General features: G+C 68.6%; 108 protein-coding genes, 1 tRNA gene, 1 pseudogene and 1 riboswitch (1 of these 111 only partly in view). Of the genes and pseudogenes, 65 read left to right on the forward strand and 45 right to left on the reverse strand.

Annotated features, from left to right (window positions below):
- A partial coding sequence (locus E5A74_RS11920) for a beta strand repeat-containing protein (RefSeq protein WP_135985204.1) occupies window positions 1-4,030 on the reverse strand: 4,030 nt, incomplete at its 3' end.
- A gap of 231 nt (window positions 4,031-4,261) precedes the next feature.
- Here E5A74_RS11920 and E5A74_RS11925 point away from each other — a divergent pair.
- The 7 genes from E5A74_RS11925 (at window position 4,262) to E5A74_RS11955 (ending at window position 12,178) form a co-directional block, all read left to right on the forward strand.
- Window positions 4,262-5,068, forward strand: a complete 807-nt coding sequence (locus E5A74_RS11925) for a glutaminyl-peptide cyclotransferase (RefSeq protein WP_135985206.1) — start codon at window positions 4,262-4,264, stop codon at window positions 5,066-5,068.
- Window positions 5,069-5,076: 8 nt separating this feature from the next.
- On the forward strand, window positions 5,077-5,559 hold the full coding sequence (locus E5A74_RS11930) for a dihydrofolate reductase (protein ID WP_135985208.1): 483 nt from the start codon (window positions 5,077-5,079) through the stop codon (window positions 5,557-5,559).
- On the forward strand, window positions 5,556-6,728 hold the full coding sequence (locus tag E5A74_RS11935) for a dipeptidase (protein ID WP_135985210.1): 1,173 nt from the start codon (window positions 5,556-5,558) through the stop codon (window positions 6,726-6,728). Before E5A74_RS11930 ends, E5A74_RS11935 begins: the two co-directional genes overlap by 4 nt.
- A 389-nt stretch (window positions 6,729-7,117) precedes the next feature.
- Entirely contained in the window at window positions 7,118-8,044 is a 927-nt protein-coding gene (locus E5A74_RS11940; protein ID WP_135985212.1) for a bifunctional riboflavin kinase/FAD synthetase, read from the forward strand.
- A gap of 189 nt (window positions 8,045-8,233) precedes the next feature.
- Window positions 8,234-11,233: an isoleucine--tRNA ligase gene (locus E5A74_RS11945; protein ID WP_135985214.1), complete on the forward strand. Its 3,000-nt coding sequence runs from the start codon at window positions 8,234-8,236 to the stop codon at window positions 11,231-11,233.
- Window positions 11,233-11,751: a signal peptidase II gene (lspA, locus tag E5A74_RS11950; RefSeq protein ID WP_135985216.1), complete on the forward strand. Its 519-nt coding sequence runs from the start codon at window positions 11,233-11,235 to the stop codon at window positions 11,749-11,751. The genes E5A74_RS11945 and lspA overlap by 1 nt, the downstream gene beginning before the upstream one ends.
- Window positions 11,744-12,178 carry a DUF3035 domain-containing protein gene (locus tag E5A74_RS11955; protein WP_135985218.1) on the forward strand — a complete coding sequence of 145 codons (435 nt, stop codon included), beginning with the start codon at window positions 11,744-11,746 and terminating at the stop codon, window positions 12,176-12,178. Before lspA ends, E5A74_RS11955 begins: the two co-directional genes overlap by 8 nt.
- A 100-nt stretch (window positions 12,179-12,278) precedes the next feature.
- Here the strand turns inward: E5A74_RS11955 and E5A74_RS11960 are convergent, their stop codons facing one another.
- The 4 genes from E5A74_RS11960 to E5A74_RS11975 all read right to left on the reverse strand — a co-directional run bounded on the left by E5A74_RS11960 (window position 12,279) and on the right by E5A74_RS11975 (window position 14,648).
- Complete coding sequence (locus E5A74_RS11960) at window positions 12,279-13,082, reverse strand: TorF family putative porin (protein ID WP_135985220.1); 804 nt, start codon at window positions 13,080-13,082, stop codon at window positions 12,279-12,281.
- A 191-nt stretch (window positions 13,083-13,273) separates the two neighbouring features.
- Window positions 13,274-13,741 (reverse strand): RidA family protein, encoded by a 468-nt coding sequence (locus tag E5A74_RS11965; protein ID WP_135985222.1) that lies wholly within the window; start codon window positions 13,739-13,741, stop codon window positions 13,274-13,276.
- Window positions 13,738-14,385, reverse strand: a complete 648-nt coding sequence (locus E5A74_RS11970; RefSeq protein WP_135985224.1) for an HAD family hydrolase — start codon at window positions 14,383-14,385, stop codon at window positions 13,738-13,740. The genes E5A74_RS11965 and E5A74_RS11970 overlap by 4 nt, the downstream gene beginning before the upstream one ends.
- A complete protein-coding gene (locus tag E5A74_RS11975) occupies window positions 14,382-14,648 on the reverse strand; it encodes a DUF3572 family protein (protein WP_135985226.1) in 267 nt (88 codons plus the stop codon). The genes E5A74_RS11970 and E5A74_RS11975 overlap by 4 nt, the downstream gene beginning before the upstream one ends.
- Window positions 14,649-14,682: 34 nt before the next feature.
- Here E5A74_RS11975 and E5A74_RS11980 point away from each other — a divergent pair.
- Window positions 14,683-15,042 (forward strand): annotated as a pseudogene (locus E5A74_RS11980) (response regulator); the annotation flags it as partial.
- Window positions 15,043-15,242: 200 nt separating this feature from the next.
- Here the strand turns inward: E5A74_RS11980 and ung are convergent.
- Together ung and E5A74_RS11990 are read right to left on the reverse strand one after the other, a co-directional pair.
- Entirely contained in the window at window positions 15,243-15,941 is a 699-nt protein-coding gene (gene ung, locus E5A74_RS11985; protein WP_135985840.1) for a uracil-DNA glycosylase, read from the reverse strand.
- Between the two features lie 94 nt (window positions 15,942-16,035).
- On the reverse strand, window positions 16,036-16,467 hold the full coding sequence (locus E5A74_RS11990; protein ID WP_135985229.1) for a DUF1810 domain-containing protein: 432 nt from the start codon (window positions 16,465-16,467) through the stop codon (window positions 16,036-16,038).
- Window positions 16,468-16,510: 43 nt separating this feature from the next.
- Between E5A74_RS11990 and E5A74_RS11995 the strand changes: the two genes are divergently transcribed.
- The 4 genes from E5A74_RS11995 (at window position 16,511) to E5A74_RS12010 (ending at window position 19,186) form a co-directional block, all read left to right on the forward strand.
- Window positions 16,511-17,533: an ATP-dependent DNA ligase gene (locus E5A74_RS11995; protein WP_206365847.1), complete on the forward strand. Its 1,023-nt coding sequence runs from the start codon at window positions 16,511-16,513 to the stop codon at window positions 17,531-17,533.
- Window positions 17,534-17,655: 122 nt separating this feature from the next.
- Window positions 17,656-17,916, forward strand: a complete 261-nt coding sequence (locus tag E5A74_RS12000; RefSeq protein WP_135985231.1) for a hypothetical protein — start codon at window positions 17,656-17,658, stop codon at window positions 17,914-17,916.
- A gap of 254 nt (window positions 17,917-18,170) precedes the next feature.
- A complete protein-coding gene (locus tag E5A74_RS12005) occupies window positions 18,171-18,542 on the forward strand; it encodes a tRNA-binding protein (RefSeq protein ID WP_135985233.1) in 372 nt (123 codons plus the stop codon).
- Window positions 18,543-18,631: 89 nt separating this feature from the next.
- Complete coding sequence (locus tag E5A74_RS12010; protein ID WP_135985236.1) at window positions 18,632-19,186, forward strand: carbohydrate binding domain-containing protein; 555 nt, start codon at window positions 18,632-18,634, stop codon at window positions 19,184-19,186.
- 6 nt (window positions 19,187-19,192) lie between these two features.
- Here E5A74_RS12010 and ubiG read toward each other — a convergent pair whose 3' ends face one another.
- Window positions 19,193-19,924 (reverse strand): bifunctional 2-polyprenyl-6-hydroxyphenol methylase/3-demethylubiquinol 3-O-methyltransferase UbiG, encoded by a 732-nt coding sequence (ubiG, locus tag E5A74_RS12015; RefSeq protein WP_135985238.1) that lies wholly within the window; start codon window positions 19,922-19,924, stop codon window positions 19,193-19,195.
- A 58-nt stretch (window positions 19,925-19,982) separates the two neighbouring features.
- On the opposite strand from ubiG, the gene E5A74_RS12020 reads away from it, so the two are divergent.
- The 4 genes from E5A74_RS12020 to E5A74_RS12035 are packed head-to-tail and all read left to right on the forward strand — an operon-like array spanning window position 19,983 to window position 24,310.
- Entirely contained in the window at window positions 19,983-21,263 is a 1,281-nt protein-coding gene (locus E5A74_RS12020) for an aspartate kinase (RefSeq protein ID WP_135985240.1), read from the forward strand.
- 60 nt (window positions 21,264-21,323) lie between these two features.
- Complete coding sequence (locus E5A74_RS12025; RefSeq protein ID WP_135985242.1) at window positions 21,324-22,127, forward strand: hypothetical protein; 804 nt, start codon at window positions 21,324-21,326, stop codon at window positions 22,125-22,127.
- Between the two features lie 51 nt (window positions 22,128-22,178).
- Complete coding sequence (locus tag E5A74_RS12030) at window positions 22,179-23,210, forward strand: NAD(P)H-dependent flavin oxidoreductase (protein WP_420822498.1); 1,032 nt, start codon at window positions 22,179-22,181, stop codon at window positions 23,208-23,210.
- A 53-nt stretch (window positions 23,211-23,263) separates the two neighbouring features.
- Entirely contained in the window at window positions 23,264-24,310 is a 1,047-nt protein-coding gene (locus E5A74_RS12035; protein WP_135985244.1) for a GSU2403 family nucleotidyltransferase fold protein, read from the forward strand.
- Here the strand turns inward: E5A74_RS12035 and E5A74_RS12040 are convergent.
- Both E5A74_RS12040 and E5A74_RS12045 read right to left on the reverse strand, forming a co-directional pair.
- Window positions 24,307-25,281, reverse strand: coding sequence for a hypothetical protein (locus tag E5A74_RS12040; protein WP_135985246.1), 975 nt, complete (start codon window positions 25,279-25,281; stop codon window positions 24,307-24,309). The genes E5A74_RS12035 and E5A74_RS12040 overlap by 4 nt on opposite strands.
- Window positions 25,281-25,622, reverse strand: a complete 342-nt coding sequence (locus tag E5A74_RS12045) for a PadR family transcriptional regulator (RefSeq protein ID WP_135985248.1) — start codon at window positions 25,620-25,622, stop codon at window positions 25,281-25,283. Before E5A74_RS12045 ends, E5A74_RS12040 begins: the two co-directional genes overlap by 1 nt.
- A 173-nt stretch (window positions 25,623-25,795) precedes the next feature.
- On the opposite strand from E5A74_RS12045, the gene E5A74_RS12050 reads away from it, so the two are divergent.
- The 8 genes from E5A74_RS12050 to E5A74_RS21375 all read left to right on the forward strand — a co-directional run bounded on the left by E5A74_RS12050 (window position 25,796) and on the right by E5A74_RS21375 (window position 34,890).
- Window positions 25,796-26,500, forward strand: a complete 705-nt coding sequence (locus tag E5A74_RS12050; RefSeq protein WP_166745762.1) for a hypothetical protein — start codon at window positions 25,796-25,798, stop codon at window positions 26,498-26,500.
- Between the two features lie 58 nt (window positions 26,501-26,558).
- Entirely contained in the window at window positions 26,559-28,838 is a 2,280-nt protein-coding gene (gene ptsP / locus E5A74_RS12055; RefSeq protein ID WP_135985253.1) for a phosphoenolpyruvate--protein phosphotransferase, read from the forward strand.
- A gap of 108 nt (window positions 28,839-28,946) precedes the next feature.
- Entirely contained in the window at window positions 28,947-29,804 is an 858-nt protein-coding gene (locus E5A74_RS12060) for a helix-turn-helix domain-containing protein (protein WP_135985255.1), read from the forward strand.
- An 83-nt stretch (window positions 29,805-29,887) separates the two neighbouring features.
- A complete protein-coding gene (locus tag E5A74_RS12065; RefSeq protein WP_135985257.1) occupies window positions 29,888-30,826 on the forward strand; it encodes a tetratricopeptide repeat protein in 939 nt (312 codons plus the stop codon).
- A gap of 4 nt (window positions 30,827-30,830) precedes the next feature.
- The gene (gene tilS / locus E5A74_RS12070; RefSeq protein WP_240699784.1) at window positions 30,831-31,796 is read left to right on the forward strand and encodes a tRNA lysidine(34) synthetase TilS; all 966 of its coding nucleotides are present in this window, start codon (window positions 30,831-30,833) and stop codon (window positions 31,794-31,796) included.
- 69 nt (window positions 31,797-31,865) lie between these two features.
- Window positions 31,866-33,839 carry an ATP-dependent zinc metalloprotease FtsH gene (ftsH, locus tag E5A74_RS12075; protein WP_135985261.1) on the forward strand — a complete coding sequence of 658 codons (1,974 nt, stop codon included), beginning with the start codon at window positions 31,866-31,868 and terminating at the stop codon, window positions 33,837-33,839.
- A gap of 65 nt (window positions 33,840-33,904) precedes the next feature.
- Window positions 33,905-34,276 (forward strand): hypothetical protein, encoded by a 372-nt coding sequence (locus E5A74_RS12080; RefSeq protein ID WP_240699785.1) that lies wholly within the window; start codon window positions 33,905-33,907, stop codon window positions 34,274-34,276.
- A 77-nt stretch (window positions 34,277-34,353) separates the two neighbouring features.
- On the forward strand, window positions 34,354-34,890 hold the full coding sequence (locus E5A74_RS21375) for a hypothetical protein (protein WP_135985263.1): 537 nt from the start codon (window positions 34,354-34,356) through the stop codon (window positions 34,888-34,890).
- Here the strand turns inward: E5A74_RS21375 and E5A74_RS12090 are convergent.
- Window positions 34,832-35,890, reverse strand: a complete 1,059-nt coding sequence (locus E5A74_RS12090; protein WP_135985265.1) for a DUF3667 domain-containing protein — start codon at window positions 35,888-35,890, stop codon at window positions 34,832-34,834. The genes E5A74_RS21375 and E5A74_RS12090 overlap by 59 nt on opposite strands.
- 47 nt (window positions 35,891-35,937) lie before the next feature.
- Here E5A74_RS12090 and E5A74_RS12095 point away from each other — a divergent pair, with 47 nt between their 5' ends.
- The 10 genes from E5A74_RS12095 (at window position 35,938) to E5A74_RS12140 (ending at window position 43,085) form a co-directional block, all read left to right on the forward strand.
- Window positions 35,938-37,197 carry a glutamate-5-semialdehyde dehydrogenase gene (locus E5A74_RS12095; protein WP_135985268.1) on the forward strand — a complete coding sequence of 420 codons (1,260 nt, stop codon included), beginning with the start codon at window positions 35,938-35,940 and terminating at the stop codon, window positions 37,195-37,197.
- A complete protein-coding gene (locus E5A74_RS12100) occupies window positions 37,194-37,541 on the forward strand; it encodes a hypothetical protein (protein ID WP_240699786.1) in 348 nt (115 codons plus the stop codon). The genes E5A74_RS12095 and E5A74_RS12100 overlap by 4 nt, the downstream gene beginning before the upstream one ends.
- Window positions 37,538-38,197, forward strand: a complete 660-nt coding sequence (locus E5A74_RS12105) for a nicotinate-nucleotide adenylyltransferase (RefSeq protein ID WP_135985272.1) — start codon at window positions 37,538-37,540, stop codon at window positions 38,195-38,197. The genes E5A74_RS12100 and E5A74_RS12105 overlap by 4 nt, the downstream gene beginning before the upstream one ends.
- A gap of 78 nt (window positions 38,198-38,275) precedes the next feature.
- Complete coding sequence (gene rsfS / locus E5A74_RS12110) at window positions 38,276-38,587, forward strand: ribosome silencing factor (protein WP_208411862.1); 312 nt, start codon at window positions 38,276-38,278, stop codon at window positions 38,585-38,587.
- A gap of 17 nt (window positions 38,588-38,604) precedes the next feature.
- Window positions 38,605-39,027, forward strand: coding sequence for a 23S rRNA (pseudouridine(1915)-N(3))-methyltransferase RlmH (locus E5A74_RS12115; protein WP_135985274.1), 423 nt, complete (start codon window positions 38,605-38,607; stop codon window positions 39,025-39,027).
- A gap of 3 nt (window positions 39,028-39,030) precedes the next feature.
- Window positions 39,031-40,200: a murein hydrolase activator EnvC family protein gene (locus tag E5A74_RS12120; protein ID WP_135985276.1), complete on the forward strand. Its 1,170-nt coding sequence runs from the start codon at window positions 39,031-39,033 to the stop codon at window positions 40,198-40,200.
- Between the two features lie 66 nt (window positions 40,201-40,266).
- Window positions 40,267-41,598: a S41 family peptidase gene (locus tag E5A74_RS12125; RefSeq protein WP_135985278.1), complete on the forward strand. Its 1,332-nt coding sequence runs from the start codon at window positions 40,267-40,269 to the stop codon at window positions 41,596-41,598.
- A 3-nt stretch (window positions 41,599-41,601) separates the two neighbouring features.
- The gene (locus tag E5A74_RS12130; protein ID WP_135985280.1) at window positions 41,602-42,084 is read left to right on the forward strand and encodes a disulfide bond formation protein B; all 483 of its coding nucleotides are present in this window, start codon (window positions 41,602-41,604) and stop codon (window positions 42,082-42,084) included.
- Window positions 42,081-42,614: a demethoxyubiquinone hydroxylase family protein gene (locus tag E5A74_RS12135; protein ID WP_135985282.1), complete on the forward strand. Its 534-nt coding sequence runs from the start codon at window positions 42,081-42,083 to the stop codon at window positions 42,612-42,614. Before E5A74_RS12130 ends, E5A74_RS12135 begins: the two co-directional genes overlap by 4 nt.
- Window positions 42,615-42,665: 51 nt before the next feature.
- Window positions 42,666-43,085: a hypothetical protein gene (locus E5A74_RS12140; RefSeq protein WP_135985284.1), complete on the forward strand. Its 420-nt coding sequence runs from the start codon at window positions 42,666-42,668 to the stop codon at window positions 43,083-43,085.
- Window positions 43,086-43,091: 6 nt separating this feature from the next.
- Here the strand turns inward: E5A74_RS12140 and E5A74_RS12145 are convergent, their stop codons facing one another.
- Window positions 43,092-44,309, reverse strand: a complete 1,218-nt coding sequence (locus E5A74_RS12145) for a glycosyltransferase 87 family protein (protein ID WP_135985286.1) — start codon at window positions 44,307-44,309, stop codon at window positions 43,092-43,094.
- Between the two features lie 77 nt (window positions 44,310-44,386).
- Between E5A74_RS12145 and E5A74_RS12150 the strand changes: the two genes are divergently transcribed.
- Window positions 44,387-45,637, forward strand: a complete 1,251-nt coding sequence (locus E5A74_RS12150) for a putative DNA modification/repair radical SAM protein (RefSeq protein ID WP_135985288.1) — start codon at window positions 44,387-44,389, stop codon at window positions 45,635-45,637.
- Here the strand turns inward: E5A74_RS12150 and E5A74_RS12155 are convergent.
- Window positions 45,634-46,104, reverse strand: coding sequence for an Lrp/AsnC family transcriptional regulator (locus E5A74_RS12155; protein ID WP_135985290.1), 471 nt, complete (start codon window positions 46,102-46,104; stop codon window positions 45,634-45,636). The genes E5A74_RS12150 and E5A74_RS12155 overlap by 4 nt on opposite strands.
- A 111-nt stretch (window positions 46,105-46,215) precedes the next feature.
- Here E5A74_RS12155 and E5A74_RS12160 point away from each other — a divergent pair, with 111 nt between their 5' ends.
- The 4 genes from E5A74_RS12160 to E5A74_RS12175 all read left to right on the forward strand — a co-directional run bounded on the left by E5A74_RS12160 (window position 46,216) and on the right by E5A74_RS12175 (window position 50,270).
- Window positions 46,216-46,578 carry a VOC family protein gene (locus E5A74_RS12160; protein WP_135985292.1) on the forward strand — a complete coding sequence of 121 codons (363 nt, stop codon included), beginning with the start codon at window positions 46,216-46,218 and terminating at the stop codon, window positions 46,576-46,578.
- A gap of 66 nt (window positions 46,579-46,644) precedes the next feature.
- Entirely contained in the window at window positions 46,645-47,835 is a 1,191-nt protein-coding gene (locus tag E5A74_RS12165) for a parallel beta-helix domain-containing protein (RefSeq protein ID WP_135985294.1), read from the forward strand.
- Window positions 47,832-48,851: an SO2930 family diheme c-type cytochrome gene (locus E5A74_RS12170; protein WP_135985296.1), complete on the forward strand. Its 1,020-nt coding sequence runs from the start codon at window positions 47,832-47,834 to the stop codon at window positions 48,849-48,851. The genes E5A74_RS12165 and E5A74_RS12170 overlap by 4 nt, the downstream gene beginning before the upstream one ends.
- A 45-nt stretch (window positions 48,852-48,896) precedes the next feature.
- Window positions 48,897-50,270 carry a UdgX family uracil-DNA binding protein gene (locus tag E5A74_RS12175; RefSeq protein ID WP_135985298.1) on the forward strand — a complete coding sequence of 458 codons (1,374 nt, stop codon included), beginning with the start codon at window positions 48,897-48,899 and terminating at the stop codon, window positions 50,268-50,270.
- Window positions 50,271-50,386: 116 nt separating this feature from the next.
- Here the strand turns inward: E5A74_RS12175 and E5A74_RS12180 are convergent, their stop codons facing one another.
- From E5A74_RS12180 to E5A74_RS12205, 6 genes are all read right to left on the reverse strand, one after another.
- Window positions 50,387-51,193: an aldo/keto reductase gene (locus E5A74_RS12180; protein WP_135985300.1), complete on the reverse strand. Its 807-nt coding sequence runs from the start codon at window positions 51,191-51,193 to the stop codon at window positions 50,387-50,389.
- A 9-nt stretch (window positions 51,194-51,202) separates the two neighbouring features.
- Window positions 51,203-51,913 (reverse strand): DJ-1/PfpI family protein, encoded by a 711-nt coding sequence (locus tag E5A74_RS12185; RefSeq protein ID WP_135985302.1) that lies wholly within the window; start codon window positions 51,911-51,913, stop codon window positions 51,203-51,205.
- Window positions 51,914-51,931: 18 nt separating this feature from the next.
- Window positions 51,932-52,012: riboswitch (ZMP/ZTP riboswitch) on the reverse strand.
- A 29-nt stretch (window positions 52,013-52,041) separates the two neighbouring features.
- Window positions 52,042-53,655: an alpha-amylase family glycosyl hydrolase gene (locus tag E5A74_RS12190; RefSeq protein WP_135985304.1), complete on the reverse strand. Its 1,614-nt coding sequence runs from the start codon at window positions 53,653-53,655 to the stop codon at window positions 52,042-52,044.
- Window positions 53,652-55,442 (reverse strand): alpha-amylase family glycosyl hydrolase, encoded by a 1,791-nt coding sequence (locus E5A74_RS12195; RefSeq protein ID WP_135985306.1) that lies wholly within the window; start codon window positions 55,440-55,442, stop codon window positions 53,652-53,654. The genes E5A74_RS12190 and E5A74_RS12195 overlap by 4 nt, the downstream gene beginning before the upstream one ends.
- Window positions 55,439-56,947 (reverse strand): tryptophan halogenase family protein, encoded by a 1,509-nt coding sequence (locus E5A74_RS12200; RefSeq protein WP_276469525.1) that lies wholly within the window; start codon window positions 56,945-56,947, stop codon window positions 55,439-55,441. The genes E5A74_RS12195 and E5A74_RS12200 overlap by 4 nt, the downstream gene beginning before the upstream one ends.
- Before the next feature lie 65 nt (window positions 56,948-57,012).
- Window positions 57,013-59,799, reverse strand: coding sequence for a TonB-dependent receptor (locus E5A74_RS12205; RefSeq protein WP_135985309.1), 2,787 nt, complete (start codon window positions 59,797-59,799; stop codon window positions 57,013-57,015).
- A 317-nt stretch (window positions 59,800-60,116) separates the two neighbouring features.
- Here E5A74_RS12205 and E5A74_RS12210 point away from each other — a divergent pair, with 317 nt between their 5' ends.
- Together E5A74_RS12210 and E5A74_RS12215 are read left to right on the forward strand one after the other, a co-directional pair.
- Entirely contained in the window at window positions 60,117-61,145 is a 1,029-nt protein-coding gene (locus E5A74_RS12210; RefSeq protein WP_135985311.1) for a LacI family DNA-binding transcriptional regulator, read from the forward strand.
- 157 nt (window positions 61,146-61,302) lie between these two features.
- Window positions 61,303-62,793 carry an MFS transporter gene (locus E5A74_RS12215; RefSeq protein WP_135985313.1) on the forward strand — a complete coding sequence of 497 codons (1,491 nt, stop codon included), beginning with the start codon at window positions 61,303-61,305 and terminating at the stop codon, window positions 62,791-62,793.
- On the opposite strand, the gene E5A74_RS12220 is transcribed toward E5A74_RS12215, so the two are convergent.
- From E5A74_RS12220 to glmM, 6 genes are read right to left on the reverse strand one after another with little or no spacing between them, the layout of a single operon-like run.
- Window positions 62,790-63,626: a TIGR00266 family protein gene (locus E5A74_RS12220; protein ID WP_135985315.1), complete on the reverse strand. Its 837-nt coding sequence runs from the start codon at window positions 63,624-63,626 to the stop codon at window positions 62,790-62,792. The two genes, E5A74_RS12215 and E5A74_RS12220, sit on opposite strands and share 4 nt — an antisense overlap.
- A 14-nt stretch (window positions 63,627-63,640) precedes the next feature.
- Entirely contained in the window at window positions 63,641-64,285 is a 645-nt protein-coding gene (locus tag E5A74_RS12225) for a ribonuclease HII (RefSeq protein WP_135985317.1), read from the reverse strand.
- Entirely contained in the window at window positions 64,278-65,435 is a 1,158-nt protein-coding gene (thiD, locus tag E5A74_RS12230; RefSeq protein WP_135985319.1) for a bifunctional hydroxymethylpyrimidine kinase/phosphomethylpyrimidine kinase, read from the reverse strand. The genes E5A74_RS12225 and thiD overlap by 8 nt, the downstream gene beginning before the upstream one ends.
- Before the next feature lie 4 nt (window positions 65,436-65,439).
- Window positions 65,440-65,664 carry a DUF1272 domain-containing protein gene (locus tag E5A74_RS12235; RefSeq protein ID WP_135985321.1) on the reverse strand — a complete coding sequence of 75 codons (225 nt, stop codon included), beginning with the start codon at window positions 65,662-65,664 and terminating at the stop codon, window positions 65,440-65,442.
- Window positions 65,664-65,849, reverse strand: a complete 186-nt coding sequence (locus E5A74_RS12240; RefSeq protein ID WP_135985323.1) for a hypothetical protein — start codon at window positions 65,847-65,849, stop codon at window positions 65,664-65,666. Before E5A74_RS12240 ends, E5A74_RS12235 begins: the two co-directional genes overlap by 1 nt.
- The gene (glmM, locus tag E5A74_RS12245) at window positions 65,846-67,186 is read right to left on the reverse strand and encodes a phosphoglucosamine mutase (RefSeq protein WP_135985326.1); all 1,341 of its coding nucleotides are present in this window, start codon (window positions 67,184-67,186) and stop codon (window positions 65,846-65,848) included. Before glmM ends, E5A74_RS12240 begins: the two co-directional genes overlap by 4 nt.
- A gap of 72 nt (window positions 67,187-67,258) precedes the next feature.
- On the opposite strand from glmM, the gene E5A74_RS12250 reads away from it, so the two are divergent.
- On the forward strand, window positions 67,259-68,527 hold the full coding sequence (locus E5A74_RS12250) for a dicarboxylate/amino acid:cation symporter (protein ID WP_135985329.1): 1,269 nt from the start codon (window positions 67,259-67,261) through the stop codon (window positions 68,525-68,527).
- 10 nt (window positions 68,528-68,537) lie between these two features.
- Here E5A74_RS12250 and gorA read toward each other — a convergent pair whose 3' ends face one another.
- The gene (gorA, locus tag E5A74_RS12255) at window positions 68,538-69,884 is read right to left on the reverse strand and encodes a glutathione-disulfide reductase (protein ID WP_135985331.1); all 1,347 of its coding nucleotides are present in this window, start codon (window positions 69,882-69,884) and stop codon (window positions 68,538-68,540) included.
- 63 nt (window positions 69,885-69,947) lie between these two features.
- Window positions 69,948-70,703, reverse strand: coding sequence for a DUF6683 family protein (locus E5A74_RS12260; RefSeq protein WP_135985333.1), 756 nt, complete (start codon window positions 70,701-70,703; stop codon window positions 69,948-69,950).
- Between the two features lie 232 nt (window positions 70,704-70,935).
- Between E5A74_RS12260 and E5A74_RS12265 the strand changes: the two genes are divergently transcribed.
- On the forward strand, window positions 70,936-71,847 hold the full coding sequence (locus E5A74_RS12265; protein ID WP_206365848.1) for an NmrA family NAD(P)-binding protein: 912 nt from the start codon (window positions 70,936-70,938) through the stop codon (window positions 71,845-71,847).
- 44 nt (window positions 71,848-71,891) lie between these two features.
- On the opposite strand, the gene E5A74_RS12270 is transcribed toward E5A74_RS12265, so the two are convergent.
- Both E5A74_RS12270 and pgi read right to left on the reverse strand, forming a co-directional pair.
- A complete protein-coding gene (locus tag E5A74_RS12270; RefSeq protein WP_135985335.1) occupies window positions 71,892-72,197 on the reverse strand; it encodes an alkylphosphonate utilization protein in 306 nt (101 codons plus the stop codon).
- Window positions 72,197-73,687: a glucose-6-phosphate isomerase gene (pgi, locus tag E5A74_RS12275; protein WP_240699787.1), complete on the reverse strand. Its 1,491-nt coding sequence runs from the start codon at window positions 73,685-73,687 to the stop codon at window positions 72,197-72,199. The genes E5A74_RS12270 and pgi overlap by 1 nt, the downstream gene beginning before the upstream one ends.
- Before the next feature lie 104 nt (window positions 73,688-73,791).
- Between pgi and lepB the strand changes: the two genes are divergently transcribed.
- From lepB to era, 3 genes are read left to right on the forward strand one after another with little or no spacing between them, the layout of a single operon-like run.
- Window positions 73,792-74,679: a signal peptidase I gene (gene lepB, locus E5A74_RS12280; protein WP_135985339.1), complete on the forward strand. Its 888-nt coding sequence runs from the start codon at window positions 73,792-73,794 to the stop codon at window positions 74,677-74,679.
- 11 nt (window positions 74,680-74,690) lie between these two features.
- Window positions 74,691-75,347 (forward strand): ribonuclease III, encoded by a 657-nt coding sequence (gene rnc, locus E5A74_RS12285; protein ID WP_208411858.1) that lies wholly within the window; start codon window positions 74,691-74,693, stop codon window positions 75,345-75,347.
- Window positions 75,348-75,388: 41 nt separating this feature from the next.
- On the forward strand, window positions 75,389-76,294 hold the full coding sequence (gene era, locus E5A74_RS12290; protein ID WP_135985341.1) for a GTPase Era: 906 nt from the start codon (window positions 75,389-75,391) through the stop codon (window positions 76,292-76,294).
- Here the strand turns inward: era and E5A74_RS12295 are convergent.
- The 3 genes from E5A74_RS12295 to E5A74_RS12305 form a co-directional block, all read right to left on the reverse strand.
- Window positions 76,291-76,998: an NAD-dependent deacylase gene (locus E5A74_RS12295; protein ID WP_135985343.1), complete on the reverse strand. Its 708-nt coding sequence runs from the start codon at window positions 76,996-76,998 to the stop codon at window positions 76,291-76,293. The two genes, era and E5A74_RS12295, sit on opposite strands and share 4 nt — an antisense overlap.
- Before the next feature lie 110 nt (window positions 76,999-77,108).
- Window positions 77,109-77,789, reverse strand: a complete 681-nt coding sequence (locus tag E5A74_RS12300; protein WP_166745761.1) for a DUF998 domain-containing protein — start codon at window positions 77,787-77,789, stop codon at window positions 77,109-77,111.
- Window positions 77,790-78,020: 231 nt separating this feature from the next.
- Window positions 78,021-78,989, reverse strand: coding sequence for a hypothetical protein (locus E5A74_RS12305; RefSeq protein WP_206365849.1), 969 nt, complete (start codon window positions 78,987-78,989; stop codon window positions 78,021-78,023).
- 332 nt (window positions 78,990-79,321) lie between these two features.
- Between E5A74_RS12305 and E5A74_RS12310 the strand changes: the two genes are divergently transcribed.
- The gene (locus E5A74_RS12310) at window positions 79,322-80,071 is read left to right on the forward strand and encodes an SDR family NAD(P)-dependent oxidoreductase (protein ID WP_135985347.1); all 750 of its coding nucleotides are present in this window, start codon (window positions 79,322-79,324) and stop codon (window positions 80,069-80,071) included.
- Between the two features lie 15 nt (window positions 80,072-80,086).
- Here E5A74_RS12310 and E5A74_RS12315 read toward each other — a convergent pair whose 3' ends face one another.
- Entirely contained in the window at window positions 80,087-80,713 is a 627-nt protein-coding gene (locus E5A74_RS12315; RefSeq protein WP_135985349.1) for a response regulator transcription factor, read from the reverse strand.
- Window positions 80,706-83,783, reverse strand: coding sequence for a sensor histidine kinase (locus tag E5A74_RS12320; RefSeq protein ID WP_135985351.1), 3,078 nt, complete (start codon window positions 83,781-83,783; stop codon window positions 80,706-80,708). Before E5A74_RS12320 ends, E5A74_RS12315 begins: the two co-directional genes overlap by 8 nt.
- Before the next feature lie 154 nt (window positions 83,784-83,937).
- Between E5A74_RS12320 and E5A74_RS12325 the strand changes: the two genes are divergently transcribed.
- The 4 genes from E5A74_RS12325 (at window position 83,938) to E5A74_RS12340 (ending at window position 87,236) form a co-directional block, all read left to right on the forward strand.
- Entirely contained in the window at window positions 83,938-84,330 is a 393-nt protein-coding gene (locus E5A74_RS12325) for a hypothetical protein (RefSeq protein ID WP_135985353.1), read from the forward strand.
- Window positions 84,331-84,405: 75 nt separating this feature from the next.
- The gene (locus E5A74_RS12330) at window positions 84,406-85,098 is read left to right on the forward strand and encodes a response regulator transcription factor (protein WP_420822499.1); all 693 of its coding nucleotides are present in this window, start codon (window positions 84,406-84,408) and stop codon (window positions 85,096-85,098) included.
- Window positions 85,099-85,180: 82 nt separating this feature from the next.
- Complete coding sequence (locus E5A74_RS12335; RefSeq protein ID WP_240699788.1) at window positions 85,181-85,555, forward strand: response regulator transcription factor; 375 nt, start codon at window positions 85,181-85,183, stop codon at window positions 85,553-85,555.
- A gap of 37 nt (window positions 85,556-85,592) precedes the next feature.
- Window positions 85,593-87,236, forward strand: a complete 1,644-nt coding sequence (locus E5A74_RS12340) for an ATP-binding protein (protein ID WP_166745759.1) — start codon at window positions 85,593-85,595, stop codon at window positions 87,234-87,236.
- 38 nt (window positions 87,237-87,274) lie between these two features.
- Here E5A74_RS12340 and E5A74_RS12345 read toward each other — a convergent pair whose 3' ends face one another.
- The gene (locus E5A74_RS12345) at window positions 87,275-88,099 is read right to left on the reverse strand and encodes an alpha/beta fold hydrolase (RefSeq protein WP_135985357.1); all 825 of its coding nucleotides are present in this window, start codon (window positions 88,097-88,099) and stop codon (window positions 87,275-87,277) included.
- A 329-nt stretch (window positions 88,100-88,428) separates the two neighbouring features.
- On the opposite strand from E5A74_RS12345, the gene E5A74_RS12350 reads away from it, so the two are divergent.
- The 11 genes from E5A74_RS12350 to E5A74_RS12400 all read left to right on the forward strand — a co-directional run bounded on the left by E5A74_RS12350 (window position 88,429) and on the right by E5A74_RS12400 (window position 97,942).
- Window positions 88,429-89,181 (forward strand): SDR family oxidoreductase, encoded by a 753-nt coding sequence (locus E5A74_RS12350; RefSeq protein WP_166745758.1) that lies wholly within the window; start codon window positions 88,429-88,431, stop codon window positions 89,179-89,181.
- A gap of 34 nt (window positions 89,182-89,215) precedes the next feature.
- Complete coding sequence (locus tag E5A74_RS12355; RefSeq protein ID WP_135985361.1) at window positions 89,216-89,980, forward strand: SDR family oxidoreductase; 765 nt, start codon at window positions 89,216-89,218, stop codon at window positions 89,978-89,980.
- Between the two features lie 8 nt (window positions 89,981-89,988).
- Complete coding sequence (locus E5A74_RS12360) at window positions 89,989-90,414, forward strand: hypothetical protein (protein WP_135985364.1); 426 nt, start codon at window positions 89,989-89,991, stop codon at window positions 90,412-90,414.
- Window positions 90,411-90,875 (forward strand): carboxymuconolactone decarboxylase family protein, encoded by a 465-nt coding sequence (locus tag E5A74_RS12365; RefSeq protein WP_135985366.1) that lies wholly within the window; start codon window positions 90,411-90,413, stop codon window positions 90,873-90,875. Before E5A74_RS12360 ends, E5A74_RS12365 begins: the two co-directional genes overlap by 4 nt.
- A 63-nt stretch (window positions 90,876-90,938) precedes the next feature.
- The gene (locus E5A74_RS12370; protein WP_166745757.1) at window positions 90,939-91,664 is read left to right on the forward strand and encodes a sensor histidine kinase; all 726 of its coding nucleotides are present in this window, start codon (window positions 90,939-90,941) and stop codon (window positions 91,662-91,664) included.
- Window positions 91,661-92,245, forward strand: coding sequence for a glutathione binding-like protein (locus tag E5A74_RS12375; protein WP_135985370.1), 585 nt, complete (start codon window positions 91,661-91,663; stop codon window positions 92,243-92,245). Before E5A74_RS12370 ends, E5A74_RS12375 begins: the two co-directional genes overlap by 4 nt.
- Window positions 92,242-93,015 carry an SDR family oxidoreductase gene (locus tag E5A74_RS12380; protein ID WP_135985372.1) on the forward strand — a complete coding sequence of 258 codons (774 nt, stop codon included), beginning with the start codon at window positions 92,242-92,244 and terminating at the stop codon, window positions 93,013-93,015. The genes E5A74_RS12375 and E5A74_RS12380 overlap by 4 nt, the downstream gene beginning before the upstream one ends.
- Before the next feature lie 44 nt (window positions 93,016-93,059).
- A complete protein-coding gene (locus E5A74_RS12385; RefSeq protein WP_135985374.1) occupies window positions 93,060-93,842 on the forward strand; it encodes an alpha/beta fold hydrolase in 783 nt (260 codons plus the stop codon).
- Window positions 93,843-93,876: 34 nt separating this feature from the next.
- Complete coding sequence (locus E5A74_RS12390; protein ID WP_135985376.1) at window positions 93,877-94,908, forward strand: HlyD family secretion protein; 1,032 nt, start codon at window positions 93,877-93,879, stop codon at window positions 94,906-94,908.
- The gene (locus E5A74_RS12395) at window positions 94,905-96,491 is read left to right on the forward strand and encodes a DHA2 family efflux MFS transporter permease subunit (protein WP_135985378.1); all 1,587 of its coding nucleotides are present in this window, start codon (window positions 94,905-94,907) and stop codon (window positions 96,489-96,491) included. Before E5A74_RS12390 ends, E5A74_RS12395 begins: the two co-directional genes overlap by 4 nt.
- Entirely contained in the window at window positions 96,488-97,942 is a 1,455-nt protein-coding gene (locus tag E5A74_RS12400) for an efflux transporter outer membrane subunit (protein WP_135985380.1), read from the forward strand. Before E5A74_RS12395 ends, E5A74_RS12400 begins: the two co-directional genes overlap by 4 nt.
- Before the next feature lie 144 nt (window positions 97,943-98,086).
- On the opposite strand, the gene E5A74_RS12405 is transcribed toward E5A74_RS12400, so the two are convergent.
- Window positions 98,087-98,179: transfer RNA gene (locus E5A74_RS12405), tRNA-Ser, on the reverse strand.
- 161 nt (window positions 98,180-98,340) lie between these two features.
- Between E5A74_RS12405 and E5A74_RS12410 the strand changes: the two genes are divergently transcribed.
- On the forward strand, window positions 98,341-99,102 hold the full coding sequence (locus tag E5A74_RS12410; RefSeq protein ID WP_135985382.1) for a DUF1134 domain-containing protein: 762 nt from the start codon (window positions 98,341-98,343) through the stop codon (window positions 99,100-99,102).
- 98 nt (window positions 99,103-99,200) lie between these two features.
- A complete protein-coding gene (locus E5A74_RS12415) occupies window positions 99,201-101,183 on the forward strand; it encodes a hybrid sensor histidine kinase/response regulator (protein ID WP_206365850.1) in 1,983 nt (660 codons plus the stop codon).
- A gap of 6 nt (window positions 101,184-101,189) precedes the next feature.
- Here E5A74_RS12415 and E5A74_RS12420 read toward each other — a convergent pair whose 3' ends face one another.
- Both E5A74_RS12420 and E5A74_RS12425 read right to left on the reverse strand, forming a co-directional pair.
- Window positions 101,190-101,972 carry an energy transducer TonB gene (locus tag E5A74_RS12420; RefSeq protein ID WP_135985384.1) on the reverse strand — a complete coding sequence of 261 codons (783 nt, stop codon included), beginning with the start codon at window positions 101,970-101,972 and terminating at the stop codon, window positions 101,190-101,192.
- Window positions 101,973-102,069: 97 nt separating this feature from the next.
- A complete protein-coding gene (locus E5A74_RS12425; RefSeq protein WP_135985386.1) occupies window positions 102,070-103,395 on the reverse strand; it encodes a dihydroorotase in 1,326 nt (441 codons plus the stop codon).
- Window positions 103,396-103,439: 44 nt separating this feature from the next.
- Between E5A74_RS12425 and ygfZ the strand changes: the two genes are divergently transcribed.
- On the forward strand, window positions 103,440-104,186 hold the full coding sequence (ygfZ, locus tag E5A74_RS12430; RefSeq protein ID WP_135985389.1) for a CAF17-like 4Fe-4S cluster assembly/insertion protein YgfZ: 747 nt from the start codon (window positions 103,440-103,442) through the stop codon (window positions 104,184-104,186).
- A gap of 186 nt (window positions 104,187-104,372) precedes the next feature.
- On the opposite strand, the gene E5A74_RS12435 is transcribed toward ygfZ, so the two are convergent.
- The 7 genes from E5A74_RS12435 to E5A74_RS12465 form a co-directional block, all read right to left on the reverse strand.
- A complete protein-coding gene (locus E5A74_RS12435) occupies window positions 104,373-105,506 on the reverse strand; it encodes an OmpA family protein (RefSeq protein WP_135985391.1) in 1,134 nt (377 codons plus the stop codon).
- Between the two features lie 110 nt (window positions 105,507-105,616).
- A complete protein-coding gene (locus tag E5A74_RS12440) occupies window positions 105,617-106,120 on the reverse strand; it encodes a DUF2793 domain-containing protein (protein WP_135985393.1) in 504 nt (167 codons plus the stop codon).
- Window positions 106,120-108,282, reverse strand: a complete 2,163-nt coding sequence (locus E5A74_RS12445; RefSeq protein ID WP_135985395.1) for a phage tail protein — start codon at window positions 108,280-108,282, stop codon at window positions 106,120-106,122. Before E5A74_RS12445 ends, E5A74_RS12440 begins: the two co-directional genes overlap by 1 nt.
- Before the next feature lies 1 nt (window position 108,283).
- Entirely contained in the window at window positions 108,284-108,685 is a 402-nt protein-coding gene (locus E5A74_RS12450) for a peptidoglycan endopeptidase (protein ID WP_135985397.1), read from the reverse strand.
- Window positions 108,682-109,488 carry a DUF2163 domain-containing protein gene (locus E5A74_RS12455; RefSeq protein ID WP_135985399.1) on the reverse strand — a complete coding sequence of 269 codons (807 nt, stop codon included), beginning with the start codon at window positions 109,486-109,488 and terminating at the stop codon, window positions 108,682-108,684. Before E5A74_RS12455 ends, E5A74_RS12450 begins: the two co-directional genes overlap by 4 nt.
- Window positions 109,485-111,737, reverse strand: coding sequence for a DUF2460 domain-containing protein (locus E5A74_RS12460; RefSeq protein ID WP_135985401.1), 2,253 nt, complete (start codon window positions 111,735-111,737; stop codon window positions 109,485-109,487). The genes E5A74_RS12455 and E5A74_RS12460 overlap by 4 nt, the downstream gene beginning before the upstream one ends.
- Window positions 111,738-111,788: 51 nt before the next feature.
- Window positions 111,789-112,353, reverse strand: partial view of a tail tape measure protein gene (locus E5A74_RS12465; protein WP_135985403.1) — the 3' portion only. 14 nt of this gene lie beyond the right edge of the window; 565 of the gene's 579 nt are visible here — the last part of the coding sequence; its start codon lies off the right edge, out of view; the stop codon is at window positions 111,789-111,791.

Raw genomic sequence — 112,353 nt, forward strand, 5'->3', positions numbered from 1 at the left:
TCTCGAAATTGCTGATCGACCCGACGCTGCTGAGCGTGCGCGTCTGGCCCGCGGCCAGATCGAACGCGATCGTGTCGGTGCCGTCGCCGCCGTCGACCGGGCTGGTCACCACGCCGGTGCCCTCGAGCGTCAGGCGGTTGTCGCTGTCGCCGAAATGCACGCCGCCGGCCGAGGCGAGCGATGCGCCGTTGCCGATCGCGAGATTGCCCGCCACGTCGACGCTCTCGAAGCTGTAGCTCTGGCCGTTGAGCGCGAGCGTCCCCGCCCCGCCGGCGATCAGCTTCTCGAACGAAACGACCTGGCCCGCGACGATCGTCCGGCTATCGGCCGCGCCGGTGTTGATCTCGAGCGTGTCGGTGCCCGCGCCGCCATTCGCCGTGCCGTTGAAGGTCGCGCCGGTGTCGACGATGAAGCGGTTGTCCGATCCGTCGAAGTTGATCTGCTGCCCGGCGCCGAGCGTGCCGGTCAGCGTCAACGGCGAGGCGCCGGTCACGTCGACGATCTCGAAGTTGAACAGGTCGTTGATCGACGAGGCGCCGGTCAGGTCGAGCGCGAGCGTGTCGGTGCCGCTGCCGCCATCGAGCGCGCCCGCGAGCGCGCCGTTCAGCTGGATGCCGAGCGTGTCGTCGCCCCCGGCGAGCGAAATGCCGCCGGCGAAATCAGCGTCGTCGATCGTGACGGTCTGGGCGCTGTCGTCGCCCTTGATCTGGCCGACCGTGCCGGTGCCGTCCGACAGCATCAGATTGGCGCCCTCATAGAGCTCGATCGTCTGGTAGTCTTGGTTGAGCGCGAGGCTCAGCGTGCCCGGGCCATAGGCGCCGAACGATTCGAAGTTGGTGAAGCCGCCCGGGATCGAGCCGCTGTTGCCGTTGAGGCGGAAAACGAAGGTGTCGGTACCGTCGCCGCCGTCGATCGAGCCGGTGACCAGCCCGCCACTCCGCGCCTCGTAGCGATCGTCGCCAAGGCCGAGGTCGAGGCCGCCGTTGATCGTCCCCGAATTGACCACCACGTCGTTGCCGGCGCCCATGCCGACGCCGTGACCGACCGTGCCGCTATTGTTGAAGACGTCGTCTCCTTCGCCGAGGCTAACGCCGCCGCTGATCTCGCCGGCGTTGTTGATCGTCTCCCTTTCCTCGCTGCCGATGAAGGTCGTGCCGTCATTGCCGTTCGCGGAGGAAACCCGGTCGCCGGCAGCGATGTTGAGCACGATGTTGCGCAAGCGCAGCGCGTCCACATCGAAGGTACCGAAGGCGTAGACCTTGCCCGCGCCGTTGGTGCCGGGAAGGACCGTCAGTTCCTCAAAGCCGGAGAATTTGCCTGCGTCGATCCGTTTGTCGGCGTCGCCGGTCAGATCGACGCGGATCGTGTCGTAATCCTCGTCGCCATAGACCTTGTCGCCGACGATTGCGCTGCCTTGACCGAAGACATAGGTGTCGTCGCCCGCGCCGAGGCTGAGGCGGTTGATGCTGCCATAATTGCGGAACTCGTCATCGAAATCGTTGAGGTCGATGCTCCCTTCGATCGCGCCGCGATTCTCGATCATGTCGATCGTATTGACGGTCTCGATCGCGCCGGAGAGCGTGCCGTCGGGCAGGAAAATATTGGGCTGCGTGCCCGCAAAGCCGCGCTCGCCAGGCCCGCGCACAGTTCCGCGGTTCACCAACGTGAAGCGGTTGCCGAGCCCCGAAGCGCCGACATAGATCGCCGTGCCGCCGTCCGGGTTGGTGGCTTCGATCACGCCGTCGTTCTGCAACGTGAAGCTCGAACCCTTTGCACCCATGAGCACGCCGAAGGCGTAGGATATCGCGGTGTCGCCATTGCCGCTGTCCCACAGCCTGCCCTTCGCGCGGATCGTGCCGCTGTTGACCATGCTCGATGCGGTGGCGAGATCGATTCCGGCACCCACATTGAGCTTGACCGCAGCCGCGCCGTCGCCGCTCGCCTCGATCGTCTCGGTGTTGGTGATGTCGATGCGCGAGCCGGTGAACCGCAGGCCGGACACCCCGCGCCCGGTGCTCTCGATGCGTCCGTTGTTCGCGACCTGATATCCGTTGCCCGACCCGCTCCGGTCGACGATCGTCAACGCGGACTGCTCCGCCGCTCCGAAAGACTCGCGTTCGCCGGTGTTTCGGATCGTGCCGCTGTTGACGAGATGCAACGCCGGCCCGGTGGCGGCGAGGCCGTGGACGTCGATGGCGACCGCCGAGGCGGAATCGGACCCGGTCTCGATCACACCGGAATTGAGGAACTGGAACGGCGCAAACGCCTGTTCCGGGAAGCCGATCTCAAGAATGGCACCGAAGCCCTCGCTCGAGAGAATCAGCTTCTCGTTGGTGAAGCTCGCAAGTCCCGATTCGCCGCGGAAGCCATCGAGGCGCGTGCGAATGTCGCCGCGATTGGTGAACCGCAACCCGGAGCCCATATTGGCAATATTGCGGACCCAGACCCCGTAACTGTTCGCGTTCGTAGTGATCTCGGCGGCGTTGGTCAGGCTGCCCTCGCCGACGACCATCAGGCCGGCATTGAGCGCCGCGGCGGCGGTGACTCCGATTTCGGTATCGGCGCCGCGGATCTCGATGCCGTGCATCTCGAAGCCGCTATTGCCGTTGTCGAGGATGTCGTTGGTCAGCTGATAGGCGGTGCTGGCGCTGAGTGACTTGCCATAGCCGTCGATGCCGCCGCCGCCTTCGATATTGCCGGTCACCCCGTTGCTGGCGCCGGTGAACAGGAACATGTCCGCGTTCGCGCCGAGATCGACATCGCCGGTGATCGTGGCCGAGTTGACGACGATGTCCACCGCGTCGCCCACGTCCTGATAGGCAGTCGCGATGCCGTTGACCTTGCCGCCGGTGATCGTGCCTGCGCGGGTGCCGCCCTTCGAGAATGCCCAAACGGTATTGCGCAACACCGAGAGCCCGGATTCGCTGCGGATTGCCGCCCCGGTGAAGGATTTGATGTCGCCGACATTCTCGATGTAATTTTCGCCCCCGGCCACCACCACACCGCTTTCGCCGCCGATGATGTTGCCGACCCCGCCGCTGAGCGGCCCCTGGCCCGAGGCGGCTTCGGTCAGAAGATTGTAGAGCTTGCCGCCGTCGAGGCGGATCGCATTGCCGCCTGCCATGGGGTCGCCATTCTGTCCGCCGACCGAGATGCGGGTCGAGTTGTAGATACGGCCCCAGCTCGAGATCAGATCGACGTTCGGAAATGCGGCGTTGGTCGAGTTAACCCAGCCGCCGGCATCGAGAAAAATATCGGTGCCGCCGCCCATGATCGCGACACCCTCGCGAATCTGCACGCGCGAATTTCGGGTGATCCGCAACGAATTGGCTTCCTGCGCGTCGATCAGCCCGGACGGTGCGACATCGCCGCCGACATCCTCGTCGATGATCACATCCAGTCGGCCGTCGCCGCCCTTACCCTGCAGCGTCGAGCCACCCTCGATCCGGATGGCTTGCTGAGTCGAATCGGGCTGATCCGCGGCGTTGATCGCGAACGCCACCACGATCGTCCCGTCGCCCGCGAGCCGGAGCGGCCCGTGCAGCAGGTTCATCAGATCGCTCCGGGTCGAACGGCTCCGGTTCTCGAGCGTGAGCACGGTATCGTTGCCCGATGCCTCGTAGACCGTGCCCCCTTCGAACGGCACACCGGTCGCGTTATCGGCACGAACATATTGCTGCGATACGCCTCCGCGCGGCGTGGTGAAGGCGACATTGCGCGTCTGGCTCGTCGTCGCGCGCAGCCACACTTCGTCTTGACCGCCGGCATTGGTAACCGGCCCCGTCGTCAGCCCGGTGAGATCGAGGACCGCCGTGTCGGCATTGACGCGCGCGATATCCACCACGAGCCGATCGAAGTTCGGCCCGAGCGCCACCTCTCTCGGCTGCCCGCCTTCTTCGAGCACGATCGTGGTCTGCGCGTGCGCGGTCGAGGCGAGCGCGAGGGGCAGCGCCGCCGCGCCGACGAGCAGCCCCGTGCGGCCCGGGAAGCGATTGCGACGAATGGAACGAACCGGCGGAATGAAAGGCATCGGAATCCCCCTGAACACGTCTTGCGACACAGGATTTGCCCGGCGCAGAAATCCGGGGCCCCGGCACATAAGCGGCGGGCGGGGGAGCGTTCTTGTCTTCGCTTGCTAAGCGTCCCGTGCGGAACGACGGCTTGCGACCCCGGCCCGCTGGCTATACCGCTAGCGGCTCCCTGGCTGACATGCCGGTGCAGAAAGGCAGACGTGGTCGAACATCCTCTCGCGGGCAGTCGCTTGCTCCGCACCGTACCACTGCTCATCGCGCTCGCCGGCTGCGGCGCCGTGCAGGACGAGGCACCCAAGGTGCAGACCGTCGCGGTGGTGAAGAGCTATCCGCACGACAGCCAGGCGTTCACCGAAGGGCTGTTCTTCGACGGCGGCGGGCTGTTCGAGAGCACCGGCGAGGAAGGCACGTCGGGAATCCGCAAGGTCGCGCTCGAGACCGGCGAAGTGACCGCGCAGGCACCGCTCTCGCCGCCCTATTTCGGCGAGGGGATCATCGGCTGGAAGGACCGGCTCTACCAGCTGACCTGGAAGGATCAGAAGGGGTTCATCTACAACAAGGCCGACCTGACGCCGAAGGGCGAGTTCGCCTATACCGGCGAAGGCTGGGGGCTGACGCACAACGACAAGTCGATCATCATGAGCGACGGCACCGACAAGCTGCGCTTCCTCGATCCCGAGACGATGGCGCAGCAATCGACGCTTGCCGTCACCGCCAAGGGCTGCCCGGTCAAGGACCTCAACGAGCTCGAATGGATCGACGGCGAGATCTGGGCGAACATCTGGCGCACCGATCTGATCGCGCGGATCGACCCCGTCAACGGCAAGGTGAAGGGCTTTGTCGACGTCTCGGCGCTCGGCCCGCCGACGCCGAGCGAGGACGAGGTTCCCAACGGCATCGCCTATGACGCGCAGGGCAAGCGCATTTTCGTCACCGGCAAGATGTGGCCGCAGCTCTACGAAGTGCGCGTCTCCGACGGCGCGCCCAACGGCGCCGCGCAGGATCAGGCCGCGGCGCTGATGCGCTGCCAGAACTGACGCGCGGCATGGGCCGGGTCTCCTTCCATCTCGCCCGCGCCGACAATGGCGTGATCGGGCGCGACGGCAAGCTCCCCTGGCACCTCCCCGCCGACCTCAAGCGTTTCAAGGCGCAGACCATGGGCAAGCCGATGATCATGGGGCGCAAGACCTTCGAGAGCTTCCCCGCGCCGCTCCCCGGCCGGCGCCACATCGTGCTGACCCGCGACGCCGGCTGGTCGGCGCCGGATGCGGAGGTGGCGCATTCGCCCGAGGAGGCGCTGGCGCTGGCCGGAGATGGCGAGGTCGCAGTGATCGGGGGTGCCGAGATCTTCGCGCTGCTGCTCGACCGGGCGGAGAGGATCGAACTGACCGAAGTCCATATCGATGCCGAGGGCGATGCCATGGTGCCCGACTTCGGTGCAGGCTGGCGCGAGACGGCGCGCGAAGAACATAAGAGCGAAGCAGGGCGCCCTGCCTATAGCTTCGTCACATTGGAGCGGATGGGATGAAGAAGTGGCTCTGGGGGCTGGCGGCGGTGGTGCTGCTCGCCGGGATCGGGTTTTTCGGGATCGCCCCGCCGATCGTCGAGGCGGGGATGAACAAGGTCGAGCCCGCGCCGCTCCCCAGGGTGACCGAACAGACCCGCGCACTGCACGCTTCGCTCCAGATCGCCGACATGCACGGCGACACCCTGTTGTGGCGGCGCAGCCTGCTCGACCGGGCGGCGCGCGGGCAGATCGACTTGCCGCGGCTGATCGAGGGCAATGTCGCGCTGCAGATCTTCTCGTCGGTTACCAAGACCCCCAAGGGCCAGAATTACGACGCAAATGGCGGCGACACCGACAACATCACGATGCTGACCGTCGCGCAGCTCCAGCCGGTGCGGACGTGGAGCTCGCTGCTCCAGCGCTCGCTCTGGCATGCCGAGAAGCTCGACCGCGCCGCGCGCGCCTCCGAGGGCAAGCTGCGGGTGATCCGTACCCCGCAGGAGCTCGACCAGCTGCTCGCCGATCGCGCCGCCGGCAAGAAGGTGGTCGGCGGGATGCTCTCGATCGAGGGGCTGCAGGACATGGAGGGCCGGCTCGGCAATCTCGACCGGCTTCACGATGCCGGCTTCCGCATGGCCGGGCTCGCGCATTTCTTCGACAACGACGTCGCCGGATCGATGCACGGCGTGAAGAAGGGCGGGCTGACTCCGCTCGGCGTGCAGGTGGTGCGGCGGATGGAGACGCTGGGCATGATCGTCGACATCGCGCATGCCAGCCACCAGTCGGTTGCCGAGATCCTCAAAATGGCGCGGCGCCCGGTCGTCTCGAGCCATGGCGGGGTGCAGGCGACGTGCAAGGTCAACCGCAACCTCACCGACGACGAGATCCGCGGCGTCGCGAAGACCGGCGGGGTGGTCGGCATCGGCTATTGGGACGCCGCGATCTGCTCGACCGCGCCCGAGGCAGTCGCGCGGGCGATCCAGCATGTCCGCGACCTGGTCGGGATCGACCATGTCGGTCTCGGCTCGGACTTCGACGGCGCGGTGACCACCGGCTTCGACAGCGCCCAGCTGATCGCGGTGACGCAGGCGCTGGTCGACCGCGGCTTCTCGCCCGACGAGATCCGCAAGGTGATGGGCGGCAACGCGCTGCGGCTGATCCGGGCAGGCATCGCGCCGGGCCGGCCGTAGGAAAAGACCGCGCGAGTCGCGTAGGATTTCGGGCGGCTAGAGTCGCAAGAGTCGCGATAGAACGACTCTTGCGTTGCGCGGGCGGGAAATATTGTTGCGCAAGGCTGTAGGGAAATCAGACCTGTCAAAGAGCGGGGCGCCGGCGGCGCCAGGCCGGCGTTCAGGGCAGCAGGCGAAATCCTATTTTGCAAGGGGATCGTGCAGCAAAACTCCCTCTCCCTCCGGGAGACGGAGGGAGCCGACGCGGTCGGCGGAAGGGTGGGGATCGCGCTGCCCTCACCCTTCCCACTCGCTGCGCGAGCGGGCCCCTTCCCGCTCCCAAGGGGAGCGGGAGCTCTCGCCCCGGCGGCAATTGGCATTGGTGGCGCCGATCCCTATAGCCCCTCCCCATGGAGCGACTGGACAACGGCTCGCCGCTTCCGGCGCAGCTTCGCGGCGGGATCGTCGCCTTGGGCAATTTCGACGGATTTCATCTCGGGCACCAGGCCGTGGTCGGCCGGGCGATCGCACGTGCGCGCGCCGAGGGGCGGCCGGCGATCGTGGCGACCTTCGATCCACACCCCAAACGCTATTTCCAGCCCGGCGCCGGCCCGTTCCGGCTGACGACGATGGACCAGCGCGCGCGGCTGTTCGCGGACGCGGGCGCCGATGCGATGCTGGTCTTCCGCTTCGACGCCGGCCTTGCCGGGCTGAGCGCGCGCGGCTTCGCCGAGGACCAGCTGATCGGCGTGCTCGGCGCCGGCGGGGTAGTGACCGGGGGCGACTTCACCTTCGGCAAGGGCCGCGAGGGCGATGTCGCGACGCTGGCGGCGCTGGGCGAGGAACTCGGCTATTCGGCCGAAGTGGTCGATGCGGTGACGCTCGACGGCGAGACCGTTTCGTCGAGCCGGATCCGCGCGTGCCTGCGCGCCGGCGACCCGCGCGGCGCGGCGCGGCTGCTCACCCGGCCCTTCGCGATCGAGGGGATGGTGCAGCACGGCGCCAAGCTCGGCCGCCAGCTCGGCTATCCGACCGCCAACATGGAGCTCGCCAACTATCTGCGCCCCGCCTACGGCATCTACGCGGTGCGCGGGCGGCTGGGCGACGGGCGCGTGCTCGACGGCGTCGCCAATCTCGGCATCCGGCCGAGCTTCGATCCGCCCGAGGAGCTGCTCGAGAGCTATTTCTTCGATTTCGACGGCGACCTCTACGATCAGGTGATCGAGGTCTCGCTGATCGATTATCTGCGGCCCGAGGCAAAGTTCGATTCGCTCGAGGCGCTCAAGGTGCAGATGGATGCGGATGCGGCGGCGGCGCGGGCGGCGCTGAAACTATAGCCGCTCCCCGGCGAAGGCCGGGGCCCAGTTTCGATGGGCCATCGACGGCATCCCGCCTTTGCGACAGCGTGGCGACTGGGCCCCGGCCTTCGCCGGGGAACAAGTTTGCTTGCGCGGCCCGCGCATCCGCCTTCGCGTGCGCAAAACTTCTTCTCTCTCGCTTGCGCTTCCTCTAATCGGCGCGGACCCATGACCGACGCAACCGACTCCCAGCGCGACTACCGCGACACCGTCTTCCTTCCGAAGACCGATTTCCCCATGAAGGCCGGCCTCGCCCAGAAGGAGCCGGCCATCCTCGAGCGCTGGGCGAAGATCGGGCTCTACCAGAAGCTGCGCGAGGCCCGCGCGGGGCGCGAGACCTTCCTGCTCCATGACGGCCCGCCCTATGCGAATGGCGACATTCACATGGGCCATGCGATGAACAAGATCCTCAAGGACATCGTCGTGCGCAGCCAGACCCTGCTCGGCAAGGACGCGCCCTACGTCCCCGGCTGGGACTGCCACGGCCTGCCGATCGAGTGGAAGGTCGAGGAAGCCTATCGCGCCAAGAAGCTCAACAAGGACGAAGTCGACCCCGTCGCCTTCCGCGCCGAATGCCGCGCCTATGCCGAGAAATGGGTGGGCGTGCAGCGCGGCCAGTTCGAACGGCTCGGGGTGATGGGCGACTGGGCGACGCCGTACCTCACGATGAACTATCAGAGCGAGGCGATCATCGCCGGCGAATTGCTCAAGTTCGCCGAGAGCGGCCAGCTCTATCGTGGCGCCAAGCCGGTGATGTGGTCGCCCGTCGAGAAGACCGCCCTGGCCGAGGCCGAGGTCGAATATGAGGACGTCGTGTCGACCCAGATCGACGTGGCGTTTCAGATCGTCGAGAGCCCAATTGCCGGACTGGAAGGCGCCAATGCGGTCATCTGGACAACCACACCGTGGACGATCCCGGTAAACCAGGCACTCGCCTATGGGCCGGAGGTCGATTACGTCCTCGTACATCCCGTGCTGGTCGGCGGCGAGGCCGCTTGGGGCATCATTCACGCACACCCGCTATACAATGGCTGGTTTGATAGGCCGGTGCTGGTAGCAGCGGCGCTCGTTGAAGCCCTCAAGGCTCGTTTAAAGGTTTCACTTAAGAACATCGATCTGAGTGCGGTCGGCTCGCCCGAGGTCGACTTAGATCTCGAAATCGATCCTGATGTTTCCATCAAGGGAGCTGACCTCTCCGGTACGATCGCCCGCCATCCGATGCACAAGCTCGGCGGGTTCTTCGCCAGGCCGCGCCCGTTCCTGCCCGGCGACTTCGTCACCACCGATACCGGCACCGGCCTCGTCCATATGGCGCCGGACCATGGCGAGGACGACTTCCTGCTGTGCAAGGCGCACGGGATCGATCCGGTGTTCGCGGTCGATGGCGCGGGGATGTACCGCGCCGACTGGCTGTGGCTCGGCGGCCAGGGTTCAGTGATCAACAAGAAGTTCGTGGCCAGCGACGGCCCGATCTGCACCGATCTGCGCGAAGCGGGGGCGCTGCTCGCCGCGACCGACGACTTCGCGCACAGCTATCCGCACAGCTGGCGGTCCAAGGCCAAGATCATCTTCCGGGCGACGCCGCAATGGTTCATCCCGATGGATACACCAACTCCTTCTCCCCTTGTGGGAGAAGGAAGGGGCCCGCTCGCGCAAGCGAGTGGGAAGGATGAGGGGGATGTGAGTCTCACTCCCCCTCACCCTTCCGCGGCTTCGCCGCTCCCTCCCTCTCCCACAAGGGGAGAGGGAGATAATCGCGCCACGCTGCGCGGGATCGCGCTCGACGCGATCGAGAATACCCGCTGGGTGCCCGAGCGCTCGATCAACCGGATCCGATCGATGGTCGAAGGCCGTCCCGACTGGGTGATCAGCCGCCAGCGCGCGTGGGGCGTGCCGATCGCGCTCTACGTCAACCGCGCGACCGGCGACTATCTGCGCGATCCCGAAGTCAACGCGCGCATCCTCCAGGCCTTCACCACCGGCGGCGCCGATGCATGGTTCCAGGCCGATCATCAGGCGCTGCTCGGCGAGAAGTACGCGCTCGCCGACTATGAGGTGATCACCGACATTCTCGACGTGTGGTTCGACAGCGGCTCGACCCATGCCTTCGTGGTCGAGGCGCGCTACGGGCAGGACGCCCGCGCCGACCTGTATCTCGAAGGCTCGGACCAGCATCGCGGCTGGTTCCAGTCGTCGCTGCTCGAATCCTGCGGCACGCGCGGCCGCGCGCCTTATGGCGCGGTGCTGACGCACGGCTTCGCGCTCGACGGCAATGGGCGGAAGATGTCGAAGAGCCTCGGCAACGTCGTCGATCCGCTCAAGATCATCGGCGAGAGCGGCGCGGACATCCTGCGCCTCTGGGTGGCGCAGACCGACTATTTCGAGGACGTCCGCATCGGCAAGGAAGTCCTCGCCGGCACCGGCGACACCTATCGCAAGCTGCGCAACACCTTCCGCTACTTGCTCGGCGCATTGGATGGCTTCGAGGAGAGCGAGAAGGTCGCGGTGGCGGAGATGCCCGAGCTTGAGCGCTATGTGCTGGCGAAGCTCGCCGAGCTCGATGGCGAGTTGCGCGCCGCGGCGGAAGGCTTCGAGTTCAACCGCTACAGCCGCGCGCTGACCGATTTCGCCAATGAGGACCTCTCGGCCTTCTTCTTCGATATCCGCAAGGACTGCCTCTATTGCGATGCGCCGTCGGATCCGAAGCGCCGCGCCTATCGCACCGTGCTCGACACGCTGTTCCACGCGCTGGTCCGCTACGCCGCGCCGATCCTCAGCTTCACTGCCGAGGAAGTGTGGCAGGCGCGCTTCCCGAGCGAGGAAGGTTCGGTGCACCTGCTCGACTGGCCCGTGCTGCCCGAGGGCGCGGCGACCAGCGCCGACTGGGCCGCGATCCGGGCGCTGCGCCAGACGGTGACCGAGGCGATCGAGCCCTATCGCCGCGAGAAGACGATCCGCTCGAGCCTCGAGGCCGAAGTGACCGCGCCGAACCTGCCGCTTTCGGGCGACGCGCTGGCCGAGCTGTTCATCGTGTCGAAAGTCAGCGACGGCGAAAACGTCACGGTGACGCCCACCGGGCGCCATAAATGCGGCCGGTGCTGGCGGCATCTTCCCGAGGTTGCGGAGGACGGCTTGCTGTGCGACCGCTGCGCCGAGGTGGTGGGTTGATGAAGAATTGGCATATCGGGCTGCTCGTCGCCGCCCTCGTGTTCCTGATCGATCAGGCCGCGAAATATTATGTGACCGGGCCGCTGGGGCTCAACGTGCAGGACGCGTCGCTGACCGTGCTGCCGATCTTCGACCTGCGCTTCGTCAAGAATGTCGGCGTGTCGCTGGGGCTGCTGCCGGCGAGCGGCGCGACGATGCGCTGGCTGCTGGTGCTGCTGACCGGGGCGATCGCCGCGGGCGTGCTGTGGTGGCTGCTGCGCGAGAAGAAGCGCCCCGACGTGATCGCGCTGGGCCTCGTGCTCGGCGGGGCGCTGGGCAATATCCTCGACCGCAGCCGGCTTGGCTATGTCGTCGATTTCGCCGATCTGCATTTCGGCGAATGGCGCCCCTTTTTGGTCTTCAATGTCGCCGATGCGGCGATTACCATCGGCGTGTTGATCCTGTTGATCCGGGCGCTGTTCGTGCGCGATAAGCAGGCCGGGACGCCTGCTCCTGTGGAGAATGAAGTCAATGCGTAAGTTGGTTCTGATCGCTACGGGCGTCGCGCTCGTCGGCTCGCTCTCCGCCTGCGGCAAGAGCGGCTATGACCGCGCCCGTCCCGACGAATTCGCGGTCGCGCGCGCGGCGCCGCTGGTGATCCCGCCCGATTTCGCGCTGGTCCCGCCGCAGCCGGGCGCGCCGCGTCCGCAGGATACCGCGCCCTCGGCGCAGGCACTCGACGCGCTGTTCGGCGGCTCGCAGGCGCGCAGCGCGTCGGAGAATGCCGCGCTCGACGCCGCCGGCCGCACCACCGCCGATGTCGGCGCGCGCAGCACCGCGGGCAGCCCGACCACCAATGTCGTCGACAAGGGCCAGACGACGCGCGACATCGTCGCCGCGCCCGAAGGCGACGGCCAGTCGGCCCGCGCGAGCACGACCGCGCCCGCCGCTTCGACTCCGCAATAAACCCCGCCTTCGCGGGCAAGAAAAAAGCCGGGCGGCCCCGCGGGGTCGCCCGGCTTTTTCTATGGAAGCAGGCGCGGGCGCCGAAGCGCCCCTCGCCGGCTCAGAACGCGTAGGTGATGTAGCCGAGCACCGTGGCGTTGCCGCCGACGAGATCGCTGAACTTGTCGCCGAACACGCGCTGGTTGGTCACGTCGGTGTCGACATAGGAGACGCCGAGCGTGAAGCCCTGCACCGCGACTTCGGCGCCGAGCGACCAATCGAGATAATTCTCGTCGGCGGGATCGAGGTTGAACGCGCCGAGCGCGCCGTCCGAGCGGCCGACATGGCCGAGCAGCTTGACCGGCGTGTTGGGGATCGTCGCCGAGACGTTGCTGTAGAGATACAGGCTGTCCTGGTCGCCGAGGCCGGCCTGGCCGCTCCACGCATAATTGCCGCCGACCTTCACGTTGACCGGGCCGAGCGTGTAGTTGACCGAGGCATAGGGCTCGAAGAAATCGGTGTCGTTGGCGACCCCGCCCAGCGTGTCGCGCGACAGCGGGTAGAGATAATAGAGCAGCCCGACATCGACGCCGAGGCCGTTGTCGAACGTCTTGGTGTAGCCGCCGTACAGATCGACCTCGGCCTCGCCATAACCGGGAAGCGAGTTCTCCGAGATGGTCGACGCCCAGGTGCCGACATAGAGGCCCGATTCGTGGTTGACGTTGACCGTCGCCTGGCCGGCCGCCTTCTTGTTCGACTGGCTGAGCCCGCGGAAGCGATAGTCGGTGGTGACGCCGAAGCTGCCGGTGACGGTGACGGCGGGTGCCGGCTCGGTGGCGTCGGTCGCCTCGCTGGCCTCTTGCGCGAACGCAGGCGTCGCGGCGGCGAGCGCGAGCGCGCCGAGGCTGATCATCGAAAAGCGCATGGAAATCCCTTTCAAATCCGGTGCGTAAAGGGTCCCCACCTGCTGCTGCCCGGCACCGCATTGTTAAGGTTCAAGACCGGCGCGGCTTCCAGACAGCACCGGTTTCTTGCCGGAACGCGCTGCGGCGCACAACATTATTTGCTGTTTTGTTGCTCGATCGTGACGAACTGTGGCTGCGCCGCCACAGCCGCTCAGCTGTGGATCGCGACCACCGCGTCGACCTCGACCACGGCGCCGAGCGGCAGCGTCGGCACGCCGACCGCGCTGCGCGCGTGGCGGCCGGCATCGCCGAACAGCGCCTGCATCAGCTCGGAGGCGCCATTGGCGACCTTGGGCTGATCGGTGAAGCCGGCGGCCGAATTGACGAACACGCCGAGCTTCACGATGCGCGCGACTCGCGAGAGATCGCCGTCGAGCGCCTTCCTGATCTGCGCGACGAGCATCAGCGCGCAACGCTGCGCGGCCTGCTGGCCATAATCGAGGTCGCGGTCCTCGCCGAGCCGGCCGGTCATCAGCTGGCCGTCGAGAAAGGGCAGCTGCCCCGAGACATGGAGCAGCCCGCCCGCCTCCACGGCGGGGACATAGGCCGCGACCGGGGCCGCGGCTTCGGGGAGGGAAAGGCCGAGCTCGGCCAGCTTCGCGTCGATTGCGGTGGTCATGGCAGAGCTGAACCACTGGCGGCATCGGCGGTCAAGCCCGCGGCGAAACGCGCCTCGATCCAGCCGCGCGCGTCGCGCCAATCGTCGATGCGGGCATGGGCAAAAGGCGCGGGCGGGACCTCCGGGGCGAGGCTGGGCTCGGCGATCATGTGGAGCCGGTGGACGTGCGGGGCGTGCTGCGCGACCGACTCGTGGTGCACCGCGAGATCGTCGACGAACACCGCGACCGGGGCGCCGAACTCGGCGACGAGCTTGGCCACCGGCGGGCCCTTGGGCCCCTGGTTGCACTCGACGCGGTGGGCGATGCCGTGCGTCGCGAGCTGGGCGATGCGATGCGCGCGGCAATGATCGCCGAGATTGGTGAGCACGACGATCTCGGCATGTTCGGCGAGCGCGGCGAGCGCCTCGCGGGCGTGCGGGACGAGCGTCTGGCGCGCCATCTCGGCGGGGAAGAAGCCGTCGAGCAGCGCCCACATCCGCGCGCGCTCGACCAGTTCGCCGTCGGCGCGCGACCGCATCGAGGTGGCGAAATCGCCGCCATTGGGGGTGAAGTCGATGGCGTGCGCCTCGTCGAGCCACACCCCGAAATGCCGCACCATGTGGAGCAGCACCTCGTCGCAATCGGTGATCAGCAGCGGCTTCATGCGCGCTCGAGCCCGGCACGCGCGGCGACCAGATCGGCGGGCGCCACGCCGAGCGCGTCGGCGCAGGCGACCAGATCGGGCTCGTGCGCCTCGAGAAAGCCGAGCGTCGCGGCGAGCAGCGCCGGCTCCCCTGCCCGCGCGCGCAGCCCCGCCGGATCGAGCCCGGTCAGATCGAGCAGCCGCGCCGCGCGCGCCGAATCGCCGAGCGTCCAGACCAACGCCTGGAGCGCAAGTGCCTCTGCGTTTGTTTCCACTCGCGGCATCGCCTAATCAGTATCCAACAGCATGGGGTTTCGCGTGGCAAAAAGGGTGCTCGTTGTCGAGGATAACGAACTCAATCTGAAGCTGTTCTGCGATCTGCTGCGCGCGCACGACTTCGCCGCGGAGCCGGTGGCCGACGGGCGCGAGGCGGTCGCGCGGGCGCACGCCTTCACCCCCGACCTGATCGTGATGGACATCCAGATGCCGCACGTCACCGGCTATGACCTGATCCGCGAGATGAAGGCCGATCCCGGTCTGCGCGCGATCCCGATCATGGCGGTGACCGCCTATGCCGGGCATGACGACGAGGAGCGGATCCGCGCCGCGGGCGCGAACGCCTATGTCTCGAAGCCGATCTCGCTGGTGCGCTTCATCGAGGAAGTGCGCGCTCTGGTGCCCGAAAGACCGGCGCCCGACGCCGGCGAGGACGAAGCGCCCGATGACGAGGCGCCCGAAGAAGAGACGTCTGCAGAAGAGGCGCCCGTCATCGAAGCAGAAGATGGCGATCCGCCGTCAGGCGACCCCGACGATACGCCGCCCCGCACGGGAGGGGATCTTCTCGATCCATAAGCCGAAGCCCGCGCCGCCCCGGGCGCTCAGGCGATGTCGGGCAGCGCCCAGTCGATCGGCTTCTGCCCGCGGCTGACGAGGAATTCGTTGGCTTTCGAGAAATGGCGGCAGCCGAAAAAGCCCGAATGCGCGGACAGAGGCGACGGGTGCGGCGCCTTGAGCACGAGATGGCGCCCGCCGCGATCGATCGAATCGACGAACGCCGCCTTCTTCTGGGCGTGGCTGCCCCAGAGCAGGAACACCACCGGCTCCTGCTTCGCATTGACCAGCCGGATCACTGCATCGGTGAACCGCTCCCAGCCGCGCCCCTGATGCGAGGCGGCCATGCTCATCTGGACGGTGAGCACCGCGTTGAGCAGTAGCACCCCCTGCTCCGCCCAATGTTCGAGAAAGCCGTGGCGCGCGCGCGGGATGCCGAGATCGGCCTCCATCTCCTTGTAGATGTTGACGAGGCTCGGCGGGGTGCGGACGCCGGGGCGCACCGAGAAGCACAGGCCGTGCGCCTGGCCCTCGCCGTGATAGGGATCCTGGCCGAGGATGACGACGCGGACCTGCTCGAGCGGCGTGAGATCGAGCGCGCGGAACCACGCGTTGCCCGCGGGGAAGATGCGCTTGCCCGCCGCCTTCTCGGCGACGAGGAATTCGCGCAGCGCGGCCATATAGGGGCTGTCGAATTCCGCCTTGAGCGGTTCGAGCCAACCCGGATGCAGCTTGACGTCCCCCATGGCCTTGCTGTCGGCAAGCGTGCAGCGCATGTCAACCGGATCGAAACGCGCAACGACATGGTCGAGATCAATTCGCGCCGCTCGCGATCGCGCATCAGGACGGGGCGAGCCGCCGAAGCGTCGCGGAATCGCGCTCGCCGTCGTAAAAGTCTTCGAGCACGGCGGCGAAGCGCGCCCGCGCCTCGCCTTCGGCCGCTGCCTCGAACAACGTCATCGACGAGCGTAGCTTGATCGCGTCGATGCCGCCGAGCAGCGCTTCGGCGGAGATTTTGCCGGCATGCGCGCGGAGCGCATCGGTCGCTTCGGCCAGCCGGGCCCCGAGCAGCGGGTGTTCGAGCCAGGCGCGCGCCTCGGCGAGGTCGGCGATCGCATAGAAGCGCGCCATGTCGCTGCGGCCGAGCCCGGCGATCTGCGGGAAGACGAACCACATCCAGTGGCTGCGCTTGCGCCCCGCGCGCAGCTCGGCGAGTGCGTGCGGAAAGACGCTTTGCTGCGCCTCGACGAAGCGCTTCAATTGGGTGGCCATCGCCGTTCCTCGAACCAATGCCCCGGCGCCGCGTTGCCGGGGGATGACGATCGAACCGATGGAAGCCCGGCTGGTTGCCGAATTGCCCGACGATGCCGGCTGGCAATTCGAGCCCAAATGGGACGGGTTTCGCTGCCTTGCCTTCAAGCAGGGCGATGCAGTCGAACTCCAGTCCAAATCGGGCAAGCCGCTGGCGCGCTATTTCCCCGAAATCGCGGCGGCGATCGCGGCGCTGCCGGTGGACCGGGTCGTGCTCGACGGCGAGCTGCTGATCCCGGCGGGGACGAGCCTGTCGTTCGCGGCGCTGCAGATGCGGCTCCATCCCGCCGAGAGCCGAATCCGCAAGCTCGCCGCCGAGACGCCGGCGCGGCTGATGCTGTTCGACTGCCTGTGGTCGCCCGAGCAGGGCGATCTGGCGGGGCGGCCGCTGGCCGAGCGGCGGATCGCGCTCGAGGCGTTCTACGCGCAGCACCGCTCGGCGACGCTGCGGCTCTCGCCGCTGACCGAGGATCCGAAGGTGGCACAACGCTGGCTCGACGGCGCGGGCGGCGCGCTCGACGGCGTGATCGCCAAGCGGCGCGACGACGCCTATCAGCCGGGCGAGCGCGCGATGCTGAAGGTCAAGCGGCTGCGCACCGCCGACTGCGTGGTCGGCGGCTTCCGCTATGCGAGCAAGAAGCGCGAGGTCGGCTCGCTGCTGCTCGGGCTCTATGACGAGGCCGGGCTGCTCCACCATGTCGGCTTCACCTCGGCGATCGCCGCGGCCGACCGGCCCGAATTGACCACGCGGCTCGAGGCGCTGATCGCGCCGCCGGGCTTCACCGGCGACGCGCCGGGCGGGCCGAGCCGCTGGTCGACCGAGCGCTCGGCCGAATGGCAGCCGCTGCGGCCCGAGCTCGTCGCCGAGGTGCGCTATGATCACGTCACCGGGCGACGCTTTCGCCACGGCACCGGGTTCCTGCGCTGGCGCCCGGACAAGGCGCCGCGGCAATGCACGATGGCGCAATTGGGCGAGGAAGCGCGGCCGGCCGTGATCGCGGCGGCGCTCGATCACGCGGAAGGCTGAATGCCCGCAAGCGCCAGTTCGTCGCGTCAAAATAGACTTTCGTCGCGCGAAAATCGTGTTTGGTCGGCTGCGTGGTGTAGGGCTGCCGCCAACGGCAATCGGGTCTCCGGGGGGAGATGACAATGAAACCATTTTACGCGCTCATCGCCTCCGGCGCTGCCCTGCTCATCCCCGCCGCGGCGGCGCAGGACGCATCGCAGGCCGCGCCGGCGAAGCCGCCCGAGGAAAAGAAGGTCTGCCGCCGCGTGACGCCGACGGGCAGCGTGATGTCGAAGCGGATTTGCCTGACGGCGGCCGAGTGGAAGCAGCTGAACGGCGAATATGATCGGCAGAGCGCCGCGCTGCGCGAAAATCAGGGCCGCAGCGGCGCCACGCCGCGCTAGGGTCCGTACGCAATACCCACAACGGTCGGGATCGCGCGCAGCGGCGGGCCGCTTTTGTCGCACAGCCACGTCACGAGCCAAGTCCTTGGGGTCACGATGACACCGCATCGCTCCCTCCTCGTTCCTCCCCGTGCGCCAAAATCGGCTCCGTCACGACCATTGCGGGTATTGAGTACGGACCCTAGGCCGCGACGGGGCGCTTGACGGCGCGCGCACGACTTGGTTCGTGCCGCGCGTTCCGCAAAGAGGCTCCGATGCACGTCACGCATGATCCCGCCGCCGCTTCCGCCGAGACGATCGGATTCGACCAGTTCCTCGCGGTGGACATCCGCGTCGGGACGATCGTCGAGGCGCTGCCGTTCCCCGAGGCGCGCAAGCCGGCGTACAAGCTGCTGATCGATTTCGGGCCGGTGATCGGGCGCAAGCGCTCCTCGGCGCAGATCACCGAGCATTATTCGCTGGAGGAGCTGCCGGGGATGCAGGTCGCCGCGGTGGTCAATTTCCCGCCGCGCCAGATCGGGCCGGTGATGTCCGAAGTGCTGACGCTGGGCTTTCCCGATGAAGCGGGCAAGGTCGTGCTGTTCCAGCCGACCACGCCTGTCCCGAACGGGGGCAGGCTGTTCTGACCGTTGCGGTAGCGGTACCACTTTGCCGTTGACGACGCGAAGGCGCGGCATAGTCTCCGATCCCAACGATATAATGGGAGGGGGAATCCATGAACCTACGGATCGCGCTCGCGCTCGGCGCGGCGATGCCCGCGTTGTTCGCCGTGCCGGGCGTCGCGCAACAGGCGCAATCGAGCGACGACGCGCTGGCCGAGAAGGTGATCAACAACACCAATCCGGCCAGCTTTCAGGTCTATGGCCTGACGCCCGCGCCCAAGACGGTCAGCGACAAGGCAGTGCAGGGCGGCAAGGCGCTGCGCATTCCGGTGACCGGATCTGGCAATCCGTGGAGCATCGGCGTCAATGTGCCGCTGACGAGGCCGGTCAAGGCAGGCGACAAGATCGTCGTCGCCTTCTACGCGCGGCTGAGCAAGGCCGAAGCCACGAGCGCGAAGCTCAATGCCCAGCTCCAGCTCTCGGCGGCGCCCTATACCGCGATCTTCGCGAAGAGCTTCGACGCGACGCCGGAGTGGCAGTTCCTCCAGTTCGCCGGCAAGGCGGACAGGGATTATGCAGTGGGCGCGCTCACCGCGGCGTTCCACGTCAACACCGGCAACCATGTGCTCGATCTGGGGCCGGTCGCGGTGTTCGACATGGGGCAATAGGCCCGTTCAGGCGCGGCGCGCGGTGACCAGATAATCGAGGCTGGTATCGTCCGAGAGGACGAAGCCGCGCGCCGGCGAGAAGCCGAGCCCGCGCAGATTGCCGACTTCGAGGCCGGCGCCTTCGAGCAGCTCGGTCAGCTCGGCCGGGGTGAGGAACTGGTGCCAGTCGTGCGTGCCCTTGGGAATCGCGCCGCTGCCCTCGCCCAGGGTGATCATCGCGAGGCGCGAGAGCGCGGTGCGGTTCGGCGTCGAGAGGATCATCAGCCCGCCCGGCGCGAGCGCGTCGGCGAGACCGGCGACGAAGGCGGCAGGGTTCGAGACATGCTCGATCACTTCCATCGAGGTGACGAGATCGAAGCGGCGGCCGGGCAGGTCCTCGATCCCGCCGGCGACATAGGCGATGTCGAGCCCCACCGCCGCGGCATGGGCGCGGGCGGCGCCGATATTCTCGGGCGCGGCGTCGAGCCCGGTGATCTGCGCGCCGAGCCGGGCGAGCGGCTCGACGAGCAGCCCCGCGCCGCAGCCGACGTCGAGCGCGGTCTTGCCGGCGAGCGGGGCGAACGCCATGCCGTCGCCGTCCCAATGCTCGTCGGTGACTTCGCGGATATAGGCGAGCCGCGCGGGGTTGAGCCGGTGGAGCATCGCCGAGGAACCGCGCGGATTCCACCAGTCGGCGGCGAGCCGGCCGAAATGCTCAGCTTCATGCCGGTCAATAGTTGCTTTGGTTGCGTTCGCCATGGGCCGCTCCTATCAGGCCGCCTCATCCTACCCAAGGCCCGGAAAACAAGCACCCGACATGGCACGCATCGTGATGAAGTTCGGCGGCACCTCGATGGCCGGCATCGAGCGGATCCGCAATGTGGCGGCGCGCGTCAAACGCGAATGGGAAGCGGGCAACGAGGTTGCGGTGGTGGTCTCGGCGATGGCCGGCGAGACCGACCGGCTGGTCAATTTCTGCCGCGAGGCGAGCTCGCTCTACGACCCGCGCGAATATGACGTGGTGGTCTCCGCCGGCGAGCAGGTGACCTCCGGGCTGCTCGCGGTCGCGCTCCAGGCGCTCGGCGTGCCGGCGCGCTCGTGGCTCGGCTCGCAGGTCGCGATCCACACCGATGCCGCGCACGCCAAGGCGCGGATCAAGACGATCGATGCCGCCGGGCTCGAGCAAGGCTGGGCGCGCGGCGAAGTGGCGGTGATCCCCGGGTTCCAGGGCGTGACCGACGATGGCAGCAACCGCGTCACCACGCTCGGCCGCGGCGGATCGGATACCAGCGCGGTGGCGGTGGCGGCGGCGGTCAAGGCCGACCGCTGCGACATCTACACCGATGTCGACGGAGTCTACACCACCGACCCGCGGATCGTGCCGCGCGCGCGCAAGCTCAAGAAAGTGACGTACGAGGAAATGCTGGAGCTCGCCAGCGTAGGGGCCAAGGTGCTCCAGACGCGCTCGGTGGGGCTGGCGATGAAGGAAAATGTCCGCGTCCAGGTGCTGTCGTCGTTCACCGGCGACGACGCGCCGATGGCGGACACGCTGCCCGGAACGATGATCGTGGGCGAAGAGGAGATTCAGGACGTGGAAAGCCAGCTCATCACCGGCATCGCGCACGACAAGAACGAAGCCAAGATCACGCTGACCGCGGTGCCCGACAAGCCGGGCGCGGTGGCGTCGATCTTCACGCCGCTGGCCGAGGCCAACATCAACGTCGACATGATCATCCAGAACATCGCGCACCAGAGCGCGGGTTCGGCGAGCGCGACCGACGTGACCTTCACCGTGCCGGCGGCGGACCTCGCCCGCTCGATCGAGACGCTCAACCAGTCCAAGCCCGACATCGGCTTCGCCGAGCTGCTCCAGGACACGCGCGTCGCCAAGATCTCGGTGGTCGGCGTAGGGATGCGCAGCCATGCCGGCGTCGCCGCGACGATGTTCAAGACATTGGGCGCGCGCGGCATCAACATCCAGGCGATCACCACCAGCGAGATCAAGGTCTCGGTGCTGATCAACGAGGACGAGACCGAGCTGGCGGTGCGCGTGCTGCACACCGCCTATGGCCTCGATGCGGAGGACGCCGCGGCCTGATCGCGCGGCTGCGTTTCTGACATCTTTCCGCCGCCTTCGGGCGGCATCGCTCGCAGCGCCTTGCCCGTAGCCGAGTCCATCGCAACGCGCCCGAGCGCTTCCGTCCGGCTGCGCGCGTCGCTTGGCCAACGCGGCATCGCCTTCGGCCTCGCGCTGCTCGTCGAGCTGCTGGTGGCGCTGCTGCTGTGGTTCGTCGCGCCGGCGATCCGGACGAGGGAGGAGGACCGGGTGCCCGCGGTGTTCGGCATCGAAGCCTCGGGCGACCATGAGGCGGCCGATCGCAAGGAAGCGCGTGCGCGCCAGCCCAGGACCGAGCCGAGCAAGCCGCGCCCGCTCCCGCCGAAACCGGTCGAACCGCCGCCCGAAACCCCCGACCCGCCGACCCCGCAGCTGCCCGCGGATTTCGTCAAATTAACCCGTCCCGACTTTCGCGCGGCCGACATCGCGGACAAGGGCGCGCCCCATGACGCGACGCCGAGGCGGGAAACCGCCGCGAACGACGCCGGCGGCGCGCCCGGAGACAGCCCGGTGATCGCGAAGGGCCCCAATGGCCAATCGATATACCGGGGCGATTGGTACCGGATGCCGACCGCCGCCCAGATCATCCCCTATATTTCGCGCCGGGCGCTGAACCGGGCGGGCGAGGGAGTCATCCTCTGCCGCATCGTCGCCGACCACCGGGTCGAGGATTGCCAGGAGCTGCGCGAGACGCCGCGCGGCTCGGGCTATGCCGGCACGGCACGGCAGGCGGCTTGGCAATTCCGCGTGCGGGCGCCGCGCATCAACGGCCGCGAAGTGCTCGGCAGCCTCGTCCAGATCACGGTTCCGTTCGCCGGCGCCAGGGACGACGCAGCGGACGAATGAACCGCGTTCCGGCTTGCCGGGAAGCCGGTAGCGGGTCTAGGCCCTGCCGCCATGACCATTGACAGCACGATCGGCGCCGAGCGCCTGACCCGCCGCATGGCGCGCGGGTGCGAATTCCTGGGCAGCGAGGTCGCGATCCTCGGCGGCGCGATGTCGTGGGTTTCCGAGCGCAACCTCGTCGCGGCGATCTCGAACGCCGGCGGCTTCGGCGTGATCGCCTGCGGCGCGATGACCCCCGAGCTGCTCGACAAGGAGATCGCGGCGACCAGGACGCTCACCGACAAGCCGTTCGGCGTCAACCTGATCACGATGCACCCGCAGCTGTTCGAGCTGATCGAGGTCTGCGCGAAGCACCGGGTGGGCCATGTCGTGCTCGCCGGCGGACTGCCCCCGGCGGGCAGCCTCGACGCGATCAAGGGCAATGGCGCGAAGCTGATCTGCTTCGCCCCGGCGCTGAGCCTCGCCAAGAAGCTGATCCGATCGGGCGTCGATGCGCTGGTCGTCGAGGGCATGGAGGCCGGCGGGCATATCGGCCCGGTCTCGACCAGCGTGCTCGCGCAGGAGATATTGCCCGAGGTGGCGAGCCAGGTGCCGGTGTTCGTCGCCGGCGGGATCGGCCGCGGCGAGCTGATCGCCGGCTATCTCGACATGGGCGCGGCGGGCGTCCAGCTCGGCACGCGCTTCGTCTGCGCGACCGAGAGCATCGCGCATGCCAATTTCAAGAAGGCGTTCATCCGCGCATCGGCGCGCGATGCGGTGGCGAGCGTCCAGATCGACCCGCGGCTTCCCGTCATCCCCGTCCGCGCGCTCAAGAACGCCTCGTCCGAGCTATTCACCGCCAAGCAGCGCGAAGTCGCCCAGCTGCTCGACGACGGCAAGGTCGAGATGATGGAGGCGCAGCTGCAGATCGAGCATTATTGGGCGGGCGCGCTGCGCCGCGCTGTGATCGACGGCGATGTCGAACATGGCAGCGTGATGGCGGGCCAGTCGGTCGGCATGGTCAACAAGGAAGAGCCGGTCGCCGACATCATCGCGATGCTGATGGGCGAAGCCGCGCACGCGCTGGAGAAGCGGGCAGTATAACCATTTATCCCCTTTTGCTTTCCAGAAGCGGCAAAAGGGGATAATCTCGCGCGATGATCGTCCTTGACGGAAATCAGATCCGACAGTTGATCGATGTCGAGCATGTCTATCGTGCCTATCGCGACGCCTTGCGCGATCGCGAGACACGCTTCCGCGGGTCCCTGAGCTGGAAAACCGTCGCCGGACACGAATATCTGTATCAGAAGCGCAACGCGGTGGCGAAGAGCCTCGGCCGCAGGTCCGCCAATACCGAGCGCATCTATGACCAGTTCCGCACGGGCCGCGCGGAAGCGAGGCAACGCGTCGCGACGCTCGATTTGCGGCTTCGCGCGATGGCGCCGATCAACCGCGCGATGCGGCTCGGGCGCGTACCGATCATGTCGGCGCGCGTGCTGCGCAAGCTCGACCGGCTCGGACTTCTCGGACACGGGTTCCGCGTAGCCGGCACGCATGCTCTCTATGCCTATGAATCGCTCGCCGCGGTCCATTTCGACAATCGGCACGTCGCCACACTGGATATCGACCTGCTATATGATGCGAGGTCGACCATCAAATTGGTGGGAGAGGGCGATTCGGGACTGATCGACCAGCTGCAAGCGCTCGACCGCACCTTCCGCCCGACCGAGCCCGGAAGTTTTCGGGCGGTCAATGACGCCGGCTTCATGGTCGATCTCATCACGCCCCTGCCCCGCAATCCCGGGACCGCGCGCTCACCCGGCCGTCTGGGAGGCCCCGACGACGTACGCGCTGTCGAGATAGCGGGCCTGCAATGGCTGGAGAATAGTCGGCCCATTGACCGAGTCGTGCTCGATGAGCGCGGGTATCCGCTTCGCATCGTGGCGCCGGACCCCCGCGCCTTTGCCGTTCACAAATCCTGGGTGGCACAGCGCGACGACCGCGATCCCGGCAATCGGCGTCGTGATCTCGCACAGGCGCGCGCCGTAGCCTCGATCCTTGTGCACCAACTCCCCGAACTTCGCTTCGACGACCCTTCGCTACTTTATCTTCCGGCCGATCTGCGCAAGGCGGGCGAGGCGCTGACCGCAGAGGTCGAGGCCCGCCGCTTTCGTCCCGGCCATGACGAGGAGGACTGGGTCTAGCGGGCGTCCGCATATGCCGTCGCCGCGCGGTCGCCGCGGGCGAGCTTCCACAGCTCGCCCAGCGCCTGGAAGGCGAGGACCACCATCATCACGATCAGGGTGATCCGGATCGACAGGTTGAGGCTCTGGGTCAGCCGGGCGAGGTCCTCGCCCTTGTCGGCAGCGATGACGGTGACCCAGGCACCCGCCTTGTAGAGCCCCGCGGCCATCGCGATCGTCGCCACCGAGATCGCGACGGTCAGCAGCGACTGGAACCGCCACAGCCGCGGCAGCAGCCATTTGACCAGATTGGCCACCAGCTGCGCCGAGGCGAGCACGAGGATCGGCAGATAATAATGGCCCCAGACCGGCGCCGGCTCGATGCGCAAAGCGGTGGTCGCGGCGATCGCGGGGAACGGCACCGCGCCGGTCCACCACAGCAGAAAGGCGATGCCGCAGCCGACCTCGAACGCCGCCTCCCACTGGCCCTTGCGCCGCGCGAGCGGGGCGGGCAGCTGCTCGGGGGTCCAGCGCACCAGCTGCTCGACCGGCCCGCCGAACCGCTCGAACAGCGCGAAGGCGAGCGTCACCACCGCGATCGCAGTGAAGAAGAAACCCCAGAGATCGCTGGTGATGCCGGTGACCATGTGGACGATGCTGCGATTGCCGAGCAACGTCGCGACCATCCCGATCGAGACGAACGAGAGCGCGCCGATGGTGAGCACCACGCGCAGCGCGAAGAGATAGAAGGGGAAGATGTCCGGCCCGATCAGATATTGCTGGCTGCGATAGCGCGAGGCGATCACCAGCGGATGGCCGAACTCCTTGAGCAGCGCGGCGAGCTCGTCGCGGCGAAGCGGACGACCGAGCCGGTCCTCGCGCATCTCCTGCCGCGTGGCGAGCTCGTCGTGCAGCTCGGCGATGATGTCGTCGGCCTTGTCCGCCGGCAGATTCTGCCGGACCGACGCGAGATAGCGTTCGATGAGGTCCATCACTTGTCCTTTCCGGTAAGCCGCAGGATCGATTCCGAAATCGCGTTCCATTCGCCGAGCAGCCGGGCGAGAATCTCGAGCCCGTCTGGGGAGAGCCGGTAGAAGCGCTTGTTGCGCTTCGCCTCCTCGCGCCACTCGCTGGTCAGCAGCCCCTGTGCCTCGAGCCGGCGCAGCAGCGGATAGAGCGCGCCTTCGTCGATCGGCAGCCCGGCATCCTCGAGGCTGGTGCGCAGCGTGTAGCCGTAGCGCTCCTCGCGCAGCGCGCCGAGCACCGCCAGCACCAGCGAGCCGCGCCGAAGCTCGACGCGCAGCTTTTCGAACAGGTCTTCTTCGAGGGGCACTGCCGTGTCTCACATGGTATGTGTCACACACTGTATGACACATAGTATGTATCGATGCAACATCCGGAATTTTGCCTAGCGGAACTCCGCTAAACCCCTGATTTCACCCGCCTCTCTATAATGAAATCACCGGGCGAACGCGTGATCCCCATGCCGTCACCGGGGGGTGGATGATGAAGCAGTTCGCACGATTCCTGTTGCCGCTGACCGCAGCGACGCTGTTCGCCGCGCCGGCCTGTGCCCAAGACTGGAGCGCCGTGCCGGCGTGGCCGGCAGCGCCCATGCCGCTGCGCGAAGCGCCGCCGGCACCGCCTGCGGGCGCGGCGCCCAACCAGATGATCCCGGCGCGCGACGCCGAGGGCAATTACGTCACGCCCAACCGGAAGCTGAGCCGCGACGAGACCAGCTGGCACCTCCGCGCCGCGCTCAACGTCGCCGCGCTGGGCTGCCGCGACGCCGCCGAGGCCGAGACGGTCGCAGCGTACAACCGGCTGCTCCGCCAGCAGCGCGCGACGCTCGCCACGGCCGATGCCGGTGTGAAGAGCCTCTATCGCGCGCGCCTCGGCGCGGGCTGGGAGAGCGAGCACGACCGGCAGATGACCCGGGTCTATAATTTCTTCGCCCAGCCGACCGCGCATGACGGCTTCTGCCTCGCCGCGCGCGAAGTGCTCGCCGAGATCGACGCGGTGACGCCCGACCGGTTCGCCGATTTCGCCGCCGGCGCGCTGCCGCGGCTCGAGGCGCCGTTCACTTCTTTCTATCGCGAGTATGACGCGTATCGCACCGCTTATGCCGCGTGGCGGCAGGGCCCGCGCCCGGCGGTGACGATGGCCGCGATCGCGCCGGCACCGACCGGGTTCGGCGCGCTGGTGCCGTAACGACGCCGCGTCGACGGGGAGAATAGCGCGGGCCGACGCAATCTGTTAGCGCGGAGGCATGGCCCTTACTGCCGCCGCTTCCGCCCGCGAAATCCTGACCCGCCTTCACGACGTGATGGCGAAACGGCTGCCGGCGCAATCGAAGCTCAACGCAGTCGCCGAGATCATCGGCACCGCGCTCGATAGCGAGGTCTGCTCGATCTATCTGCTGCGCGAGGGCCTGCTCGAGCTGTTCGCGACGCGCGGGCTCGACCAGCAGGCGGTGCACGTCACCAAGCTGGCGCTCGGCGAGGGCCTGGTCGGCACGATCGCCGAGAATGTCGAGACGCTCAACCTCGACGAGGCGGCGACGCATCCCGACTTCGCCTATCGCCCCGAGACCGGCGAGGACCGGTTCCACAGCTTCGCCGGCGTGCCGATCATCCGCCGCGAGCGCTCGGTGGGCGTGCTCGCGGTCCAGCATGTCGAGCCGCGGCGCTATGCCGAGGTCGAGATCGAGGCGCTGCAGACGGTGGCGATGGTGCTCTCCGAGCTGATCGCCAATGCCGACCTGATCGACACCGCGGCGAGCGCCGGCACCGACCGGCCGCAATCGACCGCGGCGACCCATGCGCAGGGCTTCAAGCTGGTCGAGGGCATGGCCGCCGGCGTCGCGGTCTATCACCAGCCGCGCATCGTCATCGAGCACACCGTCGCCGAGGACATCGAAGTCGAGCGGCATCGCGTCTATGCAGCGTTCGACAAGATGCGCGACCAGATCGAGCGTATGGCGAGCCAGGCCGAGTTCGGCGGCGGCGGCGAGCATGACGAGGTGCTCGCGACCTACAAGATGTTCGCGTACGACGAAGGCTGGTCGCGCCGGATCAACGAGGCGATCGATTCCGGCCTCACTGCCGAAGCGGCGATCGAGCGCGTCCAGCAGCGCACCCGCCAGCGCATGCGCGAGATCGACGATCCGCTGCTCCGCGACCGGATGCACGATCTCGAGGATCTGTCGAACCGGCTGCTGCGCATCGTTTCGGGTCAGCTCGGCACCGCGGCGCAGCTGGGGCTGCGGCAGGATTCGATCCTGATCGCGCGCAACCTCGGCCCGGCCGAGCTGCTCGAATATGACCGGCGGCGGCTGAAGGGGGTGATCCTCGAGGAAGGCTCGCTCACCGCGCACGTCACGATCGTCGCGCGGGCGATGGGGGTGCCGGTGCTCGGGCGGGTGCGCACGGTCCGCCAGCTCGTCGCCGAGGGCGACATGCTGTTGCTCGACACGTCCGAAGAGAGCCTGTTCGTCCGGCCGAGCCAGGCGATGCTCGAGGCGTTCGAGGCCAAGCTGGCGCTCAGCCAGAAGCGCCGCGCCGCCTTCGCGCAGCTGAAGGGCGAGGCGCCGGTGACGCGCGACGGCCACCGCGTCACCGTGATGGTCAATGCCGGGCTGCGCGACGATCTCGCCGCGCTCGACCTGACCGGCGCCGACGGGATCGGGCTGTTCCGCACCGAATTCCAGTTCCTCGTCTCGGCCACCCTGCCCCAGCGCGAGGGCCAGCGCCGGCTCTACAAGGATGTGCTCGACGCGGCGGGCGAGCGGCCGGTGGTGTTCCGCACGGTCGACATCGGCGGCGACAAGGCGCTGCCCTATCTCAACCACGACGCCGACGGCGAGGAAGAGAATCCGGCGATGGGCTGGCGCGCGCTGCGGCTCGCGCTCGATCGCGACGGGCTGATGAAGGCGCAGGCGCGCGCGCTGATCGAGGCGGGCGCGGGGCGTTCGCTCAACATCATGTTCCCGATGGTCTCCGAGCCCTGGGAGTTCGACGCGGCGCGCGACCTGTTCGAGGCGCAGCGCGCATGGCTGGCGGCGCGCGGGCGCAAGATGCCGAGCGAGATCCGCTATGGCGCGATGCTCGAGGTGCCGGCGCTCGCCGAGGTGCTCGACCTGCTGCTGCCGAAGATCGACTTCCTGTCGATCGGCACCAACGATCTCACCCAGTTCCTGTTCGCCGCCGATCGCGCGCATCCCAAGCTGGCGCTGCGCTACGACTGGCTGAGCCCGTCGATCCTGCGCTTCGTCAAGCGCGTGGTCGACCAGGCGCATGCCGCCGGCGTGCCGGTGGCGGTGTGCGGCGAGATGGGCGGGCGACCGCTCGAGGCGATGGCGCTGATCGGGCTCGGCATCGACCGGCTGTCGATCACCCCGGCGGCGGTGGGGCCGATCAAGGCGATGGTGCGCTCGCTCGACCGCGAGCCGCTGATCGCGGCGATGCAGGGCTGGCTCGCCGACCCGCGCGGATCGCTGCGCGAGGTGCTCGCCGGCTGGGCCGGGCAACATTTGGTCGAGCTGGCCTGATCTTTCGCCCGATTTCCCTGCGCCAGCGTTGACAGGGCCTTTCGCCTGAGGGACACCCGCGCAAAGGCGGGAGCGAACCGGGCCGCAACCCTTCCGCCGGAGGCTAGAATGGAAGGCGACAACGCCGAGAATCCGACGCTTTTCCCCGCCACCGTGGGGGAAAAACTGCGTGCGGCGCGCGAGGCGCAGAAGCTCGATCTGAGCGAGATCGCCAGCCGCACCCGCATCCCGCAGCGCCACCTCGAGGCGATCGAGCAATCGAACTTCGCGAGCCTGCCCTCGGTGACCTATGCGATGGGCTTCGCGCGCGCCTATGCCCGCGCGGTGGGCGCCGACGAGACCGCGCTCGCGCGCGAGCTGCGCGCCGAGCTGGGCGATCGCCCGGAACGGCCGGCGCCGCCGCCCTCCTATGATTTCGACGAGCGCTCGCGGGTGCCGTCGCGCGGGATCGCGCTGGTCGGCGCGATCGTCGCGCTGCTCGTCGTGATCGGCGGCGCAGTGTGGTTTGGCACCGACTGGTTCCGCGGCAGCGCGGCGAGCGAGGAACCGGCGGTGGTGGAGAATGTCACGACCGCCACGCCGGGCAACGCCGCCGCGCCCGCACCCGTGCCGGCGACCGGCGGGCAAGTGACTCTGGTCGCGCTCGACACGGTGTGGCTGCGCGTCACCGATGCGGGCGGCAAGCGGCTGTTCGAGAAGGAAATGGCGGCGGGCGAGCGCTATGACGTGCCCGCCGATGCCGACCGGCCGCGTGTGCGCACCGGGCGGCCCGATCGGATCCAGGTGCTGCTCAACGGCTCGAACATCGCGCCGCTCGGCACCGGGGTGCAGACGGTCGAGGCCGAGGTGAGCGCCGCGGCGCTGCAGGCGCGCGGCCAGACCGGCACGCCGCAACCCGTCGCGCCGGCGACGCCGCCCGCCGCAGCCGGCGCGGCGCCGGCTGGCAACACGACGGCGATACCTTAAGGCTGGCGACAGGTGCGGCGTATCAGCTATACTGGCCGCAGCTTTATTAAATCCCGAAATCCTGCACCGGGGGGTGTGACGACATGCGTTATTGGTTGGCCGCGACAGCTCTGACGGCCCTTGTTGCCGGGACGGGCGCCGCCCATGCCCAGTCTAACGCGATCGAGGGCCGGGTCGACCGGCTCGAGCGCGAGATGCGCGCAGTGCAGCGCAAGGTCTTCCCCGGCGGTGCCGGCCAGACGATCGAGCCGCAGATCGTCCCCGATGCCAGCATCGAGGCGCCGGGCACCCCGGCGGGGACCCCGCTCGCCGACCTGACCCAGCGCGTCGCCGCGCTCGAGAACCAGGTCCAGACGCTCACCGGCCAGGTCGAGCAGGACGGCTATCGCCTGAAGCAGCTCGAGGACGGCTTCGCCGCCTACAAGCGCGCGACCGACAGCCGGCTCAAGGCGCTGGAGGATGCCGCGTCGCCGGTGGCCGCGGGCAATTCGCCGGTGATCGCGCCGGTCGACCTCGCCGAGACGCCCGCGCGGCCGACCCGCCCGGCGCCGGCCGAGGACAAGCCCGCCGCCAAACCGAGCGGTACCCGAGCGCAGCAGGTCGCGGCGATCGAGAAGCCCAATAGCGGCGATCCGGCCGAGGACGGCTATCTCTATGGCTTCCGGCTATGGTCGGCGAAGCTCTATCCCGAGGCGCGCCGCGAGCTCGAAGCGGTGGCGACCAAATATCCGAATCATCGCCGCGCGAGCTATTCGCAGAACCTGCTCGGCCGGGCCTATCTCGACGCCGGCGCGCCGAGCCTCGCCGCGGTCGCCTTCTACGAGAACTACAAGAAGAACCCGAACGGCGAGCGCGCGCCCGATAGCCTATATTATCTGGCGCAGGCGCTGACCAAGCTGAAGAAGCCGGCGAGCGAAGTGTGCAAGGTCTATACCGAGCTCGACCAGCTTTACGGGGAGCGGCTGTCGGCGGAGATGAAGACCGGCGTCGCCGAGGGCCGTGCCGCGCAAAAGTGCAAATGAGCGGGTGACGCTCGACCCGGCAGCGGTCGAGCGTTTCCGCCGTGACGTGAGCGCGCTCCATTCCTCCCCTCCGGGGAAGGATTTCAGCCTCGGCGTGGCGGTGTCCGGCGGTCCCGACAGCCTTGCGCTGCTGCTGCTCGCTGCCGCCGCTTTCCCCGGACGCGTGATCGCCGCGACGGTGGATCACGGATTGCGCCCCGAGGCCGCGGAGGAAGCGCGCTTCGTCGGCGAGATCTGCGAGGCGCGCGGCGTGCCGCACCATATCCTCACCGGCACCGTCTCCCCCGGCAATGTTCAGGAAGGCGCGCGCGACTTGCGCTATGCCCTGCTCGCCGAATGGGCGGAGGGCCGAACGCGCCGGGTCGCCACCGCGCACCAGCGCGACGACCTTGCCGAGACCTTCCTGATGCGCGCGCGCCGCGGCGCCGGGGTCGGCGGGCTGGCCGCGATGCCCGCCGCGCGGCCGCTGGGCGGGGCAACTCTGCTGCGGCCGCTGCTGGACTGGTCGCGCGCCGAACTGGCGGCGATCGTCGCGGCGGCGGGCCTCGCGCCGGTGCAGGACCCCTCGAACCGCGACCCGCGCTTCGATCGCGTCCGCATGCGGCGCCTGCTCGCCGAATCGCCCGAATTGCCCGCCGATCGACTGACGCTGGCGGCGCGAAACCTGCGCCATGCCGAGGACGCGCTGGCTTGGGCGGCCGCGCGCGAATGGCAGGCGCGCGGCGCGATCGACGGCGATTCGGTGCGGCTCGATGCGCGCGATCTGCCCTATGAACTGGTGCGGCGCCTCGTCGAGCGCGCGGTGCGCGCCGCCGCGGCCGGCGACGGCGCGCCGCTTCGCGGCGAGAGCCTCGACCATCTCGTCGCGACGCTGCTTTCGGGCGGCACCGGTACGATTGCGGGGGTGAAAGCTTCGGCAAAACATGCTGAATGGCGTTTCAGCCTAGCTCCGGCGCGCCGATCACACTGATCGACGTTGTTCCATTGCCATTAACCTGGCGGTGCCTATCTATGATGGGCGAAAGGTATCGAGCTCGATATGAACGACAACAACAAGCCGCAGGGTCCTGAAAACGGCGGCGGCAATCCCTGGATGAAGAGCCTGCTGATCTGGGCGGGTATTCTCGCGGCGCTCGCGCTGTTCGTGACGCTGTTCGACGGCCGCACGACCCAGACGGCGGCCGACGGGATGTCGTACTCGACGTTCCTCGACAAGGTGCAGGCCGGCGAAGTGAAGTCGGTCAACATCGCCGCCGGATCGGCGGGGACCAGCGTCGTCTCGGGCACGCTTTCGAGCGACGCCAAGTTCCGCACCAACGCGCCGGCGGATCCCCAGCTGATCCCGACGCTGCGCACCAAGGGCGTGACGATCAACGCGCGCCCCGAGGAGGGCGCGTCGATCTGGCAATATATCCTCGTCCAGTCGCTGCCTTTCCTGCTCTTCCTCGGCGTCGCGGTCTTCTTCGTGCGGCAGATGCAGAAGAATTCGGGCTCGGGCGCGATGGGCTTCGGCAAGAGCCGCGCCCGGCTGCTCACCCAAAAGGAAGGCAAGGTCACCTTCGACGACGTCGCCGGCATCGACGAGGCGCGCGAGGAGCTGCAGGAGATCGTCGAGTTCCTCAAGGACCCGACCAAGTTCGCCCGCCTCGGCGGCAAGATCCCCAAGGGCGCGCTGCTCGTCGGCTCGCCGGGCACCGGCAAGACGCTGCTCGCCCGCGCGATCGCGGGTGAGGCGGGCGTGCCGTTCTTCACCATTTCGGGTTCGGACTTCGTCGAGATGTTCGTCGGCGTCGGCGCCAGCCGCGTCCGCGACATGTTCGAGCAGGCCAAGAAATCGGCACCGTGCATCGTCTTCATCGACGAGATCGACGCGGTCGGCCGTTCGCGCGGCGCGGGCCTCGGCAACCAGAATGACGAGCGCGAGCAGACGCTCAACCAGCTGCTCGTCGAGATGGACGGTTTCGAGGCCAATGAAGGCATCATCATCATCGCGGCGACCAACCGCCCCGATGTGCTCGATCCGGCGCTGCTGCGTCCCGGCCGCTTCGACCGCCAGGTCGTGGTGCCACGTCCGGACATCGAAGGCCGCGTGAAGATCCTTTCGGTTCACATGAAGAAGGTGCCGCTGGCGCCCGACGTCGATCCGCGCGTCATCGCGCGCGGCACGCCGGGCTTCTCCGGCGCCGATCTGGCGAACCTCGTCAACGAGGCGGCCCTGCTCGCGGCGCGCCGCGGCAAGCGCCTCGTCGCGATGAGCGAGTTCGAGGACGCCAAGGACAAGGTCATGATGGGCGCCGAGCGCAAGTCGATGCTGATGACCGAGGACGAAAAGCGGATGACCGCCTATCACGAGGCCGGCCACGCGATCGTCGCGATGCACGAGCCGGCTTCGGACCCGATCCACAAGGCGACGATCATCCCGCGCGGCCGCGCGCTGGGCATGGTGATGCGTCTGCCGGAGCGCGACCAGAATTCGATGCACCGCGACCAGATGTACGCGCATCTCTCGATCGCGATGGGCGGCCGCGTCGCCGAGGAACTGATCTTCGGCTATGACCGGGTCAGCTCGGGCGCATCGTCGGACATCCAGTCGGCGACTCGTCTGGCACGTTCGATGGTGACGAAGTGGGGCATGTCCGAAGCGGTCGGTCCGCTCGAATATGCCGAGGATGAGCAGAGCTATCTCGGCTATGGCGGCAGCCGTGCGGCGCCGATGTCGAACGAGACCGCGAAGCTGATCGACGGCGAGATCAAGAAGCTCGTCGAAGGCGGCCTCAACCGCGCCAAGCAGGTGCTGACCGACCATGTCGACCAGCTCCACAGCCTCGCCCAGGCGCTACTCGAGTACGAGACGCTGACCGGCGAGGAGATCAAGCGGCTGATCGCCGGCGAGGATCTCGGCCGCGAGGATCCGGGCGCGCGGGCGGCGCCGGTCTCCAGCGCGGGCACCTCGATCCCCAAGATCCGCAAGCCCAAGGGCCCGTTCGGCAATCCCGCGCCGCAGGGTGCGTAAGTTCAGTTGACGTTAAATGCGTCGCGACTAGCCCTCCCCCGAGCAATCGCGGGAGGGTTTTTCGTATGCGGCATATGATGGTTGCGGCGGCGGTTCTGGGCCTGCTCACCCCGACAGGGGCGCAGGCGATGAGCGTCGCGCAATTCCTTGCCAAGGTGAAGGCGCTGCAGGCGCAGGGCCCGCTGGCCGCGCTCTCGCCCGATGCCGAGCTGGTCCGCCGCGAAGTCGCCTCGATCCGCGCCGCCTATACCGCCGAGCTGCGCGCGGCGCGCGCCGCCGGCAAGACGCCGCACAGCTGCCCGCCCGAGACGGGCAAGCCGAAGCTCACGCCGAAGCAGATGCTCGCCGAGCTCGAGAAGATCCCGCCCGCCAAGCGTGGGATGAGCATGAAGGCGGCAGTCTACGCCTATATGAAACGGACCTATCCCTGCCGCTGAGCGGGGCCGGCGACCGCGGCGAATTCAGCCGGAGTTAAGCGCCGCGGGGCGAGCCTTGGCCGAAAAGGGGCTTCCGCATGAAACTGGCATTGCTCGCCGCCGGCATCCTGCTCGCATCCTCGTCGGGGGGCGACCAGACTGCCGCCCCGATCGCCGCCCCGTCGCCCTCGCCCTCGCCCTCGCCCTCGCCCTCGCCCTCGCCCTCGCCGGTCGCGAAAAGACCCTTGCCCAAGGCCGAGGGGATCAGCGTCGCGGCGTTCCTACGCCGCTGGCGGGCGATGCTGGAATTGAAGGAATTGATGCGCCTCTCGACCGAGCCGCCGAAGCTGGCCGCCGAGATCCTCGACCCGGTCGCGGCCTATAAGAAACAGCTCGACGACGATCTTGCCGCGGGCCGCGCACCGCGCGCCTGCCCGCCGCGCGGCACCGAAGAGAAAATAGATGGCGCGACGATCACCGCCGAGCTCGAGAAGATCCCGGAGGCGGAGCGCGGCATGGCGATGCACGACGCGATCTTCGCCTATCTCGACCGCCGCTATCCCTGCCCCGCCGCGATCAGCCCATCATCCCCATCGCGACGAGGATCAGCAGGAACAGGCACAGCACGATCGTGATGAAATGGGTGAGCACGATCGCGCGGAGCAGCGCCGACCACCAGCGCAGCCGATAGGCCTGTTGCAGCTGGCGCCAGATATGGAAGAACGGGATGAACACCCCTGCCGAGCCCAACACTTTCGACGGGACGCCGAGCTTCGCCGCCACCGTGATCACGATGAACAGCAGCGACATGAACGAGATCGAATAGATGATGAAGATCGCGTGGTCGTAGAGCTTGTATTCGCGCTTCCAGAAGAACAGCAGCCACACGAAGGGCAGCGACAGCGGGATCAGCAGCCACGAGAATTTGTAGACGCTCGACTGGAGCTTGTAGACCATCAGCGACGGGTTTTGCTGCCATTTCTCGATGCCGTGATCGAGCGTGTACCAGCCGGTGTGCGCCACCTTGACCTCGACCGGGTCTTCCTTGAGCTGCTGCGCCGCCGCGTCGAGGCCCTTCAGCCGTGCATCGGCATCGGCGATGTCCTGTACCGCCTCGGCCTTGTCATCGGCGTCGGAATCGGTGGCGTCGCGCTTCTCGATCGCCTTCTCGCGCTGCTTCACCACCTGCTCGCGCTCGGACTTCACCGCAGCGAGCGGATAGGCGTTGACGCCGCGCATGTCCGTCGGCGGGGAAATGCCTGCGAAGGAGAAGACCGCGAACATCGCGAAGATCGAGAAGAGGAAGATCGCCATCGGCGAGACGAAGCGCGCGCGTTCGCCGGCGATATAGCGGCGGGTGAGGTCGCCGGGGCGCCATGCCAGCAAGGGCAGCGTGCGCCAGAACTTGCCTTCGAAATGGAAGACGCCATGGACGATTTCGTGCCCGATCGCGGCGAGCGAGCGATGGACGTGCCCCGCCTGTCCGCAGCGATGGCAATGCGCGCCGATCAGCGCAGTGCCGCAATTGAGGCACATATGGTGCCCCTGCGCATGACCCTCGCCCGCCTGCGGCTCCACCGCGCGGCCGAGCAAACCCCCGGTGATCATCTCACCCGCTGCTTCGAATTCCCCCATGCGCGACGATCTATCAGCTTGCGCCAAGCCGTGCTAGCGGGTGCAGCATGGCCGATGCCGAAACGAAACAGTTGATCGCCGAGATGGCCGCGCGGGCGCGCATCGCCGCCCGGCGCCTTGCGCTGATGTCGAGCGCGGAGAAAAGCCGCGCGCTGCGCGCCGCCGCCGCCGCGATCCGCGCGGACCGCGACGCGATCGTCGCGGCGAATGCCGAGGATATGGCCGCCGCCGGGGCCGCCGGCCTCTCCGGCGCGATGCTCGACCGGCTGCGGCTCGATGCGGCGCGGGTCGAGGCGACCGCAGCGGGCGTCGATGCAGTCGCCGGACTCGACGACCCGGTGGGCAAGCAGATCGAGCGCGTCGAGCGGCCCAACGGGCTGGAGCTGACCCGGGTGCGCATCCCGATCGGGGTAATCGGCATCATCTATGAGAGCCGCCCCAACGTCACCGCCGATGCCGGCGCGCTCTGCGCGATGTCGGGCAATACCGCGATCCTGCGCGGCGGCTCCGAGGCGATCCGCAGCAACCGCGCGATCCACGCGGCGCTGGCGCGGGGGCTGGCCGAAGGCGGCATGCCCGCCGACGCGGTCCAGCTGGTGCCGGTCACCGATCGCGCCGCGGTCGGCGCGATGCTCACCGCCGAGGGCGCGATCGACATGGTCGTGCCGCGCGGCGGCAAGGGGCTGGTCGCGCGCGTCCAGGCCGAAGCACGGGTGCCGGTGCTCGCGCATCTCGACGGGCTCAACCACACCTATATCGACCGCGCCGCCGATCCGGCGATGGCAAGGGATCTCGCGCTCAACGCCAAGATGCGGCGGACCGGGATTTGCGGCGCGACCGAGACCTTGCTGATCGACCGCGGCTTCGCCGACCCCGCGCCGGTGCTCGCCGCGCTGGCCGATGCCGGATGCGAGCTGCGCGGCGATGCCGAGATCCGCGCGATCGAGCCGCGCGTGACGGCGGCCGGCGCCGAGGACTGGGACACCGAATATCTCGACGCGATCCTCTCGGTGAAGCTGGTCGACGGCGTCGACGCGGCGATGGACCATATCGCCGCGCACGGATCGCATCACACCGACGCGATCGTCACCGGAGACGCCGCGACCGCCGAGCGCTTCCTCGGCGAAGTCGACAGCGCGATCGTGATGTGGAACGCCTCGACTCAGTTCGCCGATGGGGGCGAGTTCGGGCTCGGCGCCGAGATCGGCATCTCGACCGGGCGGCTGCATGCGCGCGGCCCGGTCGCGCTCGAGGGACTGACGACGTACAAATGGGTGGTGCGCGGGGCCGGCCAGGCGCGGCCGTGACCGACACCGTGACTTTGTGGCGTCCCGTGGGCCCGCGGGAGCTGGAGTTGATCGAAGCGAGTGGCATGCGCGCCTTCCCACCGCGCCTGCCCGAACAGCCGATCTTCTATCCGGTCACCAGCGAAGACTATGCAGTCAAGATTGCGCGCGACTGGAACGTACCCGAAAGCGGATCGGGGTTCGTTACGCGCTTCGCCGTGGAGCGAGCCTTCCTCGCCAACTACAGAGTTGAAGAGGCTGGCGGTCTTGCGCATCGCGAATATTGGATCCCCGCCGAGGATCTGCCGGCGTTCAACGCGGCCATCGTCGGCGCGATCGAAGTCGTCCGTCGCTTCCCCGAATGAAACGCATCGGCCTGCTCGGCGGCTCGTTCAACCCGGCGCATCGCGGGCATCGTAAGCTCTCGCTCCATGCGCTCCGGGCGCTGGGGCTCGACGAGGTGTGGTGGCTGGTCTCGCCGGGCAATCCGCTCAAGCCCGACAAGGGCATGGCGCCGTTCGGCGCGCGGCTCGCCTCGGCGCGGCGGATGGCGCGGCACGCCCCGATCCGGGTGAGCGACGTCGAGCAGAGGATCAGGACGCGCTACACCGCCGACACGCTGCGCAAGCTGCCGCGGCTCTATCCGCGGCACCGCTTCATCTGGCTGATGGGCGCCGACAATCTCGCCCAATTCGACCAATGGGAGCGCTGGCGCGACATCGCGCGGCAGGTTCCGATTGCGGTGATTGCCCGCCCCGGCTATGATGCGCGTGCTCACGCCAGTCCTGCGATGAGTTGGCTGCGGCGCGCTGTGCGGCCCGCGGACCAGGCGAAGAAATGGACGCGTTGGAGATTGCCGGCCCTCGTGCTGCTGCGCTTTCGCCCCGATCCGACTTCGGCGACCCGCATTCGCGCCGCCGACCCTGCCTGGCACAGGCACTTTCCGAACGCGCGTGCGACGCCCATATCCACTGCGTCGGCGGCGACCACCCGGTCGCGCACCGACATGTTGCAACCCTGAGGAGCTAACTTGGCAACTTCCCCCCATGTGCAGCGTAGCACCGGCGCCGAAAGCGTCGAGGCGCTGCACGCGCTCGTGATGGCGTCGCTCGACGACGATCAGGCGGTCGAGACCGTTTCGATCCCGCTCGCTGGCAAGAGCAGCATCGCCGATTACATGGTCGTGGCCTCGGGCCGCTCGACGCGGCAGGTCGCCTCGATGGCGGCCAAGCTCGCCGAGAAGATCAAGGCCGAGTTCGGCCGGTCGCCGCGGGTCGAGGGCCTGCCCACCGCCGACTGGGTGCTGATCGACGCAGGCGACGTGATCGTCCACCTGTTCCGCCCCGAAGTGCGCACCTTCTACAATCTCGAGCGGATGTGGTCGTTCGGCGAAACCGCAGGGCAAGCCTGAACGGCTGACGCGCGGCGATGCTGCTCCATATCGTCGCGCGGGGGCGCATCGGGCGCGGCCCCGAGGCGGAGCTGGTCGAGCGCTACATGAAGCGCGTCGCGTGGCCGACGCGGATCAGCGAGCTTCCCGACACCGGCGGCAAGATGCCCGAGCAGGGCCCCGGCACGCGCATCGTGATGCTCGACGAGACCGGCGAGAACCTGCCCTCGCGCACGCTCGCCGAGCGGCTCGGGCGCTGGCGTGACGACGGCGTGCGCGAGGCGCGCTTCCTGATCGGCGCGGCGGACGGATTCGACGATGCTCAACGCGCCGGCGCCGATCTGCTGATCTCGTTCGGCCGCGCGACCTGGCCGCATCTGATGGCCCGCGCGATGCTCGCCGAGCAATTGTGGCGCGCGACGTCGATCCTTGCCAACCACCCCTATCACCGCGAAGGCTGAGCCATGGGCCCCGCGCGGAGCATCGTCACTGCCGCCGCCTTGCTGGCGATGCTCGCCGCGGGAAGCATGGCGCCGGCGCAGGAACTGCGCGAGCAGCAGGCGCGGCTCAAATCCGCCAACGCCGCCTCCAGCGCCGCCGAGGCGCGCGCCCGCGCGCTCGAGGCCGCCGCCGCCAACGAGCGCGACCGTGCCGTGCAGGCGCGCGCGCAGGAAGCCGCCGCCGCGGAACGCGTCAAGGCCGCCGAGGCCGAGCTGGTCGCCGCCGAGGCGCGGATCGCGATCGTCGACCGGCTGCTCGCCGCCCGACGCGTCGCGGTCGCCGAGCGGCAGGGACCGATCGTCCGGCTGATCGCGGCACTGCAATCGATGGCGCGCCGCCCCGCGGTGCTCGGGCTCGTCCAGCCCGGCTCGACCGAGGACATGGTGCATGTCCGCGCGGTGCTCGGCACGGCGATGCCGGTGGTCGAGCGCCGCACCGCCGAGCTGCGCACCGAGCTTGCCCGCGTCCAGCGACTGCGCGCCAACGCCGCCGGCGCGGTGCGCGGCCTGCGCGACGGCCGCACCCGGCTCGAGACCGAGCGGATCGCGCTGGTCCAGCTCGAGGCGGGGCACCGCGCGCGCGCGCAGGAACTCGGCCGCAACGCGCTGATCGAATCGGACCGCGCGCTCGCGCTCGGCGAGCGCGCGCGCGACCTTGTCGACCAGCTGCAGTCCGAGGGCGAGGCCTCGCAGGTTCAGCAGGCGCTGATCGCCCTGCCCGGCCCGTTGCCGCGCCCCGACGAGGGCGCCGCGCCGCCGGCCAGCGCACCGGCGGCCTATCGCCTGCCCGTGCCGGGGCGGCTGATCACCGGGCTGGGCGAGCTTTCCGCCACCGGGGTGCGCGCGCGCGGGCTCACGCTTGCGACCGCGACCAACGCGCGCGTCGTGGCGCCGGCGGCGGGGCGCGTGGTCTATGCCGGGCCGTTTCGCGGCTATGGCGGGGTGATCATCCTCGACCATGGCGAGGGCTGGACCTCGCTGATCGCCGGGCTGGGCGGGCTCGCGGTGCGGGTCGGCGATCAGGTTTCGCAGGGCCGCCTGATCGGCCGGGCGTGGGCGAGCGGCGATCCGCGCGTCACGATCGAGCTGCGCCGGCGCGGCGAGCCCATGGATCTCGCGCAATTGCTGAACTGACAGGCCGTGGAAATGCCGTTATCCTGCACTAAATCACCGAAGCATGTTTTTGTCGAAAGTCGTCTGATGCTCCGTTCGCTTCTTCAGGTCACTGCCGCCGTCGGCGCGCTCGCACTCGTCCCCGTCGCCTCGGGCGCGATGGCGGGTGTCGACACCAACAGCTATCGCGAGCTCGATACCTTCATGGAAGTCTACAACCAGGTGAAGGCCAACTATGTCGACAAGGTTGACGACCAGACGCTGGTGAAGGGCGCGATCGAAGGCATGCTCGCGGCGCTCGATCCGCATTCGAGCTATGCCGACGGGCTCGATTTCGACAATCTGAAGATCCAGACCGACGGCAATTATGGCGGGCTGGGCCTGACCGTGACTCAGGAAGACGGCGCGGTGAAGGTGATCGCGCCGACCGAGGACACCCCGGCGGCGCGCGCAGGGATCAAATCGGGTGACTTCATCACCCATATCGACGGCAAGTTCATCGTCGGCGGCAGCCTCGACGAAGCGATCGAGCAGATGCGCGGCCAGCCGGGCACCAAGATCAACCTGACGATCGTGCGCCCCGGCGCCGACAAGCCGCTCCAGCTGAGCCTCGTGCGCGAGATCATCGTGCAGAAGCCGGTGAAGTGGGAGGTCAAGAACGGCGTCGGCTATATCAACATCAACACCTTCACCGCCCAGACCGGTGCCGACACGATCAAGGCGATCCAGGGGATCGACAAGCAGCTCGGCCACAAGCCGCTCGGCTATGTCGTCGATCTGCGCGAGAATGGCGGCGGGCTGCTGAGCGAGGCGATCGCCGTCTCCGACGTGTTCCTGAGCCATGGCGAGATCGTCTCGCAGCGCGGCCGCGAGAAGGGCGATATCGAGCGCTATTACGCCGAATCGATGGTGCCGGGCGATCTCGCGCGCGGGCTGCCGGTGATTGTGCTGGTCGATTCGGGCACCGCTTCGGCCTCCGAGATCGTCGCCGGGGCGATCCAGGACCATCATCGCGGGCTCGTGATGGGCGTGCGCAGCTTCGGCAAGGGATCGGTGCAGACCATCCTGCCGATGGGCCAGCGCGCCGCGCTGCGGCTCACCACGGCGCGCTATTTCACGCCGTCGGGCCATTCGGTGCAGGAAGGCGGGATCAAGCCCGACCTGCTCGTCCCGCAGATCTCCGACCCCGATTACAAGGACCGCACGGTGATCCGCGAGGCCGATCTGCGCCGCCACCTGATCAATGCCGAGAAGGTCGACGACGCGACGCTCGAGGACGATGCGCGCAGCGATCCGCGCTTTGCCCAGACCGCCGAGCAGCTCAAGAAGCAGGGCATCGAGGACTTCCAGCTCCATTATGCGCTGCAGACCATCGCGCGCTCGGGCGGCAAGCCCCAGGTCGCGACCAAGGGTCGCTGAGGCGTGCGCAGGGACGGGCTCCGCATCGCGCGGCTGATCGCGCTGCTGCTACCGGCCGCTTTGCTTGCCGGCGCATGGGGCTCGCAGCTGTTCGGGCTGGTGCCGTGCGAGATGTGCCATTGGCAGCGCTGGCCGCATTATGCCGCGGTGGCCGTCGCGGCGCTGGCCTTCGCGCCGCTGGGGCGCCCGGTGCAGATGCTGTTCGTGCTGTTCGCGGGCGTGTTGATCGCAGTCAGCGGCGCGATCGGCGTGTTCCATGCCGGGGTCGAATATCATTGGTGGCAGGGAATCACCGCGTGCACCGCGCCGGTGAGCCATGGCGACGCGATGGATCTGCTCAACGAGGCACTGCGCCGGCCGCTGATTCGTTGTGACGCACCGCAATGGACGTTGTTCGGAATCAGCCTCGCGGGGTTCAACGCGATCTTGTCGCTGGCGGGCGCGGTAGCGATCTTCGCGCTGGCGCCGCGAAGGGCACGCGGATGAGCTGGAAGCCCGGCGATCGCCGCGAAGGCCATGACGCGATGGTGCGGGTCGACCAGGCCGGCGAATATGGCGCGACGCGGATCTATGCCGGCCAGCTGGCGGTGATGGGCGACCGCACCCCGGCGGCGCGGACGATCAACGGCATGGCCAATCAGGAGGAGCGTCACCGCGCGTTTTTCGACGCGATGATCGCCCGCCGGGGCGTGCGCCCGACGATTCTCCAGCCTTTCTGGAACGTCGCGGGGTTCGCGCTCGGCGCCGCCACGGCGGCAATGGGGCCCGCCGCGGCGATGGCGTGCACCGCCGCGGTGGAGACCGAGATCGACCGCCACTACAAGCGCCAGCTCGACGAACTGGGCGCGAGCGATCCCGAGCTGAGCGGCGCGGTGGCGCAATTCCGCGACGAGGAGCTCGAGCATCTCGACACCGCGATCGCCTCGGGCGCCGAGACCGCGCTGGCCTATCCATTGCTCTCGGGGCTGATCCGCGCGGGTTGCCGCGCCGCCATTGCGATCTCGAAACGGATATGACAGGCCGGGTTCAGCGTTGAAGCGCCAGAAACGGCGCGAGGAGAATGCAGGATGCTCAAGCGGATACTGATTGTGGCGAGCGCCATAGCGGCCCCCGCGTTGCTGCCGACTGCCGTCCAGGCGCAGAACTCGCAGCAGACACGCTCGGCAAATGCGCCGGTCGGCGGCGTGTTGACGGTGTTTGGCAACGACCCCTGCCCCGCGGACACCGTCTGCGTGCGCGCGCCCGAGAGCGACCGCTACCGCATCCCCGGCGAGCTGCGCCAACAGACCGGGCGCCCGCAGACGAACGAAAGCTGGGCGGTGCGATCGCAGGATGCGCTCGACGCCAGCACGAACCGGACCGGGACCGGCAGCTGCACCACGGTTGGGCCGAGCGGCGGCACCGGATGCCTGGGCCGCAAGATCACCACCGCCAAGGCCGAAGCGCGGGCACGCCGCGAAGAGCAGACCGATCTGCCGCTGCCCTGACCGGGATCAGTCGGGCCGGCGAACTAGCCAGCCCGGCGGGTCACGCAAGGTGCACTCGGCGATGATCCACACCAGCACCAGCGCGCGAAAGCCCGCGGCGATCGCGACATGCGTGAGCGTGGCCGCGGGCCAGCGATGGTCGAGCCCACCGAGCCACCAGAATTCCGCGAAATAGGCGGCGACATCGCCGAGCACGAACAGCGCCAGCGGCCATAGCCGCGGCATGGTGAGCAGCAGCAGCGGATAGAGCCACAGATCGAACTGCGGCGAATAGACCTTGTTGGTGAGCATGAACCAGGCGAGCGCGGGGGTGAACAGCACCCAGAGATGGCCGCGGTGCCTGCGCCAGCCGAAGCCGATGATCAGCACGAAGCCGAGCAGGAAGGCGATCGCGGCGTACAAGTTGCGATCCTCGATCCACGTATCCCACCAGCCCCTGTCGGCGAGGACGCTCCACGTGGCCGCGACCGTCCCGGGCCGCTCCTGCGAGAAGCGATAGAATTCGCTCCAATTGTCGAACGCGAACCACGCGACGGGCAGGTTGACCATCGCCCAGGCGCCGATCGCTGCCGCCGACAATGCCGTCGCGCGAAGCAGGCGCTGCGGCCAGGGCCGATCGTCGCCGAACAGCGCGCCGAGCCCGAACAACGGCAAGGCGAGGATCGGGAACAGCTTGGCCGCGGTGCCGAGCGCGGCCAGCGCCGCCGCGGGGACCAGCCTGCCGTCGCGCGCGAGGAGCAGCGCGGCGACCGCGAGCGCCACGGCGGCGATGTCCCAATTATGCCCGATATAGAGGATCAGCGGCGGCGCCAGCGCCCACGTCCAGAGCCGCCGCGGCGGCATGCCGCTGGCGAGGAACATGCGCAGGACCAATCCGGCGATCAGCCCGTTGACTACGAGCACCACGCCGAGAAAGTTGAAGTCGTGCGCACGGCGCCCGAACAACAACCGGGTGGCTGCGCCCTCGACTCCGATCTGCGCGCCGGTGAGCACCGGATATTCCATCCGCGTCCCGAAATAGGGGATCTTGCCGTCGGCGACCTCGCGGGCGTGCCAGAAGGGCATCACGTCGTTGTAGCAGCCGCTGCTATATTGCTCGCCATCGTTCCAGCCGCCGGGCACGCAATGGCCCTTGAACAGCCAGCCCGCGCCGATGCTGAGCGTCAGCGCCAGCCAGAGCGCGGTCCTTCGCCAGTTCAGGTCCTGCGGAAGCACCCACGCCATGGCCGGCTGCTTATCGCGCGCGACGAACCGCGTCCATGCCGCTGGACACAGCGATTACAAGAACATAGAGTGAACAAATGGCACAGCTCGACCTTCGCGCGAAACTCGCGATTCTCGCCGATGCGGCGAAATACGATGCATCCTGCGCGTCTTCGGGGTCGGTCAAACGCAGTTCGACCGGCGGCAAGGGCATGGGCTCGACCGATGGCGGCATGGGGATCTGCCATGCCTATGCGCCCGACGGCCGCTGCATCAGCCTGCTCAAGATCCTGCTGACCAACAGCTGCATCTTCGACTGCCATTATTGCATCAACCGCAAGAGCTCGAACGTCCGCCGCGCGCGCTTCACGCCCGAGGAAGTGGTCGAGCTGACGCTGAGCTTCTACAAGCGTAACTATATCGAGGGGCTGTTCCTCTCCTCGGGGATCATCCGCTCGTCCGACTATACGATGGAGCAGATCGTCCGCGTCGCGCAGCTGCTGCGCGAGGCGCACGACTTTCGCGGCTATATCCATCTGAAGACGATCCCCGATGCCGATCCCGAGCTGGTGCGCCAGGCCGGGCTCTATGCCGATCGCGTGTCGATCAATGTCGAGCTGCCCACCGTCGCGGGGCTCAAGCGGCTCGCGCCGGAGAAATCGGCGCCGCGGATCGAAGGCGCGATGCACGCGGTGCGCGCGGCGATCGACGACGGCGAGGATGCCGGCAAGCGCTATCGGGCGGCGCCCAAATTCGCGCCGGCCGGGCAATCGACCCAGATGATCGTCGGCGCCGACGCCGCGACCGATGGCGACATCATCACCCGCGCCGCCGGGCTCTATGACCGGTTCAGGCTGCGCCGGGTCTATTATTCGGCGTTCAGCCCGATCCCCGACGCGAGCGCGGTGCTACCGCTCCAGCGCCCGCCGCTGATGCGCGAGCACCGGCTTTACCAGTCCGACTGGCTGATGCGCTTCTACGACTATCAGCCGCGCGAGGTCGCCGACGCCGCCGATCCCGCCACCGGCATGCTGCCGCTCGACATCGACCCCAAGCTCGCCTGGGCGCTCAAATTCCGCGAGCGCTTTCCCGTCGACGTCAACCGCGCGCCGCGCGAGGCGCTGCTGCGGGTGCCCGGGCTGGGGATGAAGGCAGTCGACGCGATCCTCGCGGCGCGGCGCTGGCGGAGGCTCCGCCTCGCCGACATCGCGCGGCTCACCGCGTCGATCCGCAAGGTGCGGCCGTTCCTCGTCGCCGAGGACTGGCGCCCGGTGGCGCTCGCCGATCGTGGCGACCTGCGCGCGCTGATCGCGCCGAAGCGCGAGCAGCTCGAGCTGTTCGCGGCCTAGTCGACGGGCACGAACAGGCTGCGCTTGCCGACCCCGAGCGCGACATTGGTGGTGAAGCGGCGGACATTGGGATTTTCGGCCATCAGCCGGCTCATCAGCGCGTCATAGGCGCCGACATCGGGCGCGACGACGACGAGCATGAAATCGGCGGTGCCGGTGACGTAATAGACTTGCTGGATTCCTTCCTCGGCGGCGAGCCATTGGCGCAGGCGCGCGACCAGCTCGGGCCGCTCGCGCTCGATCTCGAGCGCGGCGAGGAAGAAATTGGGTTTGCCGACCTTGAGCGGATCGACCACCGCGGCGGTGGCGACGATCACGCCGTCGTCGCGCAGCCGCTTGAGCCGGCGGAGCACCGCCGAGGACGACAGCCCGACCTCTTCGGCGAGCGCATCGGCGGTACGGTTCGCGCCGCGCTGGACCAGCGCAAGGAGCTTGCGATCGAACGCATCGAGGGCGGATTTGGGCATAAGCGGCACCTTAGCGGCGATCATTGCGGGAATCCGGCATTTCATTGCGGCTTTCGCCGAAATCCGGCGGGTTCGGCGCCTTATCCCTCCTCGCGCAACGAGGAGACCCGCATGATCGACCATATCGAGATCCGCACGCCGCGCATGGCCGAGAGCCTGCATTTCTACGCCGAGGTGCTCGCGCCGCTGGGCTATGCGCAGAAGGTTGACGGCGCGGCCAAGGGCTTCGGCAGCGACGACGCGCTGGACTTCTTCCTCGTCGAGGGCGTGGCGTCGGAGCTGCATTTCGCCTTCGCCGCCCCCGATCGCGCGACCGTCGATCGCATCTATGCCAGCGCCGGCGCGGCGCGGCTGACGCTCGACCGGGCGCCGGCGCTCGCCCCGCATATCCACCCGAATTACTATGCCGGCTATCTGCGCGATCCCGACGGGCGGCTGATCGAGTTCGTCTGCCACGTCGCCGAACCGGGCTAACTAACAAGGCTGTCAATTCGCTTCGGCCTGCGTATCATGCCTCAAAAACAACGAGGGGAGAGCGCGATGCCGCGACACTGGACGCTTGCCGCCCTGATCGCCGCCAGCCCGGCGGCGGCGCAGACCGTGACGGTGGAGGCCGGGCCCGATGCGCAGGAGCGGCTCCAGGCCGCGCTGATCGAGGCGAAGCCCGGCAGCACCGTGCGGATCGGGCCGGGCCGCTTCGAGCTGACCGACGGACTGAGCCTCGACGTGAACCGGGTGACGGTGCGCGGCGCGGGGCCCGACAAGACCGTGCTCAGCTTCAAGGGCCAGCTCGGCGCCGGCGAGGGGCTGCTGGTCACCTCCGACGACGTGGTGCTGCGCGACTTCGCGGTCGAGGACAGCAAGGGCGACGGGATCAAGTCCAAGGGGGCCGACCGGATCGTCTACAAGAATGTCCGCGTCGAATGGACCCGGGGGCCCAAACCGACCAACGGCGCGTACGGCGTCTATCCGGTCGAGAGTAGCGATATCCTGATCGACGGGGTCACTGTGAAGGGCGCCTCGGACGCCGGCATCTATGTCGGCCAATCCGAACGGATCGTGGTGCGCAACTCGACCGCGATGTTCAACGTCGCCGGGATCGAGATCGAGAATAGCGGCTATGCCGAGGTGACCGGCAATCTCGTCACGCACAATACCGGCGGTATTCTGGTGTTCGATCTGCCTGCGCTGCCCCGACGCGGCGCCGGCCATGTCGCCGTCCGCCACAACCGTGTGATCGACAACGACACGCCCAATTTCGCTCCGGCGGGCAACATCGTGGCCACCGTTCCCACCGGCACGGGTGTGCTGGTGATGGCGGAGAACGATGTCGACGTCGTCGCCAACGAACTCTCGGGCAACGGCACCGCCAACATCATGATCGTCGCCTATCGCCAACCTTTCGAGGACAAGGCTTACGACCCGTATCCGCGCCATGTTCAGATCAGCGACAACAAGCATGGCCGTGCCGGCTTCGCACCCGCCATGCCGGGCGGCGCAGAGCTGGCCAAGGCGCTGGGCGGCACGCTGCCGCCGATCTTCTGGGACGGCACCGGCGGCGATCAGGTGAAGCTCATCGGCACGGATAAGGCGCCTCTGCTCACGCTGAACCTCGCACTCGGCGCTGGCATCGATACCGCCAGGCCACAGGTCGGCAAGCTGACGCAGGGCGTTCCGACGGCCAGCTTCGTCAATCGGCTCCCCTCCGCGATGGAGGCTGCCGCGCAATGAAGGCGCTGCTGGGTGCCGTGGCATTGTTCGTCGCGGCGCTCGCCGGACGCCCCGCCGAGGTCAACGACGCCGCGATCACCGGCGACGCGCTTCCGGCGAAGCTCTCCGACTATCGCTTCTTCGCCGATCTCGCCGGCGAGACGCCCGCGGCGCGAGTGATCCCCTATGATCTCGAGACGCCGCTCTTCTCGGACTATGCCGGCAAGCATCGCTTCCTCTACGTGCCCGAGGGACACGAGGCGCGCTACGATGCCGAAGCGGCGTTCGACCTTCCGCCGGGCAGCGCGATCATCAAGACCTTCGGCTATCCGCAGGCCGGCAAGTTCCGGCCGATCGAGACGCGGCTGCTGCTGCGCCGGGCGAGCGGCTGGGTGGCGCTGCCCTATGTCTGGAACGCCGAGGGCAACGACGCGCTGCTCAGGCGCGCGGGCACGCGCATCCCGGTGACCTTCACCGATCCTTCGGGCGTGACGCGCCGGATCAGCTATGCGGTGCCCAACCAGAACCAGTGCAAGGATTGCCACGCGCTTTCGGGAGCGATCGCGCCGATCGGCGTGAAGGCACGCTATCTCAATCATGGCGGCCAGCTGGAGAAGCTGCTCGCCGCGGGCATGCTCGACCGGCTGCCGGCCGACGCGCCACGCGTCGCGCGCTGGGACGATGCCCGAGCGCCGATCGAAGCGCGGGCGCGGGCCTATCTCGAGATCAATTGCGCGCATTGCCACAACCCCGCCGGCGCGGCGTCGAATTCAGGGCTGTTCCTCGAGCTTGGCCGGACCGACCCCGTCGCGTTGGGGGTGCGCAAGCGCCCGGTGGCGGCGGGACGCGGCAGCGGCGGGCGTGACTTCGCGATTCAGCCGGGCGAACCCGACGCCTCGATCCTGCTCTACCGGATGGAGAGCACCGAGCCGGGGGTGGCGATGCCCGAGCTGGGGCGGGCGACGGTGCACAAGGAAGGCGCGGCGCTGATGCGCGCATGGATCGAATCGATGCCGAAAACCGCGCAGGCGCGTTAACTGGCGTCCTCCCGGCAAAGCAGGCAGGACGGATCAGGAGAGCATGTGCGCGTCGTAAGCTTGGCGGCAGAGGATGATTTCGACGGCTGGCGCGATGCGGCGCGGGCGCTGGCGCAAGCGGGCGTGCCGGCTTCGGAGGTGGTGTGGCAGGTCGGCGATGCGCCGGCGGACCTGTTCGGCGACGAGGCGGTGCTCGCCCCCGCGGCGCCGCGACCGCTCAAGGTGCCGCGCGCGTTCGTCGACCTCGCCCAGACGGTGGTTCTCCACGCCGATCCCGAGCGCTTCGCCTTGCTCTATGCGCTGCTCGCCAGCGATCCGCACCGGATCGACGATCAGGCCGATCCGCTGGTCCGCCGGCTCGAGGGCATGGCGCGCGAGGTTCGCCGCGACATTCACAAGATGCGCGCGTTTGTCCGCTTTCGTGAAGTGCAGGACGACGCCGGGGCGCGCTATGTCGCCTGGTTCGAGCCGATTCATCACATCGTTCGCGCCAATGCGCGCTTCTTCGTCGAGCGCTTCGCCAACATGCGCTGGTCGATCCTGACCCCCGCGGTTTCGCTGCACTGGGACGGCGCGACGCTTTCCGAAGGACCGGGCGCCAGCCGGGCCGATGCGCCGGGCGACGACCCGGTCGAGGACGTCTGGAAGACCTATTACGCCTCGATCTTCAATCCCGCGCGGCTCAAGACCGGGGCGATGCTCAAGGAGATGCCGCGCAAATACTGGAAAAACATGCCCGAGACCGCGTTGGTGAAGGAGCTGGTCGCGAGCGCGCGGCAGCGGGAGACGGCGATGGTTGCAAAGGCGCGGACCGAGATCGGCGGCAATATCGAAGCGGCATGGCAGGCGCTGCGCGACGAAGCGGCGGGCTGCACGCGCTGCCATCTCTACAAGCACGCGACCCAGACGGTGTTCGGCGAAGGCCCGGTCGACGTGCGGATGATGTTCGTCGGCGAGCAACCGGGTGATCAGGAGGATCTCGCGGGCCGTCCCTTTGTCGGCCCGGCGGGACAGATGTTCGACAAGGCGATCGGCGCGGCAGGGATCGATCGCGAGACGGTGTACGTCACCAATGCGGTCAAGCATTTCAAGTTCGAGCCGCGCGGCAAGCGGCGGATCCATGCCAAGCCCGATGCCGGCGAGATCGAGGCGTGTCGCTGGTGGTACGCGCAGGAGCGGCTGCTGGTGAAGCCGGCGATGACCGTCGCGCTGGGCGCCACCGCGGCGCGGCAGATGCTCGGCAAGGTGGTGACGATCAGCGGCACGCGCGGGCGGGCGATCGAGCTCGCCGAGGGCGGGCTCGGCTGGGTGACGATCCACCCGAGCTTTCTGCTGCGCATGCCCGACAAGAGCCGGGCGGAGGACGAATTCGCGGCGTTCGTCGAGGATTTGCGGGGGGCGACGAAGGCGCTGGGGTAGCGCCCGTCATCCCCGCGAAAGCGGGGACCCATCTCGTGCGTGCGCCGAAAGTTCTACCGGTCGTATTCGCGGTTCGACCGGGAGATGGGCCCCCGCTTTCGCGGGGGTGACGAAATTTAGAGCCGGCTGGGATCCGGCCCCAGCCGGCCGGCGGGATCGTCGAGCGCGTCGATCGCGGCGATGTCCGCGGCTTCGAGCGCCACTGCACCCGCCGCGAGATTGGCGGCGAGGCGCTCGCGCGCCGAGGCCTTGGGGATCACCGCCAGGCCGTGGTGGAGATGCCAGGCGAGGATCGCCTGCGCCGGCGTGCAGCCGCGCGCTTCGGCGATGCGGACGATCACGGGATGCGCGAGCATCTTGCCCTGCCCGAGCGGCGCCCAGCTCTGGGTGAGGATGCCGTGTTCGGCGTGGAACGCGCGGAGCGCGCGCTGCTGGAAGCCGGGATGGAGCTCGACCTGGTTGAGCGCGGGCGCGACGCCGGTGGCGTCGAGGATATCGCGCAGGTGATCCGCGCCGAAGTTCGACACGCCGATCGATTTGGCGCGCCCTTCGTCACGCAGGCGGACCAGCGCCTGCCATATCTCGACATGCTTGCCGAGCGACGGCATCGGCCAGTGGATCAGATAGAGGTCGACGCTGTCGCGTGCCAGCTGCGCGAGGCTCCGATCGAAGGCGCGCAGCGCCGCATCATGGCCCATGTCGCTGCGCCACAGCTTGGTGGTGACGAAGATGTCTTCGCGACCGTCCAGCCCCTCGGCAACGCCGCGCTCGTTGCCGTAGAAGGCGGCGGTATCGACCAGCGTGTAGCCGACCGCGAGCCCTTCGCGGGTGATCCGCGCGGCATCGTCATCGGGGACCAGATAGGTGCCGAACCCGATCGCGGGGATCGTGCGGCCATCGTTCATCGTCAGCGTTCGGGTCATCCCGGCCGCTTAGCCGTCCGACGCGGTCTCCGCCAGCCGCGCCGCGATCGCGCGGACCTTGTCGACGCGGCCCGGGGCGAATTTCTCGACCATCGCCCGGTAACGCGCCAGCGTGGCGGCATCGGCACGCTCGGGCGCGCCGCTGTCGAACGGCGGCGCGGGATCATATTCGAGGCTGAGCTGGACGAACTTCGCATGATCCTCCCCGCGGATCTTCGCGGTGAGCGCCAGCGCGAAATCAATACCCGCGGTGACTCCGCCGCCGGTCACCCGGTTGCGATCGAACACGACGCGCCCTGCGACCGGCTCGGCACCGAAAAAGGCGAGCTGCTCGCGCGAGGCCCAATGGCAGGCGGCGCGATAACCGGTGAGCAGCCCCGCCGCGGCGAGGACCAGCGAGCCGGTGCAGACGCTGGTGACCCATGTCGCGCTTGCCGCCGCCCGGCGGACCCAGGCCAGCGTCTCGGCATCCTCCATCACCGCCACCGTGCCGAAGCCACCGGGGATGCAGAGGATGTCGGTGCGCGGCACCTCGGCGAAGGTCGCCGTCGGCAGCAACGGGAATTGCGCGTCGGTGGGCACCGGATCGCGGGTCTTCGCGACGAGATCGAGCTTGGCATTGCCCAGCCGCGACAGCACCTGGGCAGGGCCGGTCAGATCGAGCTGGGTGACGTCGGGGAAGAGCAGAAAGGCGATGTGGAGCGGCGCGGCTTCGGGCATGACGGTTCCTCCGGTTGCGAGGGGTGCCCAGGCGATGCGGCGCATGCCCCCCGCGCTTCCCGATGGTGCTCCATCCGATCGCCAGTCGCGCGAGGCGGGCCGGGCATAGCCGCCCGGCCCGCGCGCGTCTATTCGGCGATCAGCGCGGCGAAAGGCGGCAGCATCTCGGTGGTAGCGCCGTTGACTGCCTCGACCACGCGCCGCCCCTTCAGCGCCGCCGGCGCGGGCACGGCGCTGTCGCCCATGTTGAACGCGCAGAGCAGCGTCTGGCCCTCGGCCGCGCGCGCGAACAGCAGCAGCGCCTCGCCGGCCTCGTGGATCGTGATCGATCCCGTCATCAGCGCGGGGTTGGCGTGGCGCAGCGCGATCAGCCGGCGGGTGAGATTGAGCAGCGATCCGGCATCCGCGCTCTGCCGATCGACCGCCAGCGCGGCGTGATCGGGGCCCACCGGCAGCCATGGCCGCCCTTCGGAGAAGCCGAGCTGCGGGGCATCGGCGCGCCACGGCATCGGCGTGCGCACGCCATCGCGGCTGAGCGTCAGCGGCCAATTGGCGATCGCCTCAGGATCCTGCAGGTCGGCGAACCCGATCTCGACCTGGGTAAGCCCGAGCTCCTCGCCCTGGAACAGGATGGCATTGCCGCGCAGCGAGAGCAGCAGGAGCATCTTCATGCGGGCGAAATCGGCGCGGTGCGCCGCGTCGACCCAGCGCGACACCGCGCGCGGGGCATCGTGATTCTCGAACGCCCAGCTCGGCCAGCCCATCCCCGGCTCGGCCGGCCAGCCGGCCGCCGCATCGCGCACCAGAGCGGGCGTCAGCCGATCGGCGTAGAGAAAGGCGAAGCTGTATGCCGAATTGAGGCGGCCCTCACCCGCGGTGAAGGCGTGCATCTCGGCCTCGGGGGTTGGCCCGCCGACTTCGGCGACGGTGAAGCGGCCGCCATAGCTGTCGGTCAGCGCGCGGATGCGCTCGAGGAAGGCCGGGATGTCGGCATGGCTCTGATTGTAGAGATGCTGCTGGAAATCGAAGCTGCGCGTCCGCGGTTTGCCGGTGTCGGGCGCCGGCGGATTATCGCGCAGATCGGGATCGTGCATCGAGAAGTTGAGCGCATCGAGCCGGAAGCCGTCGACGCCGCGATCGAGCCAGAATTTCGCGGTGGCGAGCGTCGCTTCCTGCACCTCGGGGTTGTGGAAGTTGAGATCGGGCTGCTCGCGCAGGAAATTGTGCAGATAATATTGGCCGCGGCGCGCGTCCCACGTCCAGGCGGGGCCGCCGAACACCGACTGCCAGTTGGTCGGCGGGCTGCCATCGGCTTTGGGATCGGCCCAGACATACCAATCGGCCCGGGGATTGTCGCGCGAGGCGCGGCTCTCCCTGAACCACGGATGCTGGTCCGAGCTGTGCGAATAGACCTGATCGATCAGCACGCGCAGCCCGAGCTGGTGCGCGCGGGCGATCAGCGCATCGAAATCGGCGAGCGTGCCGAACACCGGATCGACCCCGCAGAAATCGCTGATGTCGTAGCCGAAATCGCGCATCGGCGACGTGAAGAAGGGCGACAGCCACACCGCGTCGACGCCGAGCGCGGCGACATGATCGAGATGCGCGGTCACCCCGGCGAGATCGCCGACGCCGTCGCCGTTCGAATCGGCGAAGCTGCGCGGATAGATCTGGTAGATCACCGAACCGCGCCACCATGCGCGCGCGTCGGTATCGGGTTGTGAAGCAAGCACGGGACTCATTGCAGCTTTCCGGCGGCGCAGACGGCATAGCCGAACGCGGGTAGAGTGAGCGTGACGCTGCCGGGTGCGGCGGCGGTGGCGGGGCAGGTGCCGGCGAGCGCGGTGAACGCAGTCGATCCGGTCTCGACGAGGACATTGCCGGTCCAGGGCTGCGCGCTCGCATTGAACGCGATCAGAACTTCAGCTCCGGTGACGGGATCGAAGCGCGACACCGCGAACGGGCCGGGCTTGTCGCTGGCGTAGCGCGTGACCTGCCGGCCGCGGGTCAGCGCGGGATGCGCGCGGCGCAGCTTCGCGAGCGTGGCGATCTCGCGGAACAGCGGATGATCTGTGTCGAAATTGGAGACGGCGGTGGTCTTGTCGGTGCCGAGCAAGACATTGTCGTTGTAGACCGCGGTCTTGCTCGGGAACATGTCCTCGCGCGCGTCCTGATCGTCGCCGTCGCCGACGAAACCCTGCTCGTCGCCCGAATAGATCGTCGGGACGCCGCGCAGCAGCAGCAGCATCGCATGCGCGAGCCGATCGCGCGCGAGCAACTCGTCCGGGCTCGCCTGCGGCAGCGCCTTGCGGAGGAAGAAGGCGGCGCGGCCCTGATCGTGATTGCCGATGAAGGTGGGAAGGCGCAGCGCGGTCGCCTCGCCGCCTTCGTAGAGCGCGTCGGCGGCGAACACCGCGGCGAGCTTGTCGGTACCGACCTCGCCGGCGCTCACTGCGTTGACGGTACGCGCGAAGGCAAAGTCGAGCACGCTCGGCAGCTTGTCGACGCGGGTGTGCCGCGCGAGCGCCGAGGTGTCGGGATCGGCGACCTCGCCGAAGATATGGAAGTTCGGGATGCCCTTCGCCCTGGCACGCGCCTGCATCGCAGGGACGAACGCCGCCCAGAATTCGGGGTTCACATGGCGTGCGGTGTCGATGCGGAAGCCGTCGATGCCGAAGCGATCGATCCAGCTGCCGAAGATCTCGATCATCCCCGAGACGACGCGCGGATGCTCGGTGAACACGTCGTCGAGCCCGACGAAATCGCCGTAGAGCGAGCTTTCGCCCATGAAGGTCGAGTTGCCGCGGTTGTGATAATAGATCGGGTCGTTGAGCCAGGCGGGGACCTTCACGTCCTTCTCGGCCGGCGGCACGAAGGGCGTGTAGGCGAAGTCGGGCCGCGTCAGCTTCGCGAAATTCTCCGCGGTGCGGACGCCGTGACCGCCAAAGCCCGGGTTGATCGCCGTGCCGCCGACGCCGCCCCTGCGGCCGTACGGATAATCGGCGAGGCTGCGATAGCCGCAATCGCCGCATTCGCGATACTGGATCACGTCGGCCGTGTGGTTGACGATGATGTCCATATAGACCTTGATGCCGCGCGCGTGCGCCGCATCGACCAGTGCCCTGAAATCGGCATTGGTGCCGAAATGCGGATCGACCCGGGTGAAATCGGTCACCCAATAGCCGTGATAGCCGGCCGATTCGTGCCCGCTGGGGCCCTGCACGGGCTTGTTCCGGAAGATCGGCGCGACCCAGATCGCCGTGGCGCCGAGCGCCTCGACATAATCGAGCCGCTGGATCAGCCCCTTGAGATCGCCGCCATGATAGAAGCCCTTGGCGGCGGGATCGAAGCCGGTGACCAGCCGATCGCCCTTCAGCCCGCCGCGATCATTGGCGGCGTCGCCATTCTCGAAGCGATCGGGCAGCAGGAAATAGAGGACCTCGTCCTCGGGCGGCCGATCGCGGACGCCCTGCCCCGCGGCAGGCGCCGCGAGCAGCGCCGCGAGAAAGGCGAAAGCGGCGAGTTTCATGCGGCGATTTCCTCGCGTGCGGCGCAGTGCTGACGAATGAAGGCGGCGTGATCGGGCATCTGGGCGACCTCGCGCGCGGTGAGCTTCGCGAGCAGATCGAGATATTCGGCGATCTGCGCGGCGGGGGGCTGATCGGCGAGCGGGTGATGGCTCTCCGCGGCGATCCCCTGCCCCGCGAGCACCTGCAGCCACGCGACCTCGCTGAACAGATCGGCTTCCTCGCGGACGATCTGGCCGCTGGCGCGCCACAGTTCGATCTTGTGGGCGAGCCCGTCGGGCAAGGGCATTTCGCGACGCGCGCGCCAGAACGGCTCGTCGCGATCATTCGCCCAATAATGGAGGATCAGGAAGTCGCGGATGCGATCGACCTCGAGGTTGGTCTGGCGGTTATATTCGGCGCGCTGGGCAGCGGAGATGCGGCGGCCGGGCAGCAGCTTGAGGACGCGCTCGATCGCCGACTGGATCAGGTGGATGCTGGTCGATTCAAGCGGCTCGAGGAAACCGCTCGACAGTCCGATGGCGATGACATTGGCCTGCCAGAAGGCGCTGCGCTTGCCGGCGGTGAAGCGTAGCGGCCGCGGATCGCCGAGCGGCGCACCGTCGAGATTGGCGAGCAGCTGCGCGGCCGCTTCGTCGTCCGACAAGGCGTCGCTCGCATAGACGATGCCGTTGCCGGTGCGGTGCTGGAGTGGGATGCGCCACTGCCAGCCGGCGGGGTGCGCGGTGGCACGGGTATAGGGCGTGAAATCGGCGGCGCGCTCGCTCGGCACCGCCATCGCGCGATCGCAGGGCAACCAGTGCGACCAATCCTCGAACCCGGCGCCGAGCGCCTCGGCAATGAGCAGCCCGCGAAATCCGGTGCAGTCGATGAACAGATCGCCGGGGATGGCGCGTTCGCCGTCGAGGTGGAGCGCGGAGACGTCGCCGGTTTCGGCGTCGCGCCGGACCTCGACGATCTTGCCTTCGTGGCGCGTGACGCCGCGCGCCTCGGCATAATCGCGCAGGAAGCGCGCATAGAGTCCCGCGTCGAAATGAAACGCATAGGGCATTTCGGGCAGGATCTGCGCGGTGCGCGCCGGGCCGCGCTGCATGCGGTTGGCGAGCGCCGCGGCGTTGTTGAGCGCATAGGCGGCGAGCGGCTGCGCCACGCCCTCGGCCAGCCCGCGCAGCCAGCTGTGCTGGAACGCCACGCCGCCATTGTCGCGCCCGACCTCGCCGAATGCGTGCATGTAGCGCCCGCCCCGGGTCCAGCCGACGAACTCGATCGCCAGCTTGAAGGTCGCCTGGGTGACGGCGATGAACTGGTTCTCGTCGATGCCGAGCCCGGCGTTGAACAGCCGGATCTGCGGGATCGTCGCCTCGCCGACGCCGACGGTGCCGATCTCGGCGGACTCGACGAGTGTCACGGCGAAGCCGGGTCCGAGGAAGCGGACCAGCGCGGCGGCGGTCATCCAGCCTGCGGTGCCGCCCCCGGCAACGACGATGCGATAAGGTTCTGCGGACACGCTACGCCTCCCCGAAAGCCGCGGCCCGGGTTCGGCAAACCGAATTCCGGGCCGCGTACATGCCTTCAGAACTTGTACGTGAGGCCGAGATAGTAGTCGCGACCATAGCGCTGATATTCACGCGCCAGCCGCTGGTCGCCGGCCTCGGTGGTCACGAACGGCGCGTCGGTGATGTTCTTCGCCTGGGCGAGGATCGACAGGCCGGTGAGCGGACCGCTCTGGAACTCGTAGCCGATCTGGGCATCGAGCACGCCTTCGGCCTTGCCGGTGCGATATTCGGGATTGGCCGAGAGGCCCGCCAGCTCGGCGAGGAACTCGTCGCGCCAGCGATAGGTGGCGCGCGCCTGGAAGCCGTTCTTCTCGAAATAGGCGGTGCCCGACGCGATCCACTTCGACTGGCCCGGCAGCGTCACCGGGCTGTTGTTGGCATAGACGATCTTGCTGTCGACATAGGAGCCGCTGGCGAAGATGCCGAAACCGTCGAGCGCCGAGCTGAACACGCCGAACGGCAGCGACGCGGTCGCCTCGACGCCGAGGATCTCGCCGCGGCCGGTGTTCGCCGGCTGCTTGACCAGACCGAACTGCGCGTTCTGCGCCACCACGATCGCGCGCTGCGCGGGCGGCAGCACCGAGAGCAACGGCGAGAAGTCGTAAAGCACGCTGTCGTTGGGATCGACGAAATCGGTGAGGTGCTTGAAGAAGCCGGTCAGCGCCAGATAGCCGCCGCCATGGAAGTATTTCTCGAACGACACGTCGATATTGGTCGACTGATAGGGCTTGAGCGCGAAATTGCCGCCGTTCGAGCTGAACGGGCTGTTCTGCGGCGCGCTGCCGAGGCCGATCTTCGAGAAATCGATGCTCACCGCCTGGGTGATGCGCTCCTGATCGAGGCGCGGGCGGATCATCGTCTTGGCGGCGCCGAGCTTGATGAAGAAGCCGTCCTCGAGCTCGACGCTGAACGTCGCCGAGGGCAGGAAGTGGGTATAGCTCGTCTCATCCGCCACCGGCGAGGTGGTGACGGCGCCGCCCTGGAGCGCGGCGATCTGGCCGGTCGAGCCCTGAATGGTGTGGACCACCTGGAAGCCGAGCGAGCCCTTCAGCGCCTTGCCCCCGACGGTGCCGTCGACCGCGAGCTTGGCATAGCCGGTCCACACCTTCTCGGTGATGACATTGTCGCGGACCAGCGAGTCCGGCCGGTTGTCGAACACCTGGTTGAGCAACCCATAGACCTTGAGCGGATCATAGGTGAGCATCGCGGGCACGCCGAGATAATCGAGCGAGACCTGCTCATCGAGCACCGCATCGGCCGGCACCGCGAAGCTGAGCGGCGTGCCGCTGGCGACGGTGCAGTTGGTGCCGCCGCCCGGCGGGCAGAGGAAGTAGGACTTGTAGCGGCTCTGCTTCTCGCGGCGGCTGAAATTGCCACCCACTTCCCAGCGGCTGAAGATGCTGCCGGCGATCTCGCCGTTGAAGCTGGCGCGCAGCGACTTGAGATCGTCGGTGAAGTCCGGACGATTGAGGAAGCCGGCCTGCACCACGGTCTGGGTGCCGTTGAAGCCCCAGCCACGCGGATCGGTGAGGCTGATGATCCCGGTATCGGTGTAATCGATCGTCGGCACGATGTCGTAGGTGCCGTCGCCGTTGTGCGAGATGTGGATCGTGTCCTTCGCGCCCGACTGGTTGTAGCCGGTGCCCGAATAGGTCTCGAGCAGGAAGTCGGTGCGCGTCGCGCGGCTCCAGCTGGCGTCGACGACGAAGTGGATCGTGTCGCTCAGGCGGAAATCATTGTTCCAGCCGAGCGACAGATTCTTGGCCGTACGCTTGTTGAAGTCGTTGCGCTGGACGCCGACGACATTGGTCAGCGTCGCTTCGGTGACGAGGCCGTTCTCGACGGTGTAGCCGGGCTGGATCACGGCGTTCGAGCCCCAGGTCGGCGCGACCGGGAACTCGATGCCGCGCAGCCGCTGCGTCTCCTCGAAGTTCGAATAGAGCGCATCGAAGGTCGAATGGAAATTCTCGCTCGGCTCCCACTCGACCGTGGCGACGCCGCCATAGCGCTTGAGCAGGTTCGACTGAACATAGGGCTTGGCGCCGCCGAGGAAGAGATTGCCGCCGGCGGCAGGCTCGGTCGGGAAGCCCCATGCGGCGTAGCGCTCGATCTGGGTGGGCGTGCTCTGCGCCGACAGGCCGATCGCGATGCCGAGCGTGTCATTGGCGAACTTGTCGACATAGGTCGCCGAGGCGCGATAGCCGTAGCGCGTGCCGTCGGGATTGAGCTTGTCCTTCTCGTTCATCTGGCCGCGCGCCGAGACGACGATGGCGCGCTTCGATTCGAGCGGGCGCAGCATGCGCAGATCGACGGTGCCGGCGATGCCCGCCGCGATCAGCGACGCATCGGCCGACTTGTAGACATTGACCGTCTTGAAGAATTCCGAGGGATATTGGTCATATTCGACGCCGCGATTGTCACCGACGGTGACCTGCTCGCGGCCGTTGAGCAACGTGGTCGAGAAGTCGGGGCCGAGGCCGCGGATCGACAGGCGCTGGTCGCGGCCCTCGAGGCGCTGCGCGGTCACGCCGGGAAGGCGCGCCAGCGAGTCCGCGATCGAGACGTCGGGAAGCTTGCCGATATCCTCGGCCGAGATCGAATCGACGATCATCGCCTGATCGCGTTTGATCGCCGCCGACGAGGCGAGCGAGGCGCGGATGCCGGTGACGACGATGTCCTGGCCGCCGGCGTCCTCGCTCTGCGCCGGATCGGCGGGCGGGGCGTTCTGCGCCACCGCGGGAACTGCGAACGCAGCGAGCGCGAGCGCTGCTGCAAGTGCCTGACCGCTCACCCCAAGGGCCATGCGAGTGGCGCCATGGCCACGATTGGTGTTGATCAAAGTCCGTCTCCCCTAAAACCCGCTGTGCATCCCGGCTCTGGCGGCCGGTTCATTTCGCGTGTGCAACATATGACCCGCAGCAAACTGCGCGTCGTCGGGGCGCACTTCTTCCGAAACCCGGGTGCTCGACCAGCGCACCACATACGTATTCAGTACCGATTGCCGCGCGGCGTGGCGCGTTTACATCACCCCTGCCGTTGACGCGGGAAGCGATCTGCGCTTGTCGTTGCATATTATGCGAAGCGGCGACGACAGCCGCGCGCGGGAAGGGATAGCCGGGCATGCAGCGCAAGCCGACTTCATTCGATATCGCGCAACTCGCGGGGGTTTCGCAGCCCACCGTCTCGCGCGCGCTGCGCGGCGAAGTGGGGGTCAATCCGGCGACGCGGATGCGGATCGAATCGATCGCGCGCCAGCTCAACTACCGCGTCGACAAGGCGGCATCGAACCTGCGCACGCGGCATTCGCAGACGCTGGCGCTGCTGTTCTTCGAGGATCCCACCGCCGACGATTCGCTGATCAACCCGTTCTTCCACTCGATGCTCGGCTCGATCATCCGCGCCTGCGCCGAGCACGACCACGACCTGCTGATCAGCTTCCAGCAGCTCTCCAGCGACTGGCACACCGACTATGAGGATTCGCGCAAGGCCGACGGGATCATCCTGCTCGGCTATGGCGATTACGAGCTCTACCGCTCGCGGCTGAAGGCGCTCGAGGATGCGGGGACGCATTTCGTGCGCTGGGGCTCGGTCCAGTCCGAGGCGTCGGGGCTGACCGTCGGCTGCGACAATCATGGCGGCGGCAAGGACGCGACGCGGCATCTGCTCGATCTCGGCCGGCGCAACATCGCGTTTCTGGGCAGCGCCTCGAGCCATTATCCCGAGTTCCACGATCGCTATCGCGGGCATCTCGCCGCGCTCAAACAGGGCGGGATCATCCCGCGGCCGGGCCTGCAGTTCGACGCGATCACCACCGAGGAAGCGGGCGCCGCCGCCGCGGCGGCGCTGCTCGCCAGCGGCGAGAAGTTCGACGCGATCCTCGCGGCGAGCGACCTGATCGCGATCGGCGCGATGCGCGCGCTCGCCGCGGCGGGCATCGCGGTGCCCGATCAGGTCGCGGTGGTCGGCTTCGACGACATCCCCGCCGCCAGCCAGGCCAGCCCGCCGCTGACCACGGTGATGCAGGATCCGCGGCTGGCCGGGCGCAAGCTCGTCGAGACGCTGATCGGCCGCATCCGCGAGCAACCGGTTGGATCGGCGCTGCTGCCGACCCGGCTGATCGTGCGCAAGTCCTGCGGCTCGGCGACCTAGGGCAGCCATTGCGATCAAGCTTATTTCGTCATCCCGGCCTCGTGCCGGGATCCACCACGCGGCCCGGCGAGACGCCGGAGCCGCCTGCCCTGCCGTTGCGGCACCGTGGATCCCGGCCCAAGGCCGGGATGACGGTTTCAGATTTCCGGAGTCCCGCATGATCGAAAAGCCGCGCCAGTCCCTTGCGGGCCTGTGGAACATCAGTTTCGGGTTCTTCGGCATCCAGATCGGCTTCGCGCTGCAGAACGCGAATATGAGCCGGATCTTCCAGACCTTCGGCGCGAAGATCGACGACCTGTCGTGGCTGTGGGTGGCGGCGCCGCTGACCGGGCTGCTCGTCCAGCCGGTGATCGGGCATCTGAGCGACCGGACCTGGCTGGGGAGGCTCGGCCGGCGGCGGCCCTATTTCTTCGCCGGCGCGCTGCTCGCGGCGCTGTCGCTGATCGCGATGCCGCTGGCGCCGGCCTTGCTGTTCGCCGCGGTGATGCTGTGGGTGCTCGACGCCTCGCTCAACGTCTCGATGGAGCCGTTTCGTGCGTTCGTCGGCGACATGCTGCGCAAGGACCAGCACGCCGCCGGCTATGCCGTGCAGACTGCGTTCATCGGCGCGGGCGCGGTGATCGGCTCGATCTTCCCTTGGGCGCTCGAGCATCTCGGCGTGTCGAATCTCGCGACCGACGGCGGCATCCCCGACACGGTGCGCTTCGCCTTCTGGTTCGGCGGGGCGGCGCTGTTCCTCTCGGTGCTGTGGACCGTGCTGACGACGCGCGAGTACGCGCCCGACGCCATGGCGGCATTCGACGGCCCCGTCGAAGCGCAGGACGAAGCCCCGAGCCTCGCCGCACGCAGCTACGCCGTCAGTCTCGTCTGGCTGACCGCGGGCGCGCTGGTGATCTGGGCGGTGGGGAAGCTCGGACTCGAAAAGGAAGTCTATCTGCTCGGCGCGCTGCTCGCCGGCTACGGCATCGCCAGCGCCGCGGCGATCGCGCTGGCGCGGGCCGGATCGCCGAACAACATGCTGAGCAGCATCGTCGGCGATTTCTCGGGCATGCCGCCGCTGATGAAGCGGCTGGCGGTGGCGCAGTTCTTCAGCTGGTCGGCGCTGTTCATCATGTGGATCAACACCACGCCGATCGTCGCGCAGCGCTTCTTCGGCGCCGCCGACGCGACGAGCCCGCGCTTCCAGGAAGGCGCGAGCTGGGTCGACGTGCTGTTCGCGACCTATAACGGCGTCGCCGCGATCGCCGCGCTGACGCTGCTCCCCTTCCTCGCCCGGCGCATCGGCCAGGCACGCACCCATATCGTCGGGCTGCTGTGCGGCGCGGCGGGCTATGCCAGCTTCTTCGTGATGCCCGACGCGACCTGGCTGATCGCGAGCCAGATCGGCATCGGCATCGCCTGGGCGTCGATCCTCGCCATGCCCTATGCGATCCTCGCCTCGAGCCTGCCGCAGAAGAAGCTCGGCATCTATATGGGGCTGTTCAACGTCTTCGTGGTGGTGCCGCAGCTGCTCGTCGCCACCGCGATGGGATCGATCATGAACCGCTTCTTCCCGGGCGAGCCGATCTGGACGATGGCGTTCGCCGCCGCGACGCTGCTGCTCGCCGCCGCGGCGATGACGCGGGTGGACCGGCTGGTGCGGACCTAGTCGTTGCCGCCGATGAAATCGCCGAGCGAGCCGAGCATCGAGCCCTCGCCGCGATTCTGACCACCCCATGACCCCGAGGCCGCGAGCATCCGGCCGGCGAGGCGCGAGAAGGGCAGCGACTGGATCCAGACATGGCCGGGCCCGGTGAGCCGCGCGAAGAACACGCCCTCGCCGCCGAACACCGTGCTCTTCACGCCGCCGGCCGAGACCAGATCGAAATCGACGGTGGGCGTGAAGGCGGCGACGCAGCCGGTATCGACGTGGAGCTCTTCACCGGGCGCGAGCTGACGCTCGACCACGGTGCCGCCCATCTGCGCGAACACCCAGCCATCGCCCTCGAGCTTCTGCATGATGAAACCCTCGCCGCCGAACAACCCGGTCATCACCTTGCGCTGAAAGGCGACACCGATCGTGACGCCGCGCGCCGCGGCGAGGAAGGCATCCTTCTGGCAGATCAGCTGGCCGCCATAATCGGCGAGCCGCAGCGGCAGGATCGCCCCGGGCACCGGCGAGGCGAAGGCGACCCGCGCCTTGCCGCTGCCGTGATGGGTGAAGACCGTGGTGAACAGGCTCTCGCCGGTGACCAGCCGCTTTCCGGCGCCGAGCAGCTTGCCCATGAAGCCGCCGCCCTGCCCGCCCGATCCGTCGCCGAACACGGTGGTCATCTCGATCGAGGCGTCCTTCCAGACCATCGCGCCCGCCTCGGCGACCGCGCTCTCGCCGGGATCGAGCTCGATCTCGACGAACTGGAGCTCCTGGCCCTTGATCTCGAAATCGATATCGTCGGCGACGCCGGCCGAGCGACGGTGCTGCCACGGATTCTGCGTGAGCATCGGAATTCCCCCCTTTATTCCGCGGCGATCCGCGGCCCGAAATCCAGTTCCGCCTGCGCGACCGGCGCGAAGCTGCGCCGGTGATGCGGCGTCGGCCCGAGGCTGCGCAGCGCGTCCTGATGGAATTTGGCCGCATAGCCCTTGTTCGACTTCCAGCCATAGCCGGGGTGGAGCGCGTCGAGCGCCGCCATCATGCAATCGCGCTGGTGCTTGGCGACGATCGAGGCGGCGGCGATCGACAGGCACAGCGCGTCGCCGCCGACCACGGCATGGCTCTGGTGCGACCAGTCGGGGCAGCGATTGCCGTCGACCAGCACGAAGGCCGGAACGAAGCCGAGCGCCTCGACCGCGCGGGTCATCGCCAGCATCGACGCCCAGAAGATGTTGAGCGTGTCGATCTCCTCGACGCTCGCCACGCCGACCCCGACCCGGGCACAGGCGAGAAGCTGTTCGCACAGCCGCTCGCGCTTCGCCGCGGTGAGCACCTTCGAATCGTCGATGCCTTCGGGAATGCATTTGGGATCGAGCACCACCGCCGCGGCGACCACCGGCCCGGCGAGCGGCCCGCGCCCCGCTTCGTCGACACCGGCGACCGGCCCCTTGTGGAGGCGCTGATAGCGGCGTTCGAACTTCAGATCAGGCCCGGGAGTCTTAGGCATCGTCGAGGCGCCATGGCGGAAAGCGGCGCATCTCGCCAGCCTGATAGAGACGAACCGCGTTGCCGGCCGGATCGCGCAGCCGGGCCTCGCGCCAGCCCCAGGGCTCGTCCTTGGGCTCCTGCTCGAACCGGAAGCCCTGTTGCTGGAGATAGGCGACGGTGACGTCGAGGTCGCCGCATTCGAAATAGACGACCGGGGCGGTGTAGCTCTTGTCGGTGGCGATCGAGAAGGTCGCGCCGCCTTCGCTCTCGAAACGGGCGTAGCGCGGGCTCGCGCGCACCACCTGCCGCAACCCGAGCAGCCGATAGAAGCGCTCGCTGGCGGCGAGATCCTCGGCAGGGACGGTCACCTGATTGAGCATCGGCTCGAAGAAGCTCAGGTTGAGATCGAGCCGGACCCCCTGCTGCCCCATCGGGCCATGGCCGCGGCCGAGCGCGGGCGCGGCGCGCATCGCGATCCGCACGAAGCGGCGCGCGCGGTTCACCGCCTCGGGCAGGTCCCATTCCTGCGCGAGCCCGCACGCGATCGCCGAGGAGAGCGTGCAGCCCGTGCCATGGGTCGCCTCGCTCTCGATCCGCGGATCGCTCCACTCGATCTCGGGCGGATCATCGGGATTGGCCGAATAGAGCCGATCGGTGACTTGCACGCCGGCCCCGTGCCCGCCCTTGGCGAGCACCGCACAGCCATGCGCCGCGACCAGCGCGCGCGCGTCGCCGCCGAGCGCTTCGAGCTCGGGCAAATTGGGCGTCGTCACGCTGGCGCGCGCCATCAGTCGCTCGAATGCGGCGATCGTCGCGTCGTCGGCGAGCGTCGCGCCGCTGGTCGCAACCATCACCGGATCGAACACCACCGGCACGCCGGGCAGCTCGGCGAGCTTCTCGGCCACCGCCAGCGCGGTGCGCGCCGAGCCGATCATACCGATCTTGACCGCGTCGACTCCGATATCGCGGACCACGGCGTCGATCTGGGCGATCACCATGTCGGTGGGGATCGGATGGACCCCGCTCACGCCGAGCGTGTTCTGCGCGGTGATCGCGGTGATCGCGGTCATCGCATGCCCGCCGAGCATCGTGACGGTCTTGATATCGGCCTGGATCCCCGCGCCGCCGCCCGAGTCCGAACCGGCAATGATCAGGATACGCGGAGTCACGACCTTATCCTTTGAACTTGCGTTCCGTGCTCGCCGGATTGTTCGCCAGCGCCTTACCAGCGCGCGTCGGCCGATCCATCAGCTCGCCGCCGCAATTGGGGCACCGGTCGTCGAGCGCATCGGCGCATTCGGCGCAGAAGGTGCATTCGAACGAGCAGATGAACGCACCCGCATCGTCGGCGGGAAGATCGGTGCCGCAGCGTTCGCAATCGGGGCGCATCTCGAGCATCAGCGGCTCCCCAGCACATCGCGGATCGAGAGGCCGACGAACCAGATCGCGGTGACGATCCCGAACACGATCGGCGCATCGTGACGGAGCGACGCCCCGACATGGTTGAGATCGGACAGGACGCTGCCGACCGCGCCCGCCGCACCGACCGCGAGCGACTGTTTGAGGCGCTCGCCCAAGGTCATGCGGCGGCCTCGCGCACGGCGTCGCAGACGCGATCGACCACCGCCTCGACCTGGCCGCGATCGTCGCCTTCGGCCATCACCCGGATCACCGGCTCGGTGCCCGAGGCGCGGATGACGAGGCGGCCATTGCCGTTCAATTCGGCCTCGGCCCCGGCGATGGCGTCCTTGACGCGCGGATCGTCGAGCGGCTTGCCGCCCTTGAAGCGGACATTCTTGAGGATCTGGGGAAGCGGATCGAAGCGGTGGAGCACCTCGCTCGCCGGCGCGCCGGCGCGAACCAGCTCGGCGAGCACCTGCAGCGCCGCGACCAGCCCGTCGCCGGTGGTGGCATAATCGGAGAGGATGATGTGCCCCGACTGCTCGCCGCCGACATTATAGCCCGACGACCGCATCTTCTCGAGGACATAGCGATCGCCGACCGCGGTGCGAACCATGCCCAGCCCCTGCGCGGCGAGATGACGCTCGAGCCCGAGATTGGACATCACCGTGGTGACCAGCCCGCCGCCGGCGAGCCGACCCTGGCGGGCCCAGCCGCCCGCGATCAGCGCCATCAGCTGATCGCCGTCGATCACCCGTCCGGTCTCGTCGACGACGATCAGCCGATCGGCGTCGCCGTCGAGCGCGATGCCGATCTGCGCGCCCGAGGCCACCACGGTCTCGCATAGCGTGTCGGGCGCGGTCGAGCCGACGCCGTCGTTGATGTTCTTGCCATTGGGCGTGACCCCGATCGCGATCACATCGGCACCCAATTCCCACAGCGCCGAGGGGGCGACCTGATACGCCGCGCCATTGGCGCAATCGACCACGACCTTGAGCCCGTCGAGCGTGAGATCCTCGGGGAAGGTCGACTTGGCGGCGTGGATGTAGCGGCCGCGAGCGTCCTCGACGCGACGGGCGCGGCCGATATTGGCCGAGGCCGCCAGCGGCACCTCGCCGTCGATCAGCGCCTCGATCGCCAACTCGTCGGCATCGGACAGCTTGTAGCCATCAGGGCCGAACAGCTTGATGCCGTTATCGGCATAGGGATTGTGGCTCGCCGAGATCATCACGCCCATATCGGCGCGCATCGACTGGGTGAGCATCGCCACGGCGGGCGTCGGCATCGGGCCGACCAGGACGACGTCCATGCCCACCGAAGTGAAGCCGGCGACCATCGCGTTCTCGAGCATATAGCCCGACAGCCGGGTGTCCTTGCCGATCACGACACGGTGGCGATGCTCGCCGCGCGCGAAATGCGCGCCGGCGGCCATGCCGACCTTCATCGCCATCGCCGCCGTCATCGCCGAAACATTGGTCGTGCCCCGAATTCCGTCGGTGCCGAAATATTTTCTTGCCATCTACCGCCTTCTCGCGCCCTTGTGACGCTTCGATACCGCAGTGAATAGCGGTCAAAACCACAAAGGGCGAGCATGTCGCAACCCACCCGTATCCTGTTGTCGCTGATCATCGGCCTTGCCATCGGCGCGCTGCTCGCCGCCCATGCCCCCGCTTCCGCTCTCGCGGCGGCGGATATCGCGCAGCCGATCGGCCAAGCGTGGCTCAACGGGCTGCAGATGACGATCGTGCCGCTGGTCGTCGCGCTGCTGATCACCGGGGTCGCCGCGACGACCGAGGCCGCGCAGGCCGGCCGCCTCGCGGGGCGCGCGATCGCGCTCTACAGCGTGCTGATGTTCCTGTCGGCGGCCGCGGCCGCGCTGCTGACGCCGTTGCTGCTGCAGCTGTTTCCGCTGCCGCAGGAATCGGCGGCGAATTTGCGCGCGGCGCTGTCGGGTGCCGGCCAGATCGGGCCGATGCCGCCGATGGGCGAGTTCCTCGCGGCGATCATCCCGGCCAACATCGTGAAGGCCGCGGCGGAGAATGCCTTCCTCTCGCTGATCATCTTCGCGCTGATCTTCGCCTTCGCGCTCACCCGCGTCGACGAGGCCGGGCGCAAGACGATGACCGGCTTCTTCATCGCGCTGCGCGACGTGATGCTGGTGGTGATCGACTGGGTCTTGTGGGTCGGCCCGCTGGGCGTGTTCGCGCTCGCCTTCGTCGTGGGCGCGAAGGCGGGTACCGGCGCGTTCGGCGCGCTGATTCATTACATCCTGATCGTCTCGGCGGTGGGACTGGCGGTGTCGCTGGTCGCCTATCCGGCCGCGGTGATCGGCGGCCGGGTGCGCTTCCTGCGGTTCGCGCGCGCCGCGCTCCCCAGCCAGGCGGTGGCGATCAGCACCCAATCGTCGCTCGCGACGCTGCCGGTGATGGTCGAGGGGTCGAGCAAGATCGGCGTGCCGGTGGCGGTTTCGGGCGTGACGCTGCCGCTCGCGGTCGCGATCCTGCGCGCCACCGGGCCGGCGATGAACTTCGCGGTCGCGATCTATATCGCCGAATGGTTCGGCGTGCCGCTCACCCCCGCGACGCTGGCGCTGGGCACGATCGTCGCGATGCTGACCTCGCTCGGATCGGTCAGCCTGCCCGGGACGGTGAGCTATATCAGCGCGATCGCGCCGGTCGCCTCGACGCTCGGCGCGCCGGTGGCGCCTTTGGGCCTGCTCGTCGCGGTCGAGACCCTGCCCGACATCATGCGCACCGTGGGCAACGTCACCTGGGACGTCGCCGCCACCGCATGGCTGTCACGCCGCACCGGCAAGGTGCCGCTCGACGAGGCCGACGCGATGCTCGCCGAGCGCGAATAGGCGCTAGCCGCTATTTGAGCAGCACCAGCTCCTCGGCCATGCTCGGGTGGAGCGCGACGGTGTCGTCGAACGCTTCCTTGGTGAGCCCGGCCTTCACCGCCACCGCGGCGCCCTGGAGGATCTCCGGCGCATCGGGACCGATCATGTGGATGCCGACCACCCGGCCGGTCATCCCGTCGCACACCATCTTGTAGAGCGCGCGCTCGTTGCGATTGGCGAGGACGTTCTTCATCGCGCGGAAATCGGAGGTGTAGACCTTGACCGAGCCGAGCTTGTTGCGCGCCTCGCCCTCGGTCATGCCGACCGCGGCGATCGGCGGATGGCTGAACACCGCGCTGGGCACGCAGCTGTAATCGACCGTCTTCGGCTTGCCGCCGAACACCGTGTCGGCAAAGGCCTGCCCCTCGCGGATCGCCACCGGCGTCAGCTGGATGCGGTTGGTGACGTCGCCCACGGCATAGATGCTGTCGACGCTCGAGCGGTTCTGCGCGTCGACCTTGACCGCGCCCTTGGCATCGCGCTCGACGCCGACCTCGGCGAGCCCCAGCCCCTCCGAATTGGGCACGCGGCCGGTGGCGAACATCACCACATCGACCTCGACCGGCTCCTGCCCGGTGAGGAACACCTTGAGGCAGCCATTGTCGAGCTTCTCGATTTTCTCGAACTCGGCATGGAAGCGGAAGTCGATGCCCTTGGTCAGCGAGATCTGGAGCAGCCGGTCGCGGACCGAATGATCATAGCCGCGCAGGATCACGTCGGTGCGGTTGACCACGATGACGTGGCTGCCGAACTCGTTGAAGATTCCGGCGAACTCGTTGGCGATATAGCCGCCGCCGGCGATCAGAATGCGCCGCGGCAGGCTATCGAGGTGGAAGGCCTCGTTCGAGGTGATGCCGTGCTCGCTGCCGGGGAATTCGGGAACATGCGGATGCGCGCCGGTGGCGATGAGGATGTATTTCGACGTCACCTTCCTGCCCGAGGCGAGCGTGACCTCGTGCGGGCCGGTGACGGTGGCGCGCTCGAGGATGATCTCGGCGCCGGCATTCTCGAGCCCCTGGGTGTAGAGGCCGTTGAGCCGATCGACATCGGCGAGGACGTTGTCGCGCAAGGTCGCCCAGTCGAAATCGCACTCGGGCACCTGCCAGCCGAAGCGCTTGGCGTCCTTGAGATCCTCGGCGAAATGCGCGCCATAGACGAGCAGCTTCTTGGGGACGCAGCCGCGGATCACGCAGGTGCCGCCGACGCGATATTCCTCCGCGACCGCGACCTTCGCGCCATAGGCCGAGGAGACGCGCGACGCCCGCACGCCGCCCGACCCGGCGCCGATGACGAAGAGGTCGTAATCATAGTCAGCCATGGTCGGTCCTTCTGCCCGCGAATGCCCGGCAGATAGGCGCTGGCAGAGCGATTGGAAACCGCCTCAGGCGGGAACGAACCCCGTGAGGGTGACGCGCAGCCGGCGCAGATCGACGCCCATCTCGTTGCGGAAGCGCGCGGTGGCCGCGTCGCCGAGCTTTCCGAGCGTTGCCGGGTCCTTCCCCGACATCGCCTCGCCATAGGCGGCGGCGTGGAGCAGGAAGTTGAGCATCCAGATCTCGGCCATCTCCTGGCGCTGCGCGTCGCTCAACCGGGTGAATTGCGGATTGGCGGCGAGCAGCGCGCGGCACTGATCGCGCACCGCGCGCGCTTCCGCGCCGGTGTTGCTGGTGCGGCCGTTGGCGATCATCCAGTTGAGCAGCCAATAGGCGCCGAGCGCATCGGCGGCATCGCCCGCGCGCAGCCCGTCCGCGCGCACCGCGGCGCTCCACTGGCCGACGAAATCGGCGTTGAGCAGGGCCTGCCGGATCCGCTGCTTCTGCGCGGCATCGGCGCTGGTGCTGGATCGCAGCCAGTCGGCGAATTGCCGGCGAACGCGCGCGGTGACCGAGGGGGAGGAGCGGTAGCCGGTGGCTGCGACCGCGGCGGGCGGCGCCGGCCCGCGCCGCGTGGCCGCCGGGCGCCGCGTCGCTTCGGTCTCGCCGCGCGCGGCGCGCTTCGCCGAATCGATCGCCGGCTGGAGCAGCAGATTGGTCATCGCGATCTGCTGCGGCAGGCCTTCGAACATCTGCGCGTGGGCGGGCACCGCGCCAACAAGGGCGGCGGCGATGAGTAACGGTTGAAGCCAGCGAATCGTCACAGGGCACTCCTCTGGCGCGCCCCCCCGGGCGCCCAACCGGTTGAGCCCAGCTTGATGACGCGCTCAAACGCCCATGCCGGCCCGTGCGGCAGACGGTTCTCTTCCATCGCCCAAGCGCGCGATCGCGGATCCGGCGAGGCAAGGGCCGGGCCCTCCGGAGCACGCGCTGCCATCGTGGCGCGCCCGTTTCGTCGCGCAGGAGCCGCGGACAGACGCAGCGATGCCCTTGGCGATGAACGCGCATGCCCGCCGGCGGTTGTTCGGGCACAAGGAGAGCGAGATGCACATCATTCTCGGCGGCACCGGCCATGTCGGATCGGCGGTCGCGCGCACATTGCTCGCCGCAGGCGAGCCGGTCACGATCGTCAGCCACGATCCCGCCAAGGGCGAGGAATGGAAAGCGCGGGGCGCAAAGGTTGCGGTCGCCGATGTTCACGACGTCGATGCGCTGCGTTTCGTCTTTCGCAGCGGCCGGCGCGGCTTCCTGCTCAATCCGCCCGCGGCGCCGCGCACCGACACCGATCTGGAGGAGCGGCGCACGATCGCGGCGATCCTCGCGGCGGTCAAGGGCGCGGAACTCGAGAAGCTGGTCGTCGAATCGACCTATGGCGCGCAGCCGGGCACGCGCTGCGGCGACCTCAACACGCTGTGGGAGCTCGAGCGGGGCATCGCGGCGCAACCGATCCCGCATGCGATCAACCGCGGCGCCTATTATTTCACCAACTGGGACGCCAATCTGGAGGAAGTGCGCGACACGGGCGTGCTCCGCACGATGTTCGACGCCGATTTCACGCTGCCGATGGTCGCGCCGGAGGATCTCGGCGCGCACGCCGCGAGGCTGATGACCGACGGTCGCACCGGCATTTTCTATGCCGAAGGCCCGCGCCGCTACACGCCGCGCGACGTCGCCAATGCCTTTGCCGCAGCGCTCGGCCGCACGGTGCGGGTGGAGACCACGCCGCGCGACCAATGGACGCCCGCGTTCAAGGCGCTCGGCTTTTCGAGCCCCGCCGCCGAGAGCTACGCGCGGATGACCGCGGCGACCGCCGACGATCCGGCATTCCCCGCGGAGGCGATCCGCGGAACGACGCGGCTCGAGGACCATATCGCCGCACTGGTCGAGCGCGCCGTGGCGCCCGCCTGAGCGGCGCCCGGGCCGGGCAACGCTCTTCCGCCGGACCGCGCGCCTCAGCGCTTGCGGACGAACTCCGCGCGCAGCACCAGCCCCTTGATGCCTTCGTACTTGCAGTCGATCTCCTGCGCGTCGCCGGTGAGGCGGATCGACTTGATCAGCGTGCCGCGCTTGAGCGTCTGGCCGGCGCCCTTGACGGTAAGGTCCTTGATCAGCGTCACCTGATCGCCGTCGTGCAGGACGTTACCCACCGAATCGCGGACCTCGATCGCGTCTGCGCCCACCCTGGCTGCGGCCTCGGCGGCGGGGATCCATTCCCCGCTCGCCTCGTCATAGACATAGTCGTCGCCGTCGCCCGCCATCAGCCGAACGCGCGCTGGATCAGATCGGTAGTGGAGGCGTCGAAATCGCCGCCCTGCTCGGCCGCCCTGGCCATTTCCTTGCCGAGCTCGACACCGAACTGGTCGAACGGATTGATGCCGAGCAGCACCGCGTTGACGAAGGTGCGCTGCTCGTAGAACGCCAGCAGCGCGCCCAGCGTGCGCGGATCGAGGCGATCGAGCAGCAGGGTCGAGGACGGGCGGTCGCCCGGATAGGCGCGCGCCTGATCCTGATGCGCGCGGCCGGCCATCAGCGCGGCGCCCTGCGCGAACATGTTGAGCAGCAGCTGGTTGTGGTGCGAATCGGCCTGGCTGTCGCCCGGCTCGATCACGCCGACGAACTCGACCGGGACCAGCCGCGTGCCCTGATGGAGCAGCTGGAACACCGCGTGCTGCGCATCGGTGCCGACCCCGCCCCACGTGATCGGCGCGGTGGGCCAAGTGACCGGCTGGCCGTCGGCGGTGACGCGCTTGCCGTTCGATTCCATCTCGAGCTGCTGGAGATAGCTCGGCAGCAGGCGCAGCCGTTCGTCATAGGCGAAGGTCGCCCGCGTCTCGCAGCCGCGCGCCTGGGTGTAATAGAGATCGGCGAACGCAGCGAGCGCGGGCGCGTTCTTTTCCAGCGGCGTCAGGCGGAAATGCCGATCCATCTCGGCGGCGCCTTCGAGCATTTCCTCGAACGCGTCCCAGCCGAGCGCCAGCGCCGCCGGGAAGCCGATCGACGACCAGAGCGAATAGCGCCCGCCGACCGATTCGGCGAAGGGCAGCACCCGGGTCTCGTCGACGCCCCAGGCGATCGCCTTGTCCGGCGCCGCGGTGAGCGCGATCACCCGGCCATAGGGATCCTCGACGCCGTTGCCCTGCAGCCAGCCCAGCGCGCTGTCGGCGTTGAGCATCGTCTCGGTGGTGGTGAAGGTCTTGGAGGCGACCGCGATGATCGTCGCCTGCGGATCGAAGCGATCAAACGCCTCCTCCAGCGCGAGCCCGTCGACGTTCGACACCACCGCGACGTCGTAGCGATCGGCGTCGCGGCCGAGCGCGTCGACGAGCAGATCGGGCCCGAGCGCCGACCCGCCGATGCCGATGTGGAGGATGTGGCGCACCGGACCGAGCGCCTCGGCCTCGATCGCGTCGATCAGCGCGCGCATCCGGCCATGGAAGCCGCGCGCGCGCGCCACGCTCTCGGGGGCGCCCTCGCCGCGTTCGGCGGTGTGCTCGGCGGCGCGACCCTCGGTGACGTTGATCGCATGGCCGGCGAACAGCGCGTCGCGCTTGGCGGCGAGCCCGGTGGAATCGGCGAGCGCGGCGAAGGCCTGCACGGCCTCGGCGGTCAGATGCGTCTTGGACCAGTCGAAACGGATGCCGGCGACATCGGCGGACAATGCCGCGACGCGCGACGGATCCGCATCGAAAAGCTGGTTGAGGGGGGCGGGTGTCAGTGCACGGACGGCCGACCAATCGGGCAAGGTCATGTTCATCTCCTTCGACGCAGGCTGCCCCTATCGCGCTGCAGCATCCGCTGCCAGCCGGATTCATCCGCTTGACCTCCCCGTCCAGCCCAAGCACAGCACGCCATATGGATAAAGCGCCCTCCACCGAGCCCGAAGAGCCCGCAGCCGACGCCCCCAAGCCCTATTCGGTGGGGACGGCGAGCGAAAAGCCCAAATCCGAATGGCGCGATCTCGCGTCGTTCCTCGTCAAGCTCGCGCTGATCGTGTTCGTGGTGCGCAGCTTCATCTTCTCGCCCTTCTCGATCCCGAGCGAATCGATGCTGCCGCGGCTGCTGATCGGCGACTATCTGTTCATCACCAAATGGAACTACGGCTATTCGAAGCATTCGCTGCCGTGGAGCCTGCCGCTGATCCCGGGCCGCGTCTTCGGCGGCACGCCCGAGCGCGGCGACGTGGTGGTGTTCAAGGCGCCGCCCGGCAACGACACCGACTGGATCAAGCGCGTCATCGGGCTGCCGGGCGACACGGTGCAGATGATCAACGGCCAGCTCATCCTCAACGGCAAGGCCATTCCCAAGAACCAGATCGCGCAGTTCGTCCTGCCGCTCAGCCCCAATTTCCCTGCGGCGCAGGAGAATGCCGGGCGCGGCTGCCAGGAGCGTTTCCAGACGCTCGATGGGCAGGGCAACCGGGTGTGCAGCATCCCGCGCTATCGCGAGACGCTGCCCAACGGCAAAAGCTACGAAGTGCTCGATCAGGGCAATTATCCGCGCGACAATACCGGCATCTACACCGTGCCCGCCGGCCATGTGTTCCTGATGGGCGACAATCGCGACAACTCGACCGACAGCCGCTTCCCGCACGAGGAAGGCGGCATCGAGTTCGTCCCGCTCGAGAATCTCGAGGGCAAGGCGGTCGTCAATTTCTGGTCGACCGACGGCAGCGCCAACTGGTTCCTGCCGTGGACGTGGTTCACCGCCGCGCGCTGGAGCCGGATCGGAGAAGGCTTCTGACCGCCGCCGCGCTGGGGGGCTGGATCGTCGAGACCTTCGGCCGCGAGCCTGCAGACCTCGCGCCCTATCAGCGTGCGCTGACCCATGGCAGCCAGGCGGCAGCCAATTACGAGCGGCTCGAGTTCCTCGGCGATCGCGTGCTCGGCCTCGTCATCGCCGAATGGCTGTTTGAGCGCTTCGTCAACGAGCCCGAAGGCGCGCTCTCGCGCCGGCTCAACGCGCTGGTCACCGGGCCGGTCTGCGCCGAGGTCGCGCGCGAGCTTGGCGTGGCGCGGTTTCTGCGGCTCGGCAAGCAGGCGCGCGAGGATGGCGCGGCCGACAGCGACAATGTGCTAGGCGACGTGATCGAGGCGTTGATCGGCGCCTTCTATCTCGAATTCGGCCTCGAGCCGGCCCGCGGCTTCATCCGCAGGGCGTGGGCACCGCGGATCGACACGCAGGGCCAGGCGCCCAAGCATCCCAAATCGGCGCTGCAGGAATGGGCCGCCGCGAACAATCGTCGACCGCCCGAATATGACGTGGTCGATCGTTCGGGCCCGAACCATTCGCCGCGCTTCACCGTAAAGGTCGCGATCGGCAAGCTCGCCGAGGCCACCGGCGAAGGCACCAGCAAGCAGGAAGCCGAGACCGCCGCCGCCGCGGCGCTGCTCGCGAAGCTGCAGAAGTAACGGCCCTCCCACGACGGGAGGCGAAGCGCTAGAGCGACACCATGACCGATTCCCCCACCCAGCATTGCGGCGTCGTCGCCGTGGTCGGCGCGCCCAACGCCGGCAAGTCCACGCTCGTCAACGCGCTCGTCGGCCAGAAGGTCGCGATCGTCAGCCCCAAGGCGCAGACCACGCGCGCGCGGCTGATGGGCATCGCGATCGAAGGCGATGCCCAGCTCATCCTCGTCGATACGCCGGGCATCTTCACCCCCGAGCGCCGGCTCGACCGCGCGATGGTCGCCGCGGCGTGGGAAGGCACCGACGGCGCCGATCTGATCGCTCTGGTGGTCGATGCCAAGGGCGGGATCGGGCCCAAGGTGAGCCAGGTGATCGAGAGCCTCGCCGGGCGGCCCGAGAAGAAGATCCTGATCCTCAACAAGGTCGACGTCGCCGACAAGCCACGGCTGCTCGGCCATGCCGCCAAGCTCAACGAGGCGCTGGCGTTCGACGAGACCTATTTCGTGAGCGCCCAGACCGGCGACGGCGTCCCCGCGCTCAAGGCGGCGCTCGCCGCGGCGATGCCCGAGAGCGCGTGGCATTTCCCCGAGGACCAGGTCTCGGACGCGACCGACCGGATGATCGCCGCCGAAGTCACCCGCGAGCAGCTCTATCTCCAGCTCCACGCCGAGCTGCCCTATGCCAGCGCGGTCGAGACCGAGAAATATTCGGAGCGCCCCGACGGATCGGTCGAGATCCACCAGCAGATCCTCGTCGCGCGCGACACCCAGCGCGCGATCGTGCTCGGCAAGGGCGGCACGCGGATCAAGGAGATCGGCGCCCGCGCCCGCGCGGAATTGTCGCGGATCATGGGCGTGCCGGTGCACCTCTATCTCCACGTCAAGGTCAACCCGCGCTGGGAGGAGGATCGCTCGCTCTATCGCGACATCGGGCTCGACTGGGTCGACTAGCCGCCGGCGAGCATTTCCTCGACCCAGGCGGGGACCAGCGCGCCCGCGCGCCCCATCCGGCTCTCGCCGAACCACAGGCTGCCTTCGGAAGGATCGAGGTTGAGCTCGAGCGTCGCCGCGCGGTGATGGCGCGCGGTCTGGACGAAGCCGGCGGCGGGATAGACCGCGCCCGAGGTGCCGATCGAGACGAACAGGTCGGCCTCGGCGAGCGCGCGCTCGACCTGGTCCATATGATAGGGCATCTCGCCGAAAAACACGATGTCGGGGCGCAGCGCCGGCGTGCCGCAATGGGGGCATTCGCTCTCCGGCGGCAGCGAATCCTCCCAGCCGACGCGATTGCCGCAGGCCGCGCACAGCGCCGATCGCAGCTCGCCATGCATGTGCACGAGTCGCTGCGACCCGGCGCGCTCGTGCAGATCGTCGACATTCTGGGTGACGAGGAGCAGCGCGCCCGGCCATTCGGCATCGAGCCGCGCGAGTGCCCGATGCGCCGCGTTGGGCGCGACGGTGGCGAGCTTCGCCCGGCGTTCGTCATAGAAGCGATGGACCAGCTCGGGATCGTGGGCGAGCGCCTGCGGCGTGCAGACATCCTCGACCCGGTGCCCCTCCCAGAGCCCGCCGGGACCGCGAAAGGTCGCCACGCCGCTCTCGGCCGAGACGCCGGCGCCGGTGAGAATCACGATGTTTCGGATATCGGACGTCATGCGAGACCTCGTCGGGAACGCGATGCGCCGGCAACGAATGGCGGGCCCCATCCGGGCCACCGATCGCCGCCCTGTTCGAAAATTTCCCCGCCACCATTGGGCTGGGGACCTCATGTAGCACAATCGGTCGGCCCTGCACGGCCGCCGGGATCCCGACCGTCATTCCCGTCGGGAGTGGGATGGTGCTTCGGGCGTATCGGCCGGAGTGGGACGAAGCGGGGATGCAACGATGATCGGATCTCGACGCTCTTGATCAGCCAGAAGGCCGCAAAGACGAACACGCCGGCGACCTCGATGATGAGCGTCGAATAGCCGTTTCGCCCCGGCGCGACGATGTCGAGCGCCGAAACGGCGGCCGGCGTCGCGAACATCGCGATGCCCATGACGAGATAGACGCGCCTGAAGATCCTCCGACGCCGCGAGCTGCGCATAAGGCACAGCGTATCCTGCGCGCGGAATATGCACACATAGGCGATCATGACGAAGAAGATGATCGCGCTTGTCGAATGGATGTGCGCCGACAGCGTCGCGGGCGCCTTGGAATCAGGCGGCCAATCCATCGGCAGCAAGGCGACCAGAACCGCCGAGATGCCAGCGACGTTCAGCGCGGCATCTTCCTGAACCGAGTGCCCGCGATAGAAGAACAGGAACGCGCCGATCGCGAACAGCATGCCCACGAACACGTCCCGCATGGTCCCCGCGCAGGGTTCCGACGGATGTGCCGCTGAGAAATGATAATAGGCGCTGAGCGAGGGCTGAACCGCGTCCAGCCCGCCGCCGACAATCAGCACGACGGGAAAGGCGAGCCCGAGGACGCCGATCCCGTTGCGCATGATCACATAGCTTGTCGAGACGCTCAGTGGATCGGCCGGGCGGGCGAATATCTGTTTGGTGGCGGGCTTGAGGACGCGGAGATATCCGCGCGCCCGCACGACCACATTCGCATAGCGTCGGATTGTCCGGCGGATCCGGCCAGGGCGGCCAGGCGCTGGAAAGAGCGACCGCATGTCCGCTCGCCACGATCACGCCAGTCCGGGCGGGTCGCTGGCCGGGAAGCTTTCATCGAGCGCCTCGTCCAGCTCGCGGTCGAGGCGGTCATCGCGGTCCTCGTCGCGCAGACGGCCGGCCAGCCACGAGGCAAGATTGGCGACATAGCGCCGGATCGAACGCTGCGCCGCGGGCGACTGCGCAAGGCCATAGCCCGGTGCCTCGCTGACGAAGCTCGGCGCGCCGGCGGCGGGATCCCAATTATAATCCGCGAAATGGTGGAAGGTCGATTGCGCGACGCCCGGGCCACCGTCGGCGGACGGCTCGAATGCGACGATGAGGTTGAAGCGGTTGCCGCTCGCCTGGCTGACGCCGGTCGCGATCACCCGCGCCGTGGGATCGCCGGCGGGCGCACCGACCGCGCCTTCGTGCGGATGGGCGGGGAGATAGCGGATGCGCCCGTCCGGCGCGGACGGATCGCGCAACAGCGGGTGAAGCGGATCGGCGGCCTCGATCGCCTGGAAGTCACCGTTCGCGCCCGAATGATAGTTCGGCCACAGAATATAGGCGGTCTCACGGTCGTCGATCGTGCGGCGCGCGGCGTCGGGATCGAGATTCTTGCTGTGGAAGAAGTGCGCGTTGCCGACGCCGCCCAGCGTGCATACCGAGCTGCCGAGATCCATGTGATCGCGGGTGACCAGCAGGCCGCGACCCTTGCTCCGGAAGCGTCCGATCGCGGCGCAATCCGCCTCGTGCAGCCCATCGCCGGTATCGACGGCGAACAGCCAGAGCTGGTCGTAGCCCGACTCGTCGAGCGTCGACAGCACCGGATCGGGCGCGCCGGGCGCGGTGCGATCGCGCGCGGTGACTTCGTACAGGGGGGCGCCATCGTCGTCGGTGAGCCCGGCGAGATGGTCGCGCAGCATCGAGAAGCGCGCGATGTTCCAGTCGTCGGCGATCGGCGGGATCGTGGTCTGGAGCAGGATGCGGATCGGCCGGGGCATCGCGGGTTCCTCCATGGCATTGTGGAGCCGGACAGGTGGGACGCTCGACTGCCGTTTCGTTGGCCGCAGGGTGAAATCGGAAAAACCCCTGCGTTCGTCATCCCTGTCGCGTCCGATTGACACGGCTCGGCAAGCTGCTCCGATGCGCCTGTTGGGGAGCGACGCATCGTCCAAGCTCGCGGCCGGTGTGCCAGCGTGCGCCGGCGCCGGATATCGTACGAAGGTATGGCCCGGCCCGTGCTCCGGGCTAGCGCCGGATCGACCACCGCGCGGGTTACCGAACCGCGCGGCGCATCCGAAATCGGTGCCGACACCGATCCGAGGAGCGAGACATGGGCATGCTGAATGGAAAGACCGCGCTGATCACCGGCGCGAGCAGTGGCATCGGACTGGCGATCGCCGAGGCGTTCGCTTCCGAGGGGGCGCAAGTCGTCATCTCGGGCCGCGGCCGGCACGCGCTCGACGCCGCGGTCGCCCGGATCGGTGCGGGCACGCTGGCGTTCGAGGGCGACGCGGCCGATCCCGGGCACCACCGCCGCGTCGCCGGCGAAATCTCGGCGCGGTTCGGCGGGCTCGACATCTACGTCGCCAATGCCGGACGGAACACGATCCGCAACTCGGCCGCGGTTTCGGAGGACGAATATGACGCGCAATTCGCGCTCAACGCCCGCGGCGTGTTCTTCGGCGTGCAGGCCGTCGCGCCAATCCTGCGCGACGGCGGCGCGATCCTGCTCACCGGCTCGCTGGCGAGCGATAAGGTGCTCGAGGGCCATGCCATCTATGCCGGCTCCAAGGCGGCGATCGGTGCCTTCGCGCGCAGCTGGGCGCTCGAGTTCAAGGCACGCGGCATCCGCGTCAACGTGCTGAGCCCGGGCCCGACCGACACTGCGATCCTCGACAAGCTCGGCATCCCGCCCGAGCAGCGCGGCGCCTTCGCCGCGGCGATGGCCGATGCGATCCCGCTCGGCCGGCTGGGGCGGCCCGACGAGCTTGCGCAGGCGGCGCTGTTCCTCGCTTCCGACGCGAGCAGCTTCGTGACCGGCGTCAACCTGCGCGTCGACGGCGGGATGGCCTTGCTCTGAAACCGCGCCCCGGCTTCAGAGCTCGATGATGCCGCGCCGCGCCGCGACGGTGACGGCGTGGGTGCGATCGGTGACGTCGAGCTTGGCGAAGATGTTCTTGAGATGCGCCTTCACGGTCTCTTCGGAGAGCGACAGCGCGTGCGCGACTTCCTTGTTGGCCTTGCCGATCGCGACGAGGCGCAGCACCGCCGCCTCGCGCTCGCTCAGCGTCTCGTCGGTGACGTGGAGCGCGATCTCGGCGGCGACGTCGCCATGGACGTGGCGGCGGCCGTGATGGACGTTGCGGATCGCATCGAGCATCTCGGTCCTGAGGCTGCTCTTGAGCAGATAGCCGGTCGCGCCCGCCTTGAGCGCGCGCACCGCCTGGACGTCGCCGGCATAGGTGGTGAGCACGAGGATGCGCGCCTGCGGGAACTCGCCGCGGATCGCGACGATCGCCTCGAGCCCGTTCATCCCGGGCATCTGCAGGTCCATCAGCGTGACGTCGGGCTGGAGCGTGCGGAACCGCTCGACCGCCTCGGCGCCGCCGCCCGCCTCGCCGACGACGACGATGTCGGCGCGGTCCTCGAGAATCGCCGCGACGCCCTCGCGCAGCAGCGGGTGATCGTCGACGATCAGGATGCGGATGGGCATGTCAGCCATGACCGGGTTCCTTCCTGCGGCGCAGCAGCCGCGCGAGCAGACGCCGCGGCGCATGATCAGTGAAGACGAGCCGGGCGGGCAGCGCGACCGTGACGGCGCTGCCCATGCCGGGGCGGCTGTCGATCGAGAAGCTGCCGCCGATCCGTTCGGCCCGCTCGCGCATCCCGACCAGCCCGAAATGGCCCGGCTTGTGCCCCGTGTCGAGAACCTCGTCGGCAATTCCGATCCCATCGTCGCGTATTTCGACGGCGAGCTGGCGCGTCCCGAAGCGGATGGTGACGTCGACCGAGCGCGCTTTGGCGTGGCGCGCGGCGTTGAACAGCGCCTCGCCGGCGATGCGATCGAGCTCGACCGCGACCAGCGGATCGATCGGCCGCTGCCTGCCTTCGACGATGATGCGGATCGGGATCGCCGGATCGAAGCCCGCGTCGACCGCACGCTCGCTGATCAGCTCGGGCAAGTCGGCCGAGCCCTTCGCGACGCGTAGATTCTGCACCCGATCGCGCCCCTCGGCGAGAATCTCGTCGGCGCGCTCGAGCGCCGCTTCAAGCTGCGCGCGCGACGCGGTTTCGGCGGGCATCTTGTTGGCGACCGACTGGAAGCGCAGCACCAGCCCCTGGACGCTCTGCAGCAACGTATCGTGCAGCTCGCGGGCGATCCGCTCGCGCTCGCCCAGCCGCTCCTCGAGCCGCGCGCGAATGCTGCCGGCGACTTGCGCCACGCGCAGCCGATAGGCCGCGGCCAGCAGCAGGAGTCCCGCCAGCGCACACAGCGCGACGAACCATTTCGACTGGACGAAGGTCGGCGGGATGAGGAATTCGACCGTCGCGCCGGTCTCGTTCCAGATGCCGTTGTCGTTCGCCGCGATCAGGTGGAAGCGATAGCTGCCCGGCGCGAGATTGGTGTAGAAGGCCTGCCGCCGCGTCCCCGCCTCGACCCAGTCGGCATCCTGCCCCTCGATCCGGTAGCGGACCTGCTTCGCGCGCGGGCTGGAGAAGCTCAGCACGGCGAAGTCGATCTGGATGTTCGACGTGCCGGCGGGCAGCGTCAGCGCGGACGGATCGCGATAGACTCGCTTGCGGGTGACGAGCGCGCTCACCGCGACATTGGGCGGAGTGCGGCTTCGCGTGACATCGTGCGGATCGAGCCACAGGGTCCCGGTCTGAACCGCGATCCACAGCCGCCCGTCGCCGCCGCGCACGATCGCGCGCCGGCTGTGCGAATGCGGCCGGCTGCGGAGGCCGTCGACCGCGCCGAACAGCTGGAGCGGCAGCGGTCCGTCGGGGCGGGCGAAGGCACGGTCGAGCTCGGCCGTGGCGATGCGCAGGACGCCGCCCGGGGCGGTCAGCCAGGTGTCGCCCTCGGGCGTTTCCACCAGGCCGTTCACCCCGCTGAGCAGCGGCTCGCGGCGCGCGGAAATCGTCTGGAAAGCATCGCCGCGCAGCCGGGCGAGGCCGAACCTGCCCCCGGCGAAGAGGCTGCCGTCGGCAACCGGCTGGAGCATCGTCTCGGCCGGGGCATAGGGGCCGAGCGGCAACGCGACCGAGCGGCGCGTCGTGCCATCGAGCCGGCTCAGCAGCTGATCGTTCCATTGCAGCACGATCCGGCGCCGCGCGTCGGTCACCATCGATTTCGGCAGGAAGCCGGTGCCGGGAGCGTCGAACATGCGCTGCCAGCGGCCGGCATGGTAGCGCGCCATCCCGCCCAGCGCCGCCGTCAGCCAGAAGTCGCCGGCGGCATCGAACGCGCAGTCATAGATCGTGTCGTGCAGCGGCACGGAGGCGCCGAGCGGACGAACCTGCCCGTCGCGCCAGACCACGACTTCGCGGGTCTGATCCAGCGCGATCCACAGCGCACCGTCCGGCGCCTCGCACAGGGTGCGCGGCGCCGCCGCGCTGCGGTAAATCGGTTCGGGACGTCCGCCAGGACGGACGCGGTACACGATGTGCGCCTGGCCGATATAGACGGTGCCGTCGGCGCCCTGCAGCAGCAGATCGCCGAACGGCCCCGGCCGGGTGAGCTCGGGCTCGAGGCGCAGCGTGGCGGGCCAAAACCGGTCGAGCCCGTTTTCAGTGGCAGCCCAGACATTGCCTTCATGGTCCTGGAAGACCCGCGCAGTGGCGTTGGAGGACAGGCCGTCGCGCGCGGTGAAATGCTCGACTCGCGACACTGCTTCGACGGCCGAGGCAGCACCGCGCGGGTCGGGTCGAGCGACGCGCTGCAAACCGTCATAATAAGTCGCGATCCACAGATTTCCCTCGCGGTCGAACGCGGGCCATCCACGGATCTGGCCGCCATCGGTCGCATAGGGATGGCGCAGAGGCGGCGGGCTTCCGCGCCCCTGCGGTCCGGTGAGCGGATAGCTGCCGCGGCGCTCGGTCAGCCATATTCGCTGCTCGCGGTCCATCGACAGTCGTCCGAGCATGCCGCGCTCGCGGCGGACGAATTCCAGCCTACGGCCATTGCGGGGCAGCCGTGCAACCGAACCGGTGAACGAGATCCAGACGGCGCCGTCGGGGGCAACTTGCATGCCGAACGGATTATCTAGCGGCGCCCCGGCCTCGAGGCCGAATGTAGTCCACTTGCCGTCCCGAAACCGGAGCAACGGCGTGCCGATCCGCTCGGTCAAGACCCAGATCGTGCCATCTGCGGCCTCCTGCATCGCTTGCACGCGCGCGGGGGCGACGGGCGCCCGCAGGAAGCGCAGCTTGCCGTCGCGATAGACCGCGAAACGCCGCGAGCGCTCGAAATTGGTCCAGACCTCGCCGTTGCTCCGTACGAGAATTGCGGACGGTGCGCCCTGCGCGATCAGATCGACGCCGGCGCTGACCGATTCGAAGCGAATGCCGTCGAAGCGGAACAGACCGCTCGCGCTCGCGATCCACAGATAGCCGCTCTTGTCCTGCGCGAGCGCGAATACCGGGCGCGGCGCATCGCTCTCCGCGCTCCAGCGCTGATGGGTGTAATGGCTAAGCCGGCGCGGCGCGATCGTCGGATCGGCAATGGCCTTGCCGCACGCCAGCGCCGCCAGCAGCAGCGCCGCGACGAGAATCGCTCCTCTCAGCTGCATCGCTGTTCCTGCAACTCGCGCTGGATGCCCCCGTACGCCCAATCCCAAAGCGCCCATTCGCCGGGAGGCGGCGCGGATGCTACCCCCGAACGGGGGATCGGAACATCCCCGAACAGAAGCTGGTCCGGGCCCGCCGACGGGCTATCGCTGGGACGTGCCAAAACTGATCCTGCGTTACCCCGACGGCGCCGCCGGCGCCGCCCTGCTGTTGATGCGCTGCGCGTCGGCCGCGATCGCCTATCCGGCGCTCGCGCGCGTGCTGCCGCCGTCCGGCGGATGGCTGATAGCAGCCGCCGCCGCAATCCTCGTGCTCGCGCTGGTGACGGGCTTCGGCACCCGTGCGGCGGCGCTGCTGCTCGCGGCGGCATTGATCGTCGGGCTGTGCGCGGTGCGCGGCGAGACCGCATTGCTGCTGGCCGCGGCGGCCGGCGGCGCGGTCGCGCTGGCACTGCTCGGCCCCGGCGCATGGTCGGTCGACGCGCGGCGTTACGGCCATCGCGTGATCCGCCTCGAACCGCGCTCCCCCGATCGGGGAGGCCAGGTCTAACCGGCTTCGGGATTTCCGGCCGCCGCGCGCCATGAAAGAATTGCCCGTCTTCCGCCGCAGACGCCCGGAGGTGACATGATGACCCACGGATCGGAGATGTATCGCGAAGCCGCCGGTGCGGCGCTGCCGGGAGCGATCGCGCACGATCGCCCGCTGGTGCTGATCGTCGACGACGATGCGGCGGTGCGCACCTCGATCGAGGAGCTGATGCTGTCGGTGGGGATCGACGCGGCGGGCTTCGGCTCGACTCGCGAGCTGCTCGACGCGAACTTGCCCGATCGGCCGGGCTGCCTCGTGCTCGACGTCCGCATGCCGGGCTCGAGCGGGCTCGACCTGCAGCAGCATCTCGCCGCGACCGGCAATCCCCGGCCGATCGTCTTCCTGACCGGACATGGCGACATCCCGATGTCGGTGCAGGCGATGAAGGCCGGCGCGATCGATTTCCTGACCAAGCCGGTGCGCGACCAGTCGCTGCTCGACGCGGTGACCGCCGGAATCGAGCGCGATCTCGCCCAGCGCGCCGATGCGGCGATGGTCAAGCAGCAGGCCGATCGCCACGCCACGCTGACCCCGCGCGAGCGGCAGGTTCTCGCCCAGGTGGCGCTGGGCCGGCTGAACAAGCAGATCGCCTATGACCTCGGCATCAGCGAAGTGACGGTGAAGCTGCATCGCAGCAGCGTGATGCGCAAGATGGCGGCGGCGACGGTGGGCGAGCTGATCCGGGCGTGGGACATGCTCCCGCCCGAGCTGCGCGAAGGGCAGACCTAGACCATGGTATGGTTACAACCCGTTGTAGAATCAGCGACATCCGGAGGTGGCCACACCGGCCGCGCGCAGAAGGACCCTCCGCTTGTCCAAGGCCTGGATGATCGCGATCGTGGACGACGACGCAGCCGTGCGCGAGGCGCTCTTCGATTTCCTGCAAGTGGAGAATCTGCCGGCACGCGCGTTCGCGGCGGCGGCGGACTTTCTCGCCGATCCCGCGATCGCAAGCTTCGCCTGTGTCATCACCGACATCCGCATGCCCGATATCGACGGGCTCGAGCTGCAGCGCCGGCTGCGCGCGCGCGGATCGGCGATGCCCGTGATCTTCATCACCTCGACCAGCGAGGAGGCGACGCGGGTGCGCGCGATGCGGGGCGGCGCCATCGCCTTTCTGACCAAGCCGTTCGACGACGAGGCGTTGCTCGGCATCCTGCGCACGGTGCTGGGCGGGCGCCCCTGACATGACTCGATCCTCGTCCCTGATCGCGCCGCAACCCTTGGCAAGCGAGCGCATGCCGCTGGGCGTGACGCCCGATTCGGCGGCGTGCTGGGAAGTCGACTTGTCGGCGATGCGCGCGCTCGTCGACCGGGTGGCGGCCGGCGGCGACTGGACCGGCTGGGTGGCGGCGCTGCTCCACGGCGCGCGGATCATCGACGTCAATGCGCGCGGGCTCGAGCTCGTCGGCTCGCCGGTTGCGCGCGACAGCATGATCGGCCAACCGGTCGCCAGCTTCTGCCCACCCGAGAGCTGGGCGATCCTCGCCGAACTGATCGTCGCGGTGGCATCGGACCGGCCCGATCATGCAGTGCAGTCGCGCGGGATCAACTCGTTCATGTTCCGCAATGCCGTGCTCACGGTATGGGGGGCGCCGGGCGATGCGCGACCGGACATCGTGTGGGTCGCGGTCGACGGCGAGATGGCCGACGATCGCTCCTTCTGGTCGGTGCGCGCGAGCGAGCAGCGCTATCGCCGGCTGATCCACCATCTTCCCGGCGCGCTGCTCCAGGTCGATGCGCGGCCGATGGGCGCGGCATTCTACCAGCTCCGCTCGGAGGGCGTGACCGACATCCGGGCCTATCTGGATGCGCATCCCGATCTGGTCGATCACGCGTGTCAGGTGGTGCGGGTGACCGATGCCAATGGCGGTGCGGCCGCGCTGTTCGGCGTGGCCGGCGTCGCCGATCTGGTCGGGCCGGTCGAATATATCTTCGCGCTCGCGCCCGATACCGCGCGGCGCGTGACGACCGCGCATTTCGAAGGACGGCGCAGCGTCGTCGAGCTGATGAAGCTCAAGACCTTCGACGGCCGGGTCATCGATGCCGAGCTGACGGTGACCTTTCCGACGCCGCCCGAGAGCCTCGACATCACCTTGCTGACGATCGAGGACGTCACCGAACGGCTGCGCACCGAAGCCGAACTGCGCCAGCTCCAGGCCGATTATGCCCGCGCATCGCGGATCGTGACGCTCGGCGAGCTGGCGAGCTCGATCGCGCACGAAGTCAATCAGCCGCTCGCGGCGATCGCGATGAACGCTGACACCAGCCTCCGCTGGCTTTCGCGCGAGGAGCCCAATCTCGACAAGGTCCGGCAGCTCAACGCGCGCATCGCCGAGAGCGCGCGGCATGCGAGCGACATCGTCCAGCGTATCCGCGGAATGGCGTCGCGGCATTTGCCCGAGCCGGTGCCGGTCGATTTCAATGCGGTGATCGAGCAGGCGATGCTCTTCATCTGCCACGAGGTCGAGGCGCGGGCGATCCGGCTGTCGGTGACGCTCGACATCGGCGTGCCGCGCGTGCTCGGTGATCGCGTCCAGCTGCAGCAGGTGATCGTCAACCTGCTGGTCAACGCGCTCCAGGCGGTGGCGCCGAGGGGTTTCGGCGAAGGCCGCATCGCGCTGGCGACCGGAAAGGCGCCCGACGGCGCGGTATTCTTCACGATTCACGACAATGGGCCCGGCATCGCCGAGGCGGATCTCCCGCGCATCTTCGACGGCTTCTTCACTACGAAGCCCGACGGCATGGGCATCGGCCTCGAGCTGTGCCAGTCGATCATCGCCGCGCATGGCGGCACGATCAGCGCCTCCAACGCCGCCGAAGGGGGCGCCGTCTTCCGCATCTCGATTCCGCCCGTCGAGGCGTGATGCCGGCGGCGCGGTGGCGCGCCGCCGGTCCACTTCGCTCAGCTGCGCAGGAACGCGAGCAGATCGGCGTTGAACTGCGCCGCATGCCTGGTCGCGGTCAGCCCGTGCGGCGCGCCGGGATAGAAGATCGATTGCGCGCCGGCGATCAGCCGCGCCGACTTGTGCCCCGAATCCTTGATCGGCACGATCTGGTCGTCCTCGCCGTGCACCACCAGCGTGGGCACGTCGAACTTCTTCAGATCCTCGGTGAAATCGCTCTCGGAGAATGCCTTGATGCACTCATAGGCGTTCTTGAGCCCCGCCTGCATGCTGATCAGCCAGAACGCGTCGAGCAGGCTCTGCGGAATGTCCGCGCCCGGCCGGTTGGCGCCGTAGAAGGGCACGGCGAAGTCACGATAGAATTGCGAGCGGTTGGCGGCGAGGTCCCTGCGCAGCCCGTCGAACAATTCGATCGGCAAACCGTCCGGATTGTCCGCACTCCGCAGCATGCCCGGAGGCACCGCGCCGAGCAGCACCGCCTTCGCGACGCGGCCGGTGCCGTGCCGGCCGATATAGCGCGCGACTTCGCCCCCGCCGGTCGAATGACCGACCATCGCGATGTCAAGCAAATCGAGCGCGGCGAACAATTCGGCGAGGTCGTCGGCATAGCCGTCCATGTCGTTGCGCGTCGAGGTCTGGGCCGATTTCCCGTGGCCGCGCCGATCGTGCGCGATCACGCGGAAGCCGTTCTGCGCGAGGAACAGCATTTGCCCGCTCCACGCATCCGAGCTCAGCGGCCAGCCGTGCGAAAAAGTGACGACCGGGCCTTCGCCCCAATCCTTGTAATAGAGTTCATGTCCGTCGCTGGTGGTGATCGTCGGCACTCGGCTTCTCCTCGACGCGGCGCGCCAGATCACGTTCCGGCGCGCCTTCGGGCTAGGCCCGCCAGGCACGGCGTTCGATCGCGCGGAGGAGCAGAATGGCTTCTGCGGCAGACGAGGCGCGGCTGCGCCGAGGGCGTGCCGGGAACCCGCGCGGCGGCGAACTCGTCGCGAATTCCTGCGGCCCGGGATGGACGACCCTGCGCCAAAGGACAGGTTTGACTGCCGATTGGCGTGCCCGGCGCATCCGTCGGCGCAATGGCGACGGGCGGCGAACGGCGCGATCCTTCTCCTCGTTCCGGGGCCGATGGCCTCGACAGGGAGGTGAAGCCATGCAGATCACGGTGATCGGCGGGACGGGGCTGGTCGGATCGAGCCTCGTACGGCAGCTGGAGCAGGCCGGGCACGGCGTTGTCGCTGCGGCGCGTTCGACGGGCGTCGACATCGTCACCGGCACGGGGCTCGAAAAGGCGCTCGAAGGGGCCGACGCGATCGTCGACGTCTCCAATCCCGGCTATGGTGATCCCGCGGCGATGCTCCGCTTCTTTCGCGCTTCGACCGCAAGGCTGCTCATCGCGGCGCACCGGGCCGGGGTGCGGCACCACGTGCTGTTCTCGGCGATCGGCGCCGGTCGCGTGAACGGCGGCTATTATGTGGCCAAGCAAATGCAGGAAGCGCTGGTCGCCGCTTCGAACATCCCCTTCACGATCGTCCGTTCGGCACCGCTGTTCGAATATATCTACGCCGTCGTCGAGGCGGGCCGCACCGCCGAGGCCGTTCGGGTTCCGCCGGTACGGATAGAGCCCATCGGCACCGAGGATGCGGCAGCTGTTCTTGCGCGGATCACGCCCCGGGCGCCCGCGAATGCCGTGGTCGAGATCGCCGGGCCGAACCGTTACCAGCTGCCCGATCTCGCGCAGCAGATCCTGACCGCGAACGAAGACTATCGGCCGGTGGTGACCGATGGCGACGGCGATTTTTTCGGCGCCCATATCACCGGCGATCCGCTAACCGGGCGCGACGCGCTGCGCCCCGGTTCGGCCGAGCTCGATCTGTGGATCGACCGCGCGCTGGTGCCCGCATGAGCCCCTCTCTCCATTCGAACGAAGGGAAATTTGCATGAAGATCGTCGTCATCGGGGGAACCGGGCTGATCGGCTCGAAGACCGTCGAGCAGCTCAGCCGGCAGGGCCACGAAGTCGTCGCCGCGGCGCCGAATACGGGCGTCGACACGATCACGGGCGCGGGGCTCGACGCGGCGCTGGCGGATGCCCAAATCGTCATCGACGTTTCGAATTCGCCTTCGCTCGAGGAGCGGGTGGCGATGGACTTCTTCGAGACTGCGGGGCGGAACATCATCGCCGCCGAAGTGGCGGCGGGCGTGCGCCATCATGTCGCGCTTTCGGTAGTCGGCACGGAACATCTGCAGGACAGCGGATATTTCCGCGCCAAGCTCGCGCAGGAACGGCTGATCAAGGCGTCGCCGATCCCGTGGACGCTGGTGCACGCCACCCAGTTCTTCGAATTTCTCCGCGGCATCGCCGACTCGGCGACCGACGGCGACACGGTTCGGCTGCCGCATGCGCGCTTCCAGCCGATGGCGGCGCGGGACGTCGCCGCGGCGGTCGCAGAGGTGGCGCTTGGCGAGCCGATCCGCGCCACGATCGAAGTCGCCGGCCCCGAGCCCTTCCACATGGACACGCTGGTCGCGCAGGTGCTGGCGTGGGACAAGGATCCGCGGCGCGTTATCGCCGATCCCGAGGCGCCCTATTTCGGGCTGCAGATCGACGACAGCTCGCTGATGCCTGGACCCGACGCGCGGCGCGGTGCGACCGACTTCGACTGGTGGCTGGCCAATGTGCCGCCACCGCCGGCCCGCAAATGAGCGGCGCGATGCTCAGGCAGACCTGCCTCGCGCTCGCATGGCTTCTCGGCCTCGGCGCGCTCGCCAATGGCGCCTTCATGCTGTGGTCGCCGGCAGGCTGGTATTTCGCCGTGCCGGGGGTGACCACCACCGGCCCGTTCAACCAGCATTTCATCCGCGACATCGGGATCATCTTCCTGTTCCTCGGCGCGGCGTTCCTGATCGGCGCGCGCCGGCCGGACTATCGCGTGGTGCTGTGGGGTGCCGCCGCGCTGTGGCTGAGCTGCCACGCGCTCTTCCACTTCTGGGAAGTCGCTGCCGGCATTTGCGGGTCGTCCGCGCTCGTCCGCGACTTTCCCGCCGTCACCCTCCCCGCACTCATCGCGGCGGGACTGACCCTCTGGGCCATCCGCGACCGCCGCACCGCAATCCCATCCCAAGGAGAAGTGAAATGACCCCTCGCATGAATATCTTCCAGGCCGCACCCGAAGGCGCGAAGGCGATGATCGCAGTCGAGACCGCGATCAACCAGAGCGGACTCGAGCATGGGCTTTCCGAGCTGGTCCGGCTGCGCGCCTCGCAGATCAACGGCTGCGCTTTCTGCATCCACATGCACGCCACCGACGCGCGCAAGCATGGCGAGAGCGACATGCGCATCCATCTGCTCGACGCATGGCGCGATTCCCCGGCATTCACCGATCGCGAGCGCGCCGCGCTCAACTGGACCGAGTCGCTCACCCGGATCGGCAAGACGCATGCGCCGGACGCCGATTACGCGCTGCTCCAGAGCCAGTTCAACGAGACCGAGATCGCCAACCTCACGCTGCTGATCGGCGCGATCAACCTGTGGAACCGCGTACAGATCGGACTGCGCGCCGTCCACCCGGTCGAAGCGCCGGCGGCGGCCGCCGCCTGACCATGGCGGATGCGGGGCGAAGCGCCAGCGATGCCCCGCATCCCGCCTTCCGAGGAGAAAGCCATGAAGCTCCTTCAGGCCCCATGCGAGCACGCCGCGATGTCGATGGCGGGAATCGTCCATGATCTCGGCAATCTGATCCAGATCGCGACCTCGGCGATCGGCATCGTCTCCCGCACGCCGGACATGCCCGCGGTGCACGCCGGCCCGATCCTCGCCCGCGCGCGCTGCTCGCTGGAGCAGGCCGGGGCGATCGTTCGCCAGTCGCTCGGCGGGCTGCGCGATCACGCGACCGCGATCGACCATACCAATGTGCAGGCCTGCCTCGCGGACATCGCGGCGCTGATCGAGACCATGGAAACGCCCGAGCTCGTGCTCGAGACCGCGGTGACAGCGGATTTGCCCGAGGCGCGGTGCGATCCGATCAGATTGCGCCGGGCATTGCTGAACCTCGTCTTCAACGCGCGCGATGCCATCCTCGAAAACGGGCTGGTCGTGGTCGAGGCGCGGACGATCCGCCGCGATCGCCTGCCGATCGGCGTCGAAATTCGCGTGATCGACAATGGCATCGGCATGTCGCCCGCCACGATCGCGCGCTGCTGCGATCCGTTCTTCACCACCAAGCCCGACGGGCTCGGCGGCGTCGGCCTGCCGATGGTCGACCGCTTCGTTCGCGATGCCGGCGGCGAGATGGCGATCGAGAGCGCGCCCGGCATCGGCACCACGGTCACGCTGCGCCTGCCGGCGGCGGTGCCGCCGCAAACCCTTTCACAGGAGTTGGAACCATGAAGCTCTATTATGCGCCGGGTGCGTGCAGCCTCGCAGGCCGGATCTCGCTGCACGAGGCGGGGCTGGATGCCGAATTCGAGCGGGTCGACATCAAGACCAAGTTCACCGAGCACGGCTATGATTACAACGCGATCAATCCGCGGGGCTATGTGCCCATGCTCGTCCTCGACGACGGCAATGGGGTGACCGAGAATACCGCGGTCCTCGCGTGGATCGCCGATGTGGCGCCGAAGCTGGGCGCGGGCGGGCCGCTGGGCCGCACGCGTCTGATCGAGATGCTGTCGTGGCTCTCGACCGAGCTGCACATCGCCTTCAAGCCCTTCTGGCACGACGCCAGCGACGCGGAAAAGGCGGCCGCCGGAGAGGCGGTGTCGCAGCGGCTGGACCTGCTCGCCGACAATATCCGCGAATTCTACCTGTTCGGCCCGCACTTCACCGTGGCCGATGCGTATCTGTTCGCGATGCTGCGCTGGGCCAAGGCCTTCGAGGTGCGGATCCCCATCGAACTGCTCGCCTGGTTCGAACGCGTCGCCGAGCGCGAGACGGTTCGCCGGGCACTTGCCGAGGAGGGCCTGTCATGAAGATCGTCGTGATCGGCGGCAGCGGCCGCATCGGCGAGAAGCTGGTCCGCAACCTGCGCCAGGAGGATTGCCGCGTCTTCGAGGCATCGCGCAGCTGGGGTGTCGACACGGTGACCGGTGTGGGGCTGGCGGAAGCGCTGGTCGATGCCGAGACCGTGGTCGACGTGTCCAACTCGCCCTCGCTCGAAGGTGCCGACGCGCTGCACTTCTTCGAGACCTCGACGCGCAACCTGCTGGCGGCAGGCCGCGCGGCGGGGGTCCGGCACCATATCGCGCTTTCGATCGTCGGCGTCGACGGACTGCTCGCCGGGGACTATTTCCGCGCCAAGAAGATCCAGGAAGATCTGGTCAGGGCATCGGGGATCCCGTTCACGATCCTGCGTTCGACGCAGTTCTTCGAGTTCATCAGCGATGTCGTCCAGGAAGGGACCGCGCGCGACATTCCGATATCGCCCGCGCTGGCGCAGCCGATCGCAGGGGAGGATGTCGCCGATACGCTCGCCGATGCGGCGCTCAGCGATCCGTTCAACGCCATGCTCGAAGTCGCGGGCCCCGAGCAGTTCCGCCTCGATGCCATCGCGACCGAGATCGCGACGGCGCACGAGGACGGGCGCCGCGTCGTGGCCGATGTGCATGCCCGTTATTTCGGCGCCGAGCTCGGGGAGCGATCGCTGCTTCCCGGCCCGGATGCCCGGATCGCGCCGCAGCGCTTCGACGACTGGCTGCGCGACAGCCTGCGGCCGGGCTGGGCCGCGGCCCGGGCGGGCTGATCGCCGGTCCCCCCTCTTCCGATCGATTCCCGAAGGAGCCTGAAATGCGCATTCCTGCAATTGCACTGAGTTTCGCCGCCACGCTCGTCGCTGGCGCTGCCACGGCGCAGACCGCGCCGGCACCGCAAAAGCCGACGATCGTCCTCGTCCATGGCGCGTTCGCGGATTCGTCGAGCTGGGAGCCGGTGATCGCCGCGCTCGGCAATGACGGCTATCGCGTCATCGCTGCCGCCAATCCGCTGCGCAGCGTTGCCGGCGACGCCGCCAGCATCTCCGCGATCGTCCGCTCGATCGGCGGCCCGGTCGTCCTCGTCGGGCATTCCTATGGCGGTCCGGTCATCACCGAGGCGGCGAATGGCAACGCCAACGTCAAGGCGCTGGTCTATGTCGCCGGCTTCGCGCCCGACACCGGCGAATCGAGCCTCACCCTGTCGGGCAAATTCCCCGGGAGCACGCTCGGCGACGCCTTGACCCCGGTGGCGCTCGCCGACGGCGAAGAGGATCTCTACATTCGCCCGGACAAGTTCCACGCGCAGTTCGCCGCCGACGTGCCGGCCGCGCAGGCTGCCGAAATGGCGATCACCCAGCGTCCGATCACGCATTCCGCCCTTGCGGAGCCGTCGGGCCGCGCCGCGTGGAAGCTGCTCCCCTCCTACGTGATCTACGGCTCCGCCGACCGAAACATCCCCGCCGCCGTCATGAAGTTCATGGCCGAGCGCGCGCACGCGCGGAAGACCGTCGTGATCGAGGGCGCCTCGCACGCGCTGATGCTCTCGCACCCCGGCAAGGTCGTCGCGCTCATCGAGGACGCCGCGTCAGCCAAATGACGTGGCGCGGACCGGGTTTTGACAGGAGGCCGAAGTGAAAGCGACCAGCAGGAAGAGAGTGATCGGCGCGTTGCTCTGCGTCGCGGCACTCGCCGTGCTGGTCGGCGGCTGGGCACGGGCGCGATCGGGCGGATCCGCCTCCACCGACAATGCCTATGTTCGCGGCGACGTGACGTCGCTGGCGCCGAGGGTGGCCGGCTATGTCACCTCGGTCGCGGTGCGCGACAATCAGGCGGTGCGGGCGGGAGACGTGCTGTTCCGCATCGACGACCGCGACTATCGCGCGAAGCTGGCACAGGCCGAGGCGGCGGTGGCGGCGGCGCGGGCGCGCATCGCGAACAGCGCCGAGGAGATCCGCCTGCAGCACACGCTGGTGCGCCAGGCCGAGGCGCAGAGGGGTGCCGCGCTCGCCGATCTCACGCTCAATCGCAAGACCAGCGAGCGCCGGCGCGAGCTCGTCGAGCGGGGCGCGGTCAGCCGTGCGCAGGTCGACGAGAGCGATGCCGGCAGGCTCCGCGCCGAGGCGGGAACCGCGGTGTCGCGCGCCACGGTCGATGCGCAGCGGCAGAGGATCGACGTGCTCGGCACCCAGCGCGCCGCCGCGATAGCCGCGCTGGCGCAGGCCGAGGCGGCACGCGAACTCGCCCGGATCGATCTGGAGAATACCGTGGTGCGCGCGCCGATCACGGGCGTGGTCGGCAACCGCCAGGTCCGCGTGGGCCGGCTGGTGACGCCGGGCGCGTCGCTGCTCGACATCGTGCCCGTCGGCGATCTGTTCGTCGTCGCCAACTTCAAGGAAACCCAGCTCGGGCAGATCCGCCCCGGACGCCGCGCGCGGATCCGGGTGGACGGCTATCCGGACATCGCGCTGGAAGGCGTGGTCGACAGCTTCGCGCCGGGCAGCGGATCGGCGTTCAGCCTGATCCCCGCCGACAATGCGACGGGCAATTTCGTGCGGGTGGTGCAGCGGGTGCCGATCAAGATCCGGCTGCAGGGCAATCCGTTGCAGGGGCGGCTGGTTCCCGGGCTGTCCGCCCGGGTCGAGATCGACGGCGACGAATCGTGACTGCCGCGGCCGCCGATCCGCCCAAATCCGCCGCGCTCGCGCCGGGCTGGCTGCTGGTCGCCGGCATCGTGCTCGCCAGCCTGACCGAAGCGGTTGCCGGGACCGCGCTTTCGCTCGGCCGCGCCGACATCATCGGCGATACCTATGCGACGCCCGACGAATTTGCCTGGCTCGATATCGGCTATATTATGCTGAAACTGACCGGCTTCGCGCTTGCTCCGTGGCTGCTGACGCGGATCGATCCGCGCAATGCCTTGCTGGTGGCGACGCTGGCAATGGGGGCTGCGTGCGGCGTTGCCGCCTTCACTGCGGACCTGTCGCAGCTGATCGTGCTGCGCGCCGTGCAGGGGCTGGCCGGCGGCATTCTCCTCGTCGGCGGACAGGCCTTGCTCTTCCAGGGCTGGCCGGCGGCGCGTCAGCCCTTCCTGCAGGCGCTGTTCGCGATGGGCGCGGTGGTCGCGCCCGCGACGCTGGCACCGGCGCTGCAGGGCTGGCTGGTCGATACCCAGTCGTGGACATGGATATTCTTCGGGGTGATCCCGGTATCGCTCGCGGCGGCGGGGCTGATCCTGATGGACGATTTCGCGCTGGCGGCGCCGGCGGAGCCGCAGCGGCTCGACGGGATCGGACTCGCCTTGTTCGGCACCGCGATGTTCAGCACGACCTGGGTGTTGAGCCAGGGCAGCCGCTGGGACTGGTTCGAGGCGACGCGGATCGTCTGGCTCAGTCTGGTTGCCGCCGCCGCGCTGCTGCTGTTCGTGGTCCGGCTGCATCGCGCGAAGGGGCGAGCGCTGCTCGATCTGGCGGTGTTCCGGGTCGACGATTTCGCCTTCGCGTTCGTCGTCAGCTTCGTCGCCGGGGCGGCATTGTTCGGCAGCGCCTATCTGATCCCCGCCTTCGCGATCGCCGTGCTCGGCTTCACCCCGACCGACGCCGGCGCGCTGCTGCTGCCGAGCGGCGGCCTGTTCGCCGGTGGGCTGCTGCTCGCGGCGTGGCTGATGCAGGCGCGCGGGGTGCCGCCGATCGCCACCGTGCCGTTCGGCATCGGGCTGATCATGGTCGCGATGTGGATGCTCTCGGGCTCGACCGCGGAGAGCGGCGCGGACGACATGTTGCCGGCGATCCTGCTACGCGGGCTCGGGCTCGGTTTCCTGTTCCTGTCGATCACGCTGATCGCCTTCGGACGGCTCGCGGCCGCGAATGTCGCGTCCGGCATCGCGCTCTTCAATATCGGGCGCCAGCTCGGCGGGCTGATCGGCGTCGCTGGGCTGCAGACGAGCATGGATCACCAGATCGCCGCCAACCAGACCGTGCTCGCCGCCGCGCTCAGTCCGGGAACGCCCGCTCTGGCCGAGCGGCTCGCTGCCGTGACCTCGCTGCTCGTCGCACGCGGAATCGAGGCCGGCGCGGCGGCGAAGGCGGCGACCGCCACGCTCGGCCGCGCCGTTGGCGGGCAGGCGGTGGTCATCGCCTTCGACACCGCGTTCAACCTCGTCGCCTTGCTCTTCATCTTCGCCGCGCCGGTCGTGATCGCAGTGAAGATCGCACTGGCGCGTCGCGCGCGAACCGGGGTGGAGCCATGATCGGGAACCGGCAGTGCCTGGCAATCGCGTCGCTCGCGCTCTGCCTCGCCGCCTGCACGGTCGGGCCGGACTATCGGCGCCCGGTCACGACCGTCAACGAGGCTTGGCTTTCCCCGGTGGGCGCCGGTGCGGTCGATACGGCCTGGTGGACCCGATTCGAGGATCCCTTGCTGACCGGGTTGGTCGAGTCCGCCATCGCCGGGAACAAGGATCTCGCGGAGGCGCATGCGCGGTTGCGGGAGGCACGCGCCAACCGCGACGCCGCGCACGGGCGCTCGCTGCCGCAGCTCGGCGCATCGGCCGCGGCGACGCAGAGCAGGCTGAGCGAGAACGGACCGCTGCCGGTCGGCAAGGTGCCGGGGCTCGGCCGCGACCTCGCGATCTACGATCTCGGATTCGACGCTTCGTGGGAGATCGATCTCTGGGGCGGCACGCGCCGCGCGATCGAAAGCGCCGAGGCCCGGGCGCAGGCGGCGGAGGAGGCGCGGCGCGGGGCCATTCTCCAGGTCATCGCCGAAGTGGTGCGCGCTTATGTCGATCTCCGCGCCGCGCAGAGCCTGCGGGCGAACGCCATCGCCGATGCGCAGGCGCAGGCGGCGATCGCAGGCCTCGTCGCCGATCGCCTCGGCGTGGGGCTGGCCTCGCGGTTCGATCTGGTCCGCGCCGAGACCCAGGCGCACGGCACCGCGGCGACGATCCCGGGCTTCGAAGCCGATATCGCGGCTGCGGCGTTTCGTATCGCGCTGCTGCTCGGTCAGCCGCCCGAGCTTCTGTACGATCGACTACGCCAGCCCGGCGCGCTGCCGGCGCCCATCGTCGACGTCGCGGCGGGGCTTCGATCCGATCTGCTGCGCCGCCGACCCGATATCCGCCAGGCCGAGCGCGATCTCGCGGCATTCACGGCCGAGGTCGGTGTCGCCACCGCCGAGCTCTTCCCGCGCCTCTCGCTGATCGGCGGCATCGGGCTTCAGGCGCGCGAACCCGGCGATCTCGCATCGGGCACCAGCCTGCGCTTCCAGCTCGGCCCGTCATTGCGCTGGCCGATCTTCTCGGGCGGACGCATCCGGGCGCAGATCCGGGCGGCCGACGCGCGCGCCGACGCGGCGATGGTGCGATATGAGCGAAGCGTCCTGACCGCGCTTTCCGACAGCGAGACGGCGATCAATCGCTATGCCTCGGCCGGGCGGACCCGCGCCGAACGGGCGGAAGCGCGCGCCGCGGCGGACGAAGCGGTGCGCCTCGCCAGACTGCGTTACGAAGCAGGCGAAGACGACCTGACGGTCCTTCTGCAGACGCAGGCCGCGTTCAGCGCCGCCGACAGGCTGAGTATCCAGTCGCGGGCGCTCGAGCTTCATCAGATCGCGGCGCTGTACAAGGCGCTGGCCGGCGGCTGGGAGGCCATCGACACGCCACAGGCGCGCGGAATAGCCGTAACGGGCCGTGGCGACTGACCGCGTTGGAACGATCATTTGCCGGGCGAGCGGGCATGCGAAGCGGGCCTGCGTCCGGCTGGCGCTTCGGTCGAAAGGAGCCGGTTGGCGGTTATCCGCGATTTTCAGAGAACCGCTGCATTGTGCGTGCTTGCAGAGGGGGACTGGCGGAGACGGAGGGATTCGAACCCTCGGTAGGAGTAATCCCCCTACGGCGGTTTAGCAAACCGCTGGTTTCAGCCACTCACCCACGTCTCCGGAAAGGGCCCGAGGCGAGGCCTATAGCGACGGAGTTTGACGCGATCAACGGGAGAACCGCCTTGACGCAAAATCGACTCCCGTCGTCGCCCCGTTCATTGCAGCGTCAGGCGTCGGCAAGTAGCGTGCGAGGCTGGAATTTTGCCGGGGGTGGAAATCGGATGCGCGTGCGAAGCTTGATGCTGTGGATGGCGACGGCCGCGCTCGGGCTCGGCGCGACGCCGGTTTCGGCGCAGATCACGACGATCGATCCCAACACCGCGATCGATTCGGACCTGCAGGGTCCGCCGCCGGAGCAGCAACAGACCCAGCCCCAGACCCAGCCCATGGATCAGGGCGCGTGGCAGGAGACCCCGCCCGCCGACACGGCGCGCACGCCCGAGCCCGCGCCGCCGCCCGCGGGAAGCGGCGCCGCGACCAGCGCGCGCGCGCAGGCATCGAACACCTTTGGCCATGACGATCTGATCGGCGCGGCCGAGGGCGTGTTCGGCAAGGGCGCGTCGGGTCTCGCCGGGATCATCGAGAACATCCTCAAGGATCAGGGTCAGCCCAACGCCTATATCGCCGGGCGCGAAGCCGGCGGCGCGATCGGCGTCGGCCTGCGCTACGGTTCGGGCGAGATGTTCCACAAGGTCGAAGGACAGCGGAAGGTCTATTGGACGGGGCCGTCGATCGGCTTCGACGTCGGCGGCGATGCCAACAAGGTCTTCGTGCTCGTCTACAATCTCTACGACAGCCAGGAGCTCTACAAGCGCTTCCCGGCGGGCGAGGGCCGTGTCTATTTCGTCGGCGGCTTCTCGGCGAGCTATATGCGGCGCGGCGACGTCGTGCTCATCCCGGTGCGGCTCGGCGTCGGCTGGCGGCTCGGCGTCAACGCTGGCTATATGAAGTTCAGCGAGAAGCAGCGCTGGCTGCCGTTCTGACGACAAAAAGCATCCCGCTTCCATAGTTTAGGAACAAAGCCTCGATTGGCCGCGTTGTGCCCGCCGAGCCGGGCCATGTTCAGGTCCGCGGGGAGGCCATGGCGATTTCAGCTGCTTCGGACATCATCGCGTCGGATGGGACCGGCAGGAACCGGTTCGAGCTGCTCGTCCAGAGCGTCACCGACTACGCGATCTACATGCTCGACGTGGGCGGCCATGTCGTGAGCTGGAACGCCGGCGCCGAACGCTTCAAGGGCTATCGCGAAGACGAGATCATCGGCCAGCATTTCTCGCGCTTCTACACCGACGAGGATCGCGCGACGAACCTGCCGGCCCGCGCGCTGCGCACGGCCGAGGAAGAGGGCCGCTTCGAGGCCGAGGGCTGGCGGGTGCGCCAGGACGGGACGCGCTTCTGGGCCAATGTCGTGATCGATCCCGTGCGACTACCCGACGGGACGCTGGTCGGCTTCGCCAAGGTCACCCGCGACCTGACCGAGAAGCGCGCCGCCGAGGACGCGTTGCGGCGCAGCGAGGAGCGCTTCCGGCTGCTCGTTCAGAACGTCACCGACTATGCCATCTACATGCTCGACCTCGACGGCCATGTCGTGAGCTGGAACGCCGGCGCCGAGCGCTTCAAGGGCTATCGCCAGGACGAGATCATCGGCCAGCATTTCTCGCGCTTCTATACCGACGAGGAGCGCGCCGCCGAGATTCCGCGCAAGGCGCTCGAGCGCGCCCGCACCAAGGGCCGCTTCGAAGCCGAGGGTTGGCGGGTGCGTAAGGACGGCGGGCGCTTCTGGGCCAATGTCGTGATCGACCCGATCCGCGATCCGTCCGGACGGCTGATCGGCTTCGCCAAGGTCACCCGCGATCTGACCGAGCGGCGCCAGTCGCAGCTCGCGCTCGAGCAGGCGCAGGAAGCGTTTTTCCAGGCGCAGAAGATGGAGGCGATCGGCAAGCTCACCGGCGGCGTCGCGCATGATTTCAACAATCTGCTCGCGGCGATCATCGGCAGCCTCGATCTCGCCCGCCGCAAGCTGGCGGATGGCGGCGATATCGGCCGTTTCATTGACAATGCGATGAAGGCGGCGGAGCGCGGCGCGACGCTCACCCAGCGCATGCTCGCCTTCGCGCGCAAGCAGGAACTCAAGCTCGAGACCGTCGACTCCGCCGCGCTGGTCCGCGGAATGGCCGAGCTGGTCCAGCGCACGATCGGCGGCGGAGTGCGGATCGATACCCAGTTCCCGCTGGTGCTGAGGCGCGTTCGCGCGGATCCCGCGCAGCTCGAGCTCGCACTGCTCAATCTCGCGGTCAATGCGCGCGACGCGATGCCCGAGGGCGGACGCATCGTCATTGCCGCGCGCGAGGAGCAGGCCGGACCCGGCGAAGGGGTCAGGCCAGGCAGGTACATCTGCCTGTCGCTCACCGACAATGGCGAGGGCATGGACCCGGCGACGCTCGCCCGCGCGACCGAGCCGTTCTACACCACCAAGGGCGTGGGCAAGGGCACCGGGCTGGGCCTGTCGATGGTGCACGGCTTTGCCGAACAATGCGGCGGCAAGCTGGTGCTCGACAGTCAGCCGGGCGGGGGGACGACCGCCGACATCTGGCTACCCGCCGCGGACGACGAGGCGCCGCCGGAAGTCGAGCGCCCCGATCATGGCGATTGCGCGATCACCGACCGGCTGGTCGTGCTCGCCGTCGATGACGATGCGCTGGTTCTCACCAACACCGCCGCGATGCTCGAGGATGCCGGCCATTGCGTGCTTCAGGCGGGGTCGGGCCGGGTCGCCTTGCAGATGTTGAGCGAAAACCGGGTCGACGTGGTCGTCACCGATTTCGCCATGCCCGATATGAACGGTGCGCAACTTGCCGAGGCCGTGCAGGCGGGCTGGGCCGGCGTGCCGGTGGTGCTCATTTCGGGCTATGCCGAGCTTCCTGACGGCACCGGGGATGATTTGCAGCGGCTCGCCAAGCCGTTTCGCCAGGATCAGCTGCTCCGCAGCGTCGCGCAGGCGATCGCGGTGCGTGCCCAGGGCGCCGAGGTGCTCCCCTTCCCGACGCGCAAGCAGCAAGGATAGGCCGGCTCAGGGCCAGCCGAATCGTCGCCGCGGACGGGCAGGCGTCGTCGCCGGCTCGCGCTGGAACACCCAGCTGTGATTCTCGACGATCACTGCTGGGACCGGCCGGCCACGCGCATCGCGCGACGGGCGAAACCGGAAACGTTGCTGGATCAGGCGGCAGGTGGTGGCGTCGAGCTCGGGGCTGCCGCTCGAATGGGTGATGTCGCATTCGCGCACGCGGCCGTCGGTCCAGACCAGATAGCGCACCCCCACCGTGCCGCCGACACCGGCGTCCGCCGCCGTTTCCGGATAGTCCGAATCGCGTAGCTCGCCCCGCACCCATCGCGGCGGCGTCTCGGCCCCGCCATCGCCGCTGCCATCCCCCTCGCCGCCACTGCCCCTGCCCTCCCCCTCGCCGCCCGCGCCGGTGCCGGGACCCGGCACATCGGCATTTCCCGCCGTCGGGGCGGCGCCCACACCGGGGATCGGCGCCGCGACGACGGGGGGCGGTGTCGGCAGCGGCACGACCGGGACGGGCGCGACGATTTCGATGGGCTCGGATCGCAGATTGGGTGGCGACGCCTTGCCCGCGCGGCGTTCGCTGGGTGTCCGGTGCGGCGCGAGCCGTTCGCGCGGAAGCGGTGGCGGTTCGGGTCCGATGTCGAAAAGCTGCAGCGCTTCCCCGGGCGATGCGCCGCCGTGCAGCGCCAATCCCGCGACCAGCGCATATCCGAGAGCCGCGGTCAGTGCCGCAGCCCCCAGCGCGGCCCGGCCGCGCTCCGCTGGTGTCGATCGAACAAAGGTCATGGTTGCGCGCGTCGATCCCGCCGGGAAACCTGCTCCCCACCTGGATTCTAGGAACGTGCGCTGGCCGCGAAGGATGCAGTCTTCGCCGGGAGCGAATTCAGCCGAACGCGACTGACTCGAAGCGGATCGGCGCGCCGGTCGCTGCGGCGGCGAGCTGGCCGTCCCACATCACCCGATTGCCCCGTACGATCGCGCCCAGCGGCTTGCCGGTGAGCGCCATCCCCGTGAAGGGCGACCAGCCGCAGCGCGACGCGAGCCAGCTTTCCTCGACCGTCCAGCGCGCCTTGAGATCGACCACGGTGAAATCGGCGTCATAGCCGACGGCGATCCGCCCCTTGCCGACGATGCCGAACACGCGTTGCGGGCCCGCGCTGGTCATGTCGATGAGGCGCTGCAGCGTCAGTCGGCCTTCGGCGACATGATTGAGCATCAGCGGCAGCAAAGTCTGCACGCCGGGCATGCCGCTCGGGCTTGCCGGATACTCCTTCGCCTTCTCCTCGCGCGTATGCGGCGCGTGATCGGATCCGATCACGTCGGGAACGCCTTGGTTGAGCCAGCGCCACAGCCCGTCGCGATGCGCGCCCGAGCGGATCGGCGGATTCATCTGGGCCCAGCTGCCGAGGCGCGGATAGGCCTCCTCGCCCGCCAGGGTCAGATGCTGCGGCGTCACTTCGCAGGTCGCGATGTCCTTGTGCTTGCCGAGCAGCTCGAGTTCGGCGGGCGTCGTCACGTGAAGCACGTGGATCCGCCGCCGCGCCGCGCGCGCCAGCCGGAGGATGCGCTGCGTGGCGAGCAGCGCGCTCTCGTCGTCGCGCCATACCGGGTGCGAAGCGGGATCGCCGGCGACTCGTTCGTTGAGCCGGGCGTTCATCCGCGCCTCGTCCTCGGCATGGATCGCCACCCGCCGCTTGCCCGACGCCAGCACCCGCGCCAGCTCGGAATCCTCGGCGACGAGCAGATCGCCGGTCGATGCGCCCATGAAGATCTTGATGCCGGCGGTGCCGGGCAGCCGCTCGAGCTCCTTGAGCTGCTCGGCATTGGCCGCCGTCGCGCCGACATAGAATGCGTGATCGCACCACATTCGGTTCGCCGCCCGCGCCAGCTTGTCGGCGACCGCGTCGGCGCTGTCGGTATTGGGTTTGGTGTTGGGCATCTCGAACACGGCCGTGACGCCGCCGAGCACCGCGGCGCGGGCGCCACTCTCGAGATCCTCTTTGGCTTCAAGCCCGGGCTCGCGGAAATGGACCTGGCTGTCGATGACGCCGGGCAGCACGTCGAGGCCGCTACAGTCGATCGTCTCGCCGGCATCGCCGACATCGCCGATCGCCACGATCCGTCCGTCGGTGACGCCGATGTCCACATCGGCCGGTCCGCCGGGCAAATGCACCCGACCACCTGTGAGCTTGAGATCGACGTTCGTCATATCGCCCTCTTTCGTCGCGCGTGCCCGGCTCCTACCTGTTCCCCATGAGCGAGACCAGTCCCGGAACATGGCTATCCAATCGCGCGCTGCTGCGGATAGCGGGTGACGACCCCCGCGGGTTCCTGCAGGGATTGGTGACGCAGGATATGGCCGAGGTTACGGTCGCTGCGCCGCAATGGGCAGGGCTGCTGACTCCGCAGGGCAAGGCGCTGTTCGATTTCATCCTGTGGGACGCCGGCGACGGCGCGATCCTGATCGATTGCGAGTCGGCGCAGCGCGAAGCACTGGCACGCCGTCTGATGCTCTATCGTCTGCGGCGGGCCATCACCATCGATCCTCTCGAAAGCGGCATCCACTGGGCGCGGCACGGGGATGTCGGCACTGCCGATCCCCGTCTGTCCGAACTCGGGCGGCGCTGGCTCGATGCCGGGCGGGGTGCGCCTGCCGATGCCGCCTGGCTCGAACATCGCCTGCGACACGGCGTGACCGAAGGCGCGGCCGAACTCGGGCAGGACAAGACCTTGTGGCTCGAATGCAACGCCGCCGAGCTCGACGGCGTCAGCTTCACCAAGGGCTGTTATGTCGGGCAGGAGAATACCGCGCGCATGCATTATCGCGCCAAGGTCAACCGTCGGCTGGTCGTGGCGCCGCTGGCCGAGGCGGGCGACCGTACGCGCACTTCCTATCCGGCGCTGGGGCTGATGGTGGAATTGCGCCGGATCGAGGCCCTCGGGGACGCGCTGATACCTGGTTGGCTGCGGGCGGCGGTGGCAAACGAGGCCGGCGCCTGATCGGCGCGCTGCCGAAGATACCCTTGGGCTATCCCGTCGCCACATCCAGCGGCTCTCCGGCCCGCGCCGGTCATTCTTGAATCACATATCTCGCCCAGGACACTGCGCACCGGTGCGCCGCGCGCAAAGAAAAAGGGAGGCCGGTTTCCCGACCTCCCCAATTCAGTTCCGAAGAACCTGCGTGGCTTACTGACCCGAACCCGGACCGTAAGTGATTTCCACGCGGCGGTTCTGCAGTTCGCGGACACCGTCGGCGGTCTCGACGCGCGGGCGGCTTTCGCCGAACGCTTCGGTCGAGATGACGCTCTCGGAGACGCCGCGGCCGGTGAAGTATGCCTTCACCGAGTCTGCACGGCGCTGCGACAGACCAACGTTGTAGCTCGCCGGACCCGAACGGTCGGCGTGGCCCGCCAGCATGACCTGCGCATTGCCGCAGTTCTGGTAGTTGCTGATGGCGTTGTCGAGGATGCTCGAAGCCTCCGGCGTGATGTCCGACTTATCCCAGTCGAAGAACACGATGTACGGTCCGGGGGTGCAGCGGACGGGCTCCGGCGTCGGCTCGGGAGCCGGCGGCGGGGTGTAGGTCGGCTGCGGAGCGGGCTCGGGCGGCGGCGGCGTGGGCTCGGGCTCGGGCGCACCGAAGTTGAAGGTCAGACCGCCCATGATGCTGTGCGACCGGAAACGGCCGAACCAGGGACGACCCGCCACGTCGACGAGCTCGACGCCCGGCGCGTTGAAGAAGCGATACTTCAGCGAGACGTCGATGTTGTCCGACAGCGGCGCGCGCACACCGGCGATGGCCTGCCATGCGACGACGGTGTCCGAATCGTCGATCGCGTCGCCATTGGTGGTCAGCGCGAGACGGCTCTTGACGCGGGCAACGCCGAGACCCGGGCCGACAAAGCCCTGCACGCCATCGTCATCACCGAAGTCCCAGAGCGCGTTGACCATGAAGCTCAGCGCCGACGAACGGCCACCGGCATAATCATAGGTCCCGCCGGGAGCGAAAACGGTTCCGCCGGCAGCGTTCACATAGGGAAGCGTGGTGGTCGAGCGAAGGCCCGTCACGTTGGCAGCGCGATAGCCGACTTCAGCCTCAAGGCGAACCGGGCCGAGATCGTAACCGACCGTGCCACCGACGTCGAAGCCGGCGCGGTGATCGACGGTGACGCTATCGATAGCAGCACCCACGTCCCAATCGATGTCTTCGACCAGCATGGCGCCGCCCTCGACACCCACGTACCACGCATCGTCGCGTGCAAGAGCGGGCGTGCTGAGCGCGGTCGTCGCTAGTGCCAGAGTTACGGCAAGCTTCCGCATATTAATCCCCTTTCAAAGTTGTCACTACGGACAGCGACAAACTCACTACCGAAACGAAAGTTTCTGCGCAAGCACACAAAACCGGGGACTGTTGCATGAACGTCACAGGGTCAACCGCTCTCGATCAACCCGTGCGTGCGTAATGCTTCCAGCACCGAAACAATCACGGCCCGCGCTTCGGCATCAACCGTCGTGCCTCCCGCTGGTTCCGCGATCGGATCACCGCGCGAGCCAACCACTTGGTCTCCCTCGACAAATAATTTTCCATGGGTCTCGCCGACGCGCCATGCGCCGGCGATGAAGCGCGCAACCCCTTGCGCAGCGCCCAACCAGAATTGCGCGCCTTCGCGCGGCGACACGAACTGCCAGCCCGAGCTGGTCCAGCCGGCAACGGCATGGGCGTGCCCCGCCCATTCGTCGGTCGGAGCGGCCCCGACGATCCAGCAATCGCCAGCTTCGGGCGCCTCCGGAGGAACGTTGGTGCCCGCGGCGACTGCGGCGGGCTGGACGTTCATGTCGAGCAACGCGAGCGCCGCATTGTGGAACATCTCCTTCTGCGCCTGGCCGGGCTGGAGTAGCGGGAACAAGAGCCGCGGCGTCGCGGTATCGGTCATCAGTCTTCTCCCGAAGTCGAAAGGCTCAGCGAAGCGGGTGCGGACAAGCCCTGCGCGCCGATCTGGCGGACGCGGATCGTCGTCACCGCCGGGCGCTCCTCGGCCGTGAGCGAAATCCGCGCCGTGTCCGTCTCGACGATCCGCGCGGCGCCTTCCGCCAGCACGAGCGTCACCTGATAGCGTTCGAATTCCTCGGAGAGCGGCACATCGACGCCGTCGATCCAGTCCCATCCGCCCCTGCTGCGGCGCACCCAGTCGACATCGGCGCCGCCGTCCGCACGTTCCGCCGAACGAAGATGCACGGGCGAAGGGGGGACGACCGAGAGCCCGGAGACTTCGGTCTCGGCCATTTGTGCTTCGCCCAGACCCTGCGCGAACACGCGAACGCTGCGCCCCACCACCGTGGCCGGAAGGTCGCGCGTCACGAGCGCGCCCGCGTCGAGCAACACAAAGCGGTCGCCGGTCGCCTGTGTGGCGATCGCCGCTTCGGTGCCGCGTCGGCCACGCCAAAGGCCATCGAGCGTCCACCGTCTCTCGCCCAACGGAGTCGCTCGCGCGAATTGCAGCAACTCGTCGCCGACCATCGCGAGATTGGCCCCGGCGGCCATCGCGGCGGGATCGGCGTCGTGGAGCACCATGGCGCCGTTCGCGAGTTCGACGACGAGGTGGTTCCGGCGATCCTCAAGATGGCTCGGCGCGGCGCCGGGCGGAGTCACCACCGTCCCGAGGATCGCGGGCGGCGCCGTGCCGCCGATCGGCGACCAGCTCGCGCCATCGTCCTCGCTCAGCAGCAGCGCGGCGCTTCGCCAGCCGGGGCCGGTCCCCGCCGCGGCGATGGCGAGACGCGGCACGCTGACCGGCGCGCCGAGCGGCGGCAGCTCGAAGATGTGGAGCGCCGTCTCGCCCGCGGGGAGGTCCGGCGTCGACAATACCCGCCCGCCGCTTGCCCCGGTGATCAGCATGCCCGGCGCCACGGCGACGCATTCGAGCAGCAGCACCATCCCTTCGAGCCGCCACTGATCGACGCGCCAGATCCCCGCGGCCCCCGCGATCGTCACCCGTTCGCCCGGACGTATGCTCAGCAATCGCCACGGCAGCGCCAGCGTGCGGCGTTCGCGCTCGATGTCGAGCCGCTGCAATATGGTCTCGGCGAGCGCCTTGGCGCTCGCGGCGTCGATCGCCGCCGCGAGCTCGACGCGCGACTCGCGCTGTCCCGCGCCTGGGCGCGTGGCGCGCTGAATGCCGGCCTGATAGTCGCGCGCCGGCTCGTAGTAAGCGAGCGTCACCGTCTGCGGCGCCGAATCCGCCGCGGCGATGTCCCGGCGTCGGCGCACGCCCCGCTCCGCGCCAGCGCCCGCATCGTCGAGCGCCCGCGCGGCGCCGTCGCGCGCCCCGAGCAAGGTCAACTTACCGACTTCCGCGCGAAACCAGCCCCCCGCCGCGCCGGCCAGCGTCTCGAGAACCGCGCGCACCGACGCACCCGACGCCGCAAAGCCCATCAGCGGCACCATCGCTTCCGGCGTGTCGAGCAAATCTCCCGCGATCTCCCGCGCGATCGCATCGGCGGTTTGCGGCCCGGCATCGCCGATCACCTCGAAGGTCAGCGACGGGATGCGATTGCCGAAATCGCCGAGCGCGAGATCCTCGAACACCGCATAGGCGATCCCGCGGTGCGCAGGAGTCGCGATCGTCCCCTCGATCGACGCGATCAGCGGGTCGGGCGCCTGATCCTCCGACCCGACATGCAGACGGAATCCGGTCCGCGCCTTGAAGTCGCCCGCGGCGCCGCGCAGCAGCTTGCCATCGGCCCAGATCCGCCCCACGCCCAGGATCGGGCGGGCGGAAAGCGCCACCGCGAATGACGCCGTATAGCTATATTCGGTCGTCGACGGCTTGCCCTTGCCGCCGCCCCGGCTGGTACGATGCTCGATCAGATCTGTCGCCCAGATCACCGAGCCCGCGACGCGCATCGTTCCGAATATCCGGGGGATCTGCGTGCCGTAGGACGAGGTCTGCACGCGCAGTTCGGTCAGTCGCGGTCCTTCGCGGCCCTTCGGCCGCAGGATCGCATGATCGATCGCGTTCCCCGCCAACCCCCCCACCGCGCCGCCGATCGGACCCCCGATCAGGCTGCCGGCGACCATCAGTACCACCGTCGCCATCTCAGCCTCCTTCCGCCAGCCGCCAGCGTCCGATCAGCGGCCACGGCACGTCGGGCCGCTCGACCACCCGGCGCAGCATCGCGTCCGCGTGAATGACCCCCGCCTCTGCCTCGATCGCGAAATGCAGCTGCCCTGGCCCGGCATCGAGCAACAACAGGTCGCCGGGCCGCTGCTCGCGCACGTGCTCGAGCCCCAGCGCCGCCAGCGTCGCGGCGACCCGCCGGGCATCCCCGCTGCGCAGCGCATAGCCGCTCGGCACGCACCCGGCGAAGCCCTCCGCCTGCAACGCCAGCGCCACCAGCCCGACGCAATCGAGCCCGCCATGTACATCGCGTCCGTGCAGCCTGAACCTCGCCCCCACCGCGGAACGCGCCGCGGCCACGGCGCGCGCGCCGGGCTTCATCCGCCCGGGTACCGCGTCAGCAAGTCGATGCCGGGCAAATAGGGTTCGCCACGAAAATTGGCGGCGTTGCCGAACCGTGCCGCACAGGTCGCGAGGCTCTTGTCACACCCCTCGATCAACTCGACCAGCGCCCCGCCGGCGTCGAACCGCGGCGGCCGGCGCAGCGTCACCGTGGAGCCCTCGGATCGCGCGATGGCGTCCTCAAGCCCCGAATTCGCCCCGCCGAACCAGCGCAGGCGTCCGCCCCCATAGGCATCGGCGGCAGGTTCGGCTCCGTCGAGCGTGAGCGTCGTCCCCAGCACCTCCGTCACCCGCGCGAACCGTCGCCGCCCGGCCATCGCAACCCGACAGCGCCGATCGCCCAACGCCGCGCGGCATTCGGGCGAGGTCTCCTCAACCACCGGCCGTTCGAGCTGCGCCGACAGCCCGCGCAACTCGGCGGTCAGCGCACCGTCACGCAGTTCCACCGCGCCGAACGTCCCGGCACCCAGCGCCACCGTCTCGCCGGGCGCCGACCAGTCGGTCGCGAACAGCGACACGCGCGCGCCGTCCCAGCGTCCTGCGAGCAGATCGGCCTCGGTGATCGCCGCGCTGCTCAGCGCGCCGGTCACGTCCATGCTGTCGGCGTCGAGACTCGCGCTCCGGCTGATCGCGCTCGGCGTCATGCCGGGCGCCGCGCGATAGACCAGCCCGTCGATCTCGAGATCATCGTCATGCGCGGTGATTCCGATGGTGACGCCGTCGCAGCGCTCGATCCGCCAGCACAGGGTCAACGTGGTGCACTCGCCGTCGAGCCAGCTCATTCGCGCACCTCCACCAACGGCACCGAGGCTGCCAGCCCTGCCAGATAGGTGGCCCGGCTGACGCTCAGCCGGTCCTCGGCGAAACGCACGGGCACGTCGAACGCGAAGCTCGCTGTCACCACCGCTCCCGCCGCGGGCGGCACGTCGAAGATCACGGACCCGCCGGGCTCGAGCGCGAAGCCGGCGATCTCCATGCCGTCGACCGCGATGCGCACGCTGTCTTCCACCGGTCGCGTGATCCGACGCACGACGCCGCCATAGCGCTTGATCAGTTGAAACCGCGCCTCGAGATCGTCGCCGATTCCGAGCACGACGTCGTCGCCTTGATGATCGAACGGATCGCGCAGGCGGAATCCCCGCGCGGGCCCCATCCGCGCGCGGAAGAAGCCGATCAGCGCGGTGATATCGGCTTCGGATCGCACCCCCGGCCCAACATCATAGCGTAGTCGCGCCTCGGCCCATTCGGCGTTGCGGTTCTCGCGCCCGCCGGCGCTGGTCACGATCGCCGTCGAGACTTCGGGCGCCACTTCGGCCTCGCGGCCCAGCGCGATCGGGAACAGCACGTCGTCGAACGCGTCCAATTCTTCCTCCTGATCGAAATGCACGAAGCCGTCGCGCAGCACCTGCGGCAGCGCCCAGATAAAGGTCTCCGCGACGCCGCGCCGGCGCGACAGGGCGGCGGCGGCCGCGATCGGCTGCCATTGGGCCTTGTCTTCGGGACGGAGCACGAAGCCTGCGAGATAGTGCTGATCCGCCGCGCCATAGCCGAGCCGCGCCTCCGCCAGCGCCACGCCCTTCGCGCTCGCCGCCGAATTGCCCGCGGTGACCCAGTCATAATCCTCGAGCTGGAGCACATCGAAGGCCGGCGCCGCCCAGCCGAGCGGCAGGTTGGCGCGCTGGAGCCCGGGCATGGCGCGATCGAGCACGGTGGGCAGATAGGCGAGCAGCAGCACCTCGGCGCCCGGTGTCCAGCGCACCACATCGCGCAACGCCAGCGTCGATGCCGCGAGCAACGCCCCTGCGGCATCGAGCACCGCCGGATCGACCGTTCCACGCAGATTCTGCTCCGGCGGATCGCCGAGCGCGAGCGTCGCGGCCGCGTCATGGATGCATAGCCTTCCGTCGGCCATCACCCACCACCAAGGCTCGCCGATCTGGAACCGGATCGCGAGCCCCGCCGCCTGGGCGATGCCGACGAACGCCAGCGCCACCACACGCAGATAGTACATCGCCCCGTCATGCGCGGGCGAGAGCAGCGCCGAGGGCGGGCTCCATCCGGTAAGTCCAGGCGATCCGTCAGCGGCGCGCTGCTTCCAGTCGTTCCAGCAATGCTGGTCGAGCAATTCGTAGGAGAGCGACCAGATCAGGTCATAGCCGAGCGTCTTGGCGCGCTGCGCGAAATCGCCATGCCACGCCGCGCACGCCACGTTGAGCGTTCCCGCGGCGAGGCTGACATAATAGCCGCCCGAATTGGGCTCGAGCCGGAAATAATGGCTCATCCCCACATAGTGGAGGATGCTGCCGCGATAGCCGAGGTGCAGCGCGTTGCGCAGCACCCGCGCCGGCGTCAGATGATAGCAATCGTCATAGCCATTGGCGATCTGCAACCCGTGCTGGGGCACGACGGCGGCGCCGATCACCAGCACCGAGCCCGGCCCCTCGCAGACCATGTCGCTGATCTCGACCCACGCCTCGATCGGCGCAGCCAGCGGCGCGTCCGCACCTGAATAACCCTGCGGCACCAGCGATACGAACATTCGGTCGATATCGCCCGCGAAGACCGGGTCGGCCTCGTCCGGCAGCATGAAGCCGCCCTCGACCTGCGCGAAGTCGATCGCCACCGTCGCATCCTCGGGGGTGCCGCTGGCATAGTTCCACAACCGCACATACCAGGCCCGCGGATCGCCCGCCGCGTCGCGTCCCTCGAGCGTCAGCACCGGGCCATTGACCGCGTCGAGCGCCAGAACCCCGGATGATCGCCAGCGAAAGCGCAGCCGACAGCCGCGGAAATCGCGACTGGTCTCGTACGCCAGCAGCACATGATCGTGCCGGTCCTCGGCTTCCCAGATCAGGCCGGCAAGGTCGTCCTGCCGGAAGAAGACCGCATCGACGCGCAGCGCGTCGGGCGCGGTGGTGATCACCGACGCCATCATCGGCCGCGGGAAGTTGACCGTCCAGTAAGCAGGATCGAAGCGCGACAACACGCCCTCGGCCTGCCCCTGACGCGCCGAAGCCAGCCAATGTCCCATGGCAGATCCCCCTCATTAAGGCGCAGCAGCGTCCACCAGCTTGGCAGGGCGCTAGTCGACCCCCGCCAGCGCCGCCTTCACCGCGCGCGCGACTTGCCGGCTCGATTGCGCCAGCGCCCGCGGCGCCTCGCCCGCGCCGGCATTCACAGTGATCGCCACGCGCACCTCGCGCGGTCCCGCCGCCACCGGCGCCGCGATGCTCCCCGCGGCCGCAGGCACGAACAGCTCGGGTCCGCGCTCGCCCACCCAATAGGGTCGCAGCGGGCTGACCGGGCCGCCGGTCGCGCGTCCCGGCGATCCGCCGAACAACGCCAGCATGACCCCGCCCAGCCCGCCGCCTGCACCGCCGCCACTGCCCGCGTCGCCGCCGATCAGCGCGGCGATGCCCTGCCGCAACGCCGCTGCCGCGATCTCGTCGAGCACGGTCAGGGCCATCCGGCGCAGATCCTCGAACCCCAGCTTGCCGGTCCGCACCGCACGCAGCAGCGCGCTCTCGATCGCGCGCCCGGCACGCTCGGCGCCCGCCGCCAGCGGCCCATCGATCTGGCCGCGCATCTCGGCAACATCGCGCGCAAAGCCCCGGGTATCGGCGCGCACGTCGATGATCATGCGTTCG

This window comes from Sphingomonas naasensis (assembly GCF_004792695.1).
Taxonomy (GTDB): domain Bacteria; phylum Pseudomonadota; class Alphaproteobacteria; order Sphingomonadales; family Sphingomonadaceae; genus Sphingomonas; species Sphingomonas naasensis.

Bases quoted from the DNA above. Each gene is read 5' to 3' on its own strand.
- E5A74_RS12295 (WP_135985343.1), bottom strand. From the start codon at position 76,998: ATGACGTCCGATATCCGAAACATCGTGATTCTCACCGGCGCCGGCGTC.
- E5A74_RS12210 (WP_135985311.1), top strand. From the start codon at position 60,117: ATGCAGCGCAAGCCGACTTCATTCGATATCGCGCAACTCGCGGGGGTT.
- E5A74_RS12310 (WP_135985347.1), top strand. From the start codon at position 79,322: ATGGGCATGCTGAATGGAAAGACCGCGCTGATCACCGGCGCGAGCAGT.
- E5A74_RS12360 (WP_135985364.1), top strand. From the start codon at position 89,989: ATGCTCAGGCAGACCTGCCTCGCGCTCGCATGGCTTCTCGGCCTCGGC.
- E5A74_RS12235 (WP_135985321.1), bottom strand. From the start codon at position 65,664: ATGCTCGAGATGCGCCCCGATTGCGAACGCTGCGGCACCGATCTTCCC.
- E5A74_RS12425 (WP_135985386.1), bottom strand. From the start codon at position 103,395: ATGACGAACGTCGATCTCAAGCTCACAGGTGGTCGGGTGCATTTGCCC.
- E5A74_RS12440 (WP_135985393.1), bottom strand. From the start codon at position 106,120: ATGACCGATACCGCGACGCCGCGGCTCTTGTTCCCGCTACTCCAGCCC.
- E5A74_RS12050 (WP_166745762.1), top strand. From the start codon at position 25,796: ATGAAGCAGTTCGCACGATTCCTGTTGCCGCTGACCGCAGCGACGCTG.
- E5A74_RS11990 (WP_135985229.1), bottom strand. From the start codon at position 16,467: ATGGCCACCCAATTGAAGCGCTTCGTCGAGGCGCAGCAAAGCGTCTTT.
- E5A74_RS12040 (WP_135985246.1), bottom strand. From the start codon at position 25,281: ATGGACCTCATCGAACGCTATCTCGCGTCGGTCCGGCAGAATCTGCCG.
- E5A74_RS12030 (WP_420822498.1), top strand. From the start codon at position 22,179: ATGACCATTGACAGCACGATCGGCGCCGAGCGCCTGACCCGCCGCATG.
- E5A74_RS12195 (WP_135985306.1), bottom strand. From the start codon at position 55,442: ATGAAACTCGCCGCTTTCGCCTTTCTCGCGGCGCTGCTCGCGGCGCCT.
- E5A74_RS11960 (WP_135985220.1), bottom strand. From the start codon at position 13,082: ATGCGCTTTTCGATGATCAGCCTCGGCGCGCTCGCGCTCGCCGCCGCG.
- E5A74_RS12190 (WP_135985304.1), bottom strand. From the start codon at position 53,655: ATGAGTCCCGTGCTTGCTTCACAACCCGATACCGACGCGCGCGCATGG.
- E5A74_RS12380 (WP_135985372.1), top strand. From the start codon at position 92,242: ATGAAGATCGTCGTGATCGGCGGCAGCGGCCGCATCGGCGAGAAGCTG.
- E5A74_RS12165 (WP_135985294.1), top strand. From the start codon at position 46,645: ATGCCGCGACACTGGACGCTTGCCGCCCTGATCGCCGCCAGCCCGGCG.
- E5A74_RS11935 (WP_135985210.1), top strand. From the start codon at position 5,556: ATGAAGAAGTGGCTCTGGGGGCTGGCGGCGGTGGTGCTGCTCGCCGGG.
- E5A74_RS12240 (WP_135985323.1), bottom strand. From the start codon at position 65,849: ATGACCTTGGGCGAGCGCCTCAAACAGTCGCTCGCGGTCGGTGCGGCG.
- E5A74_RS12095 (WP_135985268.1), top strand. From the start codon at position 35,938: ATGGCCGATGCCGAAACGAAACAGTTGATCGCCGAGATGGCCGCGCGG.
- E5A74_RS12250 (WP_135985329.1), top strand. From the start codon at position 67,259: ATGTCGCAACCCACCCGTATCCTGTTGTCGCTGATCATCGGCCTTGCC.
- E5A74_RS12410 (WP_135985382.1), top strand. From the start codon at position 98,341: ATGCGCGTGCGAAGCTTGATGCTGTGGATGGCGACGGCCGCGCTCGGG.
- E5A74_RS12035 (WP_135985244.1), top strand. From the start codon at position 23,264: ATGATCGTCCTTGACGGAAATCAGATCCGACAGTTGATCGATGTCGAG.
- E5A74_RS12350 (WP_166745758.1), top strand. From the start codon at position 88,429: ATGCAGATCACGGTGATCGGCGGGACGGGGCTGGTCGGATCGAGCCTC.
- E5A74_RS12460 (WP_135985401.1), bottom strand. From the start codon at position 111,737: ATGGGACATTGGCTGGCTTCGGCGCGTCAGGGGCAGGCCGAGGGCGTG.
- E5A74_RS12170 (WP_135985296.1), top strand. From the start codon at position 47,832: ATGAAGGCGCTGCTGGGTGCCGTGGCATTGTTCGTCGCGGCGCTCGCC.
- E5A74_RS12060 (WP_135985255.1), top strand. From the start codon at position 28,947: ATGGAAGGCGACAACGCCGAGAATCCGACGCTTTTCCCCGCCACCGTG.
- E5A74_RS12270 (WP_135985335.1), bottom strand. From the start codon at position 72,197: ATGGCGGGCGACGGCGACGACTATGTCTATGACGAGGCGAGCGGGGAA.
- E5A74_RS11945 (WP_135985214.1), top strand. From the start codon at position 8,234: ATGACCGACGCAACCGACTCCCAGCGCGACTACCGCGACACCGTCTTC.
- gorA (WP_135985331.1), bottom strand. From the start codon at position 69,884: ATGGCTGACTATGATTACGACCTCTTCGTCATCGGCGCCGGGTCGGGC.
- E5A74_RS12455 (WP_135985399.1), bottom strand. From the start codon at position 109,488: ATGAGCTGGCTCGACGGCGAGTGCACCACGTTGACCCTGTGCTGGCGG.
- era (WP_135985341.1), top strand. From the start codon at position 75,389: ATGACCGATTCCCCCACCCAGCATTGCGGCGTCGTCGCCGTGGTCGGC.
- rsfS (WP_208411862.1), top strand. From the start codon at position 38,276: ATGGCGTCGCTCGACGACGATCAGGCGGTCGAGACCGTTTCGATCCCG.
- E5A74_RS11930 (WP_135985208.1), top strand. From the start codon at position 5,077: ATGGGCCGGGTCTCCTTCCATCTCGCCCGCGCCGACAATGGCGTGATC.
- ubiG (WP_135985238.1), bottom strand. From the start codon at position 19,924: ATGGCGAACGCAACCAAAGCAACTATTGACCGGCATGAAGCTGAGCAT.
- E5A74_RS11975 (WP_135985226.1), bottom strand. From the start codon at position 14,648: ATGCCGCGAGTGGAAACAAACGCAGAGGCACTTGCGCTCCAGGCGTTG.
- ung (WP_135985840.1), bottom strand. From the start codon at position 15,941: ATGGGGGACGTCAAGCTGCATCCGGGTTGGCTCGAACCGCTCAAGGCG.
- E5A74_RS12005 (WP_135985233.1), top strand. From the start codon at position 18,171: ATGCACGTCACGCATGATCCCGCCGCCGCTTCCGCCGAGACGATCGGA.
- lepB (WP_135985339.1), top strand. From the start codon at position 73,792: ATGGATAAAGCGCCCTCCACCGAGCCCGAAGAGCCCGCAGCCGACGCC.
- E5A74_RS12365 (WP_135985366.1), top strand. From the start codon at position 90,411: ATGACCCCTCGCATGAATATCTTCCAGGCCGCACCCGAAGGCGCGAAG.
- E5A74_RS11955 (WP_135985218.1), top strand. From the start codon at position 11,744: ATGCGTAAGTTGGTTCTGATCGCTACGGGCGTCGCGCTCGTCGGCTCG.
- lspA (WP_135985216.1), top strand. From the start codon at position 11,233: ATGAAGAATTGGCATATCGGGCTGCTCGTCGCCGCCCTCGTGTTCCTG.
- E5A74_RS12185 (WP_135985302.1), bottom strand. From the start codon at position 51,913: ATGCCCGAAGCCGCGCCGCTCCACATCGCCTTTCTGCTCTTCCCCGAC.
- E5A74_RS11965 (WP_135985222.1), bottom strand. From the start codon at position 13,741: ATGACCACCGCAATCGACGCGAAGCTGGCCGAGCTCGGCCTTTCCCTC.
- E5A74_RS11940 (WP_135985212.1), top strand. From the start codon at position 7,118: ATGGAGCGACTGGACAACGGCTCGCCGCTTCCGGCGCAGCTTCGCGGC.
- E5A74_RS12125 (WP_135985278.1), top strand. From the start codon at position 40,267: ATGCTCCGTTCGCTTCTTCAGGTCACTGCCGCCGTCGGCGCGCTCGCA.
- E5A74_RS12115 (WP_135985274.1), top strand. From the start codon at position 38,605: ATGCTGCTCCATATCGTCGCGCGGGGGCGCATCGGGCGCGGCCCCGAG.
- E5A74_RS12105 (WP_135985272.1), top strand. From the start codon at position 37,538: ATGAAACGCATCGGCCTGCTCGGCGGCTCGTTCAACCCGGCGCATCGC.
- E5A74_RS12330 (WP_420822499.1), top strand. From the start codon at position 84,406: ATGATGACCCACGGATCGGAGATGTATCGCGAAGCCGCCGGTGCGGCG.
- E5A74_RS12010 (WP_135985236.1), top strand. From the start codon at position 18,632: ATGAACCTACGGATCGCGCTCGCGCTCGGCGCGGCGATGCCCGCGTTG.
- E5A74_RS12160 (WP_135985292.1), top strand. From the start codon at position 46,216: ATGATCGACCATATCGAGATCCGCACGCCGCGCATGGCCGAGAGCCTG.
- E5A74_RS12140 (WP_135985284.1), top strand. From the start codon at position 42,666: ATGCTCAAGCGGATACTGATTGTGGCGAGCGCCATAGCGGCCCCCGCG.
- E5A74_RS12385 (WP_135985374.1), top strand. From the start codon at position 93,060: ATGCGCATTCCTGCAATTGCACTGAGTTTCGCCGCCACGCTCGTCGCT.
- E5A74_RS12205 (WP_135985309.1), bottom strand. From the start codon at position 59,799: ATGGCCCTTGGGGTGAGCGGTCAGGCACTTGCAGCAGCGCTCGCGCTC.
- E5A74_RS12225 (WP_135985317.1), bottom strand. From the start codon at position 64,285: ATGCCTAAGACTCCCGGGCCTGATCTGAAGTTCGAACGCCGCTATCAG.
- E5A74_RS12435 (WP_135985391.1), bottom strand. From the start codon at position 105,506: ATGCGGAAGCTTGCCGTAACTCTGGCACTAGCGACGACCGCGCTCAGC.
- E5A74_RS12420 (WP_135985384.1), bottom strand. From the start codon at position 101,972: ATGACCTTTGTTCGATCGACACCAGCGGAGCGCGGCCGGGCCGCGCTG.
- E5A74_RS12180 (WP_135985300.1), bottom strand. From the start codon at position 51,193: ATGACCCGAACGCTGACGATGAACGATGGCCGCACGATCCCCGCGATC.
- E5A74_RS12080 (WP_240699785.1), top strand. From the start codon at position 33,905: ATGCGGCATATGATGGTTGCGGCGGCGGTTCTGGGCCTGCTCACCCCG.
- E5A74_RS12215 (WP_135985313.1), top strand. From the start codon at position 61,303: ATGATCGAAAAGCCGCGCCAGTCCCTTGCGGGCCTGTGGAACATCAGT.
- E5A74_RS12020 (WP_135985240.1), top strand. From the start codon at position 19,983: ATGGCACGCATCGTGATGAAGTTCGGCGGCACCTCGATGGCCGGCATC.
- E5A74_RS12090 (WP_135985265.1), bottom strand. From the start codon at position 35,890: ATGGGGGAATTCGAAGCAGCGGGTGAGATGATCACCGGGGGTTTGCTC.
- E5A74_RS12315 (WP_135985349.1), bottom strand. From the start codon at position 80,713: ATGGCTGACATGCCCATCCGCATCCTGATCGTCGACGATCACCCGCTG.
- E5A74_RS12445 (WP_135985395.1), bottom strand. From the start codon at position 108,282: ATGGCGACGGTGGTACTGATGGTCGCCGGCAGCCTGATCGGGGGTCCG.
- E5A74_RS12145 (WP_135985286.1), bottom strand. From the start codon at position 44,309: ATGGCGTGGGTGCTTCCGCAGGACCTGAACTGGCGAAGGACCGCGCTC.
- glmM (WP_135985326.1), bottom strand. From the start codon at position 67,186: ATGGCAAGAAAATATTTCGGCACCGACGGAATTCGGGGCACGACCAAT.
- ptsP (WP_135985253.1), top strand. From the start codon at position 26,559: ATGGCCCTTACTGCCGCCGCTTCCGCCCGCGAAATCCTGACCCGCCTT.
- E5A74_RS12000 (WP_135985231.1), top strand. From the start codon at position 17,656: ATGAAACCATTTTACGCGCTCATCGCCTCCGGCGCTGCCCTGCTCATC.
- E5A74_RS12400 (WP_135985380.1), top strand. From the start codon at position 96,488: ATGATCGGGAACCGGCAGTGCCTGGCAATCGCGTCGCTCGCGCTCTGC.
- E5A74_RS12375 (WP_135985370.1), top strand. From the start codon at position 91,661: ATGAAGCTCTATTATGCGCCGGGTGCGTGCAGCCTCGCAGGCCGGATC.
- E5A74_RS12450 (WP_135985397.1), bottom strand. From the start codon at position 108,685: ATGAAGCCCGGCGCGCGCGCCGTGGCCGCGGCGCGTTCCGCGGTGGGG.
- E5A74_RS12155 (WP_135985290.1), bottom strand. From the start codon at position 46,104: ATGCCCAAATCCGCCCTCGATGCGTTCGATCGCAAGCTCCTTGCGCTG.
- E5A74_RS12150 (WP_135985288.1), top strand. From the start codon at position 44,387: ATGGCACAGCTCGACCTTCGCGCGAAACTCGCGATTCTCGCCGATGCG.
- E5A74_RS11970 (WP_135985224.1), bottom strand. From the start codon at position 14,385: ATGAAGCCGCTGCTGATCACCGATTGCGACGAGGTGCTGCTCCACATG.
- ftsH (WP_135985261.1), top strand. From the start codon at position 31,866: ATGAACGACAACAACAAGCCGCAGGGTCCTGAAAACGGCGGCGGCAAT.
- pgi (WP_240699787.1), bottom strand. From the start codon at position 73,687: ATGACCTTGCCCGATTGGTCGGCCGTCCGTGCACTGACACCCGCCCCC.
- ygfZ (WP_135985389.1), top strand. From the start codon at position 103,440: ATGAGCGAGACCAGTCCCGGAACATGGCTATCCAATCGCGCGCTGCTG.
- E5A74_RS12305 (WP_206365849.1), bottom strand. From the start codon at position 78,989: ATGCCCCGGCCGATCCGCATCCTGCTCCAGACCACGATCCCGCCGATC.
- E5A74_RS12065 (WP_135985257.1), top strand. From the start codon at position 29,888: ATGCGTTATTGGTTGGCCGCGACAGCTCTGACGGCCCTTGTTGCCGGG.
- E5A74_RS21375 (WP_135985263.1), top strand. From the start codon at position 34,354: ATGAAACTGGCATTGCTCGCCGCCGGCATCCTGCTCGCATCCTCGTCG.
- E5A74_RS12415 (WP_206365850.1), top strand. From the start codon at position 99,201: ATGGCGATTTCAGCTGCTTCGGACATCATCGCGTCGGATGGGACCGGC.
- E5A74_RS12370 (WP_166745757.1), top strand. From the start codon at position 90,939: ATGAAGCTCCTTCAGGCCCCATGCGAGCACGCCGCGATGTCGATGGCG.
- E5A74_RS12320 (WP_135985351.1), bottom strand. From the start codon at position 83,783: ATGCAGCTGAGAGGAGCGATTCTCGTCGCGGCGCTGCTGCTGGCGGCG.
- E5A74_RS12355 (WP_135985361.1), top strand. From the start codon at position 89,216: ATGAAGATCGTCGTCATCGGGGGAACCGGGCTGATCGGCTCGAAGACC.
- E5A74_RS12135 (WP_135985282.1), top strand. From the start codon at position 42,081: ATGAGCTGGAAGCCCGGCGATCGCCGCGAAGGCCATGACGCGATGGTG.
- E5A74_RS12120 (WP_135985276.1), top strand. From the start codon at position 39,031: ATGGGCCCCGCGCGGAGCATCGTCACTGCCGCCGCCTTGCTGGCGATG.
- E5A74_RS11995 (WP_206365847.1), top strand. From the start codon at position 16,511: ATGACGATCGAACCGATGGAAGCCCGGCTGGTTGCCGAATTGCCCGAC.
- E5A74_RS12220 (WP_135985315.1), bottom strand. From the start codon at position 63,626: ATGCTCACGCAGAATCCGTGGCAGCACCGTCGCTCGGCCGGCGTCGCC.
- E5A74_RS12265 (WP_206365848.1), top strand. From the start codon at position 70,936: ATGAACGCGCATGCCCGCCGGCGGTTGTTCGGGCACAAGGAGAGCGAG.